Here is a 102648-nt window from a genome sequence, read left to right as displayed (position 1 = left end):
TCCCGGTATGGGCGGCGGCATGGGTGGCCGCGGTCAGCAGGCCGACGGGGACGAAGACACCGAGCACCAGCGTCCGACCTACCTCGTCGAGGGCGACCCGGACGAGGTCTTCGGTACCGACATGCGCACCGCGCCGCCGGTCATCGGCGAGTAGCGCTACACACCAGAGCGTGCAATGAACGGCCCGTTACTTGCAAAATTTGCAAGTAACGGGCCGTTCATTGCACGAGGTGACCGAAGCACTCAGTAGCGGAAGAACTTTTCCTTGCGCCCCTGCCGCACGAGCTTGAGCCACTGCAGGAACGCCTTCGGGTCCCGCTTCACGCCGACGAAGTACAGGCCGAACCGGATCACTTCGAGTGCGCCGATCTTGCGCATTCCCGGCTGCGACAACAGATATCCGCGGTTGCGGTAGGTGTAGTAGCGCTTGACCTCGTTCTCCGGGTCCTGCGCGTGGAACCGGCCGCCCAGCATCGGCTTGAACTCGTCCGAGCCGTCCGGGTGCAGGTACGCGGTCTTGAGCGAGGTACCGAACGGCAGCCCCGAGCGCACCAGGCGCCGGTGCAGTTCGACCTCGTCGCCGCGGAAGAACAGCCGCAGGTCCGGCACACCGACGACGTCCAAAGTGGACGCACGGAACAGCGCGCCGTTCATCAGCGAGGCGATACCGGGCAGGAAGTCGACACCGAGCTCCGACGACGAACGCTTCCAGGTCAGCCCGCGCCGCAACGGGAAAGCGAGCTTGTCCGGCGCGTCGATGTTCGACACCACCGGCGAGATCTCGGCCAGATTCCGCTTTTCGGCCTCGTCCAGCAGGATCGCGAGCACGTTCTCGTCGGCCGGGCGGCCGTCGTCGTCGGCCAGCCAGATCCAGTCCGCGCCCAGTGAAAGCGCGTGCAGCATGCCGAGCGCGAACCCGCCCGCACCGCCGAGGTTGCGGTGCGAAGGCAGGTACGTGAAGGGAAGCGGGTAGTTCTCGACGATGTCCCGCGCCGACTTGTCCGGGCCGTTGTCGACCACCACGAGGTGGTCGACGGGCCGCGTCTGCGCGGCGATCACCTTGAGCGAGTCCGCGAGCAGTTCCCGCCGATGGCGCGTGACGACGACGCCGACGACGGCGCCTTCGGGCAACTGCTGGGTCTCGCTGGTCATCCTTGACCGCCGTTCGTCAGCGACACGGGCTCGGGCTCGACGCCGAACCGCTCCAGTGTCTCCTTGCTCATGTTCTCGAACGGGTCGCGCCCCTTGTAGCCGGTGAGGACGTCACGCAGCGAACCACGCTGCTTGACATGCCCCTCGTCCATCCAGATGGCGGAATCGCAGAGCTCGAAGAGGAACTCGTCCGAGTGGCTGGCGAACACCAGGATGCCCGACCGCTTCACGAGGTCCTTCAGCCGGTCCTTCGCCTTGTTGAGGAACGCCGCGTCGACCGCGCCGATGCCCTCGTCCAGGATCAGGATCTCCGGGTCGATCGAGGTGACCACGCCCAGCGCCAGCCGCACGCGCATACCGGTCGAGTAGGTCCGCAACGGCATCTGCAGGTAGTCACCGAGTTCGGTGAAGTCCGCGATGTCGTCGACGCGCGCTTCCATCTCCTTCGCGGTCATCCCGAGGAACAGGCCGCGGACGATGATGTTCTCCAGCCCGGAGATCTCCGGGTCCATGCCGATGCCGAGGTCGAAGACCGGTGCGATCTTGCCGGAGATCTTCGCCGAGCCGCGGGTGGGCTCGTAGATCCCGGAGAGCAGCCGCAGCAGGGTCGACTTCCCGGCGCCGTTGTGGCCGACCAGACCGACGCGGTCGCCTTGTTTCAGCGAGAGCGTCACGTCGTGGAGGGCTTCGATGATCGGCACCTTGCTCTCGGTGCCGATCTTGCCGCCGACCTTGCCCAGCACCCGCTTCTTCAGCGAGCGGGTTTTCGCGTCGAAGATCGGGAAGTCGACGTAGGCGTTGTGCACATCAATGCTGACCATCTGTCACACCCAATAAGAGACGCGGGAACGGTAATTACGCATCGCGACCAGCGCGAGACCCCAGCCGATGACGGTGATGCCACCGACGATCACCCAGCTGTAGGGGCTGACGGCCTGTCCGATCATCGGTGCGCGCACGATCTGGATGAAGTGGAACAACGGGTTGCCGTAGACGAACGGCAGTGCCCACGAGGTGGCGGCTCGCATGCCGCCCGCCATCAGCTGGTCGATCGGCCACACGATCGGCGTCATGTAGAAGAGCAGCTGGATGATCGAGTTGATCACCTGCGGGATGTCCCGGTAGCGGGTCGAGATGATGCCCAGCAGCAGGGTGACCCAGCCGGCGTTGAGCGCGAGCAGGAAGAAACCGGGGATCGCGGTGAGCGAGTACCAGCCGATGCCGGGGTGGCAGATGCCGGAGAAGCCCGTATCGCAGTTGCCGGTGTTCAGCGAGTACTGGTGATTCAGCGCGGTGAAGAAGATCGCGATGACGATGACGTAGACGATCAGGTTGTGCACCAGCATCAGGGTCTGGCGCCACACCGTCCGCAGCACGTAGACCGAAAGCGGCGCCGGGAGCTGTTTGATCAGTCCCTCGTTGGAGATGAAGGTCTCCATGCCCTCGGACAGGCAGCCGCTGATGAAGCCCCAGATGATGAACCCGGTGCTGATGTAGGGCAGGAACGTCGCCGTCGGCATACCGAACAACTGTGAGTACAGGAGTCCGAGGCCGAGTGCGATGACACCCTGGCTGATGGTGATCCAGAACGGGCCGATCACCGAGCGGCGATAGCGCTGCTTGATGTCCTGCCAGCCGAGGTGTCCCCACAGCTCTTTGGCGGCGAAACCGGTCTTGATGTCGGCGAACGCGCGCGAAAAGGTCTTGCTGTCCGAAATCGGCGGAACCGAGGTCGGCGCAGCACCGTCGGCGGCGTGAACCGTGCTGGTGGCATGCACGGGAACGAGGGTACCGATGGGGCCGATGGTGGCTGGGGCACCCCGTCCCGACCACGGAAAGCTACCGTCGGCTTCGCACCCGAACGCGGTGCGTGTGCTGGTACTTTCTGCCCTCATGACTGCTGCACTCGGCGACGCGAGCCTGATGGTCAATCTGCTCGCCGCATACGCCGACCGGCCGGAGCCCCGTTCGGTGGCCGTGGTCGGGAATCAGCCGCTGCCGCCGGACCCCCGGCGGGCGAAGGCCATCGACGCCTGCGACCTCGTGATCCGGGTCAACGGTTTCGTCGTGGACGAGCCGGGCGGACCGGAGACCGTCGGCAGCCGGGTGCACGTCGTCGTGTTCAACCGCGCCGTCCGCGCCACGAAGCACGTCTTCCGTGACTACCGCAAGCGGCTCTACCTGCTGGTCGAGCCGGGACGGATGCACTGGGAGCCGGAGGACATCCCGGGCTGGTGGCCCGCGGACCTCGGGTACGTGCCGGTGCCGAACCGCGAGGTCGTCCTGCCGCTTTCCGACGCGCTCGGCCTGCCGAGCCGCGAAGAGGGCCTGTGGTCGACCACCGGGACGCTGGCCGCCTGGATCGCGCGCACGTCGTTCCCGCACGCGAACCTGATCCTCTCCGGGTTCTCGTTCATCGACGACCCGGACCAGACACACTGGGAGCACGCCGCGGGCGACTCCTGCATCGTCGGGCCGGAACACCAGATCGCGGCCGAGGGCAGGCTCCTGGACTCTTGGACGAAGACCGGCGAAACCGAACTCCTGCGCTGAACCGCAGCCAGCTCACCCCGAGAAGGAACCACCCATGGCAGTGCAGAAACTCCGCAGCGGCGTGATCGGCCGGATCGCCCGGCTCATCGACTTCCGGATCGACGAGCGGCTCCGCGACCTCAACGGCCGCGTCAACGAACTCGAACACGCCACCGCGGACCACCGCCGCCGTCTCGACGGCGCCGAAAGCGGCCTCGAGCACGCGCGCGGCGACCTGCGCTGGACCCGCGCCGAGCTGGACCGCCTCATCCCGAGCGTCGCGGCCCAGGAAGCCCAGCTGGAGGACCTGCGCGAGTCGCTGTCCCTGCCGGTGCACGCCGACAAGCCGGACTTGGCCGAGGCGCGCACCCTCATCCAGGAGATCCAGCGTCAGCACGCGCAGATCCGGGTCCGGCTGGCCGGGATCGCCCGGTACGAGGACCGGCTGCGCCGCCTCGAGGACCAGCAGCGCGAGACCGCCGACCAGGTCCAGTAGCCGGTGCGGGCCCGAGAGGCCACGGAGGCCGACGCGGGGCTGCTGCTGGAGTGGCGGAACGACCCTCGGACTCGTCAAGCGTCGCGCTCGTCCGGCGTCGTCGCACTCGACGAGCATTCGGCCTGGCTGCGTGGGGTACTCGAATCGCCCGAGAGGGTGCTGTACGTCGTCGAACTCGACGGGAGCCCGGTGGGCACCGTCCGGTTCGATCGCGAGGACGAGGGCGTCTGGGAGATCAGCATCACCGTCGCGCCGGAAAGCCGGGGCCGCGGCTTGTCGGGCGCGGTTCTGGCGGAGGGGGAGCGGGCCTTCACCGCCGGTCACCGGGTGCGGATGGTGCTGGCCGCCGTACACCAGGACAACGCGGCGTCGGCCGCGCTCTTCGACCGGGCGGGGTACACCGAGACCTCGCCTGCCGTCGACGGATTCCGGAAGCTGCGTAAGACTGTGCTCTGACCAGACCGTCGTCAGGGAGGCGTTTCGTCCATGTCAGCACAGGAAGTCCGGATCGGCGCGCACCGCATCGGAGCCGGGCATCCGCCGTTCGTCATCGCCGAAATGTCCGGCAACCACAACGGCGAGCTGGACAGGGCGCTGGAGATCGTCGACGCGATCGCCGAAACCGGGGCGCAGGCGGTCAAACTCCAGACGTACCGGCCGGACACGATCACCATCGACGTGGACACCCCCGCGTTCCGGGTCAGCGACTCGCATTCGCTTTGGGGCGGCGAGAACCTCTACAAGCTCTACGAGCGCGCCCACACCCCGTGGGAATGGCACGAGCCGCTGTTCGAACGTGCCCGTGCCCGGGGTCTCGAGATCTTCTCCAGCCCGTTCGACCCCACCGCCGTCGACCTGCTGGAGTCCCTGGACGCGCCCGCGTACAAGATCGCGTCGTCGGAGATCGTCGACCTGCCGCTGGTCGAACTGTGCGCGAAGACCGGCAAGCCGCTCATCATCTCGACCGGGATGGCGAGTGTCGCCGAAATCGACGCCGCGGTCCGGACGGCGCGTGAAGCCGGGAACGACCAGCTGATCGTGCTCGGCTGCACCGCCAGCTACCCGGCGTCTCCTTCCGAGAGCAACCTGCGGGGGCTGCCCGTCCTGGCGGGCGTGACCGGGACGCTCGTCGGCCTGTCCGACCACACGCCCGGCATCGGCGCACCGCTCGCGGCCGTCGCGCTCGGCGCGGTCGCCATCGAGAAGCACGTGACCCTGGCCAGGAGCGACGGCGGCGTCGACTCGGACTTCTCCCTGGAGCCCGCCGAACTGGCCGCGCTGGTCACCGAGTCGCACCGTGCCTGGGAGGCACTGGGCTCGGCGGTGATCGGGCCGCGCGAGAGCGAGAAGGAAGGCCTGCGGTTGCGTCGCTCCCTCTACGTCGTCGAGGACGTGCGTGCCGGGGACACCGTGACGCGGGAGAACGTCCGCTCGATCCGGCCGGCCGGTGGGCTGGCGCCGGCGGAGATCGTGAACGTGCTCGGCCGCACCTTCGCCTCCGACGTCCCGAAGGGCACCGCGCTCACCTGGGGCCTGATCTAGCGGGACCGCTCGGTCCAGGTGGTCTTGAGTGACGATTCGGGTTAGAACCCGCATCGCCACTCACGACCCGCTCTCAGCCGAAGAAGGCGTGGACCTCGTCGATGACGCGGTCCACGTCGGCGTCGGTCAACGCCGGGAACAGCGGCAGCGAAAGCTCCTGGCTGTAGTACAGCTCCGCGTTCGGGCACAGCCCCCGCCGGTACCCGAGGTCCTCGAACACCGGATGCCAGTACGCGGGGATGTAGTTGACCTGAACGCCGATTCCCTTGGCGCGCAAGTGATCGAACAGTGCGCGGCGACGTCCTTCGAGGACCCGCAGCGGATACAGATGCCACACCGGGTCCGCGCCGTCGAGCACCGCCGGTGTCGAAACGCCATCCAAAGAGGACAGTGCGGCGGTGTAGCGCGCGTGGATCTCGGCGCGGCGCACCTTGAATTCGGCGAGCCGTCGCAGCTGGCTGCTTCCCAAGGCGCACAACACATCCGGCAACCGGTAGTTGAGGCCGAACTCGTGCACCTCCTGGTGCCAAGCGCCCTCGTCGGGGTAGCGCTGCGCCGCCTTGTCCCGCACCAGCCCGTGATTGCGGAAGCCGCGGGCGCGCGCCAGCAGCTCGTCCGAACCCGTCACCACGGCGCCCCCTTCGGCCGTGGTGAGGTTCTTGGTGGGGAAGAAGGAGAACGTGGTGAGGTCGGCGAGTGAGCCGACAGGCCTGCCTTGCCAGCTGCCGCCGACGGAATGCGCGGCGTCCTCCAACAGCAGCGCGCCGTTGTCGTGCGCGATGCGGCCGAGTTCGTCCAACGCCGCCGGGTGACCGGCGTAGTCGACGGCCGCGACGACCTTGGTCCGCGAGGTGACCGCGGCCGAAGCCGCGGCCGGATCGAGGTTCCCGGTGTCCGCGTCGACGTCGGCGAACACGACCTTGCCGCCGAGCAGCGCGGCGGTCGCGGCGGTGGCGACGAACGTCATCGGCGAGGTGACGACCTCGTCACCAGGGCCGATCCCGGCTGCCGCGTAGGCGACGTGCAGTGCCGCCGTGCCCGAGGTGACCGCCACGGCGGGCGTGCCGCCGGTGTGCTCGGCGAGGTCCTCTTCGAACCGCGTGACGGCCGGGCCGGTGGTCAGCCAGTCGCCGCGCAGGACTTCGGTGACCGCGGCGATGTCCTCGTCCGAAATGGACTGACGGCCGTAGGGCAAAAAGTCAGCCATACTGCTCGACCAGGCTCCGCAGCTCGTCGGCGTCGAGCCACAGGTCGTTGGTGTCCGAGCGGTACGCGAAGCTCTCCGGTACGGCTTCGCCGCCCGACGGCGGCTCGTAGCCCCAGCCCGCGATATGCGGCTGGACGACGTAACGGTCGGTCAGCCGCACGGTCCGGCGGGCGTCGTCCGGCGCGATCATCTCCTCGTGCAGCTTCTCGCCGGGGCGGATGCCGACCTCGTGCATCGGCGAACCGGGCGCGATGGCCTGCGCGAGCTCGACCAGCCGCATACTCGGGATCCGCGGCACGTACAGCTCGCCGCCGTTCATCTGGTCGAACGAGTCGACCACGAACTGCACGGCCTGCGGGAGCGTGATCCAGAAGCGGGTCATCTCCTTATGCGTGATCGGCAGCGACTCGCCCTTGGCCGCGAGCGCGCGGAAGAATGGGATCACGCTGCCGCGGGAGCCCATCACGTTGCCGTAGCGGACCACGGAGAACCGGGTCGGATGCGTCGCGGCGTAGTGGTTCGCGCTGATGAACATCCGGTCGGCGCACAGCTTCGTGGCGCCGTAGAGGTTGATCGGGCTGGACGCCTTGTCGGTCGACAGCGCGACGACCTTCTTCACGCCCGTGTCGATCGCGGCCTCGATGACGTTCTGCGAGCCGACGACGTTCGTCTGCACGAATTCGAACGGGTTGTACTCACCCGTGTCGACCTGCTTGAGAGCGGCGGCGTGCACCACGTAGTCGACCCCGTGCATCGCGCGCTCGAGGCGGCGGCGGTCCCGGATGTCGCCGATGAACCAGCGCAACCTCGGGTCGTCGCCGAACTGCTGACGCGCCTCGTACTGCTTGAGCTCATCGCGGGAGAGCACGACCAGCCGTCGCGGGTTCAGCTCGGCCAGGGCGTAGGTGATGAACGCCTTGCCGAACGAACCGGTCCCGCCGGTGAGCAGGATGCTGGAGCCATCCAGCTCGGACATCGTTGACCTCCGCGTTTCGGTGCTACTGCCGCAGGCCATCATGTCACCCATGGATCCGGACCCCAGGGCCCACGTCATCAACGCCGTCATCCAGGCGAGGGCATCCTCGACCCGGCTACCTGGCAAAGTGCTCCGTCCGCTGGCGGGCAGGAGTGTGCTGGGCTGGGTCGTCCGGGCCGCCGCGGCCGCGCCGGGGATCGACAATGTGGTGGTCGCCACTTCGGATCAGCCGGACGACGACGCCGTGGCGGAGGAGGCGAGCCGGCAGGGCGCGCTGGTCGCCAGGGGACCGCTCGACGACGTCCTCGCCCGGTTCGCGGTGGCCGTCGAGTCGTACCCGGCCGACGCCGTGGTGCGCCTGACCGCGGACTGCCCGCTGCTGGACCCGGGGCTCATCGGCCAGCTCGTGGCGCAATGGCGGGCCCAGCCGTCCCTCGACTATCTGAGCACCGTGCTGGTGCGGACCTTCCCGCGTGGCTTCGACGCCGAACTCGTCCGCGCCGGGGTGCTCGCCGAGCAGATCGAGACCGCCCGGGGCGCCGACCGCGAGCACGTCACGTCCGGGATCTACGCGGACCCCGAGCGGTACTCCTGCGCCGGGATCGTGGTCAGCCCGGCCGCCGACGACCTGCGCGTGACGCTGGACACGCCGGAGGATTGGGCCGTCATCGAAGGAATCGTGGCCGAACTCGGCGACCGGGTCGGTGACTGGCGTGAAGTGGTCGCACTACTTCGTCGCCGCCCCGATCTGACGGCGCTCAACGCGCACGTCGAACAGAAGAAGGTCGGTCGATGACCCGCCTGCTGCTGCGGGCGGACGCTTCCCCCACGATCGGCGCGGGCCACATCTCGCGCATGGTCGCCTACGCCGAACGCGCCGTCGCGCGGGGCTGGGAGGTCGTGTTCTCCGGTCGGGTGGACAACGCCGAATGGCTGGTGTCCCGGTTTGACCACCTGTTCGTGCCGGTGCTGAAAGATACCCAGCTGGACGTGCTGGCCGAAGACTTCGACGTGGTGCTCGTCGACCACTACGGCCTGGGCGAACTGCGTGACGAGGTGAACGCCGCCGGAGCTCTCCTGGTCTCCCTCGAGGACGACGTTTTCGGCAGGCGCGCGGCGGACATCGTCGTCGACAGTGGCTTCGCGCCCGCACCGCGGCCTGACGACGGCTCGGGTGAGCTGCTCAGGGGTGTGGCCTACGCGCCGTTGCGAGAGACGTTCCAGTACGCGCGGAGTATGCGTGGCGGTCGTAAAGCTGCGGAGCGGCCACACGTGACTGTGGTGCTCGGCGGCGGGACCGAGTGGGCCGCGACGGTCAGCGCGCTCCTACACGCCTTGCGCGACACGGAGCTGCCGTTCGTCGCCGATGTGCTCGTGCGCGGCGAACCGGTTGTGCCGGAGGCCTTGCCCGGGCAGGAATTCCGCATCGCGCCGCCCGGGCCCGGCCTGCTGGATCTGCTGGCTGAGACGGACGTGGCGGTGAGCGCGGCCGGTGTCACGCTGCTGGAGCTGTGCTACCTCGGCGTCCCGACCGGCGTCGTGCAGCTGGTCGGCAACCAGGCGACGGGTTACCGAGGCGCACTGGACCTCGGGCTGGTGGCCGGCCTGGGGAGCGCGGCGGCGCTGGACGCCGGGGCCGTCGAGACGCTGCGGACCTTGCTGCGGGATCCAGGCGTGCGGCGGCGGCTCTCGGAGACAGCGGCGTCCGTTGTGGACGGCGGCGGTGTGGACCGCGTGCTGGACCGGGTAGAGCGTTGCCTGCCTACCGGCGGCAGAAAGCCGAGCATCGAAGTGAGCGAGGGCCGGGAAGCGGAACAGGAATGGGTCGAGGATATCGCCGACCTGATGACGGGTCGGGGTTCGAGCGAAGATCCGGTCTGACCTTCGGATCGAAGACTGCGGTCGTCCTCGATCGTCCCTACCATCGTCGACGGTAAGGCCGTCGAGACGCTCGAATCCCTGCTGTCGGACACCGTCGTGCGTAACGGTCTTTCCACGGTTTCGATGGCTCTTGTGGACGGCCGGGGAGTCGATCGGATGCTGGACCGACTGGAGAAGACGAGGATGGCGGAATGACGACCACGGCGGAGCGAAGTGAGACCGACGCCGTCCCGGAACCGAGGTCGCGCCGAGGGCTTCTCACCGTCCTGCTGGGTTTCGGAGCGCTCTTCCTCGTCGGCTGCTGGGCGGCCTGGTTCCTCACCATCGACGACGCCTTCATCACCTTCCGGTACTCCGCGAACATGGCGGACGGCCACGGTCCCGTGTGGAACGTGGGCGAGGATCCGATCGAGGGCTTCACGAACTTCCTCTGGATGCTCTGGCACGTCCCGTTCGCTCTCGCCGGCCTGCCCCTGGAGACCGTCGCCAAGGTGACGTCCGTCGTCCTGGGCGGCCTGATCCTCGTGATGCTGGTCCGCGCCGGGCACCGCGCGGCCGGCGTCCTCGGCGCGCTCGTGGCCGGCGGCGCGCTCCTGCTGTTCGTGCCGACCTACTTCCACGTCACCGCGGGCTTGGAGACCATCGCGTTCGCGGCGGTCGTCCTGCGCGCCGCGATCGTCGGCGTGAACCTGGTCGGGAACCGCGCGGTGCGCGAGTGGGAACCGCCGTTGCTGTTGCTGCTCGCCGGCATGATCCGGCCCGAGGGCGTGCTCGCGACGTTCCCCGCCTTCCTGGTCTGGGTGTGGCTCGGCCGGAAACGCGGCCGGACGTGGGCGCTGGTGGCCGCGGTGGCCGTCGTCGGCGGCGGGTACTTCGTCTGGCGGTGGACGTACTTCGGACATCTGTTCCCGAACACCTTCTACGTCAAGTTCGGCAACCTCGACGCCGGATCGATCTGGCTGGAGACGACCCTCTGGCTCGTCCTTCCGCTGCTGGCCCTGACCGTGTTCCTGCTGTTCCGGAAGGCGAGCCGGGGATCGGGCCTGATCCTGTGCTCGGTCGTCCTGCTGACCGGCATGACCTACGCGGTGTCCGGGCCGACCATGGACTACCTGCACCGGTTCGCCTTCCACGCGTTCCCGGTGCTGTGTCTCGGCGCGGGGCTGGCGATGGCGCAGCTCGGCCGCCGGTGGGTCGCCGCCGTGGTCGGCACGGTGGCGGTCGGCTGGGTCGCGTTCACCGGCGCCGAATCGGCGGATCTGCCGGTGATCGCCAACTACGGTCCCGACCTCCAGCGTGCCCACGTCGCCATCGGGAAGGGCCTCGCGAACGCCCAGGTCCCGGCGACGGCGCGGAGCCTCGCGGTCTCCGACGCGGGTGCGATCCCGTACTACAGCGGCTGGAGGTCGATCGACTACATCGGGCTGAACGACGAGGCCATCGCGCACGGTGCCCAGCCGACCGACGTCGTCAAGGCCGCTCGTCCGACGGTCATCGTCGTCACCGCTCGCGGGCCCGGCGCCACTCCCGGCCAGGCGTACGGGCTCGTCGTCCCCGACGCGGCCCGGGACTACGAACTGGTCGCGGACGTGCAGATGCGCGAGGGCTACTTCCAAGAGGTCCTCGCGCTGCCGGAGCACGCTTCGCGGATCCGAGCCGCCCTCGCCGAGTCGGTCGGCGACGCGCAGCGCCGGAACGACCCGGGCCGGTACGAGGACACCGTCGGCCGCTGGCTCGATCGACTGCGTGCCCAACTTCCGGGAGGCTGAGGACCGCGGTCGTCCTCGATCGTCCCTACCGTCGTCGGCATGACCCTCTCGCCGTTCAAGATCGCCGTTCCCCAGCGCGACCTCGACGATCTCGCCGCCCGCCTGGCGAATACGCGCTGGCCCGACGAGATCGACGGCGTGGGCTGGGGGCTCGGGACGCCGCTCGGGTACCTCCAAGACCTCGTCGAGTACTGGCGCCTCCGTTACGACTGGCGCACTCACGAGGAGCGCCTCAACGGTTTCCCGGGCTTCATGACGAATATCGACGGCGCCGACGTCCACTTCCTGCACGCCCGGTCGCCGGAGCCGGCCGCGACGCCGCTGGTGCTCACGCACGGCTGGCCGGGGTCCCTGGTGGAGTTCCTGGACGTCATCGGCCCGCTGTCCGATCCGCGGGCCTACGGCGGTGAACCGGAGGACGCGTTCCACGTCGTCGTGCCGTCGCTGCCGGGGTTCGGTTTCTCGGGGCCGACGAGGGAGGCGGGCTGGGGTGCCGATCGGATCGCGGGTGCTTGGCCGGTGCTGATGTCGCGGCTCGGGTACGAGCGGTTCGGGCTGCACGGCGGCGACTGGGGCGCGATCGTGTCACGCGAGGTGGGGGTGCGGTGTCCGGAGCGGGTGATCGGCACGCATCTGACGATGCTGCCGAGCGCGGTGCCGAGGTCCGAGGCCGATCTCGACGGCCTCACCGGCGCCGAGCTCGCGCGGGGTGAGGCGGCGCTGGCCCGCGCGCGGGACTTCCGGACCGGCGAGCTGGGCTACGCGATGATCCAGTCGACCAAGCCGCAAACGCTTGCCTACGGGCTCACCGACTCCCCGGCCGGACAGCTCGGGTGGCTGGTGGAGAAGTTCAAGTCCTCTTCGGACTCGCGCGACGCACCCGAGGACGCGATCGATCGCGACGATCTGCTGACCAACGCGATGCTCTACTGGCTCACCGGCACGGCGAACTCGTCTTCGCGGATTTACGCCGCGCAGGGCGGGGCCTGGGCCGCGGAGCCGCCGACGTCCACTGTGTCCTCGAAACCCACTGTGGCCACCGGGGTCGCCGTGTTCCCGAAGGACACCGCTCTCCCGCTCCGGCACCTCGCCGAGCGCACCGAGAACATCGTGCACTGGTCCATTCAGGACCGTGGCGGCCACTTCCCGGGGCTGGAGGTGCCGGACCTGCTCATCGAGGACCTGCGGACGTTCTTCCGTCCGCTGCGCAACCCCCGAGTGCTATGAACGGCCCGTTCCTTGCGAAATTTGCAAGGAACGGGCCGTTCATAGCGCGCTCGTGAGCGTCAGAGGTACTGTCCCGGCCCGTGTGCCTCGCCGCCGGCCCCGGGACCACCCAGGGCGCCGCCCGCGGAAGGACCGGCCGGGAGGCCGCGGCGCATCTGTTCCAGCTGCACCCGCGCGGCCATCTGCTGCGCGAACAACGCGGTCTGTATGCCGCTGAACAGCCCTTCCAGCCAGCCGACGAGCTGAGCCTGCGCGATGCGCAGTTCGGCGTCGGACGGCGTCGAGTTCTCGGTGAAGGGACGGACCAGCCGCTCCAGCTCGTCCTGCAGCTCGGGCGCCAGGGCCTGTTCCAGCTCGCGGATCGAGGTCTGGTGGATCTCGCGCACGCGGGTGCGGCTGGCGTCGTCCAGCGGTGCGGCGCGGACCTCCTCCAGCAGCTGCTTGATCATCGTGCCGATCCGCATCACCTTGGCGGGCTCTTCGACGAGGTCGCCGAGCGACTCCTCGCCTTCGCCCTGCTCGCCGGAGCCGAGGCGCGCGGTGCCGACCGGAGTGCCGTCGGGACCGACGACCACCACGTGGGGTGAAGAGTCCCCGCCACCATCACCGGGAGTGGTCGATTCACGGAAATCAGGGTCGGTCATGTGCTCCATCCTGGCCTACGTCCGGCACAAAGCGCAGCGCGGTTTTCGGCGCCGTCTCCGAGCGTAGCGGGAATCGTCGCGCCCCGTGGTCGAGCACCCAACCCCGGGTAAAGCGCCAAACCGCACGTCCGTACGGTGTCCCCATGGCGTTCGACGTCGCTCGTATCCGTGGGTTGTTTCCCGCGCTGGGTGACGGCTGGATTCACTTCGACGGCGCCGCCGGAATGCTCGTACCTGAACAGGTCGCTTCGGCCGTATCCACGGCCATGCGCGCTCCGGTGTCGGGGCCGGGCGGAGCCTTTCCGGCCTCCCAGCGTGCGGAAAGCATTGTCACGGCCGCTCGCCGGGCGGTCGCCGACCTGGTCGGCGCCGACCCGGCCGGAGTCGTGCTCGGACCCAACGCGCCCGATCTGATCCGCCGCCTCGTCGACGCGATGGCCGACCGCTGGACGATCGGTGACGAAGTCGTCGTCTCCCGGCTGGACGAAGAGGCCAACCTCGCGCCGTGGCGCCGCGCCGCCAAACGCGTCGGCGCCGTCGTGCGCTGGGGCGAGATCGACATCGAGACCTGCGAGCTGCCCGCCTGGCAGTACGAGAACCTCGTTTCCGCGCGCACGAAGGCCGTCGCGGTCACGCTGGCGTCCGGTTCGGTCGGCACCCGGCCCGACGTCCCGACGGTGATCGAGTTCGCCAAACGCGTCGGCGCGCTGGTCGTCGTCGACGCCACGTACGCGGCGCCGTTCGTGCCACTGGACCTCAACGCGCTCGGCGCGGACGTCATGGTGGTTTCGGCGCAGGCCTGGGGCGGACCGTCGGTGGGGGCGCTGGTCTTCCGCGATCCCGAACTGCTCGAACGCCTGCCGTCGGTCTCGCTCGACCCGGCCGCCCGCGGGCCGGCGCGGATGGAACTCGGGCCGCACGCGTACCCGTTGCTGGCCGGGCTCATCGCGTCGATCGACTACCTGGCCGGCTTGGACGACGCGGCGATGGGCTCACGGCGCGAGCGGCTGGTGACGTCGCTGGGCTCGGCGAAGTCGTACCACGCGGGACTTCTGGCGCAACTGTCCACAGAGCTGCGTTCGCTGCGGCACGTCATGGTCATCGGCGACGCCATGCGGCGGATCCCCGCGCTCGCCTTCGCCGTCGCGGGCAAGAAGTCGCCCGAGGTCGCGGAGTACCTGGCGTCCCAGGGACTCTGCGCGTTCGCCGACGACGGCACGAGCGGGGTCTTCGGATCCTTGGGCGCCGCCGAAGTCGGCGGCGCCGTGCGGATCGGCCTCGCGCACTACTCGAACGTCTTCGAGGTCAATCAGCTCGTCCGGGTGCTCGAAGAGATCCGCTAGGACTTCGCGGCCAAGAGAACCTTGCCGAAAACCGTGCCTTCTTCGAGCGCGCGGTGCGCCGAAGACGCTTCGGCCATCGGGACGACCTGGCCGACGATCGGCTTCACCGAACCTTGCCCCACCAACGGCCACAACCGCTCGCGCACGTCGGCGACGATCGCCGCCTTCTGCTCCAGCGGACGCGACCGAAGGCCGGCGCCGTAGACGCTGCCGCGTTTGCCCATCAGCTTGCCGATGTTGAGCTCACCCTTGACCCCGCCCATCATGCCGATGACGACGAGCCTGCCGTCCATGGCCAGCACGTCGATATTGCGGTCGAGGTACTTCGCGCCCATGTTGTCGAGGACGACGTTCGCGCCGCCGGTCTCGGCGCGCAGGACCTCGACGAAATCCTGCTCCTTGTAGTTGATCGCGATGTCGGCGCCGAGCTGACGGCAGCTCTCCAGCCGCTCCTCCGAGCCCGCCGTCACCGCGACCGTCGCGCCGAGCGCCTTGGCGACCTGGATCGCGTGCGTGCCGATGCCGCCCGCCCCGCCGTGGACGAGGAGCACCTCGTCTTCGGACAACCGGGCGTGCATGACCACATTCGCCCAAACCGTGCACGCGACTTCGGGCAGTCCGGCGGCCGCGAGCAATTCGACTTCGGCGGGCAGCGGAAGCAGTTGTCCGGCCGGGACGGCGACCTTTTCCCCGTAGCCGCCACCGGCGAGCAAAGCACAAACTTCATCGCCGATTTGCCATCCTTCGACGCCTTCGCCGATTTCGGCGACGGTGCCCGAACATTCGAGGCCGAGAATTTCGCTGGCACCCGGCGGAGGAGGGTAAAGACCCTGGCGTTGCAGCAGGTCAGCACGGTTGACCGCGCTCGCCGCGACGTCGATGACGACTTCGCCTTCGCCCGCTATCGGATCGGCCACCTCGGTCCATTCGAGAACATCGGGATCGCCGGGCTCACGGATGGTGATCGCGTACATACAACCGACCCTATCCAAGTGATAGGAAGTCCGCCGAACGTCGGTTGACCTATGGCGCAAACCACACAAAGGTGACGCTCATGTCATATTCGCGAAGAAGCATCGTTCCCTCGATCGTGGTGGCGGCCACCGCCGCGCTCACGGTCGGAATGGCTCCCGCTGCGACAGCCGCGCCGAAGATCGACGGCCCCGCGCTGGCCAAGCAGCTCGTCAACAAGGTCGACGTCGGCAACGTCAACCGGCACCTCATCGCGCTGCAGCGGATCTCGGACGCGAACGGTGGCCGCCGCGCCGCGAGCACCGAGGGGCACAAGAAGTCCGCGGAGTACGTCGCCACGAAGCTGGAGCAGGCGGGCTTCACCGTCACTCGCCAGGAGTTCCCGTTCACCTACGCGGAGACCCTCGCCGAGAGGCTGACGGTCGCGGGCGCCGACGTCCCGATCATCATCATGTCCTACAGCCCGTCGACGCCTGCCGGTGGAATCACCGCCCCGCTCGCGGTGGTCCCGGTCGACGACACCAGCGGCTGCGAAGCGGCCGACTACGCCGGCGGGGTCACCGGCAAGATCGCGCTGATCCAGCGCGGTGGCTGCTCCTTCGCGCAGAAGCAGGCGACCGCGGCCGAGGCCGGCGCCGTCGGCGCGATCGTCTACAACAACGTCCCGGGCCCGGTCAACGGCACCCTGGGCGACCCGGCCGCGGGCAAGATCCCGACCGGTGGCATCACCCAGGCCGACGGCCAGGCGCTGGCGACCAAGGCGGGCGCCTCGGTCACCCTCGACCTGCGTGCCTTCCAGGAGGCGCGGACCAGCTACAACGTCCTCGCCGAGACCAAGAACGGTCGCAAGGACAACGTCGTGATGCTGGGTGCGCACCTCGACAGCGTCACCGAGGGCCCCGGCATCAACGACAACGGCACCGGTTCGGCCGCGCTGCTGGAGACCGCCCTGCAGCTGGGTGGCAAGGCCAAGGTCAACAACGCCGTCCGCTTCGGCTGGTGGAGCGCGGAGGAGTTCGGGCTCGTCGGCTCGACCCACTACGTCAACTCGCTGAGCTTCGAGCAGCAGCTCGACGTCGCGCTGTACCTGAACTACGACATGATCGGTTCGCCGAACGCGGCGTACTTCGCCTACGACGGTGACGACTCCGACGCCACCGGTGCGGGCCCCGGCCCCTACGGTTCCGCGCAGCTCGAGAAGACCCTCGTGGACTACCTCGAGAAGGGCAAGGGCGTCCCGGTCGAGGGCACGGACTTCACCGGTCGTTCGGACTACGGCCAGTTCATCGCCGTCGGCATCCCGGCGGGTGGCCTGTTCACCGGCGCCGAAGGCGTGAAGACCGCCGCGCAGGCGGCGAAGTGGGGCGGTAGCGCCAACGTTCCTTACGACAAGTGCTACCACCAGGCGTGCGACAACCTCGGCAACGTCGACCGCGTCGCGCTCGACCGCAACTCCGACGCCGTCGCCTGGGCGCTGGGCGTGTACGCGACCAGCACCGAGAACATCAACGGTGTCCCGGGTGGCAAGGCCGCGAAGGCGAAGGCCGTTCGCGCGGCCGAGCGGTCCAAGCAGAAGAGCATGAAGGCTTCCATCCACGCTGACGACGCGCACGGTCACGTCGCCGCGTAGTACCTCTGAAGTGCCATGAAAGGCCCGTTACTTGCAAAATTTGCAAGTAACGGGCCTTTCATGGCACGTGGTGAGGGCGGGGTCAGCCCAGGCTGTTCGTCGCGAAGGTGTCGCACCGCGCGGGCTGGCCGGTCTGGAAGCCGGTGGTGAACCACTTCTTCCGCTGCGCCGAAGTGCCGTGGCTGAACTTCGACTCGTCGACGCGGCCGCCGCCCAGCTTGGACTGGATGTAGTCGTCGCCGATCCGTGAGGCCGTGTCCAGCGCGGAGTTGAGATCCTCCTGGCTGATCTCGCTGATCAGCGGCCGCCCGGTTTCGGTCGGCGTGGTCGTGGCGTGGTTCGCCCAGACGCCGGCGTAGCAGTCGGCCTGCAGTTCGAGCCGCACCGATCCCGACGTCGGCCCGCTCCCGGTGCCCTTTTTGGACACTCCGGTGAGGTTTTGGACGTGGTGCCCGTATTCGTGGGCCAGTACGTACGCCTCCGCGAACGGCCCGCCCTGCGCGCCGAACTTGGTGCGGAGTTCGTTGAAGAAGCCGAGGTCGATGTAGACCTCGGAGTCGCCGGGGCAATAGAACGGCCCGACGTCGGAGGTCGCGTTGCCGCAGGCCGTGTTCACGCCGCCGTTGAAGAAGTTCGTGACGGCCTTGCGGTAGGTCGACCCGGACCGCTGGAATTCCTGGCCCCAGTAGTCCTGGATCGAGTTGATGATGGCGACGATCGCGCAATCGTGGTTGCGGTTCGCGTCCGCGCCGGTCTTGCACTCCTGTGCCAGCGACGTGTTGTCCGTCTGCTGCCCGGAACCCACCGCGCCCAGGCCGCCGAGTCCGCCCGAGGACGGGTTCAGGCTCACGCCGCCGAACTGGGAGAGGAGGAAGTAGATGACGAGACCGACCACGCCGAGCCCGCCGCCGCCGAGGGCCACCCGGCCGCCGATACCGCCACCGCCACCGCGCAGGTCCTCGACCTCGGAGGTGTCCAGGCCCGCGCCTTCGTCGAATCGCACGGGGGCAGCGTAGCCGGAGAGGCCCGGAAATGCCTGGGTGCGGCCACTTGGCGTGGCCGCACCCAGAACTACCGAGGTTGTCTTGATTTCTGATCGTCGGTCGGCCGCGATCACCGGGCCGGCGTCCGGCGCTGCCGGGGCGGTCGAAGAGGCCGCAAACCCGAAACAGGCTCGAGTGACGCCGAATGCGCGAGAATGTGTTGTCGAGCGCATCGAAGATGCCCGCGCTCAGCGCTGTTCACAGTCGCGACCGACCCGGTTCCTTCCGTTCCGATCGCGGGGACACAGCAGGCGGTCAACCGCGAGAAACACCCGCCATACCACCACCTGACCCTTCCCGGCTGGGAGCAGGTCCGGCGATCCTCCGACGGTTCGCCCGATACTTGCCCGACCATCCGCTGACAAGCAGAATGCGCCTTTTCTCGCCGAGTCTCAACCTTTTCGTAACCCTCCTTCGGGCGAATGTTCCTTCGATTTTTTCACCGCCCGAAAAGTGACCGGTGGGTATGCGCCTTACGCGATCAACGATCTACGCTGCGTGGATGGCGGTGGAGCAGAGGGAAGTGCGCTGGCTGTCCGAGCCGGAAATGGTCGCGTGGCGCTCGTACATCGTCGCCACCATGCGCCTGCGACAGCGTCTGCACCGCGAACTCGCGGAGCGCCACGACGTCACGCTCGCCGACTACGAAGTGCTGGTCTGCCTCTCGCTCCAGTCTGACGACCGGATGCGGATGACGGAGCTGGCGAGCATGCTCGGCTCGACCAAGAGCCGGCTTTCGCACCAGATGGTCCGGCTGGAGGCCGAGGGCCTCATCCGCCGCACGCGCGACCCGGCGGACAAACGCGGTGTCGTCGCGGAGATGACCGAACGCGGGGCGGATCTGCTGAAGGGCGCGGCGCCGACACACGTCGAAGGTGTCCGCGAGCATCTGATCGACCTGCTGAGCCCGGAGGAACAGCAGGTGCTGGGGCAGGCCTTCGGGCGGGTGCTGGACCACCTGTCGGAGATCGACGGCCTCCCGCGGCTGCCGCCGGTCGCCTCGGACGGGAGCTGAGCCGCACGGCCGGACACGAAACCCCCGGCGGTGATCCGGCCGGGGGCTGAACGCGGTCTCAAGACTGGCGGTAGCGGTGGGATTCGAACCCACGGAGGACAGAGCCCTCGCATGTTTTCAAGACATGTTCCTTCGGCCGCTCGGACACGCTACCGCTGTCGAGGGTATCCGACGCCCTTTGCCTGAGACGCTTCGGATCTAGTCGAAGTCCCAGTCGGTGGCGATGCCGATGATGACGACCAGCAGCGTGAGACCGACGACGATCGCGACGCCGATGTAGCCGATGATGATCGCCGCGAGCGCCATCCCCTGACCACCGGCTTCGCCGCGTTTGGCCTTGGAGTGCGCGATATGCCCCATGATGACGCCGATCAGCGACGGCAGGCCGCTGCAGATCACCAGGCTGGCGATCGACACGATCAGCGCCGCGATCGCCAGCCCCTGCTCCTGGGGTGGCAGTTGCCCCATCGGCGGACCGTACCCATAGCCGGGCTGCTGATACGGCTGACCGTAAGGCTGCTGCTGACCGTAGGGGTCCTGCGGGTATGTCACCGGCTCACCGTAACCGCCGGAGCTTGGTTCAGGACGCTTGGCTCTTCGCTGCCTTCGCTGCGATACGCGCCTGGACCTCCGGGCGGCGCAGCGGCGGCACCGTGGGCGGCGGCTGACGGCGCGGGGGCAGTTCGGAGAGCAGTCGCCGGGTGATCTCGGTGATCTCCTCGACGGCGGCCTCGAACGGCTCGCGCGTGGCGTCCGAGAGGCTCTGCACCCCGGTCACCTTGCGCACGTACTGGCGGGCGGCGGCCTCGATCTCGTCCGGCGTCGCCGCCGGCTCCAGGCCTCGAAGCGTGGTGATGTTCCGGCACATGACCCGATCGTACGTCCGGACACCGACGCTTCCGAGCGCTTCGATCACACAGTCGGTTAGAAGCTGCCCCGCTTCGTTGACGCCGAAAAACGCGCTTAGGCACTCTCGGCGGAGTGCCCCTCAGACCTCGCTCCCTCCGCCGTGCCCCCGCCGAGCCGATCACCGAACCGGCCGAACCTTCCCCGATACCGGAACAGGTCTGGCAGCGTGTCCCGATCGACGCGCTGATCGACCTCGTCACCGAGGTCTTCACGGCGCACGACCTCCCTTGGTCGCGCGCCCGCATGGCCGCCGAGGCGTTGTGCCACGGCGACCTCACCGGAACCCCCGAGTCCGGGGTCGCCGAACTGACCCGCCTGCATCTGCCGATGCTGGTCAACGGCATGGTCCGGCCACGTGCCGAGCCGCTGATGATCGCCGACCGCGGCGCCGCCGCGCTGATCGACTACCGCCGCGCGCCCGGCCTGTGGGCCGTCGGCGACGCGATGGACAGGGCGGTCTCCCGTGCCGGCCGGTACGGCGTCGGGCTCATGTCGGTCCGCGGCGTCGGACCGTTCGGCCGCGCCGGGCACCACGCCGCGAGGGCGTTGCCGCACACCATGATCGGGCTGGTCATGGCGGCGGGCGGGGAACGCGGGACGGCCGCGAACCCGCTCGGCATGGCCGCCCCCGCCGGCGCGTACCCCGAATTCGTCCTCGACCTGGACACACTGGCGGACGTCGACAGTGCCGCCGTCGCCGGCTTCGCGCTGCTGGTCGAGATCTTCGCCGGGGTGCTGTCCGGCGTCGGCGACCACGACCACGACACCGGGCTCATGGTGATGGCCATCGCGCCGACGACGTTGCGCAGTGCCGACGGCTTCTACAAGGCCGCGAGCGCGTTGTTCGGCAGCCTGCTCGGCTGGGAGGGCGGGACCCCGGTCCGCTACCCCGGCTGGCGCGAGGCGCAGTACCTCGAACAGTGCCAGGCCCTGGGGGTCCCCCTGAACGAACCGGTGCACCGGGAGCTCGCGGAACTCGCGAAGGCGTTGCGGCTGGCGCCGCTGCAGGGCCGCTAGGCCAGGACGACGCGGCCGCCCTCGCCGCCGACTTCCACGACGTCGCCGTTCGTCAGCTGACGACCGCGCCGGACCTCCACCTCGCCATTGACCGTGACCTCTTCGGCGTCGAGGAGGTCTTTGGCGTGCGAACCGTCTTCGGCCAGGTTGGCCAGTTTCAGGAACTGGCCAAGGCGGATCGGCTCGCCGGTGATCGGGACGTCTTGGATGCTCATGGGGAGATCATCCCCGGGAGTCCATCTTCCGGTACAAGGTGGCGACGTCGGTGTCGAAGTAGCTGCTGTAGGACGTGTCCGGGTCGTCCCCGCCGTAGAGGTATCCGCCGATCACGCCGACGACGGTGCCGAGTTCGGTCGCCGGGTCGGCGTCGATCACCCACGGGCCGCCGCTGGTGCCGGTCGAGAAGCCGGGACAGTCGACCCGCATCTGGTAGGTGTCGGCCTGGGCGCTGGTGCCGTGGCAGACGACCGGGGCTTCCCGTTCGTCGGGATAGCCGGTCAGGGTGATCGGGTGCGCGAAGCCGCCGCCGGTCGTCAGCGCGTTGGCGCCGGTGACGCTTTCGAGCGTCTTCGTGTTGCCCGCCTGATGCGCGGTCGCGAATCCGACATCCAGATCCGGATCGGACGAATCGGCCCAGCCTTCGGGAACCTGTGGATCCGAAACGTCCCAATAGCCGTAGGGCGCGACGCCGTCGTGATAGCCGGGAGCGAACGAAATCCCTGTCGCGTATTCGCCGCCTTCGCCGTCGTGAAGGCAATGCGCGGCGGTGAGCAGGAGGTCGCCAGGGCCACTGTGGACGACGCTGGCCGTGCAGAAATGCGTGCCCTCGACGAACAACGCGCCGATCGCCGGGTTGTACCGGGGTGAGACGGGCGTCGCTTCGAGGGGCCCGCCGGTGTCGGTGGTTTCGGCCGGATCCGACGCGGCGGAGCATCCGGCCAGCAAGACGCACAACACGAGCAGCAGGGCGCGGCGCATCGCCATCCTTTCGCTCGTCCACGGCTGTCCTGGCTACAGATCACCATAAGTGGTGCGAGAGCACAGCCCGAATCGATCAACGCACAGAAAGCTCACAGCGGAGTGGTCCGGATACCCGTAGTATGTGTTACTTCGGGTAACGGTCTGGCTGGTGTTGGGAGCGGGCATGAAGTCGTTCACGGACAAGGTCGCGGTGGTCACGGGCGCGGGCTCGGGAATCGGCCGGGCTCTGGCGGTCGAATTGGCGGGACGCGGGGCGAAGCTCGCGGTTTCCGACGTCGACGCCGTCCGTGTCGCCGAAACGGTCGCTCTGTGTGAAAAAGCGGGCGCGACGGCGAAAGCATACGAACTGGACGTAGCCGACCGGGCCGCCGTTCTCGCTCATGCCGAAGAGGTCGCCACTGATTTCGGCGGTGCCGACCTCGTGGTGAACAACGCCGGCGTCGCACTGGGCGTGATGGTCGAGGAAATGACCTGGGACGACTACGACTGGCTGATGGGCATCAACCTCGGCGGCGTGGTCAACGGCACGAAGGCGTTCCTGCCACAGGTGATCGGTTCCGGTGACGGGCACATCGTCAATGTATCGAGTGTTTTCGGCTTCATCGGCGTGCCTACGCAGAGTGCTTACAACGCGGCGAAATTCGCTGTGCGTGGTTTCACCGAGGCCCTGCGCCAGGAAATGCTGATCGCGCGGCATCCGGTCAAGGTCAGCTGCGTACATCCCGGCGGCATCAAGACGAATATCGCCCGTGACGCGCGTGGCGGGGCCGAGCAGGACATGGGCAAGGCGGCGCACGGATTCGACAAGATCGCGAGGACGACGCCGGAGAAGGCCGCGCAGACCATCGTGCGTGGTATCGAACGGGGGACACCGCGCATCCTGATCGGTGCCGACGCCTACGTCATCGACGCGATTCCCCGCGTGCTCGGCTCCTTTTACCAGCGTCCCCTCGCACTTCTGGGGCGGTTGGGCATGCGGGCGGTCAAGAAATGAGTGACCTCTGAACGGAGTAACCCTCCGTGGTCCGGACGGCTTGGGATAACTCGATCGGGGTGCGTTACTTACGGCGGCGTCGGAAATGCACCACAATGCTCACGTTCGTGATTCCCCTTCCGGAGGTCCCCATGCCGCGCGCCGCCCAGCGCCGTACGTCGACCGAGGCCGCGTTCAGCGTGCCCGTCGAGACTGCCGAGTTGCTGGACCGCACCGGAATCATCGCGGCGAGTCTGCCGAAACGGCGGCGCAGTCCGGAAAACGAGCACGAACCCGAGCCGATGCCGATCCGGGAGCCGGTCTGCGAACCGGTCGTCGACAAGGACCTTCGGCCCAAGGCCGTCGTCATCCACCGCCGCGCCAGGTCCTGGCTCGTCGGCGGTGCCGGGGTGGCGCTGCTCGCGATCGGCTGGTTCGCCGGCACGTACTCGGTCCCGGCGTCGGTCGACGCCCTGCCCGAGCAACCGCTGCCCGCGGTGTCCACCCAGCAGCCGGTGGCGCCTCAGACGCCCGCCGTCCAGCCGGTGCCGCAGGCCGCCCCGGTGACCGTCTATGTCCCGGTCACCGTGAAGCCGAAGGCGCCCGCGACGACCAAGAAGAAACCCGCCAAGGAACAGGTCGTCGCGATGCCCGCCGAGACCAAGGCGCCGGAGCAGCCGCGGTCCGACAGCGACGCTCAGGAAGAGATGGCGGAAGACTTCCGGAGTCTGATGGATCCCGCCGTCGCGAGTTCGATGGCGGCGCGGATCGCCCAGGGGATGATGGGGTACGGCTCCACCGGCCGCTGAGTCTGTCCCTCCACAATGGACACCGCTTGCCGTCGTGGGCCGGATGGCCGCTGACAGAGCGGAACTGATCCATTACCGTGAGCCAAGGGGAGGGGCTCATGGAAAAGGGGGATTCCGCTCGGGGCACCGCGTTCAAGGCCGCTTTCGCGGTCGGCGAGTTCCGTGCGTTATGGGCGGCCGAGGCGCTTTCGCAGGCCGGTGACCAGCTGGCCAGGGTTGCGCTTTCGGTGCTGGTCTGGGAAAGAACGGCGTCGGCGGGACTGACCGGGCTGACCTACGGCCTGACGTATCTGCCGACGCTGATCGGCGGCACACTGTTCGCCGGGCTGGCCGATCGGTATTCGCGGCGGACGGTGATGATCGTCTGCGATCTGCTGCGCGCGGCGATCGCGGCACTGATGGCCGTTCCGGGTATGCCGCTGCTCGTTTTGGCCGCATTGCTGGTGATCCTGACGATGGCGGGCGGTCCGTTCCGGGCGGCGCAACTCGCGTTGCTGCCGGACGTCCTCGAAGGCGAGCGGTATGTCGCCGGGCTCGCGGTCCGCACGATCACCATCCAAACGGCACAGCTGGCCGGTTTCGGCGGTGGCGGCCTGGTGATCGGGCTCGTGACGCCCTACTGGGGACTCGTGATCGACGCGGTGACCTTTGTGGTCTCGGCGTTACTGGTGTCCACAGGGGTCCGTCGACGCGCTCCCGCGGTCACGGAATCCTCCGTGAAAAGCCGGGTGGCACGGGCTTTCAGTGGCGAAGGTGCCCGGGAACTGTGGCGGGGCAAAGGGATCCGGGTGTTGTTCGGTTTGAAGATGCTCGCCGGGTTCGCCATCGCGCCGGAAGGGCTCGCGGCGCCGCTCGCCGGCGAACTCGGGGCGGGGAGTTTCGCGGTCGGGCTCATTCTCGCGGCGGATCCAGTGGGTTCGGTAATAGGATCGTGGATCTTCACGAAATGGGTTCCGGCGCGGCGGAAAACGCGTATCGTCGGCATTCTCGCAATTGCATCCGTCGTACCCTTGGTCTTTGTCTTCTTTCGCCCTTCGCTTCCGGTCTGCCTCGTGCTGATCGGGCTCAGCGGGGCCTGCGCGGCGCCGTACCACCTGCAGGCCGTCGCCTTGATGGCCCGCGTCGTCCCGGACGGGGTCCGGGCGCAGGTGATGGGCCTGACCTCGACGAGTTTGGTGACGGTGCAAGGAATCGGGATCATGCTGGCGGGTGGATTGGCCCAGTTGACTGGTCCGTTCGTGGCCGTCGGAGTGGCCGCGGTGGTCGCCCTCGCCTCGGCGGGCCCGATGGCGATGGCATGGAAACGCGCCGTCGCCACCGGGCCCGATGTGTGGCTCCCGGCCGGGAGCCGAACCGGCTGAATTGGTGGGATCAGTCCTCGCGACCGTTCATGATGGTCCTCCCTCCCACTGCTCCATCTGTGTGTTCCGGAATTGACTCGGGCCACCCTCAGTACTACCTCGGATACATTGAAATATGTACGGAAGGGGGACCGGTGACGATGATTATGGGGGATGTGGAACTCGCCGGAGAAGGGGCCGGTACGCGTCTGAGAGCCTGGATCGGACGCTGGGAATTATGGTCCGGACCACGTGGCGTACCTGCGGTTTTTCTTATCGTGGAAGGACTCGCGGCGGCGGTCGCCGTAATGGCCTTGCTCCGATCGAACTACGAGACTACGGAATTCGTCCGATTTGGATCACTGCTCGGCCTCGCTTTCCTGCAGGCCGAGCTTTCGCGTTCGGTGGAACGACTGCGGCGCAGTATTTGTGACCGCCCCCACATCAACATGACTTCGGTGTGGACGTTCGCGGGGGTGCTCGTTCTGCCGCCGGGGCTCGCCGTCACCCTCGGCTTGCTCGTCTACCTGCACCTTTGGCTCCGGGTATGGCGCGGGATGAGTCACCGTCCCGCGTACCGCGTCGTCTACTGCGCCGCCGCGATCGTGCTCTCCTGCCTGGCCTCGGGGGCCATCGTCACCGGCTGGAACGGCCTTCCGGTCGGCTTCACCGGGTCGCTTCGGATCGTCGAGGCGGCCGCCGTCTTCACCGCGGCCAACGCGGTCATCGTGGCGCTCTCGGTCTATCTGCACACCGGCGGCCGGTCGTTGCGGTCCCTGTTCGGTACCAGCGACGACAATCTCCTGGAGGTCACGACCCTGGTGCTCGGGACCTCGACCGCGCTGGGTGTCGTGCACGCGCCCGCGCTCGTCCCGTTCGTCCTGCTGCCCGTGCTGGTGCTGCACCGCAGTGTGCTGGTGCGGCAGCTGGAGATCGCGGCGAACATCGACGGCAAGACCGGCGTGCTCAACGCGCACGCGTGGCATCTGCTGGGCGAGCGGGAACTGACGTCGGCGGCCCGGGAGAAGAGCACGCTCGGCGTGCTGATGCTCGACCTCGACCACTTCAAGCAGGTCAACGACGTCTACGGCCATCTCGCGGGCGACGCCGTGCTCAAGGTCGTCGCGACGACGATCTCCCAGCATGTCCGCGACTACGACTCCGTCGGCCGCTTCGGCGGCGAAGAGTTCGTCGTGCTGCTGCCCGGGGCGACCGAGAAAGAGGTGATCCCGGTGGCCGAACGGGTCCGGCGGGCGGTGATGGCGATCGAGGTCGAGGTCCCGGCGGCCGCCGGACCGCGGATCGTGCGAGGCCTTTCGGTCTCCATCGGCGTCGCCGTCTACCCGAAGGGCGGGATGGTCCTGGAGCGGCTGTTGCACGTCGCCGACTCCGCGCTCTACCAGGCGAAGAACAACGGCCGGAACCGCGTCGTCTCCCTAGCCGCCGCCTGACCCGCCGCGTTTAGTCCTCTGAACGCGGTAGTTGCGTGTGCATCTACCGCATCCAGAGGACTAAACGCGGGGGAGGAGGGCGTCAGTCGACGTCCATCGCGTCGGGGTCCTTCGTCTTGCCGTAGTCCAGGTCGCCCCAGCCGCCTTCGCCGGTCTGGTACTTGTCCCGGTCGGCCTGGCTGGGTTCCGGGTACTTGTCGTGCATGTCCTTGAGTTCGTCGTCGTACGACTTCTGCGTCGGCCAGTCGCCGGTCCGTGCGGCGTCGCGGGCGGCGTGGAGTTCCTTGGCGTCGTGGCTGGACAGCGGCGGCGTGGACGAGTTCTTGTCGGGGCCGGTCGCGTAGTCCAGGCCCTTCCCGTTGTCCTTCGCCTTGTCGACCATGTTGTGGTACGAGTCGTCGGCGATGTCGCCGCCCACGGAACCCTTGGAGTCCTTGAACTCCTTCTGGTGCCCGTAGTCGAGCTGGTTCAGCTGGATCGCCGTGTTCGGGTCGCCCGCCTCCATCGCGTTGCGCTGGGAGTCCCGGTACGACTGCGCGGTGAACCCGGAATCGGCCGTACGACTGCTCGTGCCGGTGCCGATATGCGCCCGGTGGGAGGCCAGATCCTCCTGGTAGGCCCAGGCGTGGTTCTCCAGGTTCTTCTGCTGGTTGCCGGTACCGCGTCCGTCGCCACTGCCGCGTCCGAGCACCTCGTAGCCGATCGGGTGCTCCGACTGGTGTGTGTCGCCGCTGACCTTGTCCTTGCCATCGGCCTTGAGGTCGTTGTCGTACTTCTTCGTGAGCCGATCCTGCTCGCGTTTCTTCGCGCCGTGCGTACCGTCGGCGTAGGACTGCTTGGGCTGCTTGGGTTTCTTCGGCCCGGGCGTCGGCTTGGGCTTGGTGATCCCGTTGTTGCTCGGGGACTTCTTCTTGCGGCCGCCGCCTCCGCCCTTCTTGCCACAGGGCGCCACCGGCGCGAGTCCGAGCGGGTCGACGAACTCGGTCGGGTTGCCGACGTAGGCCAGCGAGTCCGACGCCGGTTCGAGGCCGAGCGGGTCGTGCGAGAGGTACCGTCCGGTGTCCGGGTCGTAGTAGCGGTGGAAGTTGTAGTGCAGCCCGGTCTCCAGGTCGTGATACTGCCCCGGGAACCGCAGTGGCGTGTACGCCTGCCCCGGTGGGGAAAGCACCTTGCCCCACAACGTCGTGTGCAGATGCCAGGCCACGTTCCCGGCGTCGTCGAGCAGTTCACTCGGAGAGCCCACGAGATCCGTGACGATGGCGTGGAAGCGAGCGTCCTGGCCGGGGATCCGTTCGGTCTGCGTGATCGGCCGGTCCGCGCCCGGCTCCCAGTCCCAGACGACGGCGACGCCGCCGCGGTTCTCCTCGGCGAGTTCCGTGCCGTCCCAGGTGAAGTCGGTCTGGTCGACGACGCGGCCTTGCGTGTCGATGTGCTGCTTGGAGATCCGCCGCCCGAGCGCGTCGTAGCGGTACACCCAGCGCTCGCCGTCGGGGGTGACGACGCCGGTGAGCCGGTCGTCGGCGTTCCACTGGTAGGACCAGTCCTGGCCGAGTTTCCGCCGCGCGACCGTCCTGCCCTCGCTGTCGTGCAGGTAGGACGTCGAACCGGCGCCCGTCACCAGGGTGCCCTGGTAGCGCCGCGGTCCGACGGCGGGATCCGCGCCCGGCCAGCCGGCCCGCACGATCGCGCCCGCGAGGTTGTAACCGTAGTTCTCGCGCCAGCCCTGTCCTTGGACGTCGACGACGCGGCCCGCGCTGTCGACGTGCATCGCGCGCGGTCCGGACAGCAGGTCCACGATCGACGAGACGAGCCCGTCCCGCAGGTAGCCGTACTCGCGGCGCTGCACCACGCCCCGGCCGCCCGAAACGATCTGCGACGTCATCCGGTCCGCGGCGTCCCAGGCCTGCCGCACCTCCACCGGCGTGCCTTCGAGGCGCCGCAGCACTTCGCGGCCGGCCGGGTCGTACTCGAAGCGGAGTGTCCGTCCCGCTGTCCGGAGCGCGATCGGATGGTCGACGGCGTCGTAGGTGAAGAACGACTCCGCGCCCGACGGCGTCCGGCGCGCGACGCGGCGGCCGTTGGCGTCGTACTCCGACCGCACGACGCGGCCGTTCAGGGACTCCGCGACGATCCGGCCCGCGGCGTCGTAAGTGAAGGTGACCTCGGAATGCGCGTTGCGCGCGGAGGTCATCCGGTCGGCCGCGTCGTAGGTGAACACGGCGACGTCGTCACCGGAACGGCGGGTGACGATCCGGCCGAGCGCGTCGCGTTCGTAGGCGACCGTCTGGCCGAGGCTGTTGCTGCGCAACACCATCTGTCCGGCGGCGTCGTAGCCGTAGCGGACGGTGCGGCCGTTGAAGTCGGTCTCGCCGATCAGGTTCCCGGCGGGATCGTAGTCGTAGCGCCAGGAGAGTCCCTGCTCGTTGGTGACCGAGACGAGCCGCAGTTCGGTGTCGTACACAGAGGACAGTCGATCGCCGTCGGGGCCGATCTCGGCGGTCGGCAGGTCGAAGTTCGAGTACTCGGTGCGCACCGTATGCCCGCGGGCGTCCACGGATTCGTCCGAATTCCCTTCCGCCGTGCGGTTCCAGCGCCAGACCGCGCCGTCGGGCTCGATCCGTTCGCGGAGTTCGCCGAAGCCGTCCCACGCCGTCCGCGTCACGCCGCCGAGCGGGTCGGTGACCGACGTCGTCCGGCCGAGTTCGTCGTAGGTGTACCGCGTGGTCGCGCCCAGCGGGTCGGTGATGGAGACCGGGAGCCCGGCGGTGTCGGACTCGATCAGCGTGACCCCGCCGAGCGGGTCGGTCACGACGGCGACGTTGCCCGCCTCGTCGTAACCGTAGGTGGTGCTCGCCCCGGTCGGATCCGTGGTGCGGACGAGCTTTCCGCGTTCGTCGTACTCGTGTCGCCAGAGCGCGCCGTCCGGGCCGACGCGGGCGATCGGCCGGTTCCGCGCGTCGTATTCGGCGATCGCGCGGCTGCCGTCCGGCTGGGTGACGGCGAGGACGTTGCCCGCCTCGTCGAGTTCCCAGCGCGTCGTGCGGCCCAGCGGGTCGGTGCGGCTGAGCAGGCTCCCGAACCGGTCGAGTTCGTAGCGCGTGGTGGCGCCCAGGGGGTTCGTGACGGCGATGACGCGTTGCAGCTCATCGAGCTGGTAGCGGGTGAGGTGCCCGAGTGAGTCCGTCACCGTGGTGACCAGGTTCTCCCGGTCGTAGTCGATGGCGACGTCGAGGAAACCGTCTGTGCCCTGAGCGCGCACGACGCGGCCGGCGGCGTCGAAGCCGTACCGGTACCAGCGCCCGTTGACGTCCTCCCACCGCACGATGCGGCCTTCGGCGTCGTAGGTGAACCGCAGCGGTGTCCCGGTGGGGTCGGCGACCTCCACCAGACGGCGTCGCTCGTCGTAGCGGTAGGTCCGGAGCGCGTTTTCCGCGCCGGGCAGGCGAAGCGCGGTGATCAGGCCGTTGTCCGACTCGATGAGGAGCCGGTAGCCCGAGGAGTGCTCGAGTTCGCGCGGGACGCCGTTGTCGTCGTAGTGCAGGACGATCCGGTTGCCGTCGCCATCGGCGATCTCCTGCAGGGGAAGCGTGTCCCCGTTGCCGGAGAAGAAAAGTACGGTGTCCGAAGTGGACACCACGTAACCGTCGTCCACACGGGACAGCGGGAGCCTGGGGCCCAGCGCCGGGAGAACGGGCGCGTCGGACATCGGGACCGGATAGGTCAGCAGCGACCCGTCGGCGAGAGCGAGATGGAGACCGTCGGCTTCGACCTCGATCCGCTGGTCCACGGTGGACGCCCACGAGTCACCGAAGAACCGGCCGAGCCGGTACGACGAAAGATGCGTGCGGGAAACGGAAAGCGGTAGCACACCGGCGAATTCGACGTCGTCCTGCGTCAGCATCATCCAGCCGGTGGCGACGTCGATCGGGTCGCCGCAGTCGGGCCGTTTGGTGATCGGGGTGCTGCTGCCCGCCGGATCGGTGTTCTTGTCCTTGATCCGGTTGTCCGGGGCGGGCGGACCGCCCCGATCCCGCGTCGGCGGAGGCGGTGAACCGGACGGCGTGGTCGAACCGTCCGGGGTGTCGTTCTTCGGCGGGGGAGGCGGATCCGACTTCGGGGGCGGCGGCGGATCGGATTTCGGCGGCGGGGAACCGGACGGCGACGTGCCACCGCCGTCGGGGCTGCTCTTGGGCGTCGTGCCTTCGTCCAGCTTGTTCGGCTTCGGCGCCGGCGCACCCTTGCCCGGCTGCAGCTTCTTCATCGCCTTCGCCGCGTCGGCGAACAGGTCGTCCGCGCGCTTCAGCAGCGGCATCAGCGCCTGGAGTGCCTTGACCGTCTTCTTCGTCAGGTTCGCGATCTTGCTCGCGGTCTTCGCCACCGCGTTGACCACCTGCGGGACCACCCAGGTCAGCCCGATGCCCAGGGTGAACAGCACCTGCAACGCCCAGCTGATCATATGCCCGATCAGCTCGGCGATGATGTCGCGCACCAGCGCACGGACGGCGGCGACGACCTCACCCGCCGTCTTGACCCCGCTGGAAGCGCCCTCGCAGCCCGCTTTCGCCGCGTCCAGGAGCGTGACCGTGTCCTTGGCCCGCTCCCGGTAGGCGTCGGCCGCGACGCCGGTCCAGCTCTGCAGGTCGGCGGAGACCATACCGGCCAGATCCGCGCCCACCTCGCCGAGTTCGCCCGCGACGTTCTTCCAGGTCTCGGAATTCGCGGTGATCTCGTCGGCGTTGCCGGTGAGCGCGTCGAGCGCCTCTTTCAGCGGGCCGACGTGTTCCATCAGCCAGCCGACGCCGTTCGCGAGGATCGCGCCGAAGGGGTCCATGGCCATCGACAGCGCGTCGAGCGCGGTTCCGACCGCGCCCAGCGCCACCGAGGCCCAGTCGCCGCTTTCGATGGCCGACTTCAGATCGAACGCCGATTCCAGCAGTGAGGAGCCGGTGTACGCCTTTGTCGAGTCCTTGACCTCGGCGACCAGGGGGTTACCCACAATGACCTTCTTCGTGGCTCAGGACGACGGGCTCACCAGGGTGAGTTCTCCTCGTCGTCGGGGGCTTCGTGGCGCTTGTCGCGCGGTGCCTGCGGCGGGGGCGGCGGAGCTTCGCCGGACGGCGCGGGAGGAGGTGGAGGTGGCGGGGGAGCCGGGGACTCTTCGTCCTCGATCTCGGGGAAGCGGCTGCGCAGGGTGCCGATCATCAGCGCCCGCGTCTCCTGATCCTCGTCGCCGAGCGATTCCTGCATCACCTCGGCGACCTGGGTCGCGATCCCGGACTGCGCCTGATGCATGGTCGCGAGGATCTGCCGGGACAGTTCCTCCAGCGGATACGTCCTGGCCTTGTTGCCGAAGTCGATGGCGGTCACACCACCGTCCGCGCCGACGGTGACCTTCACTGCGCCGTCGGAGGAGGACGCCGTCAGCCGCAGCTGCTCGGTCCGCTCCTGCGCGGCGGCGTAGCGCTGGGCCTTCTCTTCCAGGCCCGTCGCCCACTGGTCCAGTCGTCGTTCGGCCTCTTCGGGGTCCCGCATGAGATCCCCGAGCCCGTTCGCGCCGGTCACTGCTTTCCTCCGATATCGAGTGCCTTGAAGTCCTTGTTGAACGGCTCGGCGTTGGCCGTGTCGCCCTCCACATAGGACTTGGCGGCGGTACGGACGTTGTCCGCCGTCGCCTGCACGCCCTCCCCGGCAGCCTTGATCGCCTCGGCCGCGCGTTCGCCGGTCGGGTTGATGATCGGCGGGAGGAACGCGCACAGCAGACCGTACGCGTCGTCCGACATCGCCTCCCCGGCCGCCGCGTGCGCGGTGTTCAGCCGGTCCACGAGCCCGTCGAGGTGACTGGCGTGCGCCGTCAGGTCGTCCGGGTCGACGTCGAATGAAGCCGTCACTTCCAGTCCTTGTTCTGCCAGTCGCCGATCACCGGCGGCGCGACGACCTGGTCGGCCGCGAAGAACGACGGATCGTCGGATTCGAGGTAGTCGGCGACCTTGTGTTCCTTGTCCTCGTCGCCTTGGCCCTTGGCGCCGTGTCCCATGCCACCCATCGGGCCCATGGCGCCCGCCGTGCCGGCGCGGCCGGAGCCCGCTCCGCCGCGGCCCGCGGCACCTTCGGCGTCCATACCGCCCGCGCCGACGCCGCCGCCCATGCCTAGCGCACCGGTGGACCTGCCCGCGCCGCCGAGGCCGCCGGCACCCGCGCCGGAACCGCCGACGCCACCGCCACCGACGCCACCACCGCCGAGGCTCCCGCCGCCGACGCCACCGCTACCGCCAGGGAAGTTGGGCAGTTTGGGCGAGCCACCGAGCGGGCCGCCCTTGGTCGTTCCGCCTTCGGGGATCGAGGGGAGCGACGGAGGACCGCCGAGCCTGCCGGTGATGTCGCCGTTGATCCCGCCGGTGCGGCCGATCGTCGGGATCCTGGGTCCGGTGATCGGACCAGGTCCGCCGCCGGTCGGCCCGTTCGGCAGCGGGATGTTCGGCGGGGTGAAGTTGGTACCGCCGGTACGGGGGCCGCCTTCGGGGAAGTTCGGCAAGGTCGGCGGCTGGAACGACGGCGACGACTTGGGCGGGGTGTAGCCCGTGGTGTGCGTGCCGTCGTCGATCTTGGGCATGTTCGGCAGCGTGGGCGACGACGACGCCGCCGGGCGGTAACCCTCACCGCCGGGAACGTTCGGGCCGCCGATGGTGGGCATGGTGACGTTGCCGGGCGAGCCACCAGGGCCGCCGCCGAAACCGCCGGGACCGCCACCGGGACCACCGCTGCCCGGGCCGCCGCTACCGGGACCACCGCTGCCGGGGATCCCACCCGAGGGACCGTTGGGCGCGTTGAAGGGCGACACGTTGCTGGAGCCGCCGGGGCCACCCGCTCCGCCCTGAGGTGTCCCGTCGACCGAAGCGGCCACAGTGCCATCGGGGGTGTTGAAAGGAGTGAGAGGCGTGCCGTCGGCGCCTTCGGGGGACATGCGGTCGCGAAGCAGGTGAGCTGGCGAGCCCGCGCCACCACCGGCCGCGGTGCCCCTCAACTGCGGGGTCGCCTGCGCGGAAGGGAGCTTCGGCGGGGCGGGGAACGCCGGGGTGGCGATCGCCGAGCCGACCGTGGTGTCGAACTGGGTCATCACCTGGGCGGCCCGGTCGCGACCGTCCTGCTGCTTCTTGAAGGTCTCGAGGTCCTTGCCGAGCTGCGACATGTACTGGTGCGGGTCGGTGATCGTCTGCAGGTTGGCGTTGGCCTCCTGCACGTTGAACGCCACCGGCGGATTCGCCGCCATCTGCTTCTGCGTCTCGTTCAGCGTCTGCGAGTGGATCTGCTGCTGACGTCCGCTCAGCGTCGCGCCGTTCGCGGTCGAGCCGAGCCACTTGCCGACACCCGCGAGGTGCTCACGGGCCGCGTCGCCGCCTTCGCCCTGCCAGTTGGCCGTGCTGGCGTTGATCGCCTTCGCGAGGTCGCGCTGGTGGTTCGCCAGGTCGTTGCCGATCCGGACCCATTCCTCGGACGACTCGGCGACCACGGCCGGGTCCGCGTCCTGCGAGATCGCGTCCACCATCTGCTCGTGGGTGGCGTTGCCCCAGACCGTGGACGGCGGGGAGCCCGGACTGCGCATCTCGAGGTCCTTGTCGAGACCATGGCGCGCGTTCTCCAGCTGCTTCTCGTACATCCGCTGGGTGAACGTGTCCTTGAACCCGTTGAGCGCGGTGTCGCCCCAGCCGAGCAGGTTGAACAGGAGATCGGTGCCGGCCGAGGCGCCCGCCCGGATCTCGTCGCCGGACGCGGCCTCGTCCGCCAGCGGCCCGACGTAGTACGAGGACGACGAATCGGCCGTGACGTCGTAGAACGGGCTGTGCGGGTCGTAGTCCGGCGAGGTGGGGTCGGAGGCCTTCGTGGTCTTCTCCGCCGTGGTCTTGTCCGCGGATTCGGTCACGGCGCCTCTCCTTGGCTCTCGGGGTTGATCCGCGTCAGAGTGCGCTGGTTCTCGTCGTCGCGTTCACGGTAGTTGCGTTTGGCGAGTTCGATCGCCTCGACGTAGGTCGGGAACTCGGCGCGGGCGGCCTGAAGCTGGGTGAGCAGGCCCTGGGCGTCGTTCGCCGTGCCGTACATATGCCCGGACACCCATCGCGCGGTGGCCGTGCCGCTCATCGGCGGCTGCTTCTGCAGCTTGGTCAGCTCGCTCCAGCGCTCTTCGAGGCTGTCGATCACGCCTTGGAGTGACCGGATCATTTCGCGACCCGTGCTGTCGTCGACGGCGAAGCCGCCCTTCAAGGCCATCTGCTTCAGCTGCGCGCCCGCGAGCCCGACCCTGGTCGCGGCCGTGAAAGGTACGGCTTCCTCGGTCAGCGCGGGCTCGAACGGTACTGCTTTGTCGGTCAGCGCGGGCTCGAGCGGTTGTGCTTCCTCGGTCAACGGAGGATCCTCTCGCCGGGTTCAGGAGGTGTCAGTAGATGTCCGCGATGGCGTCCCGGATCGCGTTCGCCACGCCCGACCGACTCGCCGGGTCGTAGTGACCGATCACGGCACCGGAGGCCTCGTCGGTCTCGGTCCAGACCAGGTACCGGCCGTCTTCGGTGTCCAGCCAGCTCAACGGCGTCGACCGCAGTCGTTCGCCGCGGCGGCCGATCCCGCTCACGATGATGTGCCCGCCGCCGAGCCGGGTGCCGGACAGCACCTTCTCCAGCACCGCGACGTCGCCCTCCTCGCCGCTGGGGCGCACCGGGGCCTCCGGCCGGGCGCGGACGACGGCGGTGAGTTCGAGGTTGCCGAACGCGTCGGTCTCCTCTTCGTCGAGCTCCGCCTCGGCCTGGCGGCGCGCCGTCATCGCGGAGACGGCACGCTCTTCCTTCTGCACGATCTTGCGGCGGCCGGTCGACGCGGGGCGCATCCGCGGCAGGACGCCGGAGAGGACTTCGACCAGTTCCTCGTCCGCGAAGAGCGCGAACTGCAGGAGGTCGTCCCCGGGGGCTTGGGTGATGCCGAGCGCCTGGCGGCCGTCGGTGACGGTGAGGACGGCGATGTCCTGGCCCAGGCCGTCGATGCCGTTGACGGAAACGGTGATCCGGTGGTTCGCGAGCAGCGCGAACGCGGTGCGGATGGCCGGGTTCAGCTCGCCGTTGATCGACAGGCGGCGCTGTTCGAGGTCGGTGTAGACCCGCTGGATGACGGCGGTGTACCGCTCCGGGTCGATCGAAGTGTTGCGGACGCGCAACGGGAACAGGCGGACGTCGACGCCGAGCGCCTGTCCCACCACACTCGCCTCGACCGTCCCCAGCGCGAAATCGGCTCGTTCAGCCATGCTTCAGCGCTACTCCCTCTCGGGCGTCCGCCCCCGTACCGATCGGCTGACCTGCAGAAAGGAGGCCGACTTTGTTAATGGCGTAAACAAACTAGCACAGCGAATGTACGCACGGAACCGTACGAACACCGCTTGACCTGATGGAATGGATCACAACGCTCATCTGAGCGTTTTTCCTTGCCAGGCAACGACTACCGTACATCAACCCGGACTTTCTATCGATCGACAGCCGCCGGGGCATAAGTCGACATGCGGCGGGCCACATCGGTGCGTGAACGGGCACCGAGTTTCCGCAGAACCTTCGCCACATGCTGTTCCACCGTGCGCGGGGAAAGGAACAATCCGTCCGCTATCTCCCGGTTCGTGCGCCCGTCGGAGAGCATGCGCGCGACCTCCAATTCACGGGGCGAGAGCTCCTGGCCGTAGCCGCGCCGACCGCGCTGGGAAGGGGCCCAGGCACCGTGTTCCCGCAGCTGGTGGCGGCATCGGCCGGCGTCACGGGTCGCGCCGAGCCGCTCGTACGCCTCCGCCGCGGCCGCGAGTTCTTCGATCGCCTTGCGGTTGCCCGCGGTGAGCCGGCACAGCGCCGCGCGCTCCCGGGCGCCGATCGCCTGATACGGCATCGGCAGCGCTTCGTAGCCCGCGGCGGCCTCGTCGAAAACCGTTGCGGCGGCCGGATGTTTCCCCCGAGCGTCGAGAAGGATTGCCCGTCCGGCCACCAACGCTGCCCGAGAGACCGGCGAATCCTTGCCTTCGACGCCGCGGGCGAACTCCTCGACCACCGCGTCCGCCTCGGACCAGCGTCCGGCCCGGGTGTAGGCCTCGGCCGCGGCCGGGACCAGGCCGGCCGCCCAGACCCAGACGCCCTTGCGCCGCGCCGCCGCGACCGCGTTGTCGGCCGTCGCGCACGCGCCGTCGACGTCGTCCGTCGCCAGGAGCACCCGGATCAGGACCCCGGCCGCCGAAAGGACGACGGGGATCGGCCCGTGTTCCGGGGCATGCACGCTCGCCGCGGCCAGATGTCGTTGCGCGGCGGCGAATTCCCCGCGTACCGCGGCCAGTCCGCCCAGGACCAGGGAGGACTCCATGACGATCGGGCCGAGGTCGGGATAGCCGTCGCGAAGCTGCTCGGCGGCCTCCGCCAGCCCGGACCACTCGCCACGCACCCAGTCCAGCCGGACCCGGGTGCCCTGCGCGAGCCCGGCGGCGTAGAGCGCGCCGGCGTCGGTCGCGCGGCGGATCCCTTCCGTGACCAGCTTTTCCGCCCTGGTCAGATGGCCGGCCCACGACTGGGCGTCGGCCAGGTTGCACCACAGCCGGGCGAGCTGGACGCGTTCGGCGACGCCGGTGGTCTCGTCGGGGAGCTTCTCGAAGTCGGCCCAGGCCGAGCCGTTGCCGATATGCGCCTGGGTGGCGATCCGGTCGCCGGTGAGCGCGAGCCGCAGCTCAGGGTCTTCGAGCCGCTCGAAGACCTCGCGGGCGCGCTCCATCCAGACCTCGTGCCAGGACAACGGCGTCAGCCCGTCGATCGGCTGGGCGAGCAGGTTGATCCCGCGTGCGGCCAGTTCCGGCTCGTCGACCAGTTCGGTGATCGCCTTCTCCACCTCGACCCGGCCCCGGCCGAGCCGCCCGATCGTGCGGACCAGCAGCATCCCGAGGCTGAGCCGGATCGTCCCGCGCACACTCGGGCGCAGGTCGGTGAGGTCTTCGAGGATCCGCTCCAGGGTCTCGATGACGTCCGGGCGGAACCCGCGCAGCGCGACCTGGCTGAGTTTCGTGGCCAGCCGGGCGATGTCGTCCTCGCCGAGGCCCGCCTCCGCCAGGACGGACTGGAGCAGGTCGATCGCGCGCGAGGTCTCACCATGGGCGATGGCCTCGTCGGCGGCGGCTTCGGCGTAGTGGCGCCACTGTTCGGTCCGCCCGGCGGCTCGGGAGTGGTTCGCCAGCAAGGTCAGCGGGGGAACCGGCAGCGCGGAGAGCACCTGGATGGCGCGTGAATGCAGCAGTGAGCGCTCCGGGCCGCTGACGGTGTCGTAGACGGCCTTGCGCGCCAAGGGATGCCGGAAACCGTAGCGGTCGCCGCCGAGTTCGCCGAGCACTCCGCCGTCCAAAGTGGACAAAAGGGCCGAACGGAGCGCGTCGCCGGTGAGGCACGCGAGTTCGCCGATCACCGCCGGTTCGGACGGGACGGAGAGCACCGCCGCCGCGCAGGCCAGCCGGACCGCGGGTTCGGGCAGCGCTTCGAGCCGTTCGGTGATGGCCTCACGCAGGGAGACGGGGACTTCGAGGCTTTCCAGCAGCCTGTCCGAGAGCACCTCGCCGATCGGCAACTGTCCGGCGGCGTCGCGCAGCGCGCGCAGGGTCTCCTCGACCACGAACGGGATCCCGGCGGTGCTTTCGTGGAGTTTCGCGGTGAACGGTGCGGAAACCCGGGGCAGGTCCAGGAGTTCTTCCGCCATCTTCCCGACGGCTTCGACGTCGAGCGGGCCCAGCGTCACACGCGCGGTCTGGACGTTCGGCGGTGTGCGGAAGGGGATGCCGGCGGTTCCGTGCCGCGAGGAGGAACCGGTCCGGTAGGCCGAGACGACGGCGAGTTCGGCGGGCATGGCCGCGGCGAGGAACCGCATGAGATCGCGAGTGCCCTCGTCGGCCCACTGAAGGTCGTCGATCAGGACGAGCGCGGGTCCGCAGGCGATCAGGAGCTCACGGACGGCGCGGAACTGGCGATGCCGTTCGGCGCACGGGTCGGTGAGCGGTTCCGGTTGGGGTGGAAGGCTTTCCGCGAGTTCGGGCAGCAAGGGTCTCAGTACCCCGGCGACCGGGCTGAGCGGTCCGAGCGGCCGGTCTCCCGCCGAGCGCAGCGCTTCGAGCACCGGTCCGAAGGGGAACGGCTCGCGCATCGGCTGGCAGGCGCCGGACAGCACCCGGCCCGCCGCGAACTCGCGGCGTCCGGCCAGTTCTTCCAGCAGCCTGCTGCGGCCCATCCCGGGTTCGCCCTCGATCAGGACGGCGGCGGGACGGCGCAGCAGGATCTTCACGATCGCCGAGACCTCGACGTCGCGGCCCACGAGTGCCGTCGATCCGGCGCGGACCGAAACCGAGGTCGGGCGAGGGGTGGCAAGCCACATCATGCGCTCCTCGGTTCGAAGGTCCCGCTGAGCCCGACACGATCTTGTGTGTTGTTCTGCGGAGCCTAAGCACTGCCTACCTGGCCGTAAACCTCTCAACACGGACAGCACGGGCGCCGGATTAGGCCGTCTGCGAACGCACCGTCACCGGTTGACTGACGGATCGTCGGTTGGAAAATCACCGGACGCCCGAAACATCGGCGAGGGACCCGATCCGGCGGGTCATCCCACGTTCAGGGGGTGAGAGTGACTACTCAAGGTATTCACAGGAAACCCTACTTACGGACGTGTCCGTACGGGTGCCAGCTGTAAGTGACCGCCCTCGGAGCAGGGGATTCTGCGTCCGAAGATTGGGTATACCTATCCCGCGCCGACCCGGATTGCGGGCCTTTCCCGGTTCCAGAACTCTCACCCGTCGGGGGAGGCAATCGCATGGCGAACCGGAGCCGTGCGTTATGACGAGGGAGAAGCATGAAGATCACGAAGCTCCTCGGAGTGGCCGCCACGGCTGTCGTGTCGGCCGGCGCGCTCGTCACGGGTACCCCCGCGGCGGCGTCCTCGGATGCTCTGCTCAACACCGAAATGGTCCCCGCCCTGCAACGGGACCTCGGTCTGACCGCCGACCAGGCACTCGCCCGGATCCAGAGCGAGACCGCCGCCGGCACGCTCGAACAGTCACTCGCCTCGGCGCTCGCCGGCAGCTTCGGCGGAGCGAGCTACAACGAGGCCACGGGCAAGCTCCGCGTCGGCGTCACCGACGCGGCGAAACTGGCCCAGGTCACCGCGAGCGGGGCGGAAGCGGAACTCGTGCGCTTCTCGGCCGCCCAGCTCGATTCCACTGTGGACAAATTGAACGCGGGTGAGCGCGCGGCGGACGGTGCGATCACCGGCTGGGGCGTCGACGCCAAGACCAACCGCGTGACGCTGAACGTGTTACCCGGCAAGAGCGGCGCCGTCGACTCGTTCCTGGAGAAGACCGGCGTCGACAAGACCGCCGTCGCTGTGGTCGAGACCACTTCGGTGCCGACCCTGAAGTACGACGTCCGAGGCGGCGACGCGTACTACATCAACAACTCTTCACGCTGCTCGATCGGTTTCTCGGTCAACGGCGGCTTCCTCACCGCCGGGCACTGCGGCCCGGGCACCGTGACCGGTTCCAACCGGGTCGCGATGGGCTCGTTCGCCCGCACCAGCTTCCCGACGAACGACTACGGCCACGTCCGGGTCAACAGCAACTGGGTGCCGCGCGGCATCATCAACAACGGCACCCGGGTGAGCGGTTCGACCGTGGCGGCCACCGGCGCCTCGGTCTGCAAGTCGGGTTCGACCACCGGCTGGACCTGCGGCACCGTCGGCGCCAAGAACCAGACCGTCCGCTACGCCGAAGGCACCGTCTACGGCATGACCGCCACCAACGTGCGCTCGCAGGCGGGCGACTCGGGCGGCTCGTTCATCGCGGGCAACCAGGCGCAGGGCATGCTGTCCGGCGGCAACACCTCGGTGACCTACTTCTTCCCGGTGCGGCCGGCGTTGTCGGCGACCGGGACGTCGCTGGTCCTCGGCTGAAACTTTCGACCCTGAACACCGACGAAGGGCGGTCCGAGTGCCTCCAGCGCACTCGGGCCGCCCTTCGTCTTCGTACCGCGGGAGCGGTGGTCCGGGTTACACGTTGCTGATCTCTTCGATCAGCGCCTCGATGTCGAAATACTCGCTTTCACAGCCGAGCTGGACCAGCTCGAAGGTGGAGCCGAGGAAGGACTCGACATCCTCACGCTCGAGCTCGAACGACGCATAGCCGTCAGGTGACTCGATTTCGAGCGTCAGCATCGCCTCGTCCTCGGAGAGGTCGGGGCGGACGCGGACGTCGCCGAGCCCGGCGGGGTCGGTGAGACCGGTGGCCAGGAGCTCACGCGCGAAGGTCCACTCGACCCACCGGCCGCGCTCGGTCCGGAACGCCACGGTGACCGCGTAAGGCTCGTCGACGTGGAAGGACAGGCGGGAGAGAACGGGCGTGCTGCTGTTGTTCAGCAGGACGAACTGGCTCTGGTGAACTGCGTCGGTGTGCACGGCCACTCCTAAGTGCTCGTGGTTCGCGCGGCGCGAACTTTCTGTCTCGGCAAGGAGATGCCCGGGCTGACGCGGGATGACGCGAGTACGGCGACGTTCACGCTATCGGCTGCATATGTCCATAGTGGTGTAACGCCGGGCACAGACCCCTTGCGTTCAGGCCGATACGCGTGGTGACGGGGTCGGCACGGACCGGGTGCTCACGGAGAGCAGGGTGCCGGTGACCGGAACTGCAACTTGCAAAGTGACACAGGAGGCGCGAGCCGATGCGGCATCGCCGAGTCGGGATCCACTGTGGACGGTTCGGGCGTGCTCACCATCTCTTTGGACCTTACGGATCCAGCGGCAGCGTCAGCCCCGTCTTGACCCGGTCCATCGCCACCGACGTCGTGAAGTGCCGGACGTTCGGGTTGTCGAAGAACATCCGCCGCGTGAACGCCTCGAAGTCGGTCATGTCCTTGCAGGTGACCACGAGCACGAAGTCCGCGTTGCCGGTGACGTAGTAACACTGCTGGACGTTGTCGTCCGCGAGCACCTGCCGCCGGAACCCGTCGAGCACCGCGAGGTTCTCGCGTTCCATCTCGACCATCACCACGAACGTCATCGACAGCCCGAGCGCCTGCGGTGACAGCACCGCCACCTCGCGTTCGATCACCCCGGCCTCGCGCAGCCGTTTGATCCGCCGCTGTACGGCGGCGGCCGAAAGACCCACCTTCGCGCCGATGGTCTCGGCGATGGTGCGGGCGTCGGCCTGAAGGCAGGACAGGATGGCCACGTCTAGGCGGTCGAGGTCGGGTGTGTGCACCGGATCAGGCTATCCGGAGGGCTCTCCCGGATGCCCGATCTTTACTTACGCCCGGACGCGGTGTGGATCACGCCGTCGGGAACTCGCGTTCGATACGCCGGAAGGATTCCGCGGCCAGAGCGGCCGCCGCGGCGCGTGGCGGCGACGACGCGAGATTCGCCCGGTCGAGTACCGAGGCCACCAGGGCGCGGATGGACGAAGAGATCTTCGCGAACGCGCTTTCGGCGTTCGGTTCGATGTCTCCGTAGAGCGTCCACCACCACCAGGCGTTGGTCGCCGAGTTCACCACGACGTCCGGCAGGACGAGCACGCCGCGCTCGGCGAGCGACTTTTCGGCCTCGGCCGTCACCGGCATGTTCGCCGCCTCGGCGATCAGCTTCGCCTGGACCGCCGCCTGGTTCTCGGCGGTGATCGCGTACGAGACGGCGGCGGGCACCAGGATCTCCGCCTCGACGTCGAGCCACTTCCGCAGTGGGAGCTGCGCGTCGCCGTGCCGTAGTTCCGCGCGGTCGACCTCACCGAAGGAGTTCCTGGTCAGGAGCAGGTTCTCGACGTCGAGACCGGCCGGGTTGGCGACCACGCCGACGGCGTCGGCGATCCCGACGACGCGGACGCCCGCGCGGGCCAGGTACCGGGCCGTCGCGCCGCCCATCGAGCCGAAGCCCTGGACGAATGCCCGGCTGCCCGCCGGTTCGAGGCCGAGCCCGCCGAGTCCGGCCAGCGCCGCTTCGGCCACGCCGTAGCCGCCGACGAGTTCGTCGAGCGGGACGCCGTCGACGACGACCTCGAACGCGTCGGAAAGTCGGCGCCGAGCCTTCGCCGGGTCTTCGAGCAGCGGATACACCGCCATGATCGACGACTCGACGCCGATTTCCGCGAGCGCCGCGTCGATGTCGTCCTGGCGCAGCCCGAGGTCCTCGCCCATGGTCCAGATGGTCTCGATGTACGGCCGGACCGCTTCGAGGTAGCGCCTCAGCACCTGACCCGCGCGCGGGTCCCGCGGGTCGCAGTCGATGCCGCCCTTCGCGCCGCCGAGCGGGATGTACCGGCCGGCCGGGTCGTAGTTGAGGGCCTCCTTGGCCGTCATCCCCGCCGCGAGGCCACGGACCTCGTCGAGTGTGCAGCCCGCCCGCATCCGGAGCCCGCCGCTGGCGACGCCCCGGACGAGCCTGTCGACCACCAGGTGACCTGTCTTCCCGGTCACCCTGTCCTGCCAGGTCAGTTGCAGATAAGGCTGGTCCGGCACGGCGCTCCAGGAGAAGGTGAGAATTCTTTGAATTGTGACCCGGAACACAACTGACGGGTCTACTGAATGGTAGCGCTTACAAGTGAATGGCAGACCTCTCTTTTTCCGCGCGAAAGGATTTCTTGGTGCCCTCATCTCAGGTGGCCGTTCTCGCCGGGCTCGGCTCTTGGCTACCTCCGCGTGTGGTGAGCAACGAAGAGATCGCGGCGCGGCTCGACACCTCCGACGAGTGGATCCGCACGCGGACCGGTATCTCCGAACGCCGCGTCGTCGACCCCGGAACGTCCACTGTGGACCTCGCGGTCGAGGCGGGCCGCCGGGCGCTGGCCTCGGCCGGGGAGACCACCGCGGACGCCGTCGTGCTCGCGACCTCGACGGCCGACCAGGTGTGCCCGGCCAGCGCGCCGCAGGTCGCGACCAAACTCGGGCTGAACGGCGTCGCCGCGTTCGACGTCAACGCCGTCTGCAGCGGGTTCATCTACGGGCTCGCCACCGGCGCGGGCCTGCTGGCCGCCGGCATCGCGCGCAGCGTCCTGGTGATCGGGGCGGACGTCTTCACCTCGCTCGTCGACCCCGACGACCGCGGGACGGTGCCGATCTTCGGCGACGGTGCGGGCGCCGTCCTGCTGCGTCAGGGCGACGCGGACGAACTCGGCGCGCTGGGCCCGTTCGACCTGCACAGCGAAGGCGAACTCGCGGATCTGCTGTGGGTCGAAGCCGGGGGCGCCAAGAACCGTCATTCGGACGACCCGAGTGACCACTATCTGGTGATGCAGGGCCAGACCGTCTTCCGGCACGCCTGCGCCCGGATGGCCGAGTCCGCGCGCGCGGTCCTGGATTCCGCCGGCTGGGTGGTCGGCGACATCGACCGGTTCATCGGGCATCAGGCCAACATCCGCATTCTGCAGACCTGCGCGAAGCAACTGGGGCTCCCGGCCGACGTCATGTACTCGAACATCGAGAAGGTGGGCAACACCAGCGCGGCGTCGATCCCGATCGCGCTGGCGGACGCCGCCAAGGACGGCTCGCTGCAGCCCGGTCACCGCGTGGTGATGGGCGCCTTCGGAGCCGGTCTGACCTGGGGCTCGACGCTGCTGCGCTGGCCGGACGTCATTCCGGGCTGAGCACGTTCGCTTCCCAGGCGTGCGTCGGTTCCTGTCGGCCACGCAGTTCCAGTTCCGCGTACGGCGCCCAGTGTGACCGCTCGCTCTCCAACGCCGCCTTGATCACCGACTCGCTCGCCAGGATGCGGCCGTCGGCGGATTTCGCGTGCTCGGTCAGCCGCGCGGCCTCGTTCACCGCGTCGCCGATGACGGTGTACTCGAACCGGCTGCTCGTGCCCAGCTGACCGGCGAAGACCCGGCCGCTCGCGACCCCGATGCCGAGGTCGAGTTCGCCGGTTTCGTGGACGGCGTCCCGGATCACCCGCGCGGCCGAAAGCGCCGCCGTCTCCGCGTCCGCGAGCCGGGTCGGGGCGCCGAAGATGCACAACGCGGCGTCACCCTGGAACTTGTTGACCAGGCCGCCGCGAGCCCCGACCGCGTTGACGACGCTGGTGAAGAAGCGGTTCAGCATCTTCACCAGGTCTTCCGGCGGGGTCCGGCCGGCCAACGCCGTCGAATCGACGACGTCGACGAACAGGGCGGTCACCTCGCGTACGTCCCCCGACAGGGAGGCGCCGTATTCGAGTGCGTGCCGGGCGACCTCGTCCCCGACGTGCCTGCCGAACAGGTCCCGCATCCGCTCCTGCTCGCGGAGCCCGGCGGCGAGATCGTTCACCGACGTCTGGAGCAGGCCGATCTCACTGGAGTCGTCGACATCGACCATGATCTCCTTGTTGCCGCGCGCGATCTCGTCGAGCGCGACGCGAAGCCGGTGCAGGGGTGTCGCGACGGCCTTCGCGAGCAGGCCCGTCCCGATCGCGCCGACACCGAGGCCGATCACCGAAAGTGTGATCAGGCTCGCGACGTGGTCACCCTGGCCGAGGTCCGGCGGGGTGGCGACCAGCAGCACGCCGACGAACGGCACCCCGCTCGCCAGCGACCAGGTGACGACCACCCGGGTCAGCACCGTGACCCGCAGCGAGCCCTTCGGCGGCGTGACCTTGAGCGCGATCGTCATCACCGGACGGGCGACCCATTCCGCGGCGAGATAGGTGAGGCCGACCGTGGTCAGTCCGCCGAGCCCGATGACCAGCGCCATCCCCACCGCGTCCATCCACGACCCGAGCACCCACGCGAGCGCGCCGAGCACGATCGTCGCGATCAGCCACAGCGTCCCGCTCACGATCCCCATGTCGAACGGAAGCCGCAGCGCCCGCGTGGCCTCGGCCCGCGTCGGCGGGCGGCCGAACACGAACCAGACCGCCGTACGCCGCTGCAGCCACGCCGTCCACAACGTGCCGACCACCAGCGACAGCGCGACGATCCCGGCCGCGGTGACCGACAGGATCCAGCCCCGCTCGCCGACTTCGCTCGGCAGTCCCTGCAAGAGCAGCAGCAGAGCCACGACACCGGCACCGCACACACTGGAACCGATGCCGAGCGCGGCGAACCCCAGACTGGTCCTGAGCACCAGCCGGAACCGCCTCGACATCGTCTTCCCGCGCACCCGGTGATCGTATGACCTCCGGTGGAAAACGGTTGGCCAGCGCTCGGGGCCGGTGGCTACCTTGCACAAATGGAATCGCTGGGACAGGACGAGATCAGGGCGTCCTTCGTGAACTGCACGCGTGGCGAGGCCAAGGGGGTCACGCTGCCCGCCCGGCCGGACGAGATCCCTTGGGACAAACTGGAATTCCTCGGCTGGCGCGACCCGAAGGCCGCGGCCCGCGCGTACCTCGTGCTGCCGTATCAAGGGGAAACCGTCGGACTGTCCCTTCGGGCCGCGCCCCGGCCGAAGGGCCGCGTCCTGCTGAGCAACATGTGCGGCCTGTGCACCACGACACATCCGCTGTCCGACATCGCCCTGTTCTCCGGCCGCCGCGCCGGGAAACTCGGCCGCGAGGGGAACACGCTCGGCGTCTACGCGTGCTCGAACCTTTCGTGCAGCCGCTACATCCGCGGCGAACTGAAGCCGGACGTGCCGCAGCCGGCGGAGACGCTTTCCCTGGAAGAACGCGTCTCCCGGCTGGAGGACAAACTGCACCGCTTCGTGGAACGGGTCCTCGAATCCCGCTGATCGCCGCTCTCGAGAACCCCTTGGCTCAGCGCGGTTCGCCGGGGAGCCGGGTGTTGCGAAAGCCACTTTCGCAACCTTCAACGTTGCGAAAGTGGCTTTCGCAACATCTCCCGTGGGCGCCCAGCGGCGCCCGAATCACTCACGAGGTCCGAACCGGAACCGCAGGATCCGCCCCATCTTCTTGAACGCCGGGAAAAGTCCCGCGACCCACAACTGCGCCCGCATCGACCCCGAAAGCCGGTCCTTCACCTCGGGCGTCGCGTAGTCGGTCGAGTCCAGTTTCGAAACCAGCGTCAACCCAAGGCGCTCCAGCTCGGAGATCTCGTCGATACCCCAGTACAACGTCGCTCCGGCCTTGCGCACCACGGGATTCAGCTTCTGCAGCTTGATCCCCAGCCGGCTGAACGTGTCGAAGACCATCTCCCCGCCCTGGGGGAAATGCGCGATCAGCCGCCGCAGCAATTCCTCGCCTTCGGATGGCCGCAGGTACATCGTCAGTCCCTCGGCGATCACCAGACCCGGCTTGCCGGAAGGGATCTCGTCGATCCAGGCGAAGTCCGTCACCGAAGAGCCGATGGTCCGGTAGCCGTCGCGCGCGGGGTAGATCCGGGCGCGCAGGTCGACGACTTCGGGATAGTCGACGTCGAACCACCGCACCGAAGGCGGCGGGTCGACGCGGTACACGCGACTGTCCATTCCACAGCCGAGTTGCACGACGGTCGCGTCCGGATGTTCCCGGAGGAATGCCGCGGCCCACTCGTCCATCGGTTTCGCCCTCAGCGCGACGGTGAGTCCGAGTTGCTCGTCGACGCCGAGCGAGGCGAAGTCGTAGTCGATCTGCTTCACGGCTTCGTCTGCGGCCTTGTCGCCGAGGATCGGCCGGTCACTGCGGGCGTCGAGAGCACGCCCGTACAGCGTGGCCAGCATCGTCGCCTTCTCTTCGGTGAACCGGACCTTCTCCACCGCACACCCCCATCAGAAGTTTCACAATCTTCTGAAAATAATACGCCCGACGACGCCAGGACGCCATCAAGGAAGCGTCAATCCCGCGCGGTGTAGTCGTGAACGTAGGTCTTGGCGTCCAGCAGATGCTTCCGGGTGATCTCCCGGGCGGCCGCCGCGTCCGAACGGCGGATCGCTTCGAGGATCGCGCGGTGCTCGTCGATCGCCTTCCGAATCTGCCCCGGAAGCCGCAACGCCGCCCGCCGCTCCTCGCCGACCAGCGAGAGCACCGAACGCAGCAGATCGGTGACGTCGTCGTTGCCCGCGTTGCCGGCGATCACCCGGTGGAATTCCGCGTCGGCCGCGATCACGCGCAGCATGTCGCCGTCGGCCGCGGCCTGGTCCATCTCGTCGACGGTGCTCTCCAGCCGCGCGAGCACCCGCGGCGTGTGGTCGACCGCGAGCCGCTCGGCCAGCGTCGGCTCGACCGTGGTCCGCAGGTCGAACAGCTTCTCGACCAGTTGCTCGTGTTCGGCGAACCAGCCGCGCAGCGGCCGCTCCTCGATGTCCTCGCGGACATACGTGCCCGAACCCGGCCGCACCTGCACGTAACCGATGGAATCCAGCACCCGCAACGCCTGCCGCAGTGAACCGCGGCTGATCCCGAGCTGCTCGCACAGTGCCCGTTCGGCGGGCAGCCTCGACCCGGCGGGGAGCCTGCCCGAATCGATCATCGTGCGCAGATGATCGACGGTCGCACTCCACACCTGCTCGCGCTCGTCGTCGGCCACGGCCCCATCCTCGCAGGTTCGGCGAACCGCCCGGGATTGTCGGTGACCGGTGTCATCATCGAGCCATGACTGGGGTGGCAGGACTGATCAAGGCATGGGTGCACGGCTGGGCGCTTTCCCGCGGGGTCGGGATCCCGGTGGCTGAACCGGACGGCTACCGGCTCGACGTCGGGCGTCCGGGGCATCGAGTGAGATATGTACTGGCCGACAGCAAAGCCGCCGAGGGGCGGGCACGCGCGCTCACGGAGCCCGGCACCTGGCTGAAGGTGAGCGGTCCGCGTGAAGAGGTGGCGGTGCCGTCGAACTGGACGGTCGGCCCGCCGGAGTACCTGATGAGCGCCCCGCTCGCGGTGCGGCCCGCCCTGGCCGCGCCCGAGCCGTACCGGGCGGAACTGGTCGGCGACGGTGTCGTCACCGACGTCGTGGTCCGCGCGCCCGACGGTTCCCGCGCGGCCACCGGCCGGGTCGCGATCGCCGGGGGTACGGCGGTGGTGGACCAGGTCGTGACGGAGCCCGAGCACCAACGGCGTGGGCTGGGCCGGTTCGTCATGCGCCGGCTCGACGAGGTGGCGGTCGCCGCCGGGGCGGAGCGAGCGGTCCTGGTCGCGACGGAGGAAGGACGGGCGCTGTACCTGGCGCTCGGCTGGACGGTGGCCTCGGAGATCACCGCGGCCCATTTGCCGGAGGAGAGCCGATGACGGCGGTGTTCAAGGACATCTGTCTCGACGCGAACGACCACCAGGCCCTCGCCGACTGGTGGTGCGCCGCGATGGGTTACGTCCGCCGTCACCGCGAGGAGCGGCCGGTGGAGTGGCCGGTCGCGATCGAGGATCCGGCCGGGCGTGGCCCGCTGATCTGGATCAACCCGGTGCCGGAAGTGAAGACGGTGAAGAACCGCATGCACCTCGACGTCTTCGGCTCGACGGCCGAGCTGGTCGCCGCCGGGGCGAAGCTCGTGCGAGCCAAGGACGACGAGATCGAGTGGGACCTTCTCGAAGACCCCGAAGGCAACGAGTTCTGTGTGTTCGCACCGAACGGGACATAACGGGCTGCCTCGAATGTTCGACTAGACACATCCACATCGCGAAAGGAGGTAACGGTGCTTATGGTGCGCAGGTGAGCGCTTTATGACGTGGTGGCACGCGGTGCTGATCTTCATCGCCGGGCTCTGGGCGGGCACCATCAACACGGTCGTCGGGTCGGGCACGCTGGTGACCTTCCCGGTCCTGGTCGCGCTCGGCTACTCGCCGCTGACGGCGACGACGTCCAACGCGATCGGCCTGGCCCCGGGCACGGTCAGCGGGGCGATCGGCTATCGCCAGGAACTCAAGGGCTACTGGCCCGAGGTCGTCAAACTCGCCGTGGCGTCGTTCTTCGGCGCGATCTGCGGGACGATCCTGCTGCTGTCACTGCCGAAGGACGCCTTCGAGACCGTCGTGCCCGCGCTGGTCGGTCTCGCGGTGGTGCTCGTGATCGTCCAGCCGCGCGTGGCCGCCTGGGTCGCGAAACGCCGCGAGGAGAACGGAACGGTCCACAAGATCGGTCCGCTGCTACTGTTCCTGATCTTCCTGATCGGCATCTACGGCGGATACTTCACGGCCGCGCAGGGCGTGATGATGGTGGCCGTGATGGGGATGCTGATGTCCGAGTCGCTGCAGCGGCTCAACGGCGTCAAGAACGCGCTCTCCGCCGTCGTCAACATCGTCGCCGGCGCGATCTACGCCTTCATCGCGCCGGTCAGCTGGCCCGTGGTCGCGCTGCTCGCGGTCGGGTCGACGATCGGCGGCCAGATCGGTGCCAAGATCGGCCGCAAGCTCTCGCCGAAGGTGCTGCGCGGCGTGATCGTCGTGGTCGGTCTCGCCGCGATGGTGCAGCTGCTGCTCAAGTAGAAAGCCCGCGCTCCGTGCGAAGCGCAGCGCGGGCCGTCCGAAACCGTTGTCAGCGCGGGAAATCCCCGGCGGCTTCGAGGAAGAGGTCGTTCTCCTCGGGTGTCCCGATGGTCACTCGGGCACCTTCGCCGGCGAACGGGCGCACGATCAGCTTCCGCTCCAGCGCGTGTTCCGCGAACGCCGTCGTCTTCTCGCCCAGCGGCAGCCAGACGAAGTTCGCCTGCGTCTCCGGAACCTCGTAACCCTTGGCCACCAAGGCATCCCGCACGCGGGTGCGCTCCGAGACGATCTCCTTGCAGCGCTCCAGCAGTTCGCCGGCCGCGTCGAGGGACGCGATGGCCGCCACCTGGGCGAGCATGTTAACCGAGAACGCGACGTACACCTGCTTCAGCGCGACGGTGATCGCTTCCGGCGCCACCGCGTAACCCACGCGGAGACCGGCGAGGCCGTAGGCCTTCGAGAACGTCCGAAGCACCGCGACGTTGTCCCTGCCGCGCGCCAGTTCGACGCCGTCCGGAACGTCGGCGTCGGTCACGAACTCCTTGTACGCCTCGTCGAGCACGACGAGCACGCCCGCGGGCACGGCGTCGAGGAAACGCTCCAGCTCCGCGCGGCGCAGCACCGTTCCGGTCGGGTTGTTGGGGTTGCACACGAAGACCAGTCGCGTCTTCGGCGTGATCGCGGCGAGCATCGCGTCCAGGTCCAGACCGTGCCCGTCCGTCAGCGGCACCTTCACGCTGACGGCGTTCGCGACCTGCGTGACGATCGGGTACGCCTCGAACGAACGCCACGGGAAGACGACCTCGTCACCCGGTCCGCACAGGGCCTGGATCATTTGCTGGCAAAGGGAAACCGAGCCGCAGCCGATGGCGATCCGCTCGGTGGGCTCGCCCAGTTCGCGGGCCAGCCGCTCGACGAGCGCGGACGCCGTGATGTCCGGGTACCGGTTGATACCCTGCGCCGCCTCGACTATGGCCTGCGCCACACTCGGCAGCGGTCCACCGGGAACCTCGTTGCTCGCAAGCTTGATCGCACCCTGGATTGTCCGGCCAGGGACGTACTTCGGCAACGATTCGAGATCCGCACGCGGCGAAACAGGGGACATCTTCGGCGCTCCTACGTCTGGGGGACGGCTCCGACACCGTATCCTCCCGCGCAACGGCAAGCCCCGAATATTTACCTAAGAGTGGTCTGATGGAGGAATGACCCTGACGACCACCGTGGAACACCAGCATGCGGACGGCCACACGCTGCGCTTGACCTTCGCCGAACCGGAAGGCGTCGTCCGCGGCGGGTTGGTGGTGTTGCACGAGGAGACCGAAGAGGTCGAGGAGGGCTTGAGCCTTCTTCTGGCAGGGCTCGCGGGCGAAGGCTGGCTCACCGTCACGCCGCATCTCGATCGCGACGACCTCACTCAGGAAGACGTGCTCGAAGCGACCGACGCGACGCTCGCGTGGCTGTCCGAGCGCGGGGTCCAGGCGGATCTCATCGGCGTCGTCGGCTTCGATCTCGGTGGGACGGCGGCGTTGGTCGTCGCGTCGAACCGCAGGCTGGGCGCCGCGGTGAGCGTCGGCGGTCAGGGTGTCGCCGAACTTCCGGTCCTCGTCGAGATCGCGGGACGGCTGACCAGTCCGTGGCTCGGCATGTACGGCGACGCGGGTGACGAGGCCGGAGGTGCCGAAGTCGAGCAGTTGCGTGACGCGGCGGCGTCGGCGAAGGTCGCGACGGACGTCGTCCGCTATCCGGGTGCCAACCACCGCTTCGACGCCGACCCGGACGCCGCCGCCGAGGCTTGGCAGCGCACGTTGAATTGGTTCGACGCCCACCTGCGATGACTCCATTCGCGCTAACATTCCCCTGAGATGTGACAGGGGAGGGTCGAATGGCACAGTCACCCAAGGTACCCGTGACGCCACAAGCCGCTTTCGGAGCTTCGGCGCCGGCCTTGGCTCCCGTGGCGGGCAAGATCCGGGACACCAAGGCCGACGCCAAGAAAGGCACCGTCAAGGTCACCGAGGACGCGGCCAAGAAACTCGTCGACGCGCTGCTCAAAGCGCGCCAAGAGCTGAACGCGCTGATCAAGGACTCGACGGAGTTCAAGGCGCCCTTGAAACTGGGCGACAACTTCGTCGGGCACACGATGAGCGAACGTTTCCGGGCCACCGCGACCGACGGGACCGAAGCGGCCCTGCCCGTTCTCAACGACTTCGCCAAGGTGCTCAAGGACTTCCAGCTCACCGTGATGGCGGCCCGGAAGATGTACGTCGCCGCGGACGAGGAAGGCCAGGAACAGCTCGAACGGGTCGCCCGCCGCTTCGACATGCAGGACATCGTCGAAGGTCAGCGGAAGGACGAGAGCTGATGCGCGTCCTGCCCTCGCCGTGGCCGCCGCGGGAGCCCGAACCACAACCGGGGCCCGATCACCTCAAGGCCGACATCGACTGGATGAGCTACCCGCACCGCGAGCTCTACGACATGGTGCACAACGAGCTGGACCTGGCGGGCGCGGAAGCCGTCGCCGCGCAGTGGACCAAGATCAGCGGCTTCCTCGACAGGGTCGGTTCCGAACTCCGGGCCGCCCTCGCCGCCACAGCCGACGGCTGGACCGGCGAAGGTGCCGACAGGGCCCGTGACGCCGCGGTCAAACTCGTCGATTGGGCGGGCGAGACCGGCTGGCGCGCGGAAAACGTCGCGAACTGCGTACGCCGCCAGACGGATATCGCCGAAACCGCGCGGCGCACCATGCCCGAGCCTCCGGGAGTCGCTCCGCGTCCCAAGGAGCCGGCGCCGCCGAAACGCCGTCCGATCCCGGTCTCCGATTCGACGCAGGCGATGTCCGCGTCGCCGGCCCCGTCGTCGTCCGGCTTCGCCGCGGCCGGGCGGATCGTCGCCGAGCCCACCGACGAGATCTCGCAGGACCTGCACCGCCAGGCCGCCGACGTGATGAAGCGGATGCAGCAGAACTCCGGCGAGGTCTACGAGAACGTCCCGCGCTTCACCTCCTACGGCAAGCAGCCGCAGATCCTCAAGACGCCCGAAGAGCCCGAACCCGAACCGAAACCCGAGCCCAGGCCGGAACCGGAGACGCCGCCGGACGACTCGACGCGCAGCAGCGGCGCCGAAGACGTCGCGCCGGTCCCGGTGCGGGAGCAGGTCGACGCGCCGCGTTCCCCCGGGGCGAGCAGCGGCGCCGTCGTGCCGCCGTCCGGTCCGCCCGGAACCTACGGCGGCACCCAGGAACAGCTCGGCCAGGGCGGCCGTTCCGGCGTCGGTGGCTTCGGGCCGTCGGGGCAACCCGGCCAGGGCGCCGGTGCCGGTTCGCGGGCCGCGGCCGCGGGTATGGGCGGATTCGGCGGGATGCCGATGGGAATGGCCCCTCAGCAGGGCAAACAGGACGAGGGAGACCACAAGTCGCCGGACTATCTCGTCGAGGATTCCGACGTCTGGGGGCTGAGCGGGTACGTGACCCCGCCGGTCATCGGCGAAGATCCGCGAGGTGGCCGCTGATGGACTGGATCCGTCTGCACATCGGCGAGCTGTTCCTGCTGTGGTCGGCGCACGGGCGCGACGAACTGCCCGCGGTACTGGAGGTGCCGCACGTCGGGCGGACGCCGGAGTTCCGGGCCGAACTGGCCGCCACGGCGAGCCGCACGCTCTCCGAACGCGGCCTCGGCACCATCGAAGCTCCTTCGCCCGAACTCGTGCGGCTTCTGCACACCCTCGCGAACAGTGAACTGACGCTGGACCTGCGGCTCGACGGCGACCCGTCGTACCGCGCCGTCGGCTGCGTATCCGATCGCGGCGCGGTCGCGATCGGCGTCGCCGGCACCGACGTCGAGATGTCGGCGCTGCGGGAGCCGCTCGTCGCCGCGACCCTGCTGCAGGCGTTGCCGCCGTGCGAGCAGGGGCGGGGCCTCTCGGTCAACCTGCGCGTCGACGACTACACGTCGGCGTGCGAAGCGGGGGAGCGCGGCGGGCAGCCGGCGTTCTCCGACGTCCTGCGCGACGCCGGACTGCGCGAACCCGAGGTCATCGTGATGGTGCGGATCGCGACGCAGCGGATCGGCAGCGGGCGGCTCGGCGCGACCAGGAAGTCGTGGGAGGGCCGCTGGGAGCGCGGCGAAGGCACGCTGACCTGGGTGGACACCCCCGACGGGCGCTACGGGCTTCGTCGCGACAGGGGCTGGCTGACGATCACCCCGCTCGACGCGGGGCGGCTGAAGACGATGGCGTACGAGCTGTTCACAGGGGCTCGCTAGATCGGTTAACGAGGGTTAACATCGCGGGGTGACGCACACCGCCGACGCCCCGGAAGTGCTCTGGCGCCCTGAGCCGAGCCGCCTGCCCGACACCAAGATCGACGCGTTCCGCCAATGGCTGCGCACCGAGCGCGGAGTCGAGGTCGACGACTACAACGCGCTGTGGGAATTCTCCGTGCGACGCGGGGCCGAGTTCTGGTCCGCCGTCGCCGAGTTCCTCGGCCTGCGCTGGCATGACCAGCCCGGTGAGGTGCTCACCGGCGAGATGCCGAACGCGCAGTGGTTCGCCGGCGGCACACTGAACTACGCCGAGCACTCGCTCATGCCCGGTGTCGCGGGCGCCGCGAAGGCCGACGATGAGGTCGCCGTGATCTTCCATCGCGAAGACGGCCTCTCGACGCAGCTGACCTTCGGCGCCTTGCGGTCCGCCGTCGCCTCCGCGCGGGAAGGGCTGCGGAAGCTCGGAGTGTCCAAAGGGGACAGGGTCGTCGCGCTCGCGCCGAACTGCCCGCAGACGCTGATCGCCTTCCTCGCCACCGCCAGCCTCGGCGCCGTGTGGTCGTCGTGCTCGCCGGACTTCGGGGTCCGCGCGGTCAGCGACCGGTTCACGCAGATCGAGCCGAAGGTGCTGATCGCCGTCAACGGCTACGTCTACAATGGACGGTGGTTCGACAGTCGTTCGACGGTGAACTCGTTGCGGGACGAGATCTCCACGCTCGAAGCGACCGTCCTCATCGACTACGCGGGCGGACGGCTCGACGGCACGCTGGACTGGGACACCCTGCTCGCCGACAACGCCGGCGCGGAACTGGCCTTCGAGCCGGTCGAATTCGGTCACCCGCTGTGGGTCCTGTACTCCTCGGGGACCACCGGCCTGCCGAAGGGCATCGTCCACGGGCACGGCGGGATCACCCTCGAACACCTCAAAGCCCTTGCCCTGCAAAGCGATCTGGGCCCCGGTGACCGGTTCTTCTGGTTCACCACCACCGGCTGGATGATGTGGAACTTCCTCATCTCGGGCCTGCTGACGGGCACCACGATCGTGCTTTTCGACGGCAGCCCCGGCAGCCCCGACCTCAACGTGTTGTGGCATCTGGCCGAACAGCACCGCGTCACCTACTTCGGCACGTCGGCGCCGTACATCCAGAGCTGCCTCAAGGCCGGGATCAAACCGGCGGAGCGCTACGACCTCACCGCGTTGCGCGCCTTGGGTTCCACCGGCGCGCCACTGAGCGTCGAAGGTTTCCGGTGGATCGTCGACGAGGTCGGCAAACGCGTCCAGATCTGCTCGGTGTCCGGCGGCACGGACCTGTGCGCGGCGTTCGTCGCTTCGGCCCCGGACGTCCCGGTGTGGCTGGGCGAGCTTTCGGTCCGCTCGCTCGGCGCCGCCGTCGCCGCCTTCGACGAGGACGGGAAGCCGGTGGTGGAGACGGTCGGCGAACTGGTGATCACCGAGCCGATGCCGTCGATGCCGGTGTTCTTCTGGAACGACCCGGACGGCTCGCGGCTGCGTGAGGCGTACTTCGAGATGTACCCGGGGATCTGGCGGCACGGGGACTGGATCCGGATCACCGGACGCGGCTCCGCGGTCATCTACGGGCGCAGCGACTCGACGCTGAACCGCGGCGGCGTCCGGATGGGCACGGCCGAGTTCTACCGGGTCGTCGAGGCTTTCGACCAGGTCGCGGACTCGCTGGTGATCGACACGTCGGCGGCCGGAAACGAGGACGGGCAGCTGCTCTGCTTCCTGGTCCTGACCGACGGTGTCACGCTCGACGAGGTCGAGCCGGCGCTGCGCAAGGAGCTGCGAGGCGCCCTTTCGCCGCGGCACGTCCCGGACCGGTTCGTCCAGGTGACCGAGGTACCTCGCACGCTCAACGGCAAGAAATGCGAGGTTCCGGTCAAGAAGATCCTTTCGGGTGTTTCACCTGACCGCGCCGTCAGCCGGGATGCGCTGCTGAACCCCGATGCCCTTGTACCGTTCGTAGAGCTGGCAAGGAGCTGACGGGGGCGGAACTTGGCGGGCGCTTGGCGGGTGGCAGGGACCACCTCGGTCGCCGTGGTCACCTGGGTGACGCGGCTGGCCGGACTGCTGGCCTTGGTCTCGGTGCTGGTCCCGGCCGGGCGGCGCACCCTCCGCGGGCGCGTCGCCGAATGGCTGGAACTGCCGCACGAGGCCACGGTCGGCGCGGCGACGGTCGCGCTGGTGACCGGGGTCCTGCTGGTACTGCTCGCCACCGGCCTCAAACGACGGAAGCGACGGGCCTGGCAGCTCGCGGTCGCCGCCGCGGTCCTGCTGACCGTGTCGCACCTCGGACTCCGGCACGCCCTGGGCACCGGGCTCGTGTCGCTGGCGCTGCTGATCGCGCTGATCGCGACCCGGCGGTACTTCGTCGCGCTCCCCGACCCGGTGACCGGCCGATGGCGCGCCGTGCGGGTCTTCCTGCAGCTGGTGTCGGCCGGGGTCGCGATCAACTTCGTGCTGCTGTCGGTCGCGCGGGCGCTGGATCCCCTGAGCGTGGGCGACCGGCTCGCACAGGCGGCACTGGCCCTCGTCGGCGTCAGCGGCCCGGCGGTGTTCCACGCGCTCTGGCTGGAGGACCTGTCGGCGGCCGTCGGCGTGCTGTTCGGAATCAGCGCGGTGCTCCTGGCGGCGTACTTCCTCCTCCGCTCGGCGGAACCCGCGCCCGAGCTGTCCGACGACGAGATCGAGCGGCTCAAGGCGCTACTGGACGACCGGGACTCGCTGGGGTACTTCGCCCTGCGCCGGGACAAGTTCGCCGTCTTCTCGAAGTCGGGGAAGGCCGCGGTGACCTATCGCGTGATCGCCGGTGTCGCGCTGTGCTCGGCGGATCCCCTGGGTGACCCGGAAGCATGGCCCGGCGCGATCGAGGAGTACCTGGAGGTGTGCCGGCGCTACGCCTGGACCCCCGCGACCATGGGCTGTTCGGAACTGGGCGCAACCGTCTGGGCGCGCTTCGGCCTCGAAGTCCTCGAGATCGGCGACGAGGCCGTCGTGGACACGGAGACCTTCACCCTCGAAGGCCGCGTCATGCGGGGAGTCCGCCAAGCCGTCTCACGCACGAAGCGTGCCGGCTACACCGCCCGCGTCCGCAAAGCCGAAGACATCCCTGAGGCGGAACTCGGCGAACTCCGCGCCCTCGCCGCCACCTGGCGCGGCACCGACACCGAACGCGGCTTCTCGATGGCCCTCGGCCGCATGGGCGACCCAGGCTCGGTCCTGGTGACCGCCGAGCACGACGGGATCACCCGCGGCGTCCTCCAGTTCGTCCCCTGGGGCGAAAAGGGCCTCTCGCTCGACGTCATGCGCCGCGACCGGGCCGCCGACAACGGCGTCAACGAGCTGATGATCTCCGACCTTCTCCAGTCTGGGGCGGCCCAGCACGTCTCCCTGAACTTCGCCGCCTTCCGCGCCGTCCTGGAACAAGGCCAACGCATCGGCGCCGGCCCCGTCGCCCGCCTGTCCGCCCGAACGCTGAGATTCGTGTCACGTTGGATCCAGATCGAGACCCTCTACCGCTTCAACGCGAAGTTCCAACCCCGCTGGGTTCCTCGCTACTTGGCGTACCCGGCGGCCCGCGACCTACCCCGCGTCGGCATCGCCGTCTTCGAAGCCGAAGGACTTGGTGGACGCTCTCCGCTGCTGCTCAGAGCGTTGCAACGGATCTAAGGGGGGTCCCTTTCGCGGGGGTTCACGGGGTGTGTAACCTATCTGGGCAGTGGTCGTTCGACCTGGGAGGCTTCGCCTAGTCTGGTCTATGGCGCCGCACTGCTAATGCGGTTGGGGGTAACCCCCCCTCCCGGGTTCAAATCCCGGAGCCTCCGCTGGTGCCTGTTCCGGCAGGTGCTAGATTGATAACTGAACAAGCGCCCGTAGCTCAGCTGGATAGAGCATCTGACTACGGATCAGAAGGTCAGGGGTTCGAATCCCTTCGGGCGCACGTCTGGTTGAGACAGCACTGAAGCCCTCCCGTTCGCGGGAGGGCTTCTTTGTGTCCTGTGTGGACTTTGGGCCCTGGTTGAAGCCTTCGGCTATTCGTTCTCGTTGAACAGTGTTCTGGGTTACGCTGGAGTACTTCCAATGGTCGAGGGGCGCGATGGGGACTGTGGCGGAAGCAAGACGACTTTCTTCGTTCGATGTCTGTTCCGGTGCGGGTGGGCTTGCGCTCGGTCTGGAACAAGCGGGCTTCGATCCCGTTCTGTTGTTGGACAATCGCGATGTGGCGTGCCGCACGCTGCGAGCGAATCGTCCTGGATGGAACATTCTCGAACTCGATCTTCTCGAGTTCGTTCCAGAGGAACACCAGCAGGTCTACGACGTCGATTTGCTGTCCGCTGGCCTGCCGCGAGTGAAGGCCTCGGCGACGGTCAACAGGACCCGTGGCAGTGATATCGAGCTCGAACTGCTCAAAGCGACAATCATGCTGATGCACGGGGTGCAGCCGCGTGCTTTGTTGGTCGAGAACGTTCCGGACCTCGTAACCAAAGACACCTACAGCGCGGTGCGAGAGTTCGTCGGCCTGGAGCTGGACCACCTCGGCTATCGGTACAAATGGTTCGTGGTCAACGCGGCCGACCATGGCGTGCCTCAGAACCGTGAGCAGGGCGTCCTGGTCGCGCTCAAAGGTGATGCCATGGATGCCTTCGAGGAACCCGAACCGAGCCTGGAACCACCGGTGACGGTGGGTGAAGCGCTCGAGGAGTCGATGAAGGCGCGCGGGTGGGCCCAGGCGAGCAATTGGGCCCGGCAGGCGAACAAACTGGCGCCGACCTTGGTGGGCGGATCCTGGGACCGAGGAGGTCCGGATCTCGGGCCAACCGGATCGAAGCGGGCGTGGGTCAAGATGGATGTGGACGGGGCCACCGTCGCGAACGAGGTGCCTGGGCCAGACTTCGTGTGGAACCCGGATCTCGGCCGGGACGGCCTGGTGAAGCTGACCGTCGAGCAGGCCGCACGCTTGCAGGGATTTCCCCCGGACTGGCGGTTCGAAGGCAAGAAAACCGTTCGCTATCGCCAGGTCGGCCACGCCTCGCCGCCACCCGTCGCCCACGCGTTGGGATGCGTCATCCGTTCCGCGCTGACACACGGCGGAGCCTGATGATTTCGACGTCGTCCACGAGTTAAACTTCCACCTCATGACCCCTGTGCAGCCGCAGCTGTTCACGACTGCGCAGATCCAGATGGTGGACCTGTTCGCGGGGCCCGGCGGACTGGACGTCGCCGCACACTGGTTGGGCGTTCACGTCGATGGCATCGAGTGGGACGAGAGCGCCTGCGAGACCAGGCGCGCCGCCGGTCTCGGTACCAAGCAAGCCGATGTCCGGGAGTTCGGCCCCAAAGACTTCCCGGATGCCACCGTGCTCTCGGGCGGCCCGCCGTGTCAGACGTACACGGTCGCGGGTAACGGTGAAGGTCGGGAAGCGCTGACTCGGGTACTCGAGTTCCTGGAGCGAATGGCCGACGGCGATGACGTCCAACCAGAGCTCAAAAAGCTTCATCACAACGGCGATGAACGCACCGGCCTGGTGCTGGAGCCGTTACGCTGGGTGTTGGACGCGCTCGAGCACGAGATGCCCTATGAGGCCATCGTGTTGGAGCAGGTGCCTGCCGTCCTTCCTGTCTGGGAGGCTTACGCGGCTGTGCTGAAAAAGCGTGGTTACAGCGTTGCGTGCGGCATCTTGCACACCGAGGAGTTCGGTGTGCCGCAGACCCGACGGCGCGCGATCCTCATCGCGCGCCGCAACGGCGAAGCCTCATTGCCGACGCCGACGCATCGTCGGTACCACAAGGGTAAGGACCGTTCCGAGGGCGCAGCCGCCCTCAAGCCGTGGGTCACGATGGCCGATGCTTTGCGTGAGAGGAACGAGCCGTTCGAAGTGGTGTCGAACTACGGCACCGGTGGCAATCCCAAGTTGCGGGGCAGGCGCAGGTCGGACGAACCTTCCGCGACGGTGACCGGCAAGATCTCACGAAATCGGCTGTATTCGTCTGTTTCACCCAAGCGCGAGCTCGTCCGACTGACGAAAGAGGAAGCCGGGCTGCTGCAGACCTTTCCCATCGATTACCCCTGGTCCGGCAAGGAGATCGCGCAGCAGGTCGGGAATGCGATTCCGCCGCGTCTGGCAGCCCACGTGCTCGCCGCGGCCTTGGGTCGCAAGTTCGAAGCCGAGGACCTCGACTCGGTTGTCGCCGCGAACTGGGACTCGGGAATTTACGACACGCCTCTGCTGCCCTCGACGCCTCTCAAGACTCCGTCCGAAGAGGTTACTGCTCCTGAGGAGCAGCAACCTTCTTCCGAAGTCGCATAGGCGCTTCTTCGAGCAGTTGTTTGAACAGCGGCACCAAGGCAATGACCGCGTCCTCGCGGACTTCGCCGTCGTCAGGGCCGTCGGGAAGCCGGTCCCAGTGCACGGGGGCCATGCCTGCGGCCTCGGCGATCCAGTCGTGCACCGCGTCGTGATCCACCGGTTCGTCCGGAGCCAGTACGTCGTACATCAGAGTGCTGCCCGCCGCGTTCACCGCTGAGGACAAGGCGTTGACCCGGTCGCCCAGACGGGAAACGTTCGACCGTCTCAGCTCCTCGAGCACGCGGATGACCGCGATCGCGGTCGGGCGGTGGTCGATCACGTCCAGGCGCATCGTCGTGTTCAGGACGTCCTGGACGCTGCACGCGACTTCCACCGGGCCGTAGTCGTCCCCGTTGCGGAACAGCTCGGCCGCCCACCACAAACGGGCAAAGGCTTGTGTGTAGTGCGGGCCGCTGAACCGGGAAGTAGCCGTGATCTCGGTGCCCTTGTGGCGCCAGACCACGTAGTCTGGCGCTGCGATCATGGCGAGGTAGTTCCAAAGGCGACCGTCGGCTGCTTCGGCCCGGGTCATCCGCAGTGTGGCATGCAGCCGCGGAGCCAACCAGCCGTCGGCATCCGTGGGCCGCTCTTCGAAGCGTTCCATCGCGACGTCGAGCAACTCCCTTACCGGCGCGATCCTCCACCGTGCTTCGGACGACGGAAGTGGACTTGACGCCTTGCGGAGAGCGACGAGCGGCGGTTTCTCCTGCCCTGACTGCATGCCGCGGGTGAGGAACTTGGTGACCGCCGCGTCGGGAAGCAGCTCGAGTTCAGGAGGGAGGTCGACACCGGTCTCACGACTCATCGGCCACCGCCTCCGACTGCCGCTGGACAGAGCGCACGGCGTTGGTGAGCTTCTTGGTGATCTGACTGCGCCTGCCTGCCGCATGCTGAACGCTCGTCTGCAGTTCGGACCAACCGAACCCCTTGGTGCGACGCTCGTTGATGTCGTAGAGCGCGTCCGTCAGCTGCCGTCCTGGCAGTACGTCCGGCAACATCATCCGCACCACGGCCTCTCGCCAGCCGGCAGGCATTTGCGGCGTTCCGTCCTCGTCGATGTCCAGATCACTGATTGCCGTGTGGAACATGGCGGTCCATGCGTCCTGGGCGATCTGGCTTGCGGTCAGTTCACGCAACATCTTCTCGTCCGCACCGCCGCCCGCGCCGTGAAGGGCGTCGACCAGACCTTCCACCGCGCCGGTGTTCAGATAGACAGTCGGGATGTCACCCGAGGTTTCGATGATCCACGGGGACTCCTTGAACGGGCGCAACCACTCGTAGGGTCCTTCGCGGAAGTCGATCTCGACGATCTCGATGTCGCGCTGCCGCACCGGAGTGGAGACCTTCAGATCGACGAACCAGGGCTTTTCCGAGGTGCCGATGAAACGGCCGGTCACGTCGTCGAGGCCGGCGACAACCGTCAGGGCGAGAGAGGCACGGTTGAGGTGACGGGCGCGGGCAAGGTCGATGCTTCCGTGCCAGCTGCCGTCACGGGCACGGGTCAGACGCGTTGTCGACCGGGCATTGGTGGCTTTTTCGGTGAGTACCGCCAGGCACACCGGATCGACCCAAGGGCCTTCGGAGAGTTCGTCTTCGGGCAGCTTGGCCGCGAGGTGCAGAGTCGCGATCTCCCACTTTTCCCGACCGGTCTGATGCAACGCGACCGTCTGCTCGATCTTGGACACGTGCGAGTACGGCAACGCCGTACCGTCCACACTCACCGCGGTCACGTCGAGGCTCACGTCGCCGAAGAGCGTCGGGTAAGGGAACGCGGCCTTCATACGGCACCCCCGCGTGCCTTCTGGACGTCCACGACAAGCCTGGAGAAACGACCTCGAACAGGATGACTCGTCGGATCCGTGACTCCGATGAACGAAGCCGACCGCACTCCAGGCGGAATTATCAGGTTGCCGTTCTCCACGTCACAGTTCTCCGCCGCGGTGAGAAGACTCCAGTCCACGGCCGGACGGCCGCCGGACCTGACGTCGAACTTGGCGACCGGAGTCAGCAACCACGGATCTTCCGCGTTGGGCAGCTTGATATCGACGCTGACATGCCAGGCGCCGGTGTCGTCCAGCTGTGCGTTGATGCTGCGGACCGTGGGCACACCTTGTGCCCGTCTGCTTCCGGCGGCGCCAGCGCTGTCGAGTTTCAGTAACTCCTTTAGCACAGTCGGGCCTCCGCGTCGACTGATCTCCCGACGACCGACAAGCTCCCGTACCGCTCGGTCGATCTCGTCGTGGAACTCTTTGATCCGAGTCAACGCCCCTCTCTGGTACAGGGAGGTCAGCTCTTCCGTACGGTCCCACTTGTGATGTTCGGGAGGCTCGGACGCACGGAGGAACTGCTCGGCAAGGTCGACGTCTTCACCTTCGTTCTCGGTGGCGTGGCCGGCGAGAAGGACAGCTTGAAAGGCGTCCGTGCCCAGCGGAAGATCACGAGGGCGCTTGTCGATGATCGTCATGCGGTTGCCGCGCATGCACACCACGCGATTGGTTCGCTCCTCACCTTCCGCACGGGTGAGCAGGAGGACGGCAGAGTGCTTCACACCTTTGCCTTGCGCTTTGCCTTCTCCTTTTCGAGGAGTGACGAACAGCGGCACCTCGACACTGGCCACTTGATCGCCGGCGGTCCGCTCGGCCACGGTCTCGTTGTCCAAGTAGGCCTTGAGAGCCCTGCTCAGGGCAGGGTGGTGGGTATGGGGATTGACCTGATGTTCCGGTACCAGCACGCGGCCGTTGCGGAGGGTCGTGACGCGGGCTTCCAGTAGCGCGCCCGCTCGGTCACCGCCGATCATCGCGGCCCAGAACCCGTCGGCCAGCGAACGCACCAACTTCTCGTGCAGGTCTTCCAGGGATTCCGTGTCTCCGGAAGCATCATGCGCCCCGACGATGAGAAACGACGTGCCCGTGTCCGAGTTGGCCCGTTCGAGGTGGAGTTCACGAACGGCGTCCTCGTCCGCCCACCACGACCGGGAAACTTCCTTGTGGCTCGGCGCCGTGTCCGGCTCGCCGAACCAGGCCGGTCCGGCGTACGCCTTGTCATCCACTTTCCGCCACGGCAGATCGAGCCTGCCGATGACTCGGCGTTCGGTTCGACCTTCGTGCGGAATCGAGAGGGTCGAGTTCATCAGCACGAGACCGAAGCGACTGGTGGCCCAGAGCGTGACCTTGCCGAGCCCGTATGACCCGCCGGCGCGCGTCCCTGACTGCTTGTGGCTGTCCAGCTGCCTGCGGACAACTGCGGCGAAGCGGCCGTCGCTGTACTCGGGCCCGGTGAGACCGGCGGCGTTGTAGTCGTCGACCCGGAGCAACAGGAGAGATCGCGTCCGGTCCAGGTCGTCCAGCGCAGCTCGCAGACTGCGGGAGACTTTCTGTTCGGCGGAAGCGGCCTCGTCGTAGTGACGGCGGAGCTTGTTCCACTGCAACGCGTCCAGGAACTTGTCGAGGTGCTCGCCGCTCAGCTCGTGCAGCGTGTAGTGGATCCTGACCGGTTTGGTGGTGTCACTGCGTTCGTCGAGCGAGTTCTGTGTCGCCTCGCGAGCGAGCACCGAAAGGTCCGCCTTGAAGGCGAAGGCGGCGGCGTTTCCGTATTCACGTCCGCCGTCCGCGTGCGCCGGCCTGTGATGCCATTGCAGGGGTAGCTTGGTCACCACGTCCGAGACCCGATTGTGCAGGGACGCCACGTCGATGCCGAGGAAGCCGGCGATCTGACGCTTGACTTCCTCGCGTGGCTCGGCGCGGCCGGTGATCCACGCGGAAACGGCGGCGCGCGTCAGTTTGAGGTGCTGGGCGAGCTCCGCTTGGGATTTTCCGGCCCTGCGCAGTTGTCGTCCGAGCCACGGGCCGAAGGCCTCGCCCTCCTGATCACTCATTCGCCTTTGCAGCCTTCCGAGGTTCCTGGCGGTGAGCTCCCGGCAGGGAGCCAGTGGCCACTCTACCAGGACTATTTGACATGAGTGCCATGTCAACTTATGGTTAACACCACTTCGGTCGGCTCAGGCTACCCGAATGTACCGCTTCACTCCGCTTCGACACACAGTTCGGAGTTTCGGCCTCACCTCCAGGAGGGATCTGGGCGACAGCAGCCCGCACCACAACTGAATCCGCGCGGGGCCCGTGATCGGGTCGTAGTTCGCCGCATCCGGAAATGTGCGCAGAGCGCCGTTGCCGGGTGGCTGTGCGCCGCGCCCGCTCGAATCCGGATCTACTCAGGACCGAAACGACGGTGGCCACTTAACCCGTCTGTCAAGGAGTGAAGTAGCAATGCTGTCAAGGAGTGAAGTAGCAATGATCGAACGTGCCTTCAACGCAGTGCTCGCCATGATCGACAGGCTCGTCGGCCTGGCCTTGGGCACCTATGTGCTCGACCCCGACCGGATCAAGGAAGACGCCAACGCCGAGAGACGCATTCACCAGGGTGGCTACCGCGAACGTGGAGTGTTCGAACTCGTGCAGAACGGCGCGGACGAGATGCGTGCGCCCGAGCATCAGGGCGGCACGATCCAGGTCGTTCTGACCGAGACCCACATGTACTGCGCGAACGACGGCGCGCCCATTACGGAGCAGGGCGCGGACACCATCTTGCGCATGGGGGTGTCGCAGAAGAGCGGCAGCCAGATCGGTCGTTTCGGCGTCGGCGTGAAGTCGGTGCTGACGGTTACCGACACCCCGCAGTTCTTCAGTCGTTCTGGCTCCTTCGGGTTCGATGCGGAGCGGTCCGCTGTGGAGATCCTCAAGGCGGTCAACGAAGCTCGAACGGCGAAGGGCGAGCAACCGCTGGATACGGTGGGCGAGACTCCGGTACTGAGGCTGGCGTGGCCGCTGGACGAGGAGCGCGAACGTTCGCTCGACCCCGTGCTCGACGAGCTGATGGGTACGAACGCGGCAACCGTTGTCCGCCTGCCGCTGCTTCCCGAAGTCGACGGCCTGCTCGGTAAGGACATCGTCGAGTTCCCTCGCCTGTTCCAGGTGTTCTCGCACCATGTTCACAAGATGGTGCTCGAGGACCGTCGGGAGCTGCCGGTGGTTCGCCGCGAGATCACGGTCGAGCATGACGGGGCGAGACACACGATCCATGAGGTCCGCGGTGGGCAGAAGGCACGCTCCGAGCAGCATCGGGTCTTCCTGCGTCCGCACGAAGTCAGTGAACGCACCCGGCGTGTAGCGGGTGAACTGCACGATCGCGTGGTCATCGACGTGTCCTGGGCCGTGCCGGAGTACACGGTCACGAAGACCGATCATGGGCAGACCGTTTGCCAGGTGCCGCACGAGAGGGGAGAGTTCTGGGCCTTCTTCCCGACCGAGTACGCGACCACCCTCAGCGGTGTCGTCAACGCCGCATGGAAGACCAACGAGGACCGCCAGCACCTGCTTTCCGGAAGCGAACTCAACACCGAGCTGCTCGACGTCGCCGCGGACCTGGTCATCTCTTCGTTGCCGGAGTTGATCGTGCTGGAGGACCCGGCCGCGTACCTGCCGCTGCTGCCGGGCCGCGCCAAGGAGTCGCCGAACTGGGCGTGCGAGCACCTGACCGAGAAGGTCTGGGCGCTCGCGGCGGTCCGGCCCTCTCTCCCCGATCAGGACGGACTCCTGCGTAAGCCCGCCGAGCTGCGCGTTCACCCGGAAAAGTTGAGCCGAATCGCGCTGACGCTGTGGACCGGATACGCCGGTCGGCCGAAGGACTGGCTGCACAGCTCGGTGGATGTGAGCGGACTGCGTCGAGGGAAGGTGAACCACATACTCGCCGAGGCGGGAGTCGAGGTGGAAACCGTCGTCGCTTGGTTGGAAGCCCTGGTCGAGGACGGCACAGCGGCCGCGTCCGCCGTCGCCATCCGGATCGTGGCGCATCTCGACGAGCTCGCCACCGAGGACGTCCTGTTCCGAACGGTCGCGACCGAAGTGAGGAAGGCCGAGATCGTCCTGACCGAGAGCGGTGACTTCGTCGCCGCGTCGGCCGGCCGCGTCTTCCGGTCCAGTGCCGAGGACGGTCTGACCGATGACCTGGTGTATCTGGCTCGCGAAATCTCGGACGACCCGACGATGATCCGGGAACTCGACCAGCTCGGGATCCGCGAAGCCGATGCGGAAGGGCGTTTCCGCAGCGTCATCGACCAGGGCTTCTTTGGCTACGGCGATGAGGAGTGGACCCGGTTCTGGGAGCTGTGGCGTACCGCGGGCGGTGTGGACCTCGTGAGTGTGGTGCGTGACAAGTCGGCCAAGGTGTCCGCCGGGCTCCGGGTCAGGACCGCGGCCGGGGTGTTTCGTCCGATCGGCAAGTGCCTGTTGCCGGGGCCTGTGGTGCCGGAGGACGGGTCGCGTGATGCCCGTCTGGCCGTCGACGTCAGCTTCCACTCCGACGACTTGCCGGTGTTGCGGGAACTCGGCATGACCGACCGGCCGACGTCCGGCCATCGACCGGAGAACGACAGCTGGTTCCACGAGTACCACCTCTGGGTGCACGGCGAGTACTGCCGTGAGTTGCAGGCGACCGCCAGCAGGGTGCAGCTCCAGACGGTCGTGTTGACCGGGGCGCCGACCATGGGGTCGCTGCACCTGTTCCAGGACCTGTCCGACGAGGGCAAGGCCGCATTCCTGGCGGCGGCGCCGGAGGACGGCCTGATCGAGTCCTGGACCCGGCAGATCGGCAGCAAGGTGAGCACCAGGATGCGAGTGCCTTCACCGGTCAATTGGTTCCTGCGTACTTACGGCATGGTCGAGACTTCGATGGGACTGGTCGCCGTGCGCGAGGCTGTCGGTCCTCAGCTGACCGCGTTCGCCTCCCTGCTTCCCGTCGCGGCCATCAGCCCGGACAAGGCCCGGCGGCTGGGGATGACCGTCAACGTCGGTGACATGGACCCGCAACGCTGGACCGAGTTCCTCGAACGAGTGAAGGCCAGTACTGACGACAAGTTCGTGGGTTTCGCCTACGCCCTGCTTTCCCGATTCGCCCCGGACCTCGTCGAGCGGGAAGAGGTGATGCGTTGCCGGGTAGGTCAGGAGTGGGAGCTCCGTGCGCGTGGTGAAATCGCGGTCGCGACGACCGCGGAGGAGTACGCGGTGCTGGTCCGGGAGAACCATCCCGCGATGCTGGCGGATTTCCCGGGCGAGACCGAGCGGGTCGATTTCATGATCCGTGAGCTCGGCATGCGTCGTTTCGTCGACGTGATCGAAAAGCGGCTGCGTGCGGTCTACAGCGGGCCCGCCGTCCCGCTCACCGACGAGTGGCCGCCGCTTCGACAGCGGTTGGGTGCGAACGCGGTCCATGGGCGATACCTGCAGTGGTGCAGCGAGCTCGAGGAAGTGACCCGCAGCCCGCAGGGCACTCGAACCACCGCGATGAGGAGCGCCCGACAGGACAACACGGTGCTGGTGCTCGACGGCACGTCGTTCGAGGACGCTCTCGTCCTCGTCGACAGGGAACTCGGGTGGAATCTCGGAGCCTCCGGATGTCGGCTGGTGATCGAAGCGCATCACCAGCAGCAGAAGGACAGCGCGGTCCAAGCCCGGCTTGCCGAGATCCGCGAGAGCGACAGCTTCGTCGAGAAGATCGCCTTCCTGATCGGGGAAGATAACCTGCGTAAGGGCCTTCCCCCCGGCCTTGTCGACAGCGAGAGGTCGGAGACCGGTCGCGAACCGGTCGCTCACAGGTTGGCTCAGCTGGCATACAACGCACATGACGATGGCGTGCTCCGAGTACACGCCAAGGACATCGCCGAGCGGTTCGAGACCGCTCCGGCGAACTTCGACGGCGGCCCCGCCGCGCTGCGGTTCGTGACCGACCTCGGTCTCCCCGACGTGTTCGCGGGTGTTCGGATCCCTGTTCCGCCCATGCGCGAGGAAGCCGAGGGCCCGACGGCGTTTCCCCGTCTGCACGTCTTCCAGGAGGTGCTCGCCACCAGGCTCACCGCTTTGCTGCGGAATGAATGCGCCGAGCGGGGGATGCTGAGCCTGCCGACCGCGGCGGGCAAGACCCGGATCGCGGCAGAAGGCGCGATCCGGTGGATCCGGGAGGACGGGATTCCCGAGGGGCCGATTCTGTGGATCGCGCAGACCAACGAGCTCTGTGAGCAGGCCTTCCAGTCGTGGAAGCACGTTTGGGAGAACGTCGGTCCCGAACAGTCGTTGGTCATCGATCGACTGTGGACGACGAATTCCGCCAGCCCCGTCACGGGCAGGCCGCATCTCGTCATCGCGACCGACGCAAAGTTGCGAATGTGTTTAGGTACGGATGAATACGCATGGTTGCGCAACGCTTCGGCCGTTTTCGTCGATGAGGCTCACGTGGCGATCTCCCGCGAGTACACTTTCATCCTCGAGCACCTCGGGCTCACCCACCGCGAGACGTCACGGCACCTCGTCGGGCTGACGGCCACGCCGTTCCGCAACGACGCCGAGCTGACCAGGCGTTTGGTGCAGCGATTCGGCAACGTCCGGCTCGACGACGGTGTCTTCTCCGGCGAGCCCATTTCCGACTTGCAGGATCTGGGCGTCCTCGCCCGCGTCGAACACCGTGAGCTGGTCGGCGCGGACATCTCGCTCGATCCGGACGAGCTCGGAGGGATCAAGGGTTTTCTGCCGAGGAGCGCGGAGCTGCGCCTCGCCGACGACGAGGCCCGCAACAAACTCCTCGTGGAGGAGATCACCGCGTTGCCCGAGGACTGGCCGGTTCTCGTGTTCGCGACGTCGGTCGGCCACGCCAAGTTCCTGGCCGCCAAACTCGGCAACCGCGGTGTCCGCTCAGCCGCGATCGATTCCGCGACTCCGATGCCGGAGCGGCGTCAGCGCATCGAGTCGTTCCGGCAGGGGAGGCTTCGGGTCCTCACCAACTACGGCGTGCTCTCGCAAGGTTTCGACGCGCCGGCGACCCGGGCCGTCGTCATCGCCCGGCCCGTGTACAGCCCGAACGACTATCAGCAGATGATCGGACGTGGCCTGCGCGGAAGTCGCAACGGGGGCAAGGACAGCTGTCTCATCCTGGATGTGCGCGACAACATCACGAACTTCCATCAGGACCTCGCGTTCACGAAGTTCGAGTACCTCTGGAAGAAGGGGGAGCGGTGACGAAGCCGGAGGGGGAGAGCCTTGTGCTCACCCCCGCTCAGCGAGCCGTCGTGACCAGTGCCTGGAATGACAAACTGCTGGTCTCGGCACAGGCGGGCGCGGGCAAGACCACCACCTTGATCCATCGGATCGAGCATCTGATGACGGTGGAGGGAATCGAGGCATCGGAGATCCTGATCTGGACTTTTTCCCGTGCGGCAGCCCAGGTCATGCGCACCCGGGCAGGCCGGAACGCGGTTGCGGGTCGGCGGGCCCGTACCCAGACCCTCGACAGTTGGGCTTCGTCCCTCCTCCTCGAAGCGGGCAATCGCCCTGAATACCTTTCGAGCCACGGGTTCGATCGGCGGATCGAACTCGCCACCGCCGCGATCGAAAACGGAGTCGTCGAGGAGACCGAACGGGGGGCACCCGCTCACGTGATCATCGACGAGGTGCAGGACCTTGTCGGACCACGGCGGGAAATGGTCGAGTCGTTCCTCGACAGGTTCCCGGACATGGGTTTCACCGTCGTCGGTGACTCCGCGCAGTCGATCTACGGATTTCAGGTGTCCGACCCGCAGGCGCGGGCTGACGAAGCGGGCCTGTTCTTCAGGTGGCTGCGTGCCTCTTTCGGGGACGAGCTGCGCGAAGTCGTCCTCGACGACAACTTTCGCGCCCGTACAGTCGAGGCCCGCATTGCGCTGCCCTACGGAGAACGTCTGCAGCGACTAACGGACATTCCCGAGGCGGAGACGGAGGCGGCGTCGCTTCTCCACGTGCTCCGATCCCGCCTCACGGAAGTCGCCTCATTCGGAAAGCTCGACACTCCATTCGCACAGGACTCTTTGCGGGACTTCGCCGGTACGACGGCGATCCTCTGCCGGGACAACGCCCAGGTGCTTCTGTTGTCCGAAAAGCTGGGGCAGCTCGATGTCCCGCACCGTATCCAGCGGTCTCCACGATCCGGTGCCGCGCCTGCCTGGATGGCGGGACTGATCGCCGCGACCGGTGCTGCGACGTTGAGTCAGGAGCGGTTCGAACAGCTTCTACCCGAGCTCGAGATGTCTGCAAACGTGGACATCGAGGAGACGTGGCGCTCGTTGCGGACCGTCGCGGCGGGCGCACGCAACCAGCTCGATCCCGCGGTCTTACGAAGGGCGATCGCCGAAGGGCGGTTGCCTGATGACCTGGCGGCGCCGCTCCCGCACCCGATCCTCGTTTCCACGGTCCACCGCGCCAAGGGACTGGAGTTCGATCGTGTGCTGATCGCGGGGTTCGACGCGACCGCGCGGTGGCGGACCGATGAGATGGACACAACGGCTGAGGCGAGGCTTCTCTATGTCGCCATGACACGGGCCCGGGACGACTTGTATCGCGTCGAATGCCCTGACACGTGGACGTTGCGCAAGGGAGTACACCTGTCGACACCGATCCAGCGCTGGTACGTGGGTGGCCGCGAACGTTGGAAACGCGTCGGAGTGGAAAGTCTCGAGACGGATGTGTGCCACGAGGCACCTGCCGGCGTGCGTGCACCCGGGAACGACCCTGCCGCGGCGCAGAGGTATCTGCGCGACTGTGTTCGCCCTGGAGACACAGTGGTGTTGCGCAGACTGCACGATCTGCCAACGTCTCCGGCCGAAACGCCGCCGTACGGCATCTTCCACACGGACACGCCGATCGGTGAGGTCTCCGAGACGTTCCGGCAAGACCTGTGGCGCCTGCTCAAGCAGTCCGGCGGCTACCAGGTGAAACGGTGGCCGTACCTGATCACCGGCTTGCGAATCGACTGTGTCGAAACAGTTGTCGGTTCGACCGCCGTCACCGAACGCCACGGTCTCGGCGACCGGGGCGGATGGCTCGCCCCTCGACTGTGCGGCCTCGGCCGATTCGACTGGACCCACGCCGAGCGGGTCTCGGAAGGACAGGACAACCTGTGACCGAGTCCCGCCATGCGGCACATTATGCGCTGCGCAAGGACCTTCGCATCGCCCTGCGCGACGACCTGCTCGGTCCGCAGGGCGGCGCGAAGGAGATCCTTGCCACCGACGCCCCGATCACCGCTTATCCCGTCGGTGTCCTGTTTCCGCAGATCGAGAACTCCGATCATCTCGCGGAGACCGACAGCGTGGACGCGCCACCGGATGTCGTCCGCGGGGACGACTCCGAGCAGGGTGAAACCGACCTCGGGGTCTCCCTCGCCAACCGTCGCAAGCCATCGTCGATGGGCATGACGTTCGGTGTCGATCCGGGTATCGCGGATTCGGTGCAGGTGAAGGTCCGGGTCGCGACCTACGCGCCGGAGGACGAAGACGGAGTCCCCGTCGAGCCGCGTCGAAGCGAGGCCCGCAGTACCGAGCAACAACGAGAGCGGTGGCGTCGCCTTCCCGAGGAGTGCGAACCCGTGGCCGTCGACGTCACCTCTGCCGGCATGCACATCGCGGAACTGTGTCCCGGGCTGGAGTTGCGCACGCTGATCCGTCCCGTCGACGACGGTGGCACGGTCACGGTGACAGTGACGTTGGTCAACATGCGGCGCGCAGGCGTATTCGACCTCCAGGACGCCTACTGTTTCTTCCAGCCCGAGCTGGAGGTGTCCGGTCCTGAAGGAACCAAGCCATTCGTCGAGCGAAAGGCACCTCTCGGTGCCGTGGACGCCGAGCACGCGTTGAGTCGGTTGCTGCACCGGCACGCGCCCTACTTCGCTACCGGTCACGGTTGCTCCGTCGCATGGAGCTGGACGGCTCCGCCGATCCGTACCGCCATGCCGACGCAGGCAGCGGTTTCGTCGATCCGTACGGAGCTGGTGCCCAGTCATGAGGTTTTGCTGACCGATTCGAACCCGCAGATCGACGACAAAGCACTCGGTATGCACCGCCTCGGGCACGGAACCGTCGAAGACGTCATCGGTGCGCTCGGGGGCCTGCTCGACGGGTACGAGAAGTGGATCAAGGCTCGAAAGCAGGAGGCTCTCGAGCTGGAAGACACCGACTACGCCAACGTGGCGCGTGAGCAGATCAAGTACTGCGACCGAGCGCTCGGTCGCATGAGGAGAGGGGTCGAGCTGCTCGCCGATCCCGCACGGCCCATGCCGGTCGAGGCGTTCCGCCTGGCGAACCAGGCCATGGCCCGCCAACGAGGTCGGGCGGAATGGATCGAAAGGGGACGAGAAGGCGAGCCTGATCCCGAGGCGGGGCGGTGGCGCCCCTTCCAGATCGCGTTCATGCTGCTGTGCCTGGAAGGCATCGTCGATCCGGACCACGAGGACCGCGGTATCGCCGACCTGTTGTGGTTCCCGACCGGCGGCGGAAAGACCGAGGCGTACCTCGGGTTGGTGGCCTTCACCGTGTTTCTCCGTCGCCTCCGCGACGGCGGGCACGGCGACGGAGTGACCGTGCTGATGCGCTACACCCTCCGGCTTCTCACTCTCCAACAGTTCGAGCGCGCCGCGGCTTTGATCTGCGCCATGGAGCGAGTCCGTGCCGAGCGGAAAGAAGGCGATCTCGGCGACGTTCCGGTGTCGATCGGCATGTGGGTGGGTATGTCGGCGACCCCGAACAAACTCGACCGAGCCGTGATCAAGCTCGACGAACTACGGAAGAACCCGGAAAAGCCGCTCCAGAAGGAAAATCCGGTACAGCTTCACTCCTGCCCGTGGTGCGGAGAACCGTTGGGGGCAGGCGACTACGAGGTCCGTCCACGGCTCACGCGGATGCTGGTGCGCTGTCCGAACGCCGACTGCGAATTCGCCACCGACGAGGGGTTGCCCGTCCATCTGGTGGACGAGGCCGTGTACGACGCCCACCCGACACTGGTGATCGCCACGGTGGACAAGTTCGCCTCCATGCCGTGGCGGCCGGAAACGGCCGCATTGTTCAATCGAGACCTCGGAAGCGACGTCCGAAAGCCGGAGCTCATCGTCCAGGACGAACTCCACCTCATCTCTGGTCCGCTCGGCACCCTCACCGGTCTGTACGAGACCGCAGTGGACGTGCTGGCCGACCGGCCGAAGGTCGTCGCCTCGACCGCGACGATCCGGCGCGCCTCCGGTCAGGTCGGAGCGTTGTTCGATCGAAAGCTGGCGCAATTCCCGCCCGCCGGCCTCGATTCCAGGGACTCGTGGTTCGCCGTGGAGACCTCGCGAGGGGACAAGGCATCGCGTCGTTACATCGGACTGCTCACGCCGGCGACCAGTCAGGCGACCTTGCTGGTCAGGACTTACGCGGCGCTGTTCCAGGCCGTGGCACGTACTGAAGCCGATCCCAAGGTGCGCGACGCGTATTGGACGCTCGTGGGGTACTTCAACAGTCTGCGGTTGCTGTCCGCCGCAGAGCTGCAAGTGCTCGACGACGTACAGGATCGCCTGGAGTTGCTGGCCAAGCGGGACGGCTGCAGTGGCGCGCGTCCGGTGTCGGCTCACATCGAGCTGAGCAGTCGTGCGGATTCGAGCGCCATCCCCAGCTACTTGAAGCTGTTGAAGTGCGCATGGCCGGACAAAGACAACGTCCTGGACTTCCTGCTCGCGACGAATATGATTTCTGTCGGTGTCGACATCGACAGACTCGGTCTCATGGCGGTCATGGGTCAACCGCAGACCACCGCCGAGTACATCCAGGCAACCAGTCGGGTAGGACGTCGGCATCCCGGTCTCATCGCGGTCATGCTCAACTCTGCGCGGTCGAGGGACCGGTCGCATTACGAGAACTTCCCCGGCTTCCACTCGGCCCTCTATCGCGAGGTGGAGTCGACCAGCGTCACGCCCTTCTCCGCCCGCGCCCGGGATCGGGGATTCCACGCGGTGGTTGTCGCGCTCACTCGGTTGATGATCGTGAAAGCCTGCCCCAACCAGGCAGCCGCGGACATCGAGACCTTCCTGCCGGAGATCATCTCGACGGTGCGACCCGCGATTCTGGACCGCGTTCGCTCGGTCGACCCCGATGAACTGCAGGCGACGACCGAGTACTTCGACGAGTTCATCACCTGGTGGCGTGAGGAAGCCGAGGCCGAACCAGACCTCGTTTACGAAGCCAAGCGCGGCACCCGAGAGCCCGCCCTGTTGAGGGGTTTCGACAACGCCGACGACGGCAATGGTGGCTGGGACACCCTCTGGAGCCTCCGTGACGTCGACGCCGAGTCGACGCTCTTTCTCGAGAAACGGTAGGAACGAAATGACTCCTCCTCCATCACGGCTCCGGAGTGCCGGCGTCCCCGCCCGTCCGCGAGCGCGCAAGCTCGGGACCGTACGCAGATCGCAGCTCGTCACCACTTATGGAGTGGGCGCGATGATCGCGGTCGACAACGAGTCCTTCATCGTGGCGGGAATCGACTCGTGGAACATCGACCACGCACCGGAGATCTTCGAACGCAGGCTCGCGAAGGTGCTGCGCGGGGTGACTTCGTTCCGCCTGCCGCCCACGCCCGATCCCGACCGCGGGGTCGACGGCGTCCGAGTGCGGCGATTCCCCGAGTTCTACTCATGCCCCCAGTGCCATGTCCTCCAGCCGTTCTCGGTATTCAATTGCCTCCCCGGTCGCGCGAGCTGTCCGACCTGCCAAGAGGACCTGGTGCCTTCACGGTTCGTACTCGCGTGCGACGACGGCCATATCGAGGACTTTCCCTACTGGAAGTGGTTGCATCGAGGTTCCGAGCAGGCGAGAGGTCTCTGTGGCGGGACGTTGACACTGCAGACGGAGGGCAACACGGCGTCACTCCGATCGGTCGTCGTGCGATGCACGTGCGGTGTTCCGGACGTCTCGATGGAGGGAGCCTTCCGTGTCAAAGCGTTGAGGGACCTGGGTATTCGATGCGAAGGTCGCCGACCCTGGCTCGGCGGAGCGAAGCCGCAGCCGTGTACGCGCCATCCTCGGGCCATGCAACGAGGTTCGTCATCCGCTTGGCATCCGGTCATGCGAAGCGCCTTGTCGATCCCGCCGTGGGGTGAGGGCGCGCGTGGGTTGGTGGAACGGGAGAAGCTGATCGGCGCACCCGAAAGCGCCATTCGGTGGCACTTCGAGAAGCGACCTGGACTGTTGAAGAAGGCAGATACGACCGTCGAGGAAGTGATCGATCTCGCTCGTGAAATGAATGAGGAACCCCCGAATTCCAGTGAGAACGGAGACGGCCGGGTCGACCCTCATACATTGCTGCGTGAAGAGGAATACGAGAGTCTGCGTCGCGGAAATCCCGAACAGCACACGGCGGAGTGGCAACCGTTCGTCTGCGAGAAGCCGGAAGGCGATCTCACACCGGTGCACGCACACGGTCTCGCCGAGATCATGTTGGCGAAGCGGTTGCGCGAGGTTCGCGCGCTGGAAGGATTCACCCGTGGCGTCGCACCGCTGGAGAGCGAACCCGAGCAGCGGCTCGCCGAACTCCAGCTGGGCCGCGACGTCAGCTGGTTGCCCGCGATCGAAGTCAAAGGAGAAGGTGTCTTCGTCAGGCTCGATGAAGATCGCTTGCACGAGTGGGAAACGAAGCCCACGGTGATCGAACAAGTCGAGCAGATGCGGCGGAACCACCTGGCCCTCATCGAGGAGAGAACTCGCCCGAATACACCGAAGTCGAGCGCGCCCAGGTCACCGGTGTCCCCGCGTTTCGTTTTGCTCCACACGTTGGCGCACATCCTGATCAACGAGTGGAGCTTGGACGGTGGTTATCCCGCGTCCGCGCTCCGGGAACGCTTGTACGCGAGTGAGGCCATGGCCGGAATCCTCGTCTACACCGCGACCAGCGACTCTGCCGGAAGTCTCGGCGGTATCGTCGCCCAGGGCGATCCGGAGCGTCTGGCCGCGACGTTGCAGTCAGCCCTCGCGCGGGCGGCGTGGTGCTCGAACGATCCCCTGTGCATGGAATCCGGCGCGAGCGGGGCGGACAGCGTCAATCTCGCGGCATGTCACGCGTGCGTGTTGTTGCCCGAAACGAGCTGCGAGCTGAACAACAGCTTCCTGGATCGCGCGTTGCTGGTCGGCACGCCGTCCGAAGAGGTGCCTGGATACTTCAATCGCGTCTGACAGCGAAGGCGGGGCGTCAGCCGGGCCGCCTGCTGCGCACGATCCCGTGCACGCGGGCGGCCGCGGCGTCGACTGCCTCGTGCTCCCACACCCGCACGGCCAACCAGCCCGCCTCGGCAAGTCGGGCGTCCGTGTCGAGGTCGCGTCGTCGATTGGTTTCGATCTTCGTGCGCCAGAACTCCGCGTTGTTCTTCGGCCACGTCGCGTGCTCCGGGCAGCCATGCCAGAAGCAGCCGTCCACGAAGACCGCGACACGCGCGGAGCCGAACACGATGTCGGCTTCCCGGCGTACGCCCTTCACCGGTCTGCGGTGCACGCGGTAGCGCAACCCGGCGGCGAAGAGGGCTTTGCGTAGCTCTATCTCGATTTTCGTGTTTCGAGACTTCTGCTTGCTCATCCTCGTCCGGACGCCCGTTGTCGCCTCCAGCTTCACATGCCCATTCTCGCAAAGGCTGTGCCGATCACGCCACCGCGTGGCCTCCGGTGCCCCCGGCAGGAGTCGAACCTGCGTTCCCGGCTTCGGACGCCGGCGTCGTATCCGTTGGACCACGGGGGCTTTGCGGAGGATGCAGGATTCGAACCTGCGCGGCGCTCTCACGCCGACCACCGTTTTCAAGACGGTTGCCTTACCGGGCTCGGCCAATCCTCCTTGCTGTGCTGTCCGTCGGACGCCCGCGAGTCGAACGCGGTGACTCCTGATCCCAAATCAGGCGGGGTCGCCAGTGCCCCTCGCATCCGGCAGCCGGCGTATCCCCCTCGGACACGCCGACCAGTGCCCCTGCCAGGACTCGAACCTGGGACCTCCGCATTCGTAGTGCGGCGCTCTGTCCACCTGAGCTACAAGGGCGAGGTGAAGACGTGTACACGCCTTCACCGGCACTCGTCCTGGCCACCTCCTTCGGTGACGGGGACGAGCTTTTGGGAAAAGTCTTCGGTTATCAAGGTTCGCGCTGAAATGGCAGCGTCGAGCACCGGCGGAGGGAGTCGAACCCCCCTGGAAACGGTTTTGGAGGCCGTTCCGCTTCCCAAGCTCGCCGATAAGAAAGTATTCGGGCGCAGCAAAAAGAGAAGCCGCCCTGATCGGTTTCCCGATGGGCGGCTCCCTGGCATGACGAACGCTATGGCGTCATGATGGGGAGCCTTCGCCGGTCAGAGTCCGCTGACCAGGCCAGGATGACGGTCGTCGGCCACAGACCGACGGACACGTGGCAGCGAGCGCGATGGCCGGATGCCAGCGCTGCGCCTTTCGCTCGTGCACGTTCGTCATGGCTGCTCCTGTGGCTGGTTGAGTGCATTAACTATGACTCAAGGTTCGCGACAACGCAACGCTTTTCTCGCGTGTATGACGTGTAGCTCACCGAAGTTCCCTCGACGATCTTGGCGAGCTGCGAGGAAGGTGTCGCGGCTCACCGCAATGGACCGGCGAGAGCTTGTGGAGAGATGAAAATGATGGCGCCGATTTCCTATTTATCTAGCCGTTTCGACTCTAGCTTTCGATTTACGTAGGCGAGATCGATGGAGCAATGCGCTGCTATCTTCTCATGCAAAAGTCTCTGCTCTTCGTCGATAGCTTTTCCGTCTTGCAGGTATACGACCATGAGAGGTCGAGTGTGTGTCTTCACGGCATTGTTCACGGCCGCCCAGAGGAGGATGCTAAAGCTGCGGGGTTTTCCCCAGTAGATATTTCGCGCCCGCGTGCCGTCAGTGAACGTGCAATGCATGGGCTTCTCGCCGACACTGCCGTGTACGAGACTCCAATCAGGGCCGAGTAGCGGCGCGACGAACTCGGCTGGTGGGGTGAGTCGCTTTGAAGCGTACTTCGCGAAAGGGCCGAAATCCTCGACAGCCCGCGCGTACTCCTTGAGCGGTGTGTCCTTGAGCCAGACTCGCATCCCGTCGGCGGTGTAGTAGTCGGCTAGTACGTCGCCGATTTTAGCGTCGGCCACCCAGCGTGCGTAGTGTTTTGATTTCTCGCGGTCCGGGATGTCCTCCCAGTCCACCTGCTCTGCTTGGCGATAGATCTCACGGATAACAGAGTCGCGAATGTCTTTGGGTACGGGTATCTCAGGTTTTGGCAAAGCGGCCTCCGGTTAGCGTTGGTTGCCGTAAGCGCCTAATGTGGTAATGATGCGTTCTGCCGCATACGTTGGTTCCTCGTGTTCCCAGAAGCGAAGCACTGTCCAACCCTGGTTCATGAGCTTACGGTCTGTATCGGCATCCCGCTTCTTGTTCTCGGCGATTTTTTCGCGCCAGAACTGGGAGTTCGTCTTGGCTGGCCGGTGGTGGTCAGGGCATCCATGCCAGTAGCAACCGTCCATGAAGATGGCGACCTTCGCTTTGGGAAAGACGATATCCGCTGTGCGTCGTAGCTCCGGTAGCGGACGGACCGATACGCGGTACCGCAGGCCACATGCGTGGAGGAGAGCGCGCACTCGACGTTCTGGACGCGTGTCACGTCCGCGGTTGCCCTTCATGGAAGCTCGGACCTGCGGAGATGAAGCCCATGATTCAGGAGGCGGCTTCTCGTCGTGTACCAAGCCCTGAGCGCGAGCGAGGTCCCACGCTTGGACGAGGTTCTCCAACCTGGTCGTGTGCCTGACCGGGCCGAGCGACCGAGTTACTGAACGACCATTTTGTCGCCAACGCAGGTACGCCCGAATAGTGCCCTGCCCCGCTGATGCGTTCAACACGACAGAAGCGCGAACGGCATTGTCACCTTTCGTGAACACCGTGCGCCGGTGAGGGCCGCCGGCAGTCTTGTCCTGTTCGGCTTCAACGAGGGCCCTCGCCCGTCCCGCTCTTGGCTTCCAGGCCCGCAGGGGTGCGGCTGTCACGTACGACTCTCGACCTCATCCAGAACTTTGGCCACCGCCTTAGCGAAAACCTCGCCAAGTAGTACTGGCACCGCGTTCCCGAGCTGTCGCATCTTCTCGCCCCTTGGCCCGCTCAGCTTCCAGTCGTCGGGAAAGGTCATGACCCGGGCGGTCTCCCGCACCGTCATATACCTGTGTCGATAGCTCTGTCCGGAGAGTGATTTGGGACCGTTGATGCGAGAGTCGGTCAACATTACGGATTCCCCGCCGGGAACACCGTGGACGCCCGCCTTGACGGTCTTCGCGGGTCGATCGAGGACGTTAGGAGTATGGCCGTCATAGATACGGGCGTCCGGCCAGCCAACGTGATCCAATGGCATGTCGTCGTACTGGACCCGGTCGAGCTTGTCCCACCTGATCTGTGGCAGTGAGTCTTGTTCGCCGTCGAATCCCGCGATAGCGTCCCGCAAAGTGCGCCACGGCTTGAGAGCACTGCCCTCAAGCGGGAGTTCCCCGCCTGCCTTCTTCATGGCGTTGTTTCGGACGTGTTTTGGCACGTTCTGGTGGCGTTCCCAGTACTCGCCACTGATCAACGACCAGCGGAGAGCCTCCTCCGAGTGTGTCTTCTTGACAGCGTCGCGCAGGATCGCCTCATCTATGTCGAGGTCGCCGCGGAAGGCGACGATGAGGACGCGGTTGCGGATCTGAGGTACGCCGTAGTCGGCCGCGTTGACCTCGAACTTGAACACGCGGTATCGCTCGGGGGAGCTGGCAGCCTTCTGCTCCCTCTTCGCGCGGAGAATGGCGTCGTGCTGGAGCCAGGTAGCTGCCGGGTCGCGCTCCTCGAAGGGGAGTTCCAGTTCGCGAAGGATGTAGTCGAAGTACGGCTTGAAGGATGGCCTCAACAAGCCGCGGACGTTCTCGCAGATCACGGCCTTGGGTTGGATCTCGCGGATGGCACGGAACATCTCGGGGAACATGTTGCGCTTGTCTTCGTCGCCCTTCGCGACGCCACCTAGGCTGAATGGCTGACACGGCGGTCCGCCCGCTAGGAGATCAACCGCACCCTGTAAGTACCCCATCTTGAGGTCGCGGACATCTCCCCGCACCAGCGGCCATGGATCACCCGGTTCGGGGACTGTCTCTTCTTCCCCTCTGGGGACGGCGCCGTTGGCCTCTAGCGTGTCGCACGCGTGCTTGACGTACTCGTTCAGCAACAGCGGACGGAAGCCCGCGCGATGGACGGCCATGGCCAGGCCGCCGCCGCCTGCGAACAGTTCGACAGACGTGCGCTCTATCGGTGCTCGATTATCGGCCATGGCGCAAGAGCCTACCCTGTCGAAGTTTGTGACCTAAGTAGGCGCGCGGCTCGGTCTTGCCTGGTAGATCAGGGTTTCTTGGGCTCGTCGACGAGCGCATAGTACGGCTTCCCGGGGACTTGAACCTTGTAGACGAGCGGTTTCAGGCCAGCGGACAGTGTCGCGTCCGGGAGCCGGAGCATGAGCGCCATCACGACGCCGGCAGGGTAGCCGTCGTCGTCGACCTCAATGGCCGTTCGCTCTTTGTCCATCACCGGATACAGGAGGGCGTAGCCCGAGGTCGGGGTCTTGCCTGGGAGGTCTCCGTCGAGTGCTCTGCGGTGCGCGCTCTCGGAGTTCCCTCGGATGCGATTCTGCTTCTCGACCTTGCGGCCATGGACAGTGAACTCGCCGATACCCCTGATGTTGACCCGCCTTCCTGTCTTCTGTTGCGGCATGACAATGTGCCACTGATCGATGACATCCTCCGGAAGACTGGCGATCCAGGCTAGGTCGGCGGTGAAGGTGTCCTCCTTCGCCCACTTCAGTTCACTCAGGACATCGACCATTTCCTTATGGGTCACAGAGCCAGCTAAGGCGTCGAAGGCGAGACCCGTTCTCGCCAGGGAAGCTTCCACGGTCGCCGTTAGGAGTGGGCGGCAGGCGTCGACGTTGTGGTTTAGCGCTGACTGGTCGTCCAGGTTCGGGTAACCGGAACTCGGCTCCTTCGTGCGAGTCCGCCGCTCGACCAACTTCGCGTTGTACATCTTGTTCGCGGCCGTTGGCCTTAGTCCGCCGTGTCTCATCACCTGGGGCTGGATGTCCTTTGGAGTGATCAAGGGGCGGCCGTCGACCATGGTCGCGTACTGGCGAAGCTCGCGTCGAAACTCCTCCTCGTCCCGACAAGCCGCTTCAAACGCGTCACGGACTTTGGCGGTAACGAACAAACGGACGAGATCACGGTATCCAGGTCGGAACCCGAACCAGCGTCCCATCTGCATCAAAGCTTCGGTATGCCCAACGTCTCGCGAATAATAGGTGACAGTCAGGCCCTCGACGGTGAATCCCCGCGCAAGGGAGTTCCCGCCTACGAGAATGCGCCATACCGATCGCTTGTCGAAGTCGAGGTCCTCTTGTTCAATGTCCTTGTCGCTGTTCACGACAAGGACAGGGTTCCCATTTGGTGCGATCCGACGTGCGGCCACGCCCAGGAATGGGAGGAGATCGTCGAACGCTGGCGGCATTAGGTGATCGAGCTTGAGCGCGGCGGCGACTGGGGCGAAGTCCGCTTCAAAAAGCTCGCGAAGTCGTGCACTCGCGTGGCCGCTCAGATAGCCACTCGTGTGCCAAAGGTCCTGGATTGACTCAGTCCTGGTCTTGTGGACTGCCTTACGCATCGCTTCGTGGACGAGCATCGTGTGATGCTTAAAGGTGTTGGCGCCGTGTGCTTCGCGGTACAACTTTATGGTGCCGGCCAGCACGAATGAATCCAGTGCGGTCTGCAGCTTATCTTCCCCTGCTTCTTTGCCGACTATCCTGACATGCGCCCTCTCTTTGGAATTGGCGAATGTCTTCTCTGACTCGGGGGTCGCAAGGTCGAGGTCATGGAAGTCTTCCGCGCCCATGTATCCCGCTGGGCGTTCCAGGGAAATCAGGTAGTCCTTGGGGAAGATGTCCTCGTCGTCGGTCGGATCGACGAAGACGTTAGCGAACGGTGTGGCTGTATATCCGACATACTGGGCGCGTGGCAGCATTCGCAGCAGGTCTGATAAATGTTGGTTGATCGCCGTACGCTTCTTTTTCTCTTTTTTCCACTTTCGCGGATCAGTGGTGTTGACTGAAGCTTGATCTGACTCGTCGTCGATAATCAGCGTTGGGATGTCGTCGAGCTTGTCGGCGTTATTCTTTAAATCCTTTACTAGATTATTCAAGACCGACGAGTTCTTCTTGACGATGATCAGTCTGGCGTCACTGGTGAAGAGGTTCTCTGGATGCCACAGTTGCTTGGTTCGATCACGTCGCTCGAATTCCAGCGCCGGCAGGCCTTGCTGGAGCCGTCGATAGTCGAAACGCCGGGTGGTCATGCGATGGATGTCTGGCTTCCCATGTTCGGACGGTCGGACACCGTGGCGAATGAATCTGTCCCTGTGCCAGTCCTCATCACCCAAGTAGTCGATGAGTTGAGCGACGCTCGGGTCGGACTCGTCGGCGCCTCGCAGGATGTTTTCTCGCCCGACCAGTTCCATGTCGAGGCGTCGCTGGGTCTGCTCACGAAGAAGGTTCGTCGTGCCGGTCATCACGATGACCAGCCGATACCCGGCGTCGATCGCCTTCGCGATAACCCCAGTGAAATTGGCGGTCTTCCCACTCTGGACGTACCCGACGACCAGCCCCTTGGTTTGGCCCGCCTTGGCCCGTGATGGATCGATCAACCGTTCTACGACGTGGGTGGTGGCCGTGTCCAGGGTCTCGATCGCCCGCGCGCCCCAGTTGCGTCTGGTTCGCAGGTACTCGGTGTAGTGACCCCAATAGAAGTCCCGATCACGCTGGACGCCCATCGTGTACCACGGTTCCCAAGGGCCGGCTATAACTGTCGTGCCGTCGCCTTTGGCGAGTGGGAAATGTGTCGCGAACGCGTCGGCGGTCTCAGGCTCGAGTTTCAACGACTCGATCACGAGCTGCCGGCGTTCAGGTGAGTTCGGGCGAGTCCCGCGGGTCCATGGGTGTTCCTCGGCGGATGCGTGCTCCCACTTCCCCATGTTGACGGTTAGAAAAACGACGAGACGGTCGTCCTGTCCCGCCGCGTCCAGATGCTCCCGAAGCCGCGCTTCGGATACATCGGGTTCGGGAACGATGTCCTCGGCCTCGACGCGTGCGCGACGTAGCAGGCCTTTGGGGGCCCTGCCTTCCATCGCCCTCAACGCGCTGCTGTAGGCCTCGACAATTGGGTTGTCCATGGTCACCCTTCGAACCCGATGGCTGCTTCGATGATCTCGGGAAGGTTTGGTGTTGTCGCGAGGTCGGTCAAGTCAATCCGGTAGCGCACATCGGGGATCAGGCTGAGCCGGACCCCGCTGTTCAGTAGCGCGCTCTGCGTAAGCCGCGGGAACGTGTCGACAACGGGGTATGCCTGACTCGCCGAGCGCTGAGTCCACCGGGTAGTGAGCCGTGATCGATGATCGTCGTTCCAGCCTGCCTCCGCCAGGGTGCTCTCGAAGCCGTAACGGGAGGCTCCTGAGTCGATCTTGGCCCGGATCGTATCGACGAGGTCTGACAAGAATCGACCGTCGCCCGCGCCCGCTGGGGTCAGCTGGTGCGAGACCAACCACAGGGGACGCCCCAGCGTCGGTTCCAACTGGGTCAGCGACTCGACCCAATGCCTTCGTCGTTCGCCGATGGTTGTCTTGATCTCGATGTCCATCGTCGGAAGTCCGAAGTCATGCTCCTCGGTGCCTCCGCGCCACGCCTCTAGCGCCTTCTCGACGCCGACCACCTCGAAGAGACCGGCCAAGAAGAGAAGTTCCCCGAACAGGCCCACTTCGCGCTCTCGAGACAACGCGTCAGGCGCGAGTAGGAGCCTGGACATCTTGTCGAGCGTGGCCCACAGCGCATCGCTGGGTGAAAGCCCGCTGATCTGGATTCGATCCGCCATCGAGCACAGTAAGGGATAGGCATCACTGAACAGGGCAGGGGTGGTGACAGCGACCTCGAAGAAGGGTACGCCGTCGTGCACGGCTACCCGGGCGACGATATTGCGGAGTCCTGTATCAGGTGCTTCCGCTTCGAAGTCGACTTCCACCCGTAGCCCTATCTCCGACTTCGAGGGAGCTATGAAGATGAACGCCCGCGGCGAACCTTTGACCGGCAAGTCGTACGGGACCTCGCTGGCGAGGTAGCGATCGAACGTCTCTGGCGACGCGTGCCGCTTGTCACCTGGGGCGGCGGACGTCCTCACTGGCGTTCCGCCTGCACAGCGGTGGTCAGAACAGCTTGCCAGAGGTCGATGTTGTCCTTGTCCCTTGGGCCGAGGTAATCACCTTCGAACACGTTTCCGATCAACAGGTACAGCAGGGACTTCAGTAGTGGTAGATCGTTCAGGCCCCCATGCTTGCCACCGAGCAGCATCTTCCGGTAGCGCTTGTTCAGCCAAAGCGTGTGCTCATCCCGATCGACTCGGAAGAAGGAGTCGTCAGGGAAGGTGTCCCACCTGATGTCGATGGGCTTCTCCCCGAGCACCTGGGGTATCTCGTTCTCGATGGTGGAGCGGAGGCGAGGAGGTAGCCCGGTACCAGGATGGATCATGGCGGTTCGCTTCGGGGCTCGTTTGTTCGCCGCTCTGAACACGTCCTCGGCGACTTCGAAGTATTGGGCGAGCGTCATCCCATCGGATGACTGCGCCGCCGAGGCGAGCATTGCGAACTCAGGTCCGACCAGGACTCGTGATTTCTCGGGGTTGAACTGGAACAAGCCGATCGCCTCGGTGCCGATCTCGACCTCTACGCGGGCGAGCGCGAGCCGCCTGTGTGGGGCATGAACGCCAACCCAGCCCCCGGCTTGCAGTAGCCGGCCACGACGGTAGAAGTACAGCCCCTGATGATCAACGGGGTTGCCGGTCAACATGAATTGCGCGCTGCTCGACCTTCCTGGCCAAAGGTGGCAACGAAACGCGAGACTTAGACCGTCCACGTGGGCGGTGAGCGTCTTGGGGAAGTCGGGACGCGCTGGCCTTGCGTACCCGAAAGGATTCAGAGGAGTGACCGGGACGGGAGGTCCCACGAAGGACAAGTCGACATCGTGCACCTGGAACTCGACGCTGATCTTGTCGTCTTCCAGGAAGCGGTGGAACACCATGCCCAGGTGCTGGCAGGCAGTGGTGATCGTGTGGTTGAGAATCTTCTCTACGTTCTTCGGATCGTTCGTGGCGGCAAAGGACACGACATCGTCCCAGCGGATGACGGTCCCGGACTCGCCGATAGGGATCTGCCAGTTCCTCTTGAACTCCTCCGAGGCGAATTGCCCTGGAACCACGTCGCAAGCAAAGCCACGCTGAGGTCCGTCATCCAGGCGCCAACGGCGTCCGACAGCGTCGTGCCCTGCGGCCTTCGACATCACAGTGAGACTTCTGGCTTGGCTGAACGAGGCAGCCTTCAAGCCAAGCCCGAAGTGGCCGAGATCGCGCTCCCGGTACTCGCGCCGGTGACCGACAGTCATCGCTGTGTCGATCGTTGTCGGTGTCATGCCATGGCCGTTGTCGACGATGTAGAGGGAGCGCGGTCGCCCGCCCACTTTGACGATTTGGATCAGTACATGAGTCGCGCCCGCGTCAATGGAGTTGTCGACCAGGTCTGCCAGGGCCGTCTCCATCGAGTGGTTTCGTCCAATGGCGTCCAACGTGCTCGGATCCGGCGGGAGTTCGATACTTCCGTCGGTCGGTACGTCTTGGCTCCACTCGACCATGAACCGCTCCCCACCCCGATCTTGTTCGGCGGCCGAAACAGAGGCATGGCCGCGTGGCCGGCTGGTGAGCGGGCCACGTTAATGGATATATCTGAGCAAGCCGCGCGTTACAGTACGTTACCAAACAGAGCTCTAGGTGCGAGAGAAGTTGAGGCATCGCTGCTTCGTTAAGGGTTGAGGGCTAGCCGTAGATCGCTCCCCTGTACTGCCTTACGACGAGCGCTATCGTGCCGCCACGAATCATGACGGCGCGTCAGAGGACATAGCGGACGTCGTGGCCTTCCTCGCTTTCCGACGACACCCGCCGGCTCACCCGGGCAGGTCCTCGACGCGAGCGGCGGGTTGTTCCTCGGTCTCGGAACCTGAGGGGGTTCAATGGGCCGGTGACGTGGTTCAGCGAGGCAGACCTCCGGGGGCAGGCCGGTGACGTGTCGTTCGCGCGCGGGGCCAAGTACCTGGAGTCGGTCGAGTCGCTGGACGACGTCGCGGGCGGGGTCACGGCGGTGGTCAGCGGCACCGACAGGTACACGGTCCGGTTGCGCGACGTCGACGGCGAGCTGGTGGGCGAGTGTTCCTGTCCGCACGCGGCGGACGGCTTCTTCTGCAAGCACTGTGTCGCGGTCGGGCTGCTCGTCCTGGAGGGCGCGGCGGACGGCGGCGCGGCCGACATCCGCGGGTACGTCGAGTCGCTCGACCGCGCGGAGCTGATCGACCTGCTGGTCGAGCACGCGAACGAGGACCCGGTCCTGTTCCGCAGGCTGTCGCTCAAGGCTGGCCGCGACGACCTCGACGCGTTGCGACGTCACGTCGAGGGAACGTTGCGGTTGCGGGGTTTCGTCGGGTTCCAGGGCACTCTCGCGTATGCCGAGAAGGTCCGTGAGGTGCTCGCCACCGCCGAGGAAGTGATGGACGGGCCTCTGCTGTGCCGCGTCGTCGAGCTGGTCGTGGAGGCGCTGGACTTCGTCGACGACTCCTTCGGGACGCTCAGTGACGAGGTGAGGCGGGCGCTCGCGTTGTACGCGGAGGCCTGCGCGGAGACGCCGCCGGAGCCCAAGGAACTGGCGGAATGGTTGCTGCGTATCGATCTTGACGGCTCCGGGCGCGTCGAGGTGAGCGTCGCGGACTTCACCGCCGGGCTCGGCTTCGAAGGGCTCGCGGCGTTCCGCGCGGGCGTCGACGAGCGGTGGCGGCTCGACGACGGCGAAGACCCGTACCGGAGCCGGAAGCTCCAGCGGTTGCGCGAGGGCTTCGCGGCGATGCGGAACTGGAAAGCCTAAAACCGCTGGCGGTTGCGGTACAACTCCTCCAGATCCCGTTGCCCGGCCTGGTCGCCGGTGTCGGCGGCCGCGCGGAACCAGTGCTCGGCCTCCTGGAAGTTCCCGTGGTCGGCGGCGAGCCTGCCGAGGTTCGTGTACGCCGGGACGCTGCCGAGTTCGGCGGCCTTCCGGTACCAGGCGGTGGCCTCGCCGGGGTCGTTCCGGTCGTTCGCGAGCACGCCGAGGTTCGTCATCGCCGCGGCGTCGCCCCGTTTGGCGGCCTTCATGTACCAGCGTTCCGCCGCTTCGACTTCGCCGCGCCGATGCAGCAGCAGCCCGAGCCGGACGGCGGAGTCGGGCGCGCCGGCGGAGTCGGCCGCGCGGTAGCAGCTTTCCGCACGGCCGAGGTCCTTGCGTTGTTCGGCCTGGTGGCCCAGTTTGACCAGCGCGGCCGCATCGGCCTCTTCGCCGGCCGCGCGCCACCACGGTTCAGCTTCCCTCGCCCGCCCGGTGTCGCACAGGATCGCGCCGAGCGTGATCATCCCTTCGACGTCGCCCGCCTCGGCGGCCTCACCCGCCCACCGCTCGGCTTCCCGCAGTTCGCCGCGCCGGTGCAGCAGGCGCGCGAGTTCGGTCATCGCCTCGACCCGGCCCTCGCCGGCGGCCTGCCGCCACCAGTCCTCGGCGTCGTCCAGTTTCCCTCGCCCCGCAGAGAGATTTCCCAGATGCGCCATGGCATGCGAATCACCGGCGGTCGCCGCTTCGCGGTACCAGCGTTCGGCCTGTTCGGGCGCGCCGCGTTCCCGCAGGAGGTGCGCCAGGTTGCCCATCGAGACCCGGTCACCGCCCGCCGCGGCCTTGCGGAACCATGCCTCCGCCTCGTCCAGATCGCCCCGCTCCAGCGCGGTGGATCCCATCCGTGCCATGGCGATCACATGTCCGCGTTCCGCGGCCTTCCGGTTCAGGTAATCGTCGACCCGGTTGTTCCATTTTCGTTTTTCGGCGCCCACAAACCCGCTCCTTCCGGCAGCGTCCCTGGGGTAGTCGCCGGTCAGGGCCCCGATGTGACAACAACTACCTGGTGTCATCGCCGTGTCGCACCCGGTTTCCGCGCGAGCCCGGCGATACTTGGCGCTCCCCATCCCCGTAGAGAGGAATCGCGCGGTGGCCACGCGTACCCGGCAGATGACCACGGCCCAGCGGCTGCTCCTGCTGATCACCCTCTCCGCGGTGGTACTCGTCGGGATCTGGCTGGTGACCGGCAAGGGTTCCGCGCTCCAGCCGAGCCCGACGACGTCCTCGTCGTCGAACCCCGCCAGTGCCGCGGACGCGCGCAAACAGCTCGACGAACTCACCGTCGCCCCGCGCGGCACGATGGACGGCTACGACCGCAAGAAGTACCCGCACTGGGACAACCAGGGGAACAACTGCAACACGCGCGAGTTCGTCCTCAAGCGCGACGGCAAGGACGTGAAGGCCGGTTCCGACTGCGCCCCGACCTCCGGCAGCTGGACCAGCATCTACGACGGCGAGACCTGGACCAAGCCGACCGACGTCGACATCGACCACATGGTCCCGCTCGCGCAGAGCTGGGTCAGCGGCGCGAAGTCGTGGAACGACGAGAAGCGGCGCCAGTTCGCGAACGACCTGACCAGGCCGCAGCTGTTCGCCGTCACCGACAACGTCAACCAGGAGAAGAGCGACAAGGCGCCGGACCAGTGGAAGCCGCCGCTCGTCTCGTTCTGGTGCACCTACGCGACGGACTGGATCACCGTGAAGCACTACTACGCGCTCACGATCACCGCCGCGGAGAAGACCGCGCTCGGGGACATGCTCGGTCGTTGCTGATCCGCCCGGCTTCGGCTTAGCTGGGGCGATGGGGACTTTCGTACTGATCCACGGCGGTGGCGGCAGCGCCTGGGACTTCCACCTCCTGGAGGCGGAACTGACCGGGCGCGGACACGACGTGGTCGCGGTGAACCTGCCGATCGAGGACGAGAAGGCGGGCTTCGCCGAGCATGTCGGCGCAGTCACGAAGGCGGTCGGCGACCGCGGGGACCTGGTCGTCCTCGGCCACTCCTACGGCGGTTTCACCGCGCCGCTCGTCGCCGAAAAGCTCTCCGCCCGGCTGCTCGTCCTGCTGACGCCGATGATCCCGAAACCGGGTGAGACGCCGGGGGACTGGTGGGGCAACACGGGTTTCGCGGACAACACCGACCTCAGCGACGAGGAGAAGTTCTTCAACGGTGTTCCCGCCGACCTCGTCGCGGAGGCGGGTTCGCACGGGCGGAACCAGGTCAGCGCCGAGTGGAACGAGCCGTGGCCGCTGGAGAAGTGGCCGGACGTCCCGACGAAGGTGCTCATCGGGCGCGAAGACCGCTTCTTCGCGCCCGAGTTCCAGCGCCGGGTCGTCCAAGAGCGGCTCGGGTTCGCGCCCGACGAAATCGACGGCTCGCATTCCGTGCCGTTGAGCCACCCGAAGGACCTGGCGGACCGCCTGGAGTCCTACCTGTAACTCACCAGCGATCCAGGCGCATGACCTCTTCGAGCGGCTGGCGCGCTGCGGGTTTGAAGGTGTCGCCGGTGTAGAACGCCGTCGGGATGAGCGCGGCCTGGTGCACGTTCTCCGGGAGACCGAGGATCTCCGCGGCCTCCTTCTCGTACGCGAGGTGCAGCGTCGTCCACGCCGTGCCGAGCGTGACCGCGCGCGCCGCGAGCATGTAGCTCCACACCGCCGGCAGCAGGTTCCCCCACAGTCCGGCCTGGTTGCCGGCGGGCAGGTCGGCGCCCGTCGTCTCCAGACACGGGATGACGTGCACCGGCACCTCGCCCATCTTGTCGGCCAGGTACTCGACGCTGGAGCCGACGCGCTTCTGCACCTTCGAGCGCTGCGGGTCGTCCGCGAACAGCTTCCCGGCGGCACGCGGCGAATCGAGGTACTCGCGGCAGGCGCGCTGATAGAGCTTGCCGATTTCCGCCCGCTGCCCGGGATCGGTGATCACGAGCCAATGCCAGCGCTGCGTATTCGACCCGCTCGGCGCCTGCAGCGCGACCTGCAGGGCGTGTTTCACCAGTTCGAGGGGAACCGGCCGGGACAGGTCCAGTCGTTTGCGGACAGTCCGCGTGGTCGTCAGCAGCTCTTCAGGCGTCATCCCGCGATTATGTCGTCGTCGGAGGCGTTCTGCCGAGATCACCAACGCGGATGGATCAACGGTTTCAGCAGCTCGTTATAGACCTCTTCGACAGCGGCCGTGGCTTCGGCCGGAAGGGGCGCCGACGCGGCCGCCGAACTGTTCGCCCTGGCCTGCTCGGCGTTGCGCGCGCCGGGGATGACGACGCTGACGCCGGGACGGTCGACGATCCAGCGCAGCGCGAACTGCGCGAGCGTCTGTCCTTCGGGGACGAAGCCGCGAAGGCGCTCCACGGCTTCGAGCCCGACGTCGTATGGAACGCCCGAGAACGTCTCGCCGACGTCGAAAGCGGCGCCCTGGCGGTTGTAGTTGCGGTGGTCGTCTTCGCCGAAGGTGGTCGAAGCGGTGTAGCGACCGGAGAGCAGGCCCGACGCGAGCGGTACGCGCGCGATGATCCCGGCGCCCGCCTTCTCCGCGGCCGGCAGAACTTGCTCGAGCGGCTTGAGCCGCAGGCAGTTCAGGATGATCTGCACCGAAGCCACGTTCGGCCGCGCGAGCGCCGCCAGCGCCTCTTCGCAGGTCTCGACGCTGACGCCATACGCCTTGATCCGGCCTTCGTCGACCATCGCGTCGAGAGCGTCGTACACCGCGTCGGACGAGTACACCGGCGTCGGCGGGCAGTGGAGCTGGACGAGGTCGAGTGTGTCCACGCCGAGGTTCGCGCGCGAACGGTCGTTCCAAGCGCGGAAATTCTCGGCGACGTAGTTCTCCGGAAGCTGCTCGGCGCGGCGCCCCATCTTGGTGGCGACGAAGACCGCGTCGTCGCCACGTTCCGCGCGGAACCGGCCGACGAGCCGCTCACTGCGGCCGTCACCGTAGACGTCGGCGGTGTCGAAGAAGGTGACCCCGGAGTCCGCCGCGGCGTGGAGGACGGCGAGCGCGTCCGCCTCGTCGACCGTGCCCCAGTCCGCGCCGAGCTGCCAGCAGCCGAGCCCCACCACGCCGACGTCGCGGCCGAGCCGGGCGATCTTCCGAGTCTCCATGATCGCGATCCTAGATAGGATCCCCCGGTGGGCAAGCCGCCGAGGGAACGAGGGATGGGCACGCTGCTGAGACATGTCCTCGAACTGACCGAAGCGGACGTGTCCGCGTTCTTCGAGAACATCGGCCTGGGGGACTACCGGCCGAGGTTCACGCCGGTGGTCCGCGCGATCGTCGCGCACGGGCCGCTGTCCATCCGCGCCCTGGCCGCGGAGGTCGGGGTGACGCATTCAGCGGCCAGCCAGACCGTCGCGCAAATGGCGCGCCAGGACCTCGTCTCGCTCGAGCCTGGCAGGGACGCCCGTCAGCGGATCGTTTCGCTGACCGAGAAGACCCAGAGGCTCATGCCCACCCTCGAAGCCGAGTGGGCGGCGACCATCGCCGCAGCCGAGCAGCTGGAAGCGGAACTTCCGTACCCGTTGCGGGAGGTGCTGGTCGCCGCCGTCGAGGCTTTGGAGCGCAAGCCGCTCCGGGAACGCATCGCCGAGACCGAAGCGGGCATCGCGCTCAGCCGTCGAGCCCAGGAAGGCTGAACACCGCCCAGACGTACTTCCCGCCGGAGCACGGCTCGTGTCCCCAGTCGTCGGACAACGCGTGCACCAGCTGCAAGCCTCGGCTGCGCGCCGCCGCCGGCGAAGGTTCCTTGAGCTTCGGCCGTCCCGTGCCGGAGTCGAAGACCCGCAGGGTCAACCGTCCGCCGGAGTACTCGACCTCCAGCCTGTCCGGCCGCTCGCCGTGTTCGAAGGCATTGGTGACCAGCTCGGACGTGGCCAGGAGGACGTCGTCGACACCCGCGTCGTCGAAGCCCAGGCCGGCCAGGGTCGCCCGCACCGCCTGCCGAGCGACGGCAGGAGCCGTCACGTCGACCGGCAGGGGCAGGGACACCACCGGCAACGAGCCCTCCGATCGCATCTTGGACATCGTCATGGTTCCGCACCTCCCCTCGCGAGAGACTCCCGAATCCGCTGTTCGTCTCCCAGATACCCACAAGGGTGAAGGTCGAATCAGACTCCGTCCGTGAGTTCTGTCTCGGTCAGTCCTTCACGCAGTTTCTTGAGTGTGGCAGCCAAGAGCCGCGACACCTGCATCTGGGAGACCCCGACACGGCGCGCGATGTCCGACTGGCTCATCCCGGACCCGAACCGCAGCGCGACGATCTTGCGCTCGCGATCGGGCAGCCGCTCCAACATCGGCCGCAGCGCCTCACGCAGCTCCGCCTGGCTCAGGTTGGCGTCGGCCTCCCCGAACCTGGTGTGCGCCGAGTTCTCCAAGAGGTTGTCCAAAGAGGCCCCGTAGCGGCCTTGGCCGGCGCGGAGCCCTTCGAAGACCTCGTCGACCGGGACGCCCAGGTGGGCGGCGATCTCACTGGGCTTCGGCGCGCGCGAAAGCCGGACTGTCAGCTCTTCGCGCACCGCCGAGATGTTGGCGTTCAGCTCCTTGAGCCGCCGCGGGACCCGCACCGACCAGCTGTTGTCCCGGAAGTGGTGACGCAGCTCGCCGGAGATCGTCGGGACCGCGAAGGCCAGGAAATCGCTGCCCTGGGTGGGATCGAAGCGGTCGACGGCGTGGATCAGTCCGATCGTGGCGATCTGGACCAGGTCCTCCATCGACTCGTCCCGGTTACGGAACTTGCGCGCCAGGTTGCGCGCGAGTTCCAGATGCGCCCGCACCAGGTCGTCCCTCAGCTGTTCACGCTTGGGGTCGTCCTGGGGCAGCGCGCACATGCGCTCGAACAGGGCCGGAACATCGGGGCCGTCTTGCTCGACCGGTTCCGTCACGGCCGGGCCGCCTCGCTCTCCCGGACGAGCTCGACCCTGGACAGGTAGCCGCCATCCGCCGGGGTGACGATCCGCCGCGCGGACGTCGCCAGCGCGGTCAGCAGCTGCCAGGACAGACCGGTCTCGTCGTCGGAATCGGCGGAGTCCGCGAACACCGAGACGGTGACCTCGATCCGGCCGTCCTTCCAGGAGAAGACGCAGGTCAGATGGCCGTCGGAGGCCGATGGAAGCAGCATGGAACAGGCCTCGTCCACGGCCATCCGGAGATCTTCGACCGCGTCCAGGTCGAAGTCCTGACGCATCGCGATATCCGCGACGATCGTCCGAAGGGTCGGCACCACATGCGGTACCGCGGCCGTGCGTACCTCGATGAGTTGAGCGCCCTCCCCGCTGGGCGGGGTGTTGTCCACCACGTGTGTTCCTCTCTGGAGCTGCACTGCCGTGTCGACAGATGCCCTGGGTGTGAGCAAACCAAACCCACGTTTGATTCGCGCAGGGGGCGGGCATGTAACGGGCGACAAACGATCTCCTGGAAAGGGCGGGGACCGACATGGCTGACGTGAGCCGGCTGCCGAACGTGGTGGCGGAAGAGTGGGACTGGCAGCTCCGTGGGTCGTGCCGAGGCGCCGACAGCAGCTTGTTCTTCCACACGGACAACGAGCGCGGATCGGCCCGCGAGCGGCGCGAGTCCCGTGCCAAGGCGATCTGCCAGACCTGTCCCGTGCTGGCGCAGTGCCGCAAGCACGCGATGGCGGTGCAGGAGCCGTACGGGATTTGGGGCGGCCTCGGCGAGATCGAGCGCCGCGAACTGTTCCTGCGCGAACGCCGCGCCGGGCGCAAGACGCTGGCCGCTCATTGAGCGCTCGCCGGACACCGGTCGGCGACGCGCGTGACGGCGATCGTGGCGCCCCGTCCGGACTGGGTTAGGGTTGGGACTGTCGTTGCGGGGACAGCTCCCGCCGAAGAAGAGCGTGCGTCCGTGTCCGGACAGGGCGCGGCCGTAGCTTGAGACCACAGGCGAGCCCGGCGCGCCGAGCGCCGGTTCTCACCTGATGAGGAGAATGTGCATGCCCGCAGCGGAGCAGAACACCACGCCGCCCGGCTTCAGCATCACGCTGGACTCCGAGGCCTCCGTACCCCGCGTGGTGGTCACCGGTGAGCTCGACCTGCTGACGAGCCCGCAGCTGCAGGAGACCCTCGGGGCCCTGATCACGGACAAGCCGTCCGGACGGGTCGTCGCCGACCTGACCGGTGTGACCTTTTTCGACTCCTCGGCGCTGAACGTGGTGCTCCAGGCACAGCGCCAGGCCGCCGAGAAGGCGGTCGAGCTCGAAGTGGTGCCCAGCCCCCAGGTGAGCCGAGTGATCGAGCTCACCGGCGTCGCCGAGCACCTCAGCGTGTCGGAGGAGCCCCCCGCCTGATCCCCCGCTACGGTCGTGGGCTCGTGATCCGCGACACCTGGGGGCAGCACGATGATGGGGCGGACGCATGCCCTGACCGGCTGGTGCGCGGGCCTCGCGCTCGCACCCGTCGTCGGGGCGGGCACGGTGCACCAGGCGGTCGTGTTCGCCGCGACCACGGCCGGGTTCGCCCTCCTGCCGGACCTCGACCACCCGGGAGCCCGCGCGTCGCGGCTCCTCGGCTGGTTCACCGGGGCCATCTCCTGGTTCCTGCGCCGCGTTTCGGCGGCCCTCTACGCCCTGACCAAGGGCCCCCGCGACGAGAAGGTCACCGGTAAGCACCGGCACCTTTCGCACACCGTGCTCTTCGCGGTCGGCCTCGGCTTCCTGACCTCCTGGGGCACCGAAACCGGCGGACCGTGGGCGGTGTTCGGCGTCGTCGTCCTGGGCCTGCTGCTCGCGGAAGGCGCGCTCGGCGACTGGCTCCTGCCGGTCAGCGGCGCCGCCGTCGGCTGGTGGGTCTGGACCGCGCCGCCCGACAAGGCCGCGCAACTCGCCGAAATCTCCGGCTGGCTCGGTATCGCCGTCGCCGCGGGCTGTTTCGTGCACTGCCTCGGCGACGCGCTGACCGAATCCGGCTGCCCGTTCCTGTTCCCCATCCCGATCGCGGGCGAGACCTGGTACGAGATCCGGCCGCCGAAACCGCTGCGGTTCCGCACCGGCAAGAAGGTGGAGAACCGGCTGATCTTCCCGGTGTTCGCGGTCGCCGCGGTCGTGCTGATCCCCGGCGTGTGGGACTACTTGTTCACCACGGTCCAGGGTTTCCTCACACCGGACGGGGCGCAGACCGCGGTGCAGTAGCCCAAGTGAGGAATGCCCTCGTCGCCGGAAGCGTTGAATCGGAACGCCGGACCCGGTTGAGGAGGGGAACAGTGGACAAGCCCGTGCTGCGCGCCGACGCGCGACGCAACCGAGCGAAGGTGCTCGCAGCGGCCGAAGAGGCTTTCGCCGTCGACGGTCTGGCCGTCCCCCTCGACGAGATCGCGCGGATCGCCGGCGTCGGCGCGGGCACGGTCTACCGGCATTTCCCCAGTAAGGAAGCGCTCTTCCAGGCGGTCGTGCTGGAGCGCATCGAGCAGTTCGCACGCGAGGCCCGCGAATCGCTGACCGCCGGAGACCCCGGCGCGGCCTTCTTCGACTTCTTCAAGCGCGTCGTCCAGCAGGCGTCCCGCAACCGGGCTCTCTGCGACGCGCTCGCCGAGACGACGGGGCTCGGCTTCAAGGCCGAGGCGGGAACCGATTTCCGGTCGGCGGTGCAGGCGTTGCTGATGCGGGCGCAGGCCGCGGGTGCGGTGCGCGAGGACATCGACGGCGACGACCTGCGCGCCCTGATCGCCGGCTGTCTCGCCGCGGAACGGTACTCACCCGAAAGCCGTCATCTCGTCCGCGTCGTGGTCGATGGCCTGCGTAAAGCGGCTTGAGGACATTCCACTCAACTTGCACGCTGCGTAACAAAACGTAAGATCAACGCGAGTAGTCCTCGTACCTGCGCTTCGCATGGCGAGGGGGTGCTGGATGTTCGGTCAGGGTCCCACCACCGGTTCCGTCACGGTCGCGGCTCTAGCGGGTGTCGCCACCGGACTGCTCGTCGCCGCCCTTCTCGTCGCCGGGCGCGAGCCGCTGCCCCGTGTCCACGAAGTCGGCACGACCCCTTCCCCGGCAACGATTTCCCGGTCGATCGGCCCGGTCACGGTCACCGTGTCGGGCATCGTGCAGGAACCGCTCACGGTCACCCGCACCAGCGTTCCGGTGCCGCGCACGGTGACCCGGACCGTGACGCCGTCCACCACTTCGACGTCGTCGAGCACTCCGACAACGCTCCCGCCCAGTTCGAACACGGAATCCCGCCGCGATTGATGCAACCGCGGCGGCCCTCCGCGACGTCTGCCCGGTATGCGGCGCCTACCCGTTTTCGTGTTCCTGCTCGCGACATTGACCGCTTGCGGCCAGTCCTCGGGTGCCGGGGGCGGTGAACAGTGTCCCGCCATCGCCTTGATGGAGGGGATCTCGCTCGACGTCCCGCCGGAGGCGGCGGCCGGGATCACCCGGGCGTCGATGGAGTTGTGCTGGGCGGGCAGATGCGTGACCGAATCCGCCGAACTGATGCCGAGCAGCGCCAGCCGGGACCAGGGCTGCACCGGCGACGTGTGCTCGGCGCAGGCGGTGCCCACCGGCGGCAAGTACACGTCCGTGCCCGTCCAGGGGCTGCCGGTCACACCGGTGAAGACCACGGTGACCTTCGACGACGGCAAGCCCCATGTCCTCGACGTCACGCCGGTGCTCACCTACCCGGCGGGCGAGAAATGCGGGGGCGGGGTGCCGATCGCGAAGCTGGTCGTCACCCCCGGAGGCGAGGTGAAGCAAGCACCGTAGAGGCCGCCCCCCGATGAAGCGGCCTCCACGGTTTCCCCTGTTACCCCCGGTCAGCCGACGTCGCGACGACGCCAGCCGACGAGTCCCGCCGCCAACGCGACCACGGCCACCCCGGTGAGCCAGATCAGCGGGGTCGCGGTGAACTCCGCGGCGGGCAGTTTCGGAACGTGCGAGAACGGCGACGCGTCCAGCAGCACCTGCGGCAGGTTCAGCACCGCGCCGAACAGGCTGAGCAGCAACGCCAGCCCGGCGATCGCCCACGCCGCCGTCGAGAACTTCGGCGCCAGGCCGAACAACGTCACGGCGAGGCCGACGATCACCCACACCGCCGGGAGTTGCGCGAGCGACGCGACCGTCATGTCGCCGATCGAGCCGCCGACGTCGTCGCCCCGCAACCCGTTGGACAGTCCTAAGAGGACACCACTGACGACCATCATCAGCGCCGTGCCGCCGAACGCGAACACCAGGTGGCTTCCCAGCAGCCGCAGCCGTCCGACGCCCGTCGCGAGCAGCGGCTCGACGCGGATCGCCGTCTCCTCGGTGCGGAGCCGCAGCGCGGCCTGCACCCCGTAGAGCGCGACGACCATGGCGAACATGCCCGCCATCGCCGCCATGAAGGCGTCGATCAGCGCGTCCGTTCCGCCAAGGCGCTGGAAGATCTCCTTCGCCTGCGCGCTTTCCCCGACGACGTCGCCGATCCCGCTCGCGACCGAGCCGAACACCGCGGCGCAGACCGCCACGCCGATCAGCCAGCCGATCAACGGGCCCCGGTGCAGCCGCCACGCCAGCGCGAACGGGCTGCGGAGCGACGCCGCGGCTTCGGCGGGCCCCGGACGGGGCGGGAGGAGGCCGGTCCCGACGTCGCGCCGCGGGAGCAACGAGTAGCCGACGGCACCGACGACCACGGTCGCGGCCAGCGGCAGCAGCACCACCCACCAGCGTTCGTCGGCGAACGGCCGGAGCCGCTGCGCCCAGCCGATCGGGGACAACCACGAGACCCACTGCGCGTCCGACGTCGAGTCGCCGACCGCGCGCAGGAGGAACGCGACGCCGACGGCGGTGGCGCCGATCCCGTTGGCCGTCCTCGAGTATTCGGCCACCTGGACGGCGACCGCGGCGATCGCGGTGAAGACCAGCCCGGTCGCCGCGGTGACGCCGCCGAGCGCGATCGCCCCTTCGGCGGGCAGTTTCGCGCCGATCATCAGCCCGGTCTCGATGAGTCCGATGAGGACACTCGCCCCGGCCGACACGAGCACGGCCGCGCTGAGCAGGGCATACCGGCCGACCACCGCGGACGCCAGCAGTTCCGCGCGGCCGGTGTCCTCCTCGGCGCGGGTGTGCCTGGTGACGGTGAAGACGGCCATCAGCCCGATGATCAGGGCGAGGAAACCGCCGAGTCGCCACGCGGTGAACCCGCCCGCGGTCGAGAGGTCGAAGGCCGGGCCGTAGATCAGCGAGAGCGACGGGTTCGCGCCCATGCTCGCGGTGAGCCCGGCGCGTTCGGCGGCCGTTGGGTACAGCGTTTCGAACGTGCCCGACGACGTCGAAGGCATGATGCCGAGCAGGATGATCCAGATCGGCAGGACGACCCGGTCCCGCCGCAGGGCGAGCCTGGTCAGCTGCCAGGTGCCGACGAGTCCGTGCGCCGGTCCGGTGGCCGCCGCGTGCGCGGGGCGGCTGAGCGTCGCGGTCATTTCGCGCTCGCTTCGGTGGTGCTCGCTTCGGTGGTGTAGTGGCGGAGGAACAGCTCTTCCAGCGTCGGCGGCTGGCTGGTCAGGCTGCGGACGCCGACCTGGGTGAGCTGTCGCAGGGCCTCGTCGAGCGAACGGGTTTCGACGTCGAAGCGGACCCGGTTCCCCTCGACCTTGAGGTCGTGGATGTTCTCCAGGTTCGCCAGCCCGTTCGGCGGGCCGGCGAGTTCGGCCGAGATCGACGTCCTGGTGAGGTGGCGCAGTTCGGCCAGCGTCCCGCTTTCCACGGTGTGGCCGTTGCGGATGATGCTGACCTTGTCGCAGAGCGCCTCGACCTCGGCCAGGATGTGGCTCGAAAGCAGCACCGTGCGGCCCTGCTCGCGCTCCTCCTGGATCGCGTACTGGAAGGTGGCCTCCATCAGCGGGTCGAGGCCGGAGGTCGGCTCGTCGAGGATCAGCAGATCCACGTGCGAGGCCAGCGCGGCCACGATGGCGACCTTCTGCCGGTTGCCCTTGGAGTAGGTGCGCCCTTTCTTCTTGGGGTCGAGGTCGAAGCGTTCGATGAGGTCCTTGCGACGTCGCTGGTCGAGCCCGCCCCGCAGTCTCCCGAGCAGGTCGATGACCTCGCCGCCGGAGAGATTGGGCCAGAGGTTGACGTCGCCGGGGACGTAGGCGAGGCGCCGGTGAAGGCTCGCCGCGTCCTTCCAGGGGTCGCCGCCGAGCAGGCGGACGTCGCCCGAGTCTGCATGGAGCAGGCCGAGCAGGACCCGGACGGTGGTCGACTTCCCCGCGCCGTTCGGGCCGAGGAAACCGTGCACCTCCCCAGCGGGTACCTGCAGGTCAAGACCGTCGAGGGCCTTGGTCCGGCCGAAGGATTTGTGGAGGCCGGAGATGGAGATGGCGTTTTCCATGGATCTGAAGGTACAGTGATTTCACGAAGTTGTGAAGTTAAGAAAACGTATGGATGGTGTGATCACTCTGGGGGATGTACGAGAGGATGAGCCCATGACGACGCCTGAGAGTGCTTCGAGCACCCAGAGAGACGAGGACGCCGTCCGCCGTTACGTGGAACACCTGGGCATCACGCTCTCCCAGATCGGGATGCAGCGGATGCCGGCCAGGGTGTTCGCCGCGTTGATGACCACCGACGCCGGCCGATTGACCGCGGCCGAACTGGCCGACCAGCTTTCGGTGAGCCCCGCGGCGATCTCGGGAGCCGTACGGTGGCTGGAGCAGATCGGCCTGGTCGCCAAAGAGCGCGAGCCCGGCTCGCGCCGCGACCACTACCGGCTCTTCGACGACCTTTGGTACGCCACCTTCATGAAACGCGACCGCATGATCACCCTGTGGCGCGACGCCGCCGACGAGGGCGTCGCCGCGCTGGGCACCGGCACCCCGGCGGGCGAGCGGGTCGCCGAGATGCGGGACTTCCTGAGCTTCATGATCAAGGAGCTCAACGACATGTACGCCAAGTGGCATGAGATGCGGGCCGGAAAGAGCAAGTAGGGATCGGCGGTGTCGTGAGTGATAAGGAGGGTTAGAACGACACTTACCACTCACGACCCCAGCGCTGCGGCGACGGATCGCGATCAGGCCGGTCGGTCGACTCCGCGAGAAGTCAGAGCGTTCGCGCCAGCGTCGTCGCGAGTCTTTCCGCCCACGTGTCCAGTTCCTCTTCCGCCGGGTCGCGATCTTCGAAGGACACCAGGAACGCGTACTGGAAACAGGCCCCGAGCAGCAGGGACGCCGCCGCCTCCAGGTCCGCGTCCTCGCGGATCCGGCCGAGCCGGGTCTCCTCGCCGAGGTACTCGGTGACGCGTGCGAGCGGGACGTCCGGCCCCGCCTGCCTGTTCGTCACCCGTTCCCGATGGGTCGCGAGCAGTTCCCGTGAGGAGAACAGCGACACCGCGATCGGGAAACTCTCCAGGTAGAACGACAGCGTGATCCGCGCCAGCCTGGTCAGGTTCGTCGCGAGCGGGGTTTCGGCCGCGGTCTTCATCAGCTCGTCCAAGGTCGTCCCGAGCGCGGGCAGCCGCTCGGTCAGCACGCTCATGAAGATCTCGGTCTTGTCCTTGAAATGCTTGTACAACAGCGCCTCGGAGTACCCGGCCGCCTGCGCGATGGCCTTAGTGGTGGCGTGCGCGTAGCCCTGCTCGCGCATCACCTTCGCCGCTGCGGCGACGATGTCCTCCCGGCTTCCCACGGTCCCTCCCTGAGGGCTTCTCAGCGTTCGCTCGACAAGTGGTCAGTGAACACTCACCATAGTGGGTGAGTGTTCACTAACCCAGAGAGGCGCGATCATGAAGCTCACCGTTTTCGGGGCGACCGGCGGAATCGGCACCGAGGTCGTCAAGCAGGCCCTGGCCGCTGGCCACCACGTCACGGCGGTCGTCCGCGACCCGTCCCGGCTGAACGCGGAGGGCGGCCTGCTGGAGGTCGTCGTCGCCAGGCTGTCCGAGCACGGCGTGCTGACCGAGGCCGTGTCCGGGCGCGACGCGGTGATCTCGGCGCTCGGCGCACACGACCGGAAGCCGACGACCGTCGTCACCGACGGGGCGCACGCCGCCCTCGCCGCGATGCGTTCTGTGGGAACCCGGCGGCTGCTGGTGGTTTCCGCCAGCGGCGCGTTCGTCGACGGCGACGGTTTCTTCACCAGGAACCTCGTCAAACCGATCCTGGGCCAGGTCCTCAAGCACAACTTCGCCGACATGATCGCCGCCGAGCGGATCGTGAACGCGAGCGACCTCGACTGGACGATCGTGCGCCCGCCGCGGCTGCTGAACGGCCCGCACACCGGGGTGATCGCCGCCAGCACCGACGGCAACGTCCGAGGCAGCTTCACCATCAACCGCGCCGACGTCGCTGACTACCTGCTTCGCGCCGCTTCGGACGACACACTCATCCGCCAGACGGTCTCGATCGCCCACGGCTGACTCCGCATTTAGTCCTCTGAATGCGATTGTTGCGTGCGCAACGATCGCCACTAGAGGACTGAACGCGAGAAGTAGGGTCGCGGAGTGATGAGTCGCGCGGTGGTGCTGGCCCCGATCCTCCTCGCGCAAGCGGTCCGGGTACGGCGTACGACGCCCAGGCTGCCCGGCGCGGCAGGACCGGTGACCGGTCTCGTCGACGGCGAGGGCCGCCCACTGCGGCTGGCCGTGCTGGGGGAGTCCACTGTGGACGGCGTCGGGGCCGCGACGCACGCCGAAGCGCTGACCGGACGCCTGGCCGGTGAGCTCGCGCGGGACGGCCGCGCGGTCGCCTGGCAGGCCGTCGGCAAGACCGGTGCCAACGCCCGGGTCGTGCGCGAGGAACTGCTGCCGCTACTCGGCCCCGCCGACCTCGTGGTGATCGCGCTCGGCGTCAACGACACCATCGAGCTCCATTCGGCCGCGCGCTACCGGCGTGACCTGCTCGACCTGATCGTCTCCCTG

General features: G+C 67.4%; 92 protein-coding genes and 6 tRNA genes. 49 read left to right on the top strand and 49 right to left on the bottom strand.

The window, feature by feature from the left end; translation table 11 throughout:
* Positions 1 to 243: 243 nt before the first annotated feature.
* The 3 genes from glfT1 to wzm are packed head-to-tail and all read right to left on the bottom strand — an operon-like array spanning position 244 to position 2930.
* Positions 244 to 1152, bottom strand: a complete 909-nt coding sequence (gene glfT1, locus H5J31_RS16730; protein ID WP_181773495.1) for a galactofuranosyltransferase GlfT1 — start codon at positions 1150 to 1152, stop codon at positions 244 to 246.
* Positions 1149 to 1973, bottom strand: coding sequence for a galactan export ABC transporter ATP-binding subunit Wzt/RfbE (wzt, locus tag H5J31_RS16725; protein ID WP_181773494.1), 825 nt, complete (start codon positions 1971 to 1973; stop codon positions 1149 to 1151). Before wzt ends, glfT1 begins: the two co-directional genes overlap by 4 nt.
* Positions 1974 to 1976: 3 nt before the next feature.
* Positions 1977 to 2930, bottom strand: a complete 954-nt coding sequence (gene wzm, locus H5J31_RS16720) for a galactan export ABC transporter permease subunit Wzm/RfbD (RefSeq protein WP_181773493.1) — start codon at positions 2928 to 2930, stop codon at positions 1977 to 1979.
* Between the two features lie 145 nt (positions 2931 to 3075).
* On the opposite strand from wzm, the gene H5J31_RS16715 reads away from it, so the two are divergent.
* From H5J31_RS16715 to pseI, 4 genes are read left to right on the top strand one after another with little or no spacing between them, the layout of a single operon-like run.
* On the top strand, positions 3076 to 3705 hold the full coding sequence (locus H5J31_RS16715; RefSeq protein WP_181773507.1) for a hypothetical protein: 630 nt from the start codon (positions 3076 to 3078) through the stop codon (positions 3703 to 3705).
* Between the two features lie 34 nt (positions 3706 to 3739).
* Positions 3740 to 4180, top strand: coding sequence for a hypothetical protein (locus tag H5J31_RS16710; RefSeq protein ID WP_181773492.1), 441 nt, complete (start codon positions 3740 to 3742; stop codon positions 4178 to 4180).
* A gap of 3 nt (positions 4181 to 4183) precedes the next feature.
* Positions 4184 to 4636, top strand: coding sequence for a GNAT family N-acetyltransferase (locus tag H5J31_RS16705; RefSeq protein WP_181773491.1), 453 nt, complete (start codon positions 4184 to 4186; stop codon positions 4634 to 4636).
* Between the two features lie 30 nt (positions 4637 to 4666).
* Positions 4667 to 5722, top strand: coding sequence for a pseudaminic acid synthase (gene pseI / locus H5J31_RS16700; protein WP_181773490.1), 1056 nt, complete (start codon positions 4667 to 4669; stop codon positions 5720 to 5722).
* A 73-nt stretch (positions 5723 to 5795) separates the two neighbouring features.
* Here the strand turns inward: pseI and H5J31_RS16695 are convergent, their stop codons facing one another.
* A complete protein-coding gene (locus H5J31_RS16695; protein ID WP_181773489.1) occupies positions 5796 to 6929 on the bottom strand; it encodes a DegT/DnrJ/EryC1/StrS family aminotransferase in 1134 nt (377 codons plus the stop codon).
* The gene (gene pseB / locus H5J31_RS16690; protein WP_181773488.1) at positions 6922 to 7905 is read right to left on the bottom strand and encodes a UDP-N-acetylglucosamine 4,6-dehydratase (inverting); all 984 of its coding nucleotides are present in this window, start codon (positions 7903 to 7905) and stop codon (positions 6922 to 6924) included. Before pseB ends, H5J31_RS16695 begins: the two co-directional genes overlap by 8 nt.
* Before the next feature lie 49 nt (positions 7906 to 7954).
* Here pseB and H5J31_RS16685 point away from each other — a divergent pair, with 49 nt between their 5' ends.
* The 4 genes from H5J31_RS16685 (at position 7955) to H5J31_RS16670 (ending at position 12782) form a co-directional block, all read left to right on the top strand.
* Positions 7955 to 8701: a cytidylyltransferase domain-containing protein gene (locus H5J31_RS16685; protein ID WP_181773487.1), complete on the top strand. Its 747-nt coding sequence runs from the start codon at positions 7955 to 7957 to the stop codon at positions 8699 to 8701.
* Positions 8698 to 9786, top strand: a complete 1089-nt coding sequence (locus H5J31_RS16680) for a spore coat protein (protein WP_236005134.1) — start codon at positions 8698 to 8700, stop codon at positions 9784 to 9786. Before H5J31_RS16685 ends, H5J31_RS16680 begins: the two co-directional genes overlap by 4 nt.
* Before the next feature lie 191 nt (positions 9787 to 9977).
* On the top strand, positions 9978 to 11555 hold the full coding sequence (locus H5J31_RS16675; protein ID WP_181773486.1) for a hypothetical protein: 1578 nt from the start codon (positions 9978 to 9980) through the stop codon (positions 11553 to 11555).
* Positions 11556 to 11594: 39 nt separating this feature from the next.
* A complete protein-coding gene (locus H5J31_RS16670; RefSeq protein ID WP_181773485.1) occupies positions 11595 to 12782 on the top strand; it encodes an epoxide hydrolase family protein in 1188 nt (395 codons plus the stop codon).
* A 59-nt stretch (positions 12783 to 12841) separates the two neighbouring features.
* On the opposite strand, the gene H5J31_RS16665 is transcribed toward H5J31_RS16670, so the two are convergent.
* Positions 12842 to 13435 carry a bacterial proteasome activator family protein gene (locus H5J31_RS16665; RefSeq protein ID WP_181773484.1) on the bottom strand — a complete coding sequence of 198 codons (594 nt, stop codon included), beginning with the start codon at positions 13433 to 13435 and terminating at the stop codon, positions 12842 to 12844.
* 134 nt (positions 13436 to 13569) lie between these two features.
* Here H5J31_RS16665 and H5J31_RS16660 point away from each other — a divergent pair, with 134 nt between their 5' ends.
* Positions 13570 to 14769, top strand: coding sequence for a cysteine desulfurase-like protein (locus H5J31_RS16660; RefSeq protein ID WP_181773483.1), 1200 nt, complete (start codon positions 13570 to 13572; stop codon positions 14767 to 14769).
* On the opposite strand, the gene H5J31_RS16655 is transcribed toward H5J31_RS16660, so the two are convergent.
* Positions 14766 to 15743 carry an NAD(P)H-quinone oxidoreductase gene (locus H5J31_RS16655; RefSeq protein WP_181773482.1) on the bottom strand — a complete coding sequence of 326 codons (978 nt, stop codon included), beginning with the start codon at positions 15741 to 15743 and terminating at the stop codon, positions 14766 to 14768. The genes H5J31_RS16660 and H5J31_RS16655 overlap by 4 nt on opposite strands.
* An 80-nt stretch (positions 15744 to 15823) precedes the next feature.
* Here H5J31_RS16655 and H5J31_RS16650 point away from each other — a divergent pair, with 80 nt between their 5' ends.
* Positions 15824 to 17371 carry a M28 family metallopeptidase gene (locus tag H5J31_RS16650; RefSeq protein ID WP_181773481.1) on the top strand — a complete coding sequence of 516 codons (1548 nt, stop codon included), beginning with the start codon at positions 15824 to 15826 and terminating at the stop codon, positions 17369 to 17371.
* 82 nt (positions 17372 to 17453) lie between these two features.
* On the opposite strand, the gene ypfJ is transcribed toward H5J31_RS16650, so the two are convergent.
* Positions 17454 to 18374, bottom strand: a complete 921-nt coding sequence (gene ypfJ / locus H5J31_RS16645; protein ID WP_181773480.1) for a KPN_02809 family neutral zinc metallopeptidase — start codon at positions 18372 to 18374, stop codon at positions 17454 to 17456.
* Positions 18375 to 18916: 542 nt separating this feature from the next.
* On the opposite strand from ypfJ, the gene H5J31_RS16640 reads away from it, so the two are divergent.
* Positions 18917 to 19429, top strand: coding sequence for a MarR family winged helix-turn-helix transcriptional regulator (locus H5J31_RS16640; RefSeq protein WP_181773479.1), 513 nt, complete (start codon positions 18917 to 18919; stop codon positions 19427 to 19429).
* Between the two features lie 65 nt (positions 19430 to 19494).
* Here H5J31_RS16640 and H5J31_RS16635 read toward each other — a convergent pair.
* The 3 genes from H5J31_RS16635 to H5J31_RS16625 all read right to left on the bottom strand — a co-directional run bounded on the left by H5J31_RS16635 (position 19495) and on the right by H5J31_RS16625 (position 20297).
* A tRNA-Ser gene (locus tag H5J31_RS16635) sits at positions 19495 to 19583 on the bottom strand.
* 44 nt (positions 19584 to 19627) lie between these two features.
* Positions 19628 to 19981 carry a DUF4190 domain-containing protein gene (locus H5J31_RS16630; RefSeq protein ID WP_181773478.1) on the bottom strand — a complete coding sequence of 118 codons (354 nt, stop codon included), beginning with the start codon at positions 19979 to 19981 and terminating at the stop codon, positions 19628 to 19630.
* Between the two features lie 28 nt (positions 19982 to 20009).
* On the bottom strand, positions 20010 to 20297 hold the full coding sequence (locus tag H5J31_RS16625) for a DUF2277 domain-containing protein (RefSeq protein WP_181773477.1): 288 nt from the start codon (positions 20295 to 20297) through the stop codon (positions 20010 to 20012).
* A gap of 113 nt (positions 20298 to 20410) precedes the next feature.
* Here H5J31_RS16625 and H5J31_RS16620 point away from each other — a divergent pair, with 113 nt between their 5' ends.
* Positions 20411 to 21355, top strand: coding sequence for an Ldh family oxidoreductase (locus H5J31_RS16620; protein WP_181773476.1), 945 nt, complete (start codon positions 20411 to 20413; stop codon positions 21353 to 21355).
* Here H5J31_RS16620 and H5J31_RS16615 read toward each other — a convergent pair.
* Complete coding sequence (locus H5J31_RS16615) at positions 21352 to 21570, bottom strand: RNA-binding S4 domain-containing protein (protein ID WP_181773475.1); 219 nt, start codon at positions 21568 to 21570, stop codon at positions 21352 to 21354. The genes H5J31_RS16620 and H5J31_RS16615 overlap by 4 nt on opposite strands.
* Positions 21571 to 21577: 7 nt before the next feature.
* Positions 21578 to 22333, bottom strand: a complete 756-nt coding sequence (locus H5J31_RS16610; protein ID WP_181773506.1) for a trypsin-like serine peptidase — start codon at positions 22331 to 22333, stop codon at positions 21578 to 21580.
* 166 nt (positions 22334 to 22499) lie between these two features.
* Between H5J31_RS16610 and H5J31_RS16605 the strand changes: the two genes are divergently transcribed.
* The 4 genes from H5J31_RS16605 (at position 22500) to H5J31_RS16590 (ending at position 26909) form a co-directional block, all read left to right on the top strand.
* Positions 22500 to 23330, top strand: a complete 831-nt coding sequence (locus tag H5J31_RS16605) for an SDR family NAD(P)-dependent oxidoreductase (protein ID WP_181773474.1) — start codon at positions 22500 to 22502, stop codon at positions 23328 to 23330.
* A 131-nt stretch (positions 23331 to 23461) separates the two neighbouring features.
* Positions 23462 to 24118 carry a hypothetical protein gene (locus H5J31_RS16600; RefSeq protein ID WP_236005133.1) on the top strand — a complete coding sequence of 219 codons (657 nt, stop codon included), beginning with the start codon at positions 23462 to 23464 and terminating at the stop codon, positions 24116 to 24118.
* 98 nt (positions 24119 to 24216) lie between these two features.
* Positions 24217 to 25479, top strand: a complete 1263-nt coding sequence (locus tag H5J31_RS16595; protein WP_181773472.1) for an MFS transporter — start codon at positions 24217 to 24219, stop codon at positions 25477 to 25479.
* A gap of 287 nt (positions 25480 to 25766) precedes the next feature.
* Positions 25767 to 26909 carry a GGDEF domain-containing protein gene (locus H5J31_RS16590; RefSeq protein ID WP_236005132.1) on the top strand — a complete coding sequence of 381 codons (1143 nt, stop codon included), beginning with the start codon at positions 25767 to 25769 and terminating at the stop codon, positions 26907 to 26909.
* Positions 26910 to 26991: 82 nt separating this feature from the next.
* On the opposite strand, the gene H5J31_RS16585 is transcribed toward H5J31_RS16590, so the two are convergent.
* The 7 genes from H5J31_RS16585 to H5J31_RS16555 form a co-directional block, all read right to left on the bottom strand.
* Complete coding sequence (locus H5J31_RS16585) at positions 26992 to 31905, bottom strand: RHS repeat-associated core domain-containing protein (protein ID WP_181773471.1); 4914 nt, start codon at positions 31903 to 31905, stop codon at positions 26992 to 26994.
* A gap of 32 nt (positions 31906 to 31937) precedes the next feature.
* Positions 31938 to 32471, bottom strand: coding sequence for a YbaB/EbfC family nucleoid-associated protein (locus tag H5J31_RS16580; protein ID WP_181773470.1), 534 nt, complete (start codon positions 32469 to 32471; stop codon positions 31938 to 31940).
* Complete coding sequence (locus H5J31_RS16575; protein WP_181773469.1) at positions 32468 to 32797, bottom strand: type VII secretion target; 330 nt, start codon at positions 32795 to 32797, stop codon at positions 32468 to 32470. The genes H5J31_RS16580 and H5J31_RS16575 overlap by 4 nt, the downstream gene beginning before the upstream one ends.
* Positions 32794 to 34827: a hypothetical protein gene (locus H5J31_RS16570; RefSeq protein WP_181773468.1), complete on the bottom strand. Its 2034-nt coding sequence runs from the start codon at positions 34825 to 34827 to the stop codon at positions 32794 to 32796. The genes H5J31_RS16575 and H5J31_RS16570 overlap by 4 nt, the downstream gene beginning before the upstream one ends.
* Positions 34824 to 35306, bottom strand: a complete 483-nt coding sequence (locus tag H5J31_RS16565) for a hypothetical protein (protein ID WP_236005131.1) — start codon at positions 35304 to 35306, stop codon at positions 34824 to 34826. The genes H5J31_RS16570 and H5J31_RS16565 overlap by 4 nt, the downstream gene beginning before the upstream one ends.
* Before the next feature lie 31 nt (positions 35307 to 35337).
* Positions 35338 to 36192, bottom strand: a complete 855-nt coding sequence (locus H5J31_RS16560) for an ESX secretion-associated protein EspG (protein WP_181773467.1) — start codon at positions 36190 to 36192, stop codon at positions 35338 to 35340.
* A 215-nt stretch (positions 36193 to 36407) separates the two neighbouring features.
* Positions 36408 to 39320, bottom strand: a complete 2913-nt coding sequence (locus H5J31_RS16555) for an ATP-binding protein (protein ID WP_181773466.1) — start codon at positions 39318 to 39320, stop codon at positions 36408 to 36410.
* Between the two features lie 471 nt (positions 39321 to 39791).
* Between H5J31_RS16555 and H5J31_RS16550 the strand changes: the two genes are divergently transcribed.
* On the top strand, positions 39792 to 40886 hold the full coding sequence (locus tag H5J31_RS16550) for a S1 family peptidase (RefSeq protein ID WP_181773465.1): 1095 nt from the start codon (positions 39792 to 39794) through the stop codon (positions 40884 to 40886).
* 96 nt (positions 40887 to 40982) lie between these two features.
* On the opposite strand, the gene H5J31_RS16545 is transcribed toward H5J31_RS16550, so the two are convergent.
* The 3 genes from H5J31_RS16545 to H5J31_RS16535 all read right to left on the bottom strand — a co-directional run bounded on the left by H5J31_RS16545 (position 40983) and on the right by H5J31_RS16535 (position 43438).
* Positions 40983 to 41387: an SsgA family sporulation/cell division regulator gene (locus tag H5J31_RS16545; protein WP_181773464.1), complete on the bottom strand. Its 405-nt coding sequence runs from the start codon at positions 41385 to 41387 to the stop codon at positions 40983 to 40985.
* 331 nt (positions 41388 to 41718) lie between these two features.
* Entirely contained in the window at positions 41719 to 42192 is a 474-nt protein-coding gene (locus tag H5J31_RS16540) for an Lrp/AsnC family transcriptional regulator (RefSeq protein WP_181773463.1), read from the bottom strand.
* Positions 42193 to 42259: 67 nt separating this feature from the next.
* Complete coding sequence (locus tag H5J31_RS16535; protein ID WP_328701510.1) at positions 42260 to 43438, bottom strand: Glu/Leu/Phe/Val dehydrogenase dimerization domain-containing protein; 1179 nt, start codon at positions 43436 to 43438, stop codon at positions 42260 to 42262.
* A gap of 125 nt (positions 43439 to 43563) precedes the next feature.
* Between H5J31_RS16535 and H5J31_RS16530 the strand changes: the two genes are divergently transcribed.
* A complete protein-coding gene (locus H5J31_RS16530) occupies positions 43564 to 44562 on the top strand; it encodes a beta-ketoacyl-ACP synthase III (RefSeq protein ID WP_328701509.1) in 999 nt (332 codons plus the stop codon).
* Here the strand turns inward: H5J31_RS16530 and H5J31_RS16525 are convergent.
* Positions 44549 to 46033, bottom strand: coding sequence for an adenylate/guanylate cyclase domain-containing protein (locus H5J31_RS16525; RefSeq protein ID WP_181773503.1), 1485 nt, complete (start codon positions 46031 to 46033; stop codon positions 44549 to 44551). The two genes, H5J31_RS16530 and H5J31_RS16525, sit on opposite strands and share 14 nt — an antisense overlap.
* A gap of 84 nt (positions 46034 to 46117) precedes the next feature.
* Here H5J31_RS16525 and H5J31_RS16520 point away from each other — a divergent pair, with 84 nt between their 5' ends.
* Positions 46118 to 46618: an FBP domain-containing protein gene (locus H5J31_RS16520; protein ID WP_181773460.1), complete on the top strand. Its 501-nt coding sequence runs from the start codon at positions 46118 to 46120 to the stop codon at positions 46616 to 46618.
* A gap of 135 nt (positions 46619 to 46753) precedes the next feature.
* Here H5J31_RS16520 and H5J31_RS16515 read toward each other — a convergent pair whose 3' ends face one another.
* Together H5J31_RS16515 and H5J31_RS16510 are read right to left on the bottom strand one after the other, a co-directional pair.
* Positions 46754 to 47581: a class I SAM-dependent methyltransferase gene (locus H5J31_RS16515; protein ID WP_181773459.1), complete on the bottom strand. Its 828-nt coding sequence runs from the start codon at positions 47579 to 47581 to the stop codon at positions 46754 to 46756.
* Between the two features lie 77 nt (positions 47582 to 47658).
* Complete coding sequence (locus tag H5J31_RS16510; RefSeq protein ID WP_181773458.1) at positions 47659 to 48351, bottom strand: FadR/GntR family transcriptional regulator; 693 nt, start codon at positions 48349 to 48351, stop codon at positions 47659 to 47661.
* 74 nt (positions 48352 to 48425) lie between these two features.
* Here H5J31_RS16510 and H5J31_RS16505 point away from each other — a divergent pair, with 74 nt between their 5' ends.
* The 3 genes from H5J31_RS16505 (at position 48426) to H5J31_RS16495 (ending at position 50240) form a co-directional block, all read left to right on the top strand.
* Positions 48426 to 49049: a GNAT family N-acetyltransferase gene (locus H5J31_RS16505; protein ID WP_181773502.1), complete on the top strand. Its 624-nt coding sequence runs from the start codon at positions 48426 to 48428 to the stop codon at positions 49047 to 49049.
* On the top strand, positions 49046 to 49396 hold the full coding sequence (locus H5J31_RS16500; RefSeq protein WP_181773457.1) for a VOC family protein: 351 nt from the start codon (positions 49046 to 49048) through the stop codon (positions 49394 to 49396). Before H5J31_RS16505 ends, H5J31_RS16500 begins: the two co-directional genes overlap by 4 nt.
* 82 nt (positions 49397 to 49478) lie before the next feature.
* Positions 49479 to 50240, top strand: a complete 762-nt coding sequence (locus tag H5J31_RS16495; protein WP_181773456.1) for a sulfite exporter TauE/SafE family protein — start codon at positions 49479 to 49481, stop codon at positions 50238 to 50240.
* A 49-nt stretch (positions 50241 to 50289) separates the two neighbouring features.
* Here the strand turns inward: H5J31_RS16495 and hisC are convergent, their stop codons facing one another.
* Complete coding sequence (gene hisC / locus H5J31_RS16490; RefSeq protein ID WP_181773455.1) at positions 50290 to 51345, bottom strand: histidinol-phosphate transaminase; 1056 nt, start codon at positions 51343 to 51345, stop codon at positions 50290 to 50292.
* Between the two features lie 97 nt (positions 51346 to 51442).
* Between hisC and H5J31_RS16485 the strand changes: the two genes are divergently transcribed.
* From H5J31_RS16485 to H5J31_RS16440, 10 genes are all read left to right on the top strand, one after another.
* Positions 51443 to 52075 carry a dienelactone hydrolase family protein gene (locus H5J31_RS16485; protein ID WP_181773454.1) on the top strand — a complete coding sequence of 211 codons (633 nt, stop codon included), beginning with the start codon at positions 51443 to 51445 and terminating at the stop codon, positions 52073 to 52075.
* 47 nt (positions 52076 to 52122) lie between these two features.
* On the top strand, positions 52123 to 52602 hold the full coding sequence (locus tag H5J31_RS16480; RefSeq protein WP_236005130.1) for a hypothetical protein: 480 nt from the start codon (positions 52123 to 52125) through the stop codon (positions 52600 to 52602).
* Complete coding sequence (locus H5J31_RS16475) at positions 52602 to 53747, top strand: PPE domain-containing protein (RefSeq protein WP_181773453.1); 1146 nt, start codon at positions 52602 to 52604, stop codon at positions 53745 to 53747. Before H5J31_RS16480 ends, H5J31_RS16475 begins: the two co-directional genes overlap by 1 nt.
* Positions 53747 to 54499, top strand: a complete 753-nt coding sequence (locus H5J31_RS16470; protein WP_181773452.1) for an ESX secretion-associated protein EspG — start codon at positions 53747 to 53749, stop codon at positions 54497 to 54499. Before H5J31_RS16475 ends, H5J31_RS16470 begins: the two co-directional genes overlap by 1 nt.
* A gap of 28 nt (positions 54500 to 54527) precedes the next feature.
* Positions 54528 to 56504, top strand: a complete 1977-nt coding sequence (locus H5J31_RS16465; protein ID WP_181773451.1) for an acetoacetate--CoA ligase — start codon at positions 54528 to 54530, stop codon at positions 56502 to 56504.
* A 30-nt stretch (positions 56505 to 56534) separates the two neighbouring features.
* A complete protein-coding gene (locus H5J31_RS16460; RefSeq protein ID WP_181773450.1) occupies positions 56535 to 58190 on the top strand; it encodes a phosphatidylglycerol lysyltransferase domain-containing protein in 1656 nt (551 codons plus the stop codon).
* Positions 58191 to 58255: 65 nt separating this feature from the next.
* Positions 58256 to 58345, top strand: a tRNA-Ser gene (locus H5J31_RS16455).
* 42 nt (positions 58346 to 58387) lie between these two features.
* Positions 58388 to 58461 (top strand) — tRNA-Arg (locus H5J31_RS16450).
* 156 nt (positions 58462 to 58617) lie between these two features.
* A complete protein-coding gene (locus tag H5J31_RS16445) occupies positions 58618 to 59619 on the top strand; it encodes a DNA cytosine methyltransferase (protein ID WP_181773449.1) in 1002 nt (333 codons plus the stop codon).
* Positions 59620 to 59656: 37 nt separating this feature from the next.
* A complete protein-coding gene (locus H5J31_RS16440) occupies positions 59657 to 60829 on the top strand; it encodes a DNA cytosine methyltransferase (RefSeq protein ID WP_181773448.1) in 1173 nt (390 codons plus the stop codon).
* Here H5J31_RS16440 and H5J31_RS16435 read toward each other — a convergent pair.
* From H5J31_RS16435 to H5J31_RS16425, 3 genes are all read right to left on the bottom strand, one after another.
* On the bottom strand, positions 60786 to 61487 hold the full coding sequence (locus H5J31_RS16435) for a DUF6339 family protein (protein WP_236005129.1): 702 nt from the start codon (positions 61485 to 61487) through the stop codon (positions 60786 to 60788). The two genes, H5J31_RS16440 and H5J31_RS16435, sit on opposite strands and share 44 nt — an antisense overlap.
* A 175-nt stretch (positions 61488 to 61662) precedes the next feature.
* Positions 61663 to 62649, bottom strand: coding sequence for a hypothetical protein (locus tag H5J31_RS16430; protein WP_181773447.1), 987 nt, complete (start codon positions 62647 to 62649; stop codon positions 61663 to 61665).
* Positions 62646 to 64742, bottom strand: coding sequence for a helix-turn-helix domain-containing protein (locus H5J31_RS16425; protein WP_181773446.1), 2097 nt, complete (start codon positions 64740 to 64742; stop codon positions 62646 to 62648). Before H5J31_RS16425 ends, H5J31_RS16430 begins: the two co-directional genes overlap by 4 nt.
* Positions 64743 to 65157: 415 nt before the next feature.
* Here H5J31_RS16425 and H5J31_RS16420 point away from each other — a divergent pair, with 415 nt between their 5' ends.
* The 4 genes from H5J31_RS16420 (at position 65158) to H5J31_RS16405 (ending at position 76916) form a co-directional block, all read left to right on the top strand.
* Positions 65158 to 69930: a sacsin N-terminal ATP-binding-like domain-containing protein gene (locus H5J31_RS16420; RefSeq protein ID WP_236005127.1), complete on the top strand. Its 4773-nt coding sequence runs from the start codon at positions 65158 to 65160 to the stop codon at positions 69928 to 69930.
* Complete coding sequence (locus H5J31_RS16415; RefSeq protein ID WP_181773444.1) at positions 69927 to 71846, top strand: UvrD-helicase domain-containing protein; 1920 nt, start codon at positions 69927 to 69929, stop codon at positions 71844 to 71846. The genes H5J31_RS16420 and H5J31_RS16415 overlap by 4 nt, the downstream gene beginning before the upstream one ends.
* 464 nt (positions 71847 to 72310) lie before the next feature.
* A complete protein-coding gene (locus H5J31_RS16410; protein ID WP_328701506.1) occupies positions 72311 to 75067 on the top strand; it encodes a helicase-related protein in 2757 nt (918 codons plus the stop codon).
* Positions 74994 to 76916 (top strand): DUF1998 domain-containing protein, encoded by a 1923-nt coding sequence (locus tag H5J31_RS16405; RefSeq protein WP_328701504.1) that lies wholly within the window; start codon positions 74994 to 74996, stop codon positions 76914 to 76916. Before H5J31_RS16410 ends, H5J31_RS16405 begins: the two co-directional genes overlap by 74 nt.
* A gap of 16 nt (positions 76917 to 76932) precedes the next feature.
* On the opposite strand, the gene H5J31_RS16400 is transcribed toward H5J31_RS16405, so the two are convergent.
* From H5J31_RS16400 to H5J31_RS16355, 10 genes are all read right to left on the bottom strand, one after another.
* Positions 76933 to 77313, bottom strand: a complete 381-nt coding sequence (locus H5J31_RS16400) for a very short patch repair endonuclease (RefSeq protein WP_181773498.1) — start codon at positions 77311 to 77313, stop codon at positions 76933 to 76935.
* 87 nt (positions 77314 to 77400) lie between these two features.
* Positions 77401 to 77472: transfer RNA gene (locus H5J31_RS16395), tRNA-Arg, on the bottom strand.
* Between the two features lie 4 nt (positions 77473 to 77476).
* A tRNA-Ser gene (locus tag H5J31_RS16390) sits at positions 77477 to 77565 on the bottom strand.
* Between the two features lie 124 nt (positions 77566 to 77689).
* A tRNA-Arg gene (locus H5J31_RS16385) sits at positions 77690 to 77763 on the bottom strand.
* 616 nt (positions 77764 to 78379) lie between these two features.
* Positions 78380 to 78916, bottom strand: coding sequence for a hypothetical protein (locus H5J31_RS16380; RefSeq protein ID WP_328701503.1), 537 nt, complete (start codon positions 78914 to 78916; stop codon positions 78380 to 78382).
* A gap of 90 nt (positions 78917 to 79006) precedes the next feature.
* On the bottom strand, positions 79007 to 79606 hold the full coding sequence (locus H5J31_RS16375) for a very short patch repair endonuclease (protein ID WP_328701513.1): 600 nt from the start codon (positions 79604 to 79606) through the stop codon (positions 79007 to 79009).
* A gap of 140 nt (positions 79607 to 79746) precedes the next feature.
* Positions 79747 to 81048 (bottom strand): DNA cytosine methyltransferase, encoded by a 1302-nt coding sequence (locus tag H5J31_RS16370; protein ID WP_181773440.1) that lies wholly within the window; start codon positions 81046 to 81048, stop codon positions 79747 to 79749.
* Between the two features lie 68 nt (positions 81049 to 81116).
* Positions 81117 to 83984 (bottom strand): Z1 domain-containing protein, encoded by a 2868-nt coding sequence (locus H5J31_RS16365; protein ID WP_181773497.1) that lies wholly within the window; start codon positions 83982 to 83984, stop codon positions 81117 to 81119.
* 2 nt (positions 83985 to 83986) lie between these two features.
* Positions 83987 to 84826, bottom strand: coding sequence for a PD-(D/E)XK motif protein (locus tag H5J31_RS16360; protein ID WP_181773439.1), 840 nt, complete (start codon positions 84824 to 84826; stop codon positions 83987 to 83989).
* A 152-nt stretch (positions 84827 to 84978) separates the two neighbouring features.
* Positions 84979 to 86484, bottom strand: coding sequence for an ATP-binding protein (locus H5J31_RS16355; protein WP_181773438.1), 1506 nt, complete (start codon positions 86482 to 86484; stop codon positions 84979 to 84981).
* A 383-nt stretch (positions 86485 to 86867) separates the two neighbouring features.
* Here H5J31_RS16355 and H5J31_RS16350 point away from each other — a divergent pair, with 383 nt between their 5' ends.
* Positions 86868 to 87761 (top strand): SWIM zinc finger family protein, encoded by an 894-nt coding sequence (locus H5J31_RS16350; protein ID WP_181773437.1) that lies wholly within the window; start codon positions 86868 to 86870, stop codon positions 87759 to 87761.
* Here the strand turns inward: H5J31_RS16350 and H5J31_RS16345 are convergent.
* Positions 87758 to 88750, bottom strand: coding sequence for a tetratricopeptide repeat protein (locus H5J31_RS16345; protein WP_181773436.1), 993 nt, complete (start codon positions 88748 to 88750; stop codon positions 87758 to 87760). The genes H5J31_RS16350 and H5J31_RS16345 overlap by 4 nt on opposite strands.
* A 154-nt stretch (positions 88751 to 88904) precedes the next feature.
* Between H5J31_RS16345 and H5J31_RS16340 the strand changes: the two genes are divergently transcribed.
* Complete coding sequence (locus tag H5J31_RS16340) at positions 88905 to 89588, top strand: HNH endonuclease family protein (RefSeq protein WP_181773435.1); 684 nt, start codon at positions 88905 to 88907, stop codon at positions 89586 to 89588.
* Between the two features lie 28 nt (positions 89589 to 89616).
* Positions 89617 to 90255 carry an alpha/beta fold hydrolase gene (locus tag H5J31_RS16335; protein WP_181773434.1) on the top strand — a complete coding sequence of 213 codons (639 nt, stop codon included), beginning with the start codon at positions 89617 to 89619 and terminating at the stop codon, positions 90253 to 90255.
* A 1-nt stretch (position 90256) separates the two neighbouring features.
* Here H5J31_RS16335 and H5J31_RS16330 read toward each other — a convergent pair whose 3' ends face one another.
* Positions 90257 to 90892 (bottom strand): nitroreductase family protein, encoded by a 636-nt coding sequence (locus H5J31_RS16330; RefSeq protein ID WP_181773433.1) that lies wholly within the window; start codon positions 90890 to 90892, stop codon positions 90257 to 90259.
* Positions 90893 to 90930: 38 nt separating this feature from the next.
* A complete protein-coding gene (locus tag H5J31_RS16325) occupies positions 90931 to 91914 on the bottom strand; it encodes an aldo/keto reductase (protein ID WP_181773432.1) in 984 nt (327 codons plus the stop codon).
* A gap of 54 nt (positions 91915 to 91968) precedes the next feature.
* Between H5J31_RS16325 and H5J31_RS16320 the strand changes: the two genes are divergently transcribed.
* A complete protein-coding gene (locus H5J31_RS16320; RefSeq protein ID WP_181773496.1) occupies positions 91969 to 92445 on the top strand; it encodes a MarR family transcriptional regulator in 477 nt (158 codons plus the stop codon).
* Here the strand turns inward: H5J31_RS16320 and H5J31_RS16315 are convergent.
* The 3 genes from H5J31_RS16315 to H5J31_RS16305 all read right to left on the bottom strand — a co-directional run bounded on the left by H5J31_RS16315 (position 92420) and on the right by H5J31_RS16305 (position 94103).
* Positions 92420 to 92839: an ATP-binding protein gene (locus H5J31_RS16315; RefSeq protein WP_181773431.1), complete on the bottom strand. Its 420-nt coding sequence runs from the start codon at positions 92837 to 92839 to the stop codon at positions 92420 to 92422. The genes H5J31_RS16320 and H5J31_RS16315 overlap by 26 nt on opposite strands.
* Positions 92840 to 92916: 77 nt before the next feature.
* Positions 92917 to 93690: a SigB/SigF/SigG family RNA polymerase sigma factor gene (locus H5J31_RS16310; RefSeq protein WP_181773430.1), complete on the bottom strand. Its 774-nt coding sequence runs from the start codon at positions 93688 to 93690 to the stop codon at positions 92917 to 92919.
* Complete coding sequence (locus H5J31_RS16305) at positions 93687 to 94103, bottom strand: anti-sigma factor (protein WP_181773429.1); 417 nt, start codon at positions 94101 to 94103, stop codon at positions 93687 to 93689. Before H5J31_RS16305 ends, H5J31_RS16310 begins: the two co-directional genes overlap by 4 nt.
* Positions 94104 to 94240: 137 nt before the next feature.
* Between H5J31_RS16305 and H5J31_RS16300 the strand changes: the two genes are divergently transcribed.
* From H5J31_RS16300 to H5J31_RS16275, 6 genes are all read left to right on the top strand, one after another.
* Positions 94241 to 94549: a WhiB family transcriptional regulator gene (locus H5J31_RS16300; protein ID WP_181773428.1), complete on the top strand. Its 309-nt coding sequence runs from the start codon at positions 94241 to 94243 to the stop codon at positions 94547 to 94549.
* A gap of 208 nt (positions 94550 to 94757) precedes the next feature.
* Positions 94758 to 95111, top strand: coding sequence for an STAS domain-containing protein (locus tag H5J31_RS16295; protein WP_181773427.1), 354 nt, complete (start codon positions 94758 to 94760; stop codon positions 95109 to 95111).
* Positions 95112 to 95165: 54 nt separating this feature from the next.
* Positions 95166 to 95951: a metal-dependent hydrolase gene (locus H5J31_RS16290; protein WP_181773426.1), complete on the top strand. Its 786-nt coding sequence runs from the start codon at positions 95166 to 95168 to the stop codon at positions 95949 to 95951.
* Positions 95952 to 96022: 71 nt separating this feature from the next.
* The gene (locus H5J31_RS16285) at positions 96023 to 96571 is read left to right on the top strand and encodes a TetR/AcrR family transcriptional regulator (protein ID WP_181773425.1); all 549 of its coding nucleotides are present in this window, start codon (positions 96023 to 96025) and stop codon (positions 96569 to 96571) included.
* Positions 96572 to 96665: 94 nt separating this feature from the next.
* Entirely contained in the window at positions 96666 to 97007 is a 342-nt protein-coding gene (locus tag H5J31_RS16280; protein WP_181773424.1) for a hypothetical protein, read from the top strand.
* 36 nt (positions 97008 to 97043) lie between these two features.
* Positions 97044 to 97523 (top strand): hypothetical protein, encoded by a 480-nt coding sequence (locus H5J31_RS16275; RefSeq protein ID WP_181773423.1) that lies wholly within the window; start codon positions 97044 to 97046, stop codon positions 97521 to 97523.
* A 50-nt stretch (positions 97524 to 97573) separates the two neighbouring features.
* On the opposite strand, the gene H5J31_RS16270 is transcribed toward H5J31_RS16275, so the two are convergent.
* Entirely contained in the window at positions 97574 to 99217 is a 1644-nt protein-coding gene (locus H5J31_RS16270) for an ABC transporter permease (protein WP_181773422.1), read from the bottom strand.
* Entirely contained in the window at positions 99214 to 100125 is a 912-nt protein-coding gene (locus tag H5J31_RS16265) for an ABC transporter ATP-binding protein (RefSeq protein ID WP_181773421.1), read from the bottom strand. Before H5J31_RS16265 ends, H5J31_RS16270 begins: the two co-directional genes overlap by 4 nt.
* 94 nt (positions 100126 to 100219) lie before the next feature.
* Between H5J31_RS16265 and H5J31_RS16260 the strand changes: the two genes are divergently transcribed.
* On the top strand, positions 100220 to 100720 hold the full coding sequence (locus tag H5J31_RS16260; RefSeq protein WP_181773420.1) for a GbsR/MarR family transcriptional regulator: 501 nt from the start codon (positions 100220 to 100222) through the stop codon (positions 100718 to 100720).
* Positions 100721 to 100832: 112 nt separating this feature from the next.
* On the opposite strand, the gene H5J31_RS16255 is transcribed toward H5J31_RS16260, so the two are convergent.
* A complete protein-coding gene (locus tag H5J31_RS16255; protein WP_181773419.1) occupies positions 100833 to 101417 on the bottom strand; it encodes a TetR/AcrR family transcriptional regulator in 585 nt (194 codons plus the stop codon).
* A 97-nt stretch (positions 101418 to 101514) separates the two neighbouring features.
* Here H5J31_RS16255 and H5J31_RS16250 point away from each other — a divergent pair, with 97 nt between their 5' ends.
* Positions 101515 to 102147 carry an NAD(P)-dependent oxidoreductase gene (locus tag H5J31_RS16250; protein ID WP_181773418.1) on the top strand — a complete coding sequence of 211 codons (633 nt, stop codon included), beginning with the start codon at positions 101515 to 101517 and terminating at the stop codon, positions 102145 to 102147.
* 84 nt (positions 102148 to 102231) lie between these two features.
* Positions 102232 to 102648, top strand: a 417-nt coding sequence (locus H5J31_RS16245; protein WP_328701501.1) for a GDSL-type esterase/lipase family protein, incomplete at its 3' end; no start/stop codon positions are given.

Source organism: Amycolatopsis pittospori (assembly GCF_013870525.1).
Classification (GTDB): domain Bacteria; phylum Actinomycetota; class Actinomycetes; order Mycobacteriales; family Pseudonocardiaceae; genus Amycolatopsis; species Amycolatopsis pittospori.
The sequence above is the reverse complement of the archived record's forward strand: the minus strand, read 5'-3'. Positions and strand labels throughout refer to the sequence as shown.

What these genes read in the sequence shown, in the direction of transcription:
- glfT1 (WP_181773495.1), bottom strand. Translation starts at nt 1,152, where the DNA reads ATGACCAGCGAGACCCAGCAGTTGCCCGAAGGCGCCGTCGTCGGCGTC.
- wzt (WP_181773494.1), bottom strand. Translation starts at nt 1,973, where the DNA reads ATGGTCAGCATTGATGTGCACAACGCCTACGTCGACTTCCCGATCTTC.
- H5J31_RS16715 (WP_181773507.1), top strand. Translation starts at nt 3,076, where the DNA reads ATGGTCAATCTGCTCGCCGCATACGCCGACCGGCCGGAGCCCCGTTCG.
- H5J31_RS16710 (WP_181773492.1), top strand. Translation starts at nt 3,740, where the DNA reads ATGGCAGTGCAGAAACTCCGCAGCGGCGTGATCGGCCGGATCGCCCGG.
- pseI (WP_181773490.1), top strand. Translation starts at nt 4,667, where the DNA reads ATGTCAGCACAGGAAGTCCGGATCGGCGCGCACCGCATCGGAGCCGGG.
- H5J31_RS16695 (WP_181773489.1), bottom strand. Translation starts at nt 6,929, where the DNA reads ATGGCTGACTTTTTGCCCTACGGCCGTCAGTCCATTTCGGACGAGGAC.
- pseB (WP_181773488.1), bottom strand. Translation starts at nt 7,905, where the DNA reads ATGTCCGAGCTGGATGGCTCCAGCATCCTGCTCACCGGCGGGACCGGT.
- H5J31_RS16685 (WP_181773487.1), top strand. Translation starts at nt 7,955, where the DNA reads ATGGATCCGGACCCCAGGGCCCACGTCATCAACGCCGTCATCCAGGCG.
- H5J31_RS16680 (WP_236005134.1), top strand. Translation starts at nt 8,698, where the DNA reads ATGACCCGCCTGCTGCTGCGGGCGGACGCTTCCCCCACGATCGGCGCG.
- H5J31_RS16675 (WP_181773486.1), top strand. Translation starts at nt 9,978, where the DNA reads ATGACGACCACGGCGGAGCGAAGTGAGACCGACGCCGTCCCGGAACCG.
- H5J31_RS16670 (WP_181773485.1), top strand. Translation starts at nt 11,595, where the DNA reads ATGACCCTCTCGCCGTTCAAGATCGCCGTTCCCCAGCGCGACCTCGAC.
- H5J31_RS16665 (WP_181773484.1), bottom strand. Translation starts at nt 13,435, where the DNA reads ATGGAGCACATGACCGACCCTGATTTCCGTGAATCGACCACTCCCGGT.
- H5J31_RS16660 (WP_181773483.1), top strand. Translation starts at nt 13,570, where the DNA reads ATGGCGTTCGACGTCGCTCGTATCCGTGGGTTGTTTCCCGCGCTGGGT.
- H5J31_RS16655 (WP_181773482.1), bottom strand. Translation starts at nt 15,743, where the DNA reads ATGTACGCGATCACCATCCGTGAGCCCGGCGATCCCGATGTTCTCGAA.
- H5J31_RS16650 (WP_181773481.1), top strand. Translation starts at nt 15,824, where the DNA reads ATGTCATATTCGCGAAGAAGCATCGTTCCCTCGATCGTGGTGGCGGCC.
- H5J31_RS16640 (WP_181773479.1), top strand. Translation starts at nt 18,917, where the DNA reads ATGGCGGTGGAGCAGAGGGAAGTGCGCTGGCTGTCCGAGCCGGAAATG.
- H5J31_RS16625 (WP_181773477.1), bottom strand. Translation starts at nt 20,297, where the DNA reads ATGTGCCGGAACATCACCACGCTTCGAGGCCTGGAGCCGGCGGCGACG.
- H5J31_RS16615 (WP_181773475.1), bottom strand. Translation starts at nt 21,570, where the DNA reads ATGAGCATCCAAGACGTCCCGATCACCGGCGAGCCGATCCGCCTTGGC.
- H5J31_RS16610 (WP_181773506.1), bottom strand. Translation starts at nt 22,333, where the DNA reads ATGCGCCGCGCCCTGCTGCTCGTGTTGTGCGTCTTGCTGGCCGGATGC.
- H5J31_RS16605 (WP_181773474.1), top strand. Translation starts at nt 22,500, where the DNA reads ATGAAGTCGTTCACGGACAAGGTCGCGGTGGTCACGGGCGCGGGCTCG.
- H5J31_RS16600 (WP_236005133.1), top strand. Translation starts at nt 23,462, where the DNA reads ATGCCGCGCGCCGCCCAGCGCCGTACGTCGACCGAGGCCGCGTTCAGC.
- H5J31_RS16595 (WP_181773472.1), top strand. Translation starts at nt 24,217, where the DNA reads ATGGAAAAGGGGGATTCCGCTCGGGGCACCGCGTTCAAGGCCGCTTTC.
- H5J31_RS16590 (WP_236005132.1), top strand. Translation starts at nt 25,767, where the DNA reads ATGGCCTTGCTCCGATCGAACTACGAGACTACGGAATTCGTCCGATTT.
- H5J31_RS16560 (WP_181773467.1), bottom strand. Translation starts at nt 36,192, where the DNA reads ATGGCTGAACGAGCCGATTTCGCGCTGGGGACGGTCGAGGCGAGTGTG.
- H5J31_RS16555 (WP_181773466.1), bottom strand. Translation starts at nt 39,320, where the DNA reads ATGTGGCTTGCCACCCCTCGCCCGACCTCGGTTTCGGTCCGCGCCGGA.
- H5J31_RS16550 (WP_181773465.1), top strand. Translation starts at nt 39,792, where the DNA reads ATGAAGATCACGAAGCTCCTCGGAGTGGCCGCCACGGCTGTCGTGTCG.
- H5J31_RS16525 (WP_181773503.1), bottom strand. Translation starts at nt 46,033, where the DNA reads ATGTCGAGGCGGTTCCGGCTGGTGCTCAGGACCAGTCTGGGGTTCGCC.
- H5J31_RS16520 (WP_181773460.1), top strand. Translation starts at nt 46,118, where the DNA reads ATGGAATCGCTGGGACAGGACGAGATCAGGGCGTCCTTCGTGAACTGC.
- H5J31_RS16500 (WP_181773457.1), top strand. Translation starts at nt 49,046, where the DNA reads ATGACGGCGGTGTTCAAGGACATCTGTCTCGACGCGAACGACCACCAG.
- H5J31_RS16495 (WP_181773456.1), top strand. Translation starts at nt 49,479, where the DNA reads ATGACGTGGTGGCACGCGGTGCTGATCTTCATCGCCGGGCTCTGGGCG.
- hisC (WP_181773455.1), bottom strand. Translation starts at nt 51,345, where the DNA reads ATGTCCCCTGTTTCGCCGCGTGCGGATCTCGAATCGTTGCCGAAGTAC.
- H5J31_RS16485 (WP_181773454.1), top strand. Translation starts at nt 51,443, where the DNA reads ATGACCCTGACGACCACCGTGGAACACCAGCATGCGGACGGCCACACG.
- H5J31_RS16480 (WP_236005130.1), top strand. Translation starts at nt 52,123, where the DNA reads ATGGCACAGTCACCCAAGGTACCCGTGACGCCACAAGCCGCTTTCGGA.
- H5J31_RS16475 (WP_181773453.1), top strand. Translation starts at nt 52,602, where the DNA reads ATGCGCGTCCTGCCCTCGCCGTGGCCGCCGCGGGAGCCCGAACCACAA.
- H5J31_RS16470 (WP_181773452.1), top strand. Translation starts at nt 53,747, where the DNA reads ATGGACTGGATCCGTCTGCACATCGGCGAGCTGTTCCTGCTGTGGTCG.
- H5J31_RS16445 (WP_181773449.1), top strand. Translation starts at nt 58,618, where the DNA reads ATGGGGACTGTGGCGGAAGCAAGACGACTTTCTTCGTTCGATGTCTGT.
- H5J31_RS16440 (WP_181773448.1), top strand. Translation starts at nt 59,657, where the DNA reads ATGACCCCTGTGCAGCCGCAGCTGTTCACGACTGCGCAGATCCAGATG.
- H5J31_RS16430 (WP_181773447.1), bottom strand. Translation starts at nt 62,649, where the DNA reads ATGAAGGCCGCGTTCCCTTACCCGACGCTCTTCGGCGACGTGAGCCTC.
- H5J31_RS16425 (WP_181773446.1), bottom strand. Translation starts at nt 64,742, where the DNA reads ATGAGTGATCAGGAGGGCGAGGCCTTCGGCCCGTGGCTCGGACGACAA.
- H5J31_RS16420 (WP_236005127.1), top strand. Translation starts at nt 65,158, where the DNA reads ATGATCGAACGTGCCTTCAACGCAGTGCTCGCCATGATCGACAGGCTC.
- H5J31_RS16405 (WP_328701504.1), top strand. Translation starts at nt 74,994, where the DNA reads ATGGTGGCTGGGACACCCTCTGGAGCCTCCGTGACGTCGACGCCGAGT.
- H5J31_RS16400 (WP_181773498.1), bottom strand. Translation starts at nt 77,313, where the DNA reads ATGAGCAAGCAGAAGTCTCGAAACACGAAAATCGAGATAGAGCTACGC.
- H5J31_RS16370 (WP_181773440.1), bottom strand. Translation starts at nt 81,048, where the DNA reads ATGGCCGATAATCGAGCACCGATAGAGCGCACGTCTGTCGAACTGTTC.
- H5J31_RS16365 (WP_181773497.1), bottom strand. Translation starts at nt 83,984, where the DNA reads ATGGACAACCCAATTGTCGAGGCCTACAGCAGCGCGTTGAGGGCGATG.
- H5J31_RS16355 (WP_181773438.1), bottom strand. Translation starts at nt 86,484, where the DNA reads ATGGTCGAGTGGAGCCAAGACGTACCGACCGACGGAAGTATCGAACTC.
- H5J31_RS16335 (WP_181773434.1), top strand. Translation starts at nt 89,617, where the DNA reads ATGGGGACTTTCGTACTGATCCACGGCGGTGGCGGCAGCGCCTGGGAC.
- H5J31_RS16330 (WP_181773433.1), bottom strand. Translation starts at nt 90,892, where the DNA reads ATGACGCCTGAAGAGCTGCTGACGACCACGCGGACTGTCCGCAAACGA.
- H5J31_RS16325 (WP_181773432.1), bottom strand. Translation starts at nt 91,914, where the DNA reads ATGGAGACTCGGAAGATCGCCCGGCTCGGCCGCGACGTCGGCGTGGTG.
- H5J31_RS16320 (WP_181773496.1), top strand. Translation starts at nt 91,969, where the DNA reads ATGGGCACGCTGCTGAGACATGTCCTCGAACTGACCGAAGCGGACGTG.
- H5J31_RS16315 (WP_181773431.1), bottom strand. Translation starts at nt 92,839, where the DNA reads ATGACGATGTCCAAGATGCGATCGGAGGGCTCGTTGCCGGTGGTGTCC.
- H5J31_RS16300 (WP_181773428.1), top strand. Translation starts at nt 94,241, where the DNA reads ATGGCTGACGTGAGCCGGCTGCCGAACGTGGTGGCGGAAGAGTGGGAC.
- H5J31_RS16295 (WP_181773427.1), top strand. Translation starts at nt 94,758, where the DNA reads ATGCCCGCAGCGGAGCAGAACACCACGCCGCCCGGCTTCAGCATCACG.
- H5J31_RS16290 (WP_181773426.1), top strand. Translation starts at nt 95,166, where the DNA reads ATGGGGCGGACGCATGCCCTGACCGGCTGGTGCGCGGGCCTCGCGCTC.
- H5J31_RS16280 (WP_181773424.1), top strand. Translation starts at nt 96,666, where the DNA reads ATGTTCGGTCAGGGTCCCACCACCGGTTCCGTCACGGTCGCGGCTCTA.
- H5J31_RS16275 (WP_181773423.1), top strand. Translation starts at nt 97,044, where the DNA reads ATGCGGCGCCTACCCGTTTTCGTGTTCCTGCTCGCGACATTGACCGCT.
- H5J31_RS16270 (WP_181773422.1), bottom strand. Translation starts at nt 99,217, where the DNA reads ATGACCGCGACGCTCAGCCGCCCCGCGCACGCGGCGGCCACCGGACCG.
- H5J31_RS16265 (WP_181773421.1), bottom strand. Translation starts at nt 100,125, where the DNA reads ATGGAAAACGCCATCTCCATCTCCGGCCTCCACAAATCCTTCGGCCGG.
- H5J31_RS16260 (WP_181773420.1), top strand. Translation starts at nt 100,220, where the DNA reads ATGACGACGCCTGAGAGTGCTTCGAGCACCCAGAGAGACGAGGACGCC.
- H5J31_RS16250 (WP_181773418.1), top strand. Translation starts at nt 101,515, where the DNA reads ATGAAGCTCACCGTTTTCGGGGCGACCGGCGGAATCGGCACCGAGGTC.